Consider the following 115,343-nt stretch of genomic DNA (forward strand, 5'->3'; position numbering starts at 1 on the left):
ACGGAACACGAATGAGCTTGAACGACGCCGATGCCAATGATGCCCGCTTTGCCGCGCGCATCCGCAGTGCCGTGTTCTGGCGATCTGGGAGCCAGATCGTCGCGCAGATGGTCAGCTGGATGTCGACACTTGCCGTGATCCGGCTGCTCGATCCATCCGACTACGGCTTGTTCGCGATGACGCAGGTGATCCTGAACTTTATGGGATTCCTGAATGGCTATGGGCTTGTGAGCGCGCTCGTCCAATCGGAGACGCTTGAGATGCATAAGCTGCGTCAGGCATTCGGGATCATGCTGCTGCTGAATGGCGCACTGGCTATCATCCAGTTGGGGATCGCACCTGTCGCCGCCGATTACTACGACCAGCCGATGATCGCCGATCTGCTGCGGGTGCAGGCGCTGATCTATCTTGCGACGCCCTTCATCTCGATCCCGGAAGCAGTGATGGGTCGATCGCTGGACTTCAAGCGACCTGCCGTCGTCAACTTGATCGCTGCCGCCTCCGCCGCCGGAGTCGCCATTGGTGGTGCACTATCCGGATGGGGCGTATGGACGCTGGTGTTCGCGCCGCTCACGCTCTTTTGGGTCAAAGGCATTGGATACAGCGTTGCAACGCGCTTCCTGCCCGTGCCCAGCTTCAACTTTCGCGGCACGGGAGCAATGGTTGCATTCGGCGCATCCCTATTAGGGTCGCAGCTGTTCTGGATCGTCCAGAGCCAGGCGGACATCTTCATAGCAGGACGTGTGCTTTCACCGCATACGCTGGGACTCTACGCCGAAGCATTGTTCCTGACTCAGATCTTCGTCAGCAAGTTCATTCCGCCGTTGAACGACGTGGCCTTCCCCGCTTACGCGCGGATGCAGAAAGACCCGGTGCGAGTTGCGGCATCTTTTTGCAAGGCCGTACGACTCCTGCTGCTGGTCTCCTGCCCCATCTATTTCGGCATGGCGGTAGCGGCCAAGCCGCTCGTTGAGACGTTGTTTGGTGAGAAATGGCTGGAGATGGCGCCGTTCGTCCGCATCCTCGCCCTCGCCATGCCATTCATGACCTTACAGGTGATGTTTGCGCCGGTGTCCAATGCGCTGGGGCGGCCCGGTATCACCGCACGCGTTTCCATGGCCGGGGCCGTTATCATGCCCGTCGGCTTTCTGATCGGCATTAGATTCGGCGCAATCGGCCTAGCTTGGGCGTGGCTCCTTGCCTTTCCGATCCTCACCCTGGTCACCATTCGACTCGCTGGTCGTCCGATGGGCCTGCGATTCAGCGAGCTTGTTTCTGCTTCGCTTCCTGCTGTGCTGTGTAGTGCCGCCATGGCGATCTGTGTGCGTGCCGCGGACATGATCCTGCCGTCCCTGCCCGCAATGGTGCACCTTGGCGTATTGGTCAGCGTCGGGGCGGTCAGTTTTGCCGCCCTGCTTTTCCTGCTGGCACGCTCGACAATAGACGAACTGGTCGGGCTTCTGTTTCGCCGTAGCGTGCCTGCCTGATCGATCTAGACGCTCTGGATATAATCGCGCATTGCGGTGGCTTCGGCTTCGATATTGTCGATCCGGAACTTGACCAGATCACCGATCGACACGAAGCCGACCATCTCCCCGCCGTCGACGACGGGCAGATGCCGGATTCTCCGCCGCGTGATGAGCGACAGCGCCGAGACGATCGGCATGTCGGAGGTGATGGTGACGGGAGGTGTCGTCATGACATCGCGCACGATCGATTCGAGCATCGCATGTCCCGATTGCGCCAATTGATAAACGACATCACGCTCGGAAAATATTCCGATCACTTCACCATTCTCGACCACCGGCACGCACCCGATCCGCTTCTCCGCCAGCATTGCCACGACCGACAGAACCGTAGCGTCAGGCGAAACTTGCAGGACGTCATTGCCCTTGTTCTTGAGAATTTCTGCTATTCTCATGACACTCTCCTTTTAAGGCGACGTTGTGCCCCTTCGACCTTCAGGGCTTGATGATCCCATGTTCAGCCCCCAAAGGGAAGACATGAAGCGCGCGAAAGCACTGGACGATCCCGAAATCGCAGCAACCGCATGGGCACGTTATCGTCAGTTGATGAAATGGATGGCGCTACTGGCGGTCGTATGCGTAGGCGTGGCGATCGCGGTGCTGTGGTATTGGACCGGCCCGATGCCGATCCACATGATTATTGCCACTGCTGCCGGCGTTTTCTGCACGTTCATGCTGGGCACCGGGCTGATGGGCCTGCTGTTCCTGTCCAGCGGGACCGGGCACGACGAGCAGGTCGAAGATCGAATGAAAGGCATGATTGACATTGATGAATAGAAACGACCCCGTTTTGCGTACGGTCCCGCGCGCTGGCGATATCAATGCCAATGGCCACATCTTTGGCGGATGGGTTTTAAGCCAGATGGACATTGCCGGTGGCATTATGGCGCACCGCATCGCCGAAGGAGCCGTCGCGACGGTCGCGATCGAGCGGATGGAGTTTATCACGCCGATCCTTTTACAGGACGTGATCTCTGTTTATGCTGATGTTGAACGGCGGGGACGCACTTCCCTCGCGATCAGAATAGATGTCTTGGCAAGACGTGGGCGGGAGCAGCAGGAAATTCCCGTCACAAGCGGCCTTTTCACTTTTGTGGCACTGGACGAGAACCACCGCCCGCGACCGCTTCCTACGCTGGAATGAAAAAGGGCGGCCTCTTGCGACGCCGCCCCTGATCTTTTGCCTGAAGCCGTTTTATTCGGCCGCTTCCGTCGTAGCGGGCCGTGCACGGCGAGTCCGCTTGCGGGGCGTTTCCTCAGCGGCAGGCGCGGCATCACTATCATTATCGGCCCGCGCAATCGCAGGGGGAAGAACAGCAAGGTCGAGGCCCGTCGGCTCGTCGCGATCGACAGCTTCTTCGCGCACGCGGCGCGGACGGCCGACACGGCGCGGAGGCGCAGCTTGCTCCGTTTCAGCCGTTGAGACAGGAGTTTCGACCTCAACCGCCGGAGTCGCTTCAACAGGCGCGAGCGAGCGATCACGCGGTGGGCGGCCACGACCGCGGCGGGGCGGGGTTGCCTCTTCGCGAGGCGCGATCGCCGCGTCTTGAGGAGCAGCAGGTGCTTCTGCCTGAACCGCTTCCCGCTGAGGCAGGGGCGCCGGACGATCACGCTGTTCGTTGTCGCGGCCATAGCTGTGACGATTGCCGTCCCGTTGCATACGATCGCGTTGACCCTGCTCACGTTGGCCCTGGTCGCGCTGATGCTGTTCACGCTGGCCTTGCTCGCGCTGCCCGCTATCGCGACGGCCCTGCTCTCGCTGACCGTTATCCCGCTGGCCGTTATCCCGCTGACCATTGTCGCGGTTGTTGTCGCGCTGGCTGTAGTCGCGATTCCCGTTCTCACGGTTACCGTTGCCTTGCTGCGCATACGCATTGCGATCTTCGAATTCGTTACCGCTATCGGCGCTATCGAAATCGTCGCCGTCCGATTCCGGGTCCCAGGGGCGCTGCGGCTGTCGCTGCTGCTGAATGCCCTGCGCCTCTTCCTGGCGAGCACGATTGTCAGCCAGAACGCGGAAATAATGATCCGCGAACTGCAGATAATATTCCGCATTCACGCGATCGCCCGACAGTTGCGCATCGCGCGCCATGTTGCGGTATTTTTCCAGCAGCTGCGCAGCGTTGCCACGGGCGCGACTGTCGATCCGGTTGCCGTTGTCGCCGCCGCCCCGGTTTTGCCCGCCGGGACGACCATTATTATTGTTCCGGCCACGATTGCGGCGACCGGCCTGACGATTATTAATCAATGGTGGTTCCTAGTATCAAAGTAATCCCTAGAAGCGCCCGCGAACGGGTCCGCCCGATCCCCTGTTTCTTAGCGATTGCCGAGCGTTTCTGTTCTACGCGCCTGGAATCGTTCACTTCACCGCTCCGGCCCATGGGCATGGCTGCGCAGGGCCGGGTGCCTTCCCTAGAAGACCCGAACCCCCAGCCTGCCGACAGCGCGAACACCAATGCGCTGTCATGACTTTGGGAGCAGGTATTGCCGGTCCCACACGGACCTAGGCTTTCCCTGAGCCCACCTCCTAAACGTTCGCAGAGGGGAAACCAAGGGAAATCGCATCACAACATCGTAATTAGGGTTAGCCGTGCGTGATTTCCAGACAGCGATCCCGTCCAGCCAAATCTTTTCGTACTGAGACATGAAGGCCGGCGTCCCGGAAGAGATTCGCCGCGCTTTCACCCTGATCGAACCCGATTTCGATTGCTGCCAAGCCGTCAGGTGCAAGCAGCGCACCTATTTGCGGCGCGATGCGGCGATAATCGCTTAAGCCATCCTCGCCTGCAAATAGTGCAATATGCGGTTCGTGGTGCAGAACGTCGCGAGGAAGCATGGCCAAAGTGGAGATGTAGGGCGGATTGGCGAGGATGAGATCGAACCGTTCGATGATTCCCTCACCCCAATTGCCTATCTGGAAGTCTGCACGGCGGGACATGCCGTTGCGTTCCGCATTGTCCCACGCGACTTCGAGCGCTGCCTGCGATGCGTCGATGCCCAGCCCGCTTGCGGATCGCCATTCGTCCAGCGCCGCCAGCAGCAGCGCGCCGGAACCAGTCCCAAGATCGAGGACACGTGCAGGCGCTTCCTTGCCCTTGAAATGCGCGATCGCCGCCTCGATCAGCGTTTCGCTGTCGGGGCGAGGGATAAGGACATCGGGGCTGACTTTGAGCGTCAAGGTCCAGAAGTCGCGGGTGCCCGTGATGTGCGCGATCGGCTCGCCCTGTAGCCTGCGCTCAAGTAGGGGCATGAAACTGTCCGGCAGCGCCACATCGCGCAGCTTCAGCAGCAGTTCGCCTCGTTCGACGCCAAGCGCGTGGGCAAGGAGAAGTTCCGCATCAAGGCGCGGTGTTGCGCTTACCGGCTGGAGCTGAGCGGTGGCGTCCCGAAGGGCCGCACTCGCATCGTTGCCAACCGTCAAACCCGCACCATCAGCCAATGAGGTTCGCGAAGCGGCATGGCGCCAAACGTCAACCCACCGCATCCAGTTGTGCAAGACGAGCCGCTTCATCCTCGGCGATCAGCGCGCCGATTACTTCCTCAAGCCCCGTTCCTTCCAGGATTTCCGGCAGGCGATGCAGCGTCAGGTTGATGCGGTGATCGGTCACGCGGCCTTGCGGGAAATTATAGGTGCGGATGCGTTCGGAGCGGTCGCCCGATCCGACCATCGCTTTGCGCGCGCCCGCCTGCTCGCTCTGCGTGCGTTCGCGTTCGGCTTCGTACAGCCGTGTGCGAAGGATTTTCAGCGCCTTGGCCTTGTTCTTGTGTTGCGACTTCTCGTCCTGTTGCGTCACGACAAGGCCGGTGGGCAGATGGGTAATGCGCACCGCGCTGTCCGTCGTGTTGACGTGCTGCCCGCCCGATCCCGATGCACGGTATACGTCGATGCGCAGATCGGTGGCTTCGTTGATCTGGATATCGACGTCCTCCGGCTCCGGCAGCACCGCGACCGTCGCAGCGGAGGTGTGGATGCGCCCTCCGCTTTCGGTCGTAGGCACGCGCTGGACGCGATGCACGCCGCTCTCGAATTTCAGCTTGGCGAACACGCCGGTGCCCGTGACCGACGCCACCACTTCCTTGTAGCCGCCGACGTCGGGCGCGTTTGCGGAGATTAGTTCGACTTTCCAGCCCTGTTCCTCGGCATATTTGGTATACATGCGGAAAAGGTCGCCCGCGAACAGCGCCGCCTCGTCGCCCCCTGTGCCCGCGCGGATTTCTAGCATCGCCGGACGCGCATCGGCAGAATCGCGCGGCAGCAATTGCAGCGCGAGCGCCCGCTCCGCCTGCGGCAGTTGCTCCTTCAGCGCCTGCATTTCCTCCTGCGCCATTTCGCGCATCAGCGGATCGGTATCCGGATCGTCTCCGCCGACCATCGTCTCCAGCGCACCAAGCTCCTGCCGTAGACGCCGCACATCGTGCGCGGCACGGGCGACCGGCTCCAGTTCGGCATATTGCTTGGAAAGCCGGACGAATTCCTCGGGCGGCAGGTCGGGGCGCGCCATATTGGCCTGCACCTCGTCGCGCAGCCGTTCAATCTGGGCAATGCGTTCTGGGGAGACGGAAGTCATTGAGACGGCTTTGTCCCTGATACGCCACCGACGCCTGAGCCAACCGCCGCAAGGACGGATGAGAGAAACTCACTGTCCGGATCAGGTTTAAGTTGGGTCAGATGGTAACGCGTTTCAGTCTGTTCCGATGTTGCGCGAACATAGAGGGCCGCATCGGCCCCAACCTTACGAGCAATCTCGGCATGGCGCTTAGCGTTGCCTTTAAAAGCCATTACTGTGGCGAACCCCTGCACTCTTAGGCTTTGTGCGACCCGGAGGGCATCTTCGTAGAGTGCAGGATTATCCGGTATGATCGCAATCTTGGGTTCAGATTTCGGCGCATCAATCAACATTCCCAACCGCTCGATTCCAGCCGCCCAGCCGACGGCAGGCGTGACCGGACCGCCCATATTCTCGATCAGGCCATCATAACGCCCCCCGCCCAGCACGGTGCCCTGCGCGCCCAGCCGGTCGGTCACGAATTCGAATGCGGTGTGGCGATAGTAATCCAGTCCCCGAACCAGTCGCGCGTTACGCTGCCATGCAACACCAGCGGCATCCAGACCTGCGGTGACTTTCTCAAAGAACGCCTTCGCCTCATCCGTGAGATACGCGTCGATATCAGGCGCGCTGTCCGCCACCGGCAGGTCGCGGGGATCCTTGCTGTCGAGGATGCGCAGCGGGTTGCGGGAGAGGCGATCGACGCTGTCCTCCGACAATTGGTCCCGGTGCGCTTCGAAGTGCGCGACTAACGCCGCGCGCCATGCATCGCGGCTTGCCGCGTCGCCCAGTGTGTTGAGCGTCAATGTGACGCCCTCGCTGATGCCCAGCTCCTTAAGCAACTGGTCCGCGAACACCAGCAACTCGACATCCGCGCCGGGCTCCGCCGCGCCAATGATCTCCGCGTCGAGTTGATGGAACTGGCGAAAACGCCCCTTCTGCGGCCGTTCATAGCGGAACAGCGGACCGTGCGTGGCGACCTTCAGCGGCGCATATTGCTGCCAGCCCTCAGTGATGTAGGCACGGGCAATGCCAGCGGTAAATTCAGGCCGCAGGGTCAGGCTGTCGCCGCCGCGATCCTCGAACGTGTACATTTCCTTCGACACCACGTCGGTGCTCTCGCCCAGCGAGCGCGCAAAGACGGCGGTGCTTTCGAATACCGGAACCTCAATCCGCTGAAAGCCGTAGAGGCGGCGCACTCGGTCAAAGGTTGCGACCACATGCGCAAAGCGGTCGGCACTGTCGCCCAGCATGTCCTGCGTGCCACGGATCGGTCGGGGAGTTTCGATTTTCGCCATGGGAATGGGCCTGTAGCGGCATTTGACAAGGAAGGGAACAGGACTGGACGCGGGCAAAAAGGAGCGGCATGTATCATCATCACACTTCAGCGATTTCCCCTTCTCTTCCGGAGACTTGCTTCATGCGCAGCCGCTTCGCCGCCGTACTTCTATTCTCCACCTACCTGGGTTTTCCGGCTAACGCGCAGGAGGCGAACCGATCGAAGCCGGTAGCCGCGCCCCTGCCCGCCGCCGCCGCGCCGCAGGACGTGCCGTATCCCGGCGGCACGATCAGCCTGGACGTCGATGCCACTCACACCACTCAGCGCATTTTCCGCGTCAAGGAGACGATTCCCGTCGCGCAAGCCGGTGCACTGACGCTGGCGCTTCCAGAGTGGCTGCCAGGCAACCATGCGCCGCGCGGTCAGATCGAGAAGATAACTGGGCTGCGGTTCACGGCCAATGGCAAAGTCCTGCCATGGATACGCGATCCCCTTGACGTTTACTCCTTCAAGATCGACGTGCCCGAGGGCGCGCGTAACGTGGTTGCGGAGTTCCAGTTTCTTTCCGCCACCGCGCCCAATCAGGGCCGCGTCGTGGTCACGGAGAACATGCTGAACCTGCAATGGGAGGCGGTCTCTCTGTATCCGGTCGGCTACTACACGCGGCAAATCCCCATCAAGGCGACGGTGACTTATCCCGACGGCTGGCAGGCCGCGACGGCGCTGCGGGGTAAGAAGACCGGATCGACAGTGGCTTACGACACCATCGACTATGAAGCATTGGTCGATTCGCCGGTGTTCGCGGGGCGATACTTCAAGGCTATCGATCTTGGGCAGAATGTGACGCTGAACCTGGTGGCCGATAACGCATCGGAGTTGATCTACACGCCCGCGCAGATGGCGAAGCACAAGAAGCTGGTAGATGAAGCGACCTCGCTATTCGGTGCGCAGCATTTCGATCATTATGATTTCCTGCTGGCGATCACCGACGAGATGGGATCGATCGGGCTGGAACATCACCGCTCTTCGGAGAATGGCGTCGACACCGGCTATTTCCCGAAATGGGACGAGGGTCCGGGCGAACGCAACCTGCTGCCGCATGAGTTCACGCATAGCTGGGATGGCAAGTTCCGCCGCCCCGAGAAGCTGTGGACGCCCGATTTCAAGACGCCGATGCAGGACAATCTGCTGTGGGTTTACGAAGGACAGACGCAGTTCTGGGGCTATGTGTTAGGCGCGCGGTCTGGGCTCTATAGCAAGGAGCAGACGCTGGACGCCTATGCGCATATCGCTGCGAGGCTCGATACCACCCGGGGCCGTGAATGGCGGCCGATGGAGGACACGACGCACGATCCGATCATGTCCGCCCGCCGTCCCAAAGGTTGGGCGAACTGGCAACGGTCGGAAGATTATTATAACGAAGGCCTGATGATCTGGCTGGAGGCCGATGCGATCATCCGACAGCAGACACGCGGCGCGAAAGGGTTGGACGATTTCGCCGAAGCTTTCTTCGGCATCAAGCCGGGCGACTGGGGTCAGGTGACGTACAACCGTCAGGATGTCATCAACACGTTGAACGGCATTGCCCCTTACGACTGGGCGGGTTTCCTGTCGGCACGCGTCGATCAGCCGACGCGCGAAGTAACGAAGGGCGGTCTGACGATGGGTGGATACCGGCTCGTCTATGGCGACAAGCCGGGTACGACCACCAAGCAGGTCGAGAAGGACTTGAAGGGCGTCGACCAGAGCTTCGGCGTAGGCTTAGTCGTCAAGAACGATGGCGAAGTGATGAGCGTCATCTGGAACAGCCCGGCCTTCAAGGCGGGTCTGACGGTTGGCGCAAAGCTGTTGGCCGTGAATGGCCGCGAGTTTTCAGGCGACGGCTTCAAGGAAGCTTTGACGGCTGCCAAAGACGCCAAGCGTCCGGTGGAGTTGATCCTGCGGCAGGACAAGAACTTCCGCACTATTAAACTCGATTATTCTGGCGGCTTGCGCTATCCGCGCCTTGAAAAGACAGGAGAGGGTGACGGCAGCCTGGACAAGTTGCTGCAACCGAAAACATAAACGCCCCATATTCCATGTGTAGACAAGGTGAATAGATGAACATCGAACTGATCCCCGTCGGCGACGATCCGCCGCACAGCCTTAACGTCATCATCGAAGTGCCTGTGGGCGGCGAGCCGGTGAAGTATGAATTCGACAAGGCATCGGGCGCCCTGTTCGTTGATCGCATTCTGCATACGCCGATGCGCTATCCCGCCAATTATGGCTTCGTGCCGCACACGCTTTCACCTGATGGCGATCCGCTGGACGCGCTGGTGATCGCACGCTCGCCCTTCGTTCCGGGCTGCGTTGTGCGCGCCCGGCCGATCGCAGTGCTGAACCTGGAAGACGAAGCGGGCGGCGACGAAAAGCTGGTCTGCGTGCCGGTCGACGCGACGTTCCCTTATTATTCCGACGTCGGCGAGCGTGACGACTTGCCGGAAATCATCCTGCAGCAGATCGAGCATTTCTTCACGCACTATAAGGATCTCGAAAAGCAGAAGTGGGTGCGCGTCGGGACCTGGGGCGGCGCGGACGATGCGCGGCAGATCACGCTGGAAGCGATTGCGCGCTACAAGGCGGACAAGGCAGCGAAAGCCGCCTGATCTCCAGAAACGGTTGATGAAGAAGGGCGTCGCGGCATGGCTGTGGCGCCCTTTTGCGTGAGGCGGTCAGATGACGCGTTCAGCTTCTAATGCCCAATGGGGCGAAAACGCGGCCATCGGGCGGACGCGGGAGAGCAGGCGTTCCGCAGCGGTTGCCAGCCGGTCGACGGCGCGATCCATCTCAGCGGGCGGCAGTGTGAAGGGCAAGCGTACGAAACGCTCGAACGCGCCATCAATGCCGAAGCGCGGCCCCGGCGCGACGCGCAACCCGTGCGCCTGCGCCATGGCGGCGAGCGCTGATGCTTCCGGGCGCGGCATCTCCGCCCATACGCTCAGGCCGCCCTCCGGCAAGGGCACATGCCAGTCGGGAAGTCGGTCCGCCAGCAGCGTGACGAGGCGATCGCGCGCATCGCGGATTTCCGCGCGCCGCACGCTTTCGACCGGAACGCTGCCGTCCAATAGCGCCGTAGCCGCTAATTGCTCGACGACGGGTGTCGCCATGTCGATGGTCGATCGAATGCGGGCGAGCGACGCGATGGTCTGCTCGTCCGTACGAATCCAGCCTATACGCATCCCGCCCCAGTAACGCTTGCTGACGGAGCCAAGGCTGATGACCGCCCCACCCGGATCATAGGTAGCGACGGGCGGTGGGCCAATGTCGAACAGGTCCGCGTCAAGACCGGTGCCCGCCATCGTTTCGTCGATAAGCAATGGAGTACGAGTGCGAACCGCAGCATCGACCAACGCTCGGCGCGTCGCCGCATCCATGTGGCGGCCAGTGGGATTGTGATAGTCGGCGATGATGTAGGCAAATCGCGGAGACGTTTGCCGCAACGCCGCCTGCATCGCATCTATGTCCCACCCTTCTGCCGGCAGTCCGACGGGGACGGCGCGGCAATTGTTCCGCGCAATGGCAGACAGCGCATTGTGGAAGGTGGGATGATCCACAACGATCCGGTCCCCCGGCCCAGCCAGCAATTGCAGGACAAGCGTCAGTCCATGCTGTGCACCACTGGTGACGAGGATCTGCTCCGGCCGCGTCGGGCAACCACGACGCGTATAGTCTGCCGCAATGGCCTCACGCAGGCATGGAATGCCTGACCCCTCATAACCGATGCGCGAAAGCCAGGTCGGGAGTTGCGACAGCGCCACTTCATAGGCCTGCCACATGCCCGCAGGTGCAGGCAGTGCCGCCGCTGTCCAGTCGATTACGCCTTCTTCGTCACCTTCAGCTTCCGCTTCTATGCCGACGCGATTGCCGCCCGGCACGCGCGTGACAGTGCCCGAACCCTGACGGCTCGCCAGATAGTTTTCGTCCCGCAACTGATTGAAGGCAGCGGCGACAGTCGTGCGGCTGATGCCAAGCGCTTGCGCCAGTTCCCGCTCACCCGGAACTCTCACGCTTAGAGGCACACGACCGTCCATGATGAGCAGCTTCAGCGCACGCGCAAGCTGGCGATACGCGGGGTCGCTGCCATTGGCGCTGCGCCACTTGCCGAGGTGACGGACCAGCGACGCTGCACCTAAGGTGGATTGGTTCAATGATGACGTCATGGTCATGATGCCAAGAAATCACAAGTGGCTCTAACATTCAAGGCCACTATGCTCCAGTGGTTCTTTCATGATGATGCCACGCCGCCTGTTCCAACTCGCCTGGGGTCTTAGCCTCTACGGCTTTTCCATGGCGCTGATGCTGCGCGCAAACCTCGGTCTCGATCCATGGGACGTGCTGCATCAAGGCGTTGCGCCCATGCTCGGATTGAGCTTCGGCATGACAGTCAATCTGGTCGGACTGATCGTGCTGTTGCTTTGGATACCGCTACGACAGTGGCCCGGCGTGGGTACGATGTTGAACATCATCGTGATCGGAACCGTCGTCGATCTCTCGTTGCATATCCTCCCTGTCCCGGAAGGCTATCCAGTGCGGTTCCTGTTCCTTGGCCTTGGCATTGTCGGCAACGGCATTGCGGGCGGCGCATATATCGGCGCTGGCCTTGGCCCCGGTCCGCGCGACGGGCTGATGACGGGGCTGTGCCAACGCACCGGATGGCCGGTAAAGACTGTTCGCACATCCATCGAGATTGCCGTGCTGGCAGTCGGCTGGATGCTTGGCGGAACCGTAGGGGTCGGCACTGTGCTCTACGCGATGAGCATAGGGTGGGTGGTGCACCACGCCCTGCCCTGGTTCCAGATTGAGGAGAAATCGGCCGATCCGACTCCAATTGAGGCGACGCCCTGAATTAGGATCACCGAGGCCCCTGACCGTTGGCAAACCCCGCCAGCCGGTCCCTTTTTTGCAGATCAGGTGCCGTTCGGACCTGGACCCGATGCCCCGCCGGGCGCGCCGCCCGCACCCACCGCGCCGATGTTGCCGAAAATCTCATCAAACAGGCTACGATTGCGCCCTAAGGTCGGCGTCTTATCGCCGCTGGGCGAAATGCGGGCAACCTGATCGAGGCCGGTGCGGTCCACTGCGACGACGTTGCCCGCCGTATCGAAGCGCACGCGCAGCACTGTCTGATCGACAGGCTTGGGCGAAGCGAATGCCAGTTGCCGCATATCGCGCGATACATAGTACCAGTCGGCCTGACCGAATTGCGACATGAAGGTCGGACGGCCGAGCGTCGCCTCCACCGATGCGCGATTGTCGATGCCCGGCTGCACCGAGTCGACCAGCAGCTTGTCGACCTGATAGCCCTGATGCGTGCGGATGCGGGCGCAGCCTGACGCGCCGAGCGTCAGCGCCAGTGCGCCGATCACCAACGGAACGCGGCCCAGGAAACGTGCAGGGCCGGGTCGGGTATCACGCATGAAATTCTCCTGGCGGCAACGGGCCGCGAAACGACATATAGAGCAGCAATGCAATTGCCTGATGTTGGCCATTGCATTGCGCGAGTTGGCAATCAATATGGAAATGCGCGTCGGCAGACAAGGCCGCTGCGACAGGCGACCGCAAACCGGGCGCCGAAGCCATCCGGTTCGCCCCTTTTAGATGCTGGTCCATTTCATCCATGTCCGTCCTTGACCGCCTGTTCCCCTCCTTCTTCAACCGCACCGATCCCCGTGCGGAGATGACCCCGCTCTACGCCGCGATCGTCGCAAAGGGTCGGGAGCCGCATTGGTATGCGAAAGGGAATGTACCCGATACGCTGGACGGGCGTTTCGACATGATCGCCGCAGTTCTTTGCGCGGTGCTGCTGCGGCTGGAGGGCGACGATGCGGCGCGGCAACAAAGCGTTTGGCTGACCGAACTCTTCATCAACGACATGGATGGACAACTGCGGCAGATCGGCATCGGCGATATGATCGTGGGCAAGCATATCGGCAAGATGATGAGCGCCTTGGGCGGACGGTTGAGCGCGTATCGCGACGGGCTGAAGGCGAGCGGCGATTTAGACGGTGCGCTGGTGCGCAACCTCTATCGAGGCGCTTCACCCTCCCCCGCTGCACTGGCGCATGTGAAAGATGCGCTTCAGCGATTCTGGATATCGTTGGGTGACGCCTCCGCCATCGACATTCTTGCCGGCCGGATGCCGCGATGACGACGCCCGCTCCCGAATTTTCGCGAGTCCTTCGGCTGGATCAGGCCGTCAGCAACGCAGCGGGCGCGCATATCGCCGCCATTGCCGAAGAATGCGCAGCGCTCGCAAAGCGTTTCGGTTTCGCTTCGATCGATCGGCTGGACGCCGACTATACCTTGACCGAAGAGAATGGCAGCCCTGTGGCCCGGGGCCAGCTTCGCGCGGCATTGGCGCAACACTGCGTAGCGACGTTCGAACCGGTGGCAGAGACTGTCGACGTGCCCTTCGCGATTCGGTTCGAGCAGGAAGGCGATGTGTCGCAGGACGAGGAGTTCGAGCTTTCCGAAGAGGAATGCGACGTTCAATTCTACGAAGGCGGCGCGATCGACATTGGAGAGGCCGTGGCGCAAACGTTGGCCTTGTCGGTAGAACCCTACCCCCGTGCGCCGAACGCTGATAACTGGTTGCGCGAACGCGGCGTACTGACTGAGGATCAGGCCGGGCCGTTCGCAGCTTTGGCAGCATTGACCGCGAAGAAGGACAAGCAGAGTCGCTGAGCGAAGGCGCGCAAATGAGCGTCACGTCATGCCGCCATGTGGCCGCTTTATGGCCACCGCTTTTAAGCCTTTACGTAAACCTTATATATTCCACGAAGCGCTTGCCTCCATCCGGCAATTCGGAGTAGAGGCGCAAATAACAGGACGCTGGCAGCATCATGCCACCATGCGTCTGGCCTTGCACGGCTTCAGGCTCAGCATCGGCCCCTTCGTCTAGCGGTTAGGACGCGGCCCTCTCACGGCTGAAACACGGGTTCGATTCCCGTAGGGGTCACCAGCGTCAAGCAGAAAATTGCTAATTTCTACAGTTTCTGATCGCCTACAACGTGGGGCGACCACAATACGTCCCACACTTTACGTTGGCTTTCATGGGATGCGGTGCAGCGTCTTGAGCCGGAGCTTGGAAATCTTGAGAAGCCAGCGTTACTTTGCAGTCTCTAGCACAAGGAAGTTTTGGCACTTCCGGAATTTCTCTATTAGGACGTAGGTGCGAATAGCTGCCCCGTCCCTCATCAAGTTCTCACGCAGTGCGCCGGCACCATAGCTAACGGTCGCATGCGACCCTTCTTTGCCGCTCAGAGACCGATTTTCTATCCCCAAGTGCGGACGAGCCGCTTTGCCGACGTGTCGAAAAACTCAAAGCCTTTCAGAGCGCGATCCTGGTAACCGGCGCGGCTTGCATGCGCTCAATATCCTGGCGTGGCGGGGCACCGAATAGCCGACGATACTCACGGCTGAACTGCGAAGGGCTTTCATATCCCACTGCGAAGCCGGCCGATCCTGCACTGGCGCCGTCCGTCAGCATCAGCCGCCTCGCCTCCTGCAGACGAAGCTGCTTCTGATAGTCCAGAGGTGTCATCCGCGTCACGGCCTTGAAATGGGCGTGAAGCGACGATGCGCTCATGCCGGCCTCGGCGGCAACATCTTCGATGCGAAGCTGAGTGTCGTAGCGCTTGCGGATCGCGGCGATGGCGCGTGTTACCTGGTTCAGGTGGCTGCCTGCCGTCGCGATGTGCCGCAGCACCGCGCCATGTGGGCCGGTTAGCAGGCGGTACAGGATTTCCCGTTCGATAAGGGGCGCAAGCGTGGCGATGCTCTCCTGCCGATCCAGCAGCTTGACCAGACGGCACGCGGCGTCGATTAAATCGGGATCGCTGGGATAGACTGCAAGAACCGGACGGTCACCATGTGGCACGCCGCCGCCCTGTGCGGCGATCAGCTCGGCAAGCGCAGCTTGGTCGAGATCGATCTTGCAGCACAGGTACGGCGTTTGTGCGCTCGCTTCGAGGATATGGCCAACGAGCGGCAGGTCTACCGAGACGAGCAGATAGCGAGAGGCATCATAGACGACGCTGTGCTCTCCAAGCGAAACCCGCTTCGATCCCTGGGCGATCAGGCAAAGTGATGCCTCATAAACGGCAGGCGTCGGTATGCTGGGCTGGGCGGCGCGGATCAGTGACAAACGGGGCATCGCTGTAGGCGAAATGCCCGATTTTGCAATGTGACGGTCAATGACCTGCGCAAGTTCGGCGATCTTTTCCATGCTATGCTGATTGACGATTACGGCCGGACTTGCAAGCTCGCCAACCCAATTCTGGAGGATCATGCAAGGCCTTTGGATTATCGCTCTACCGGTTACTTATGCGAATGCGCCATTTGAGGCCCGTCATCCAATGGAAAGGAACGATCATGACGGGATTTGCAAATAAGGTTGTGCTCATCACCGGCGCCTCAAGCGGTATCGGCGAAGCCACGGTGCGCGAATTGGCAGCGGCGGGCATGCAACTGTTCATAGGCGCGCGCCGCGCCGACCGGTTGGAGGCGCTGGCGGACGAGCTGGGCGAGCACGTCGCAGGGCGCAAGCTGGACGTGACCGACCCGATTGACTTTGACGCCTTTGTCGATGCGGCGGAAGCACGGTTCGGGCGGGTCGACGTGCTGGTGAACAATGCGGGCCTGATGCCGCTATCGCCGCTGGCAGCACTCAAGCGCGATGAATGGAAACGGATGATCGACGTGAACATTCACGGCGTCCTCAACGGCATCGCTGCAGTGTTGCCGCGCTTCATCACCCAGAAGAACGGGCATATCGTCAACGTCGCCTCGGTGGCTGCGCACATCGTGCTGCCGACCGCAGCGGTCTATTGCGGCACCAAATATGCCGTCCGCGCGATCACAGAAGGGTTGCGGCAGGAGCATGACGACATCCGCTCCACACTCATTTCGCCTGGCGTGACGGCAACCGAACTGGGCAACGACATCACCGATACCGCGACGGCCGCAGCGCTGACGGAGTGGCGGCAGAAGTCTCTCACGCCGGACGCCATTGCCCGGGCGATCCGCTTTGCGCTTGAGCAGCCCGACGGCGTCGATATCAACGAAGTGATCGTGCGACCCACCGCAGCCAATATGTGACAATGTACCGCCCAACACCCACTCCCGGCATTGGCTTCCCGGGCCAACAATGCCGGGAGTGGGTGCAGGGCGGCACTGTCAATCTTGGCCGTCCATGAGGGAACTCCGACCCAAGCCAGACCCTTAGCACTCAACTTGCAATTTTCGGCAGCGGACTGTCTGCTTACCCGGGGACGTTGTCGAGGCTTTCCATGCTTGATGAACCTCCGTGTGATCAAGACCGCGGCAATATTGACCATTGCATTGCCCCTGTCATCGCAACGCAACAGAAACTTCGCGGAAATGGCATATTTCGTCCGCATAGCGACCGCGCTGCATCGCAGCAATGTTGCTACATGGGGGCTACCTTGATCCGTTTCACTTCAAGCTTTCTCGCGCTGTCCAGCGCGCTCCTGACCGCCGGTCCTGCTTTCGCACAATCTCCCGATGCTGACGCGAATAGCATCGCCGCCGATGGTGCCTCGTCGATCATTGTTACCGCAAAGACGACACGCTCTGCGACAGCGCTTCCCCAGAGCGAAATGCAGAAAATCCTGCCCGGTGTCTCGCCGCTGAAGGCGATCCAGACTCTTCCCGGCGTGCTGTATATCACCGCCGACCCATGGGGCTATAATGAGCAGAACGCCCAGATCTTCATCCATGGCTTTGCCGGTAACCAACTCGGCTACACAATGGACGGCATCCCGCTAGGCGACCAGAGCTATGGCAATTATAATGGCCTCTCCCCGCAGCGCGCAGTGATTTCGGAGAATGTCGGACGCGTAGTGGTTTCGACCGGCGCAGGTGATCTTGCGACTGCATCGAACAGCAATCTGGGCGGAACGGTCGAGACCTACTCGTCAGATCCGCTGGACACGCTAGGTATACAGGCGGCACAGACAGTCGGCAGCTACAGCACGTCGCGCACCTATGTCCGCATCGACAGCGGCAAATTCGGTCCCGGCGATGCAAATTCCGCCTATATCTCCGCCGCACGCCAGCGTGCCCGCGCCTGGGATTTCAACGGCAAACAGGGCGGTTGGCAGGCGAATGCCAAGTTCGTGCACGATAGTGACATTGGCAAGATCACGCTGTTCTTCGACTATAATGACATGACGCAGCCGAATGAGGACGCTACCGTCTTCTTCAAGCCGTCTGCGGGCGGCACCGCCACACCGGTGCAGCTTTACACGCCCTATACCAAGCCCTTCTTCTACCCGGATTTTGATGCCTACCGGACATCCTATCTGAGCGGGGCGGGCAATTCGCCCACAGCCGAAGGCAGCAATTACCGCAACTATTATTCAGACGCGCAGCGCACCGATTACCTCGGCTATCTCCGCTATGATGCGCGTATATCGGACAACATCAACTGGTCGACGACTGGCTATTATCATCATAATGACGGAGCGGGCGTCGTCGCCGGCCCGCTTGGCCAGTCGATCACTACCGCGCAGGCCTATCTCGATCCCGCTTATGCCACCCTGCCGGCCAATTGCCGCTTCACTGCCAACAATAATGGCATCAGGCCCGCAGCCTGCACCGCGCTGACTTCCGCGCAGGCGACTGCGGCCGGTGCAGCACTGGTGGCCGCGACCGGCGGATCGGGGCTGATCACCCGCACGACTGAATACCGCATCGATCGCGGTGGCGTAATCTCGGCACTGAGCATAGATATTGGAACGCACAAGATCGAGCTTGGCGGATGGTTCGAGCATAACAGCACGACGCAGTGGCGGCGCTGGTATGGCGTCGACGTCGCCAATCCGCAGTCGAGCACACCCTATATCCGGCCGCTCGACGTCGCCGACCCGCTGTTCACCCAATATCAGGGTGAAGCGAAGATCAACAATCTACAGCTTCACATTCAGGACACTTGGCAAGTGACGCAGAAGTTGCTTGTCCAGGCAGGTTTCAAGACGAGCGCCCAGTGGGCGGACGGTCGCTATCCTGTGCAGCCTCGCGTCGGATCGCTCGGCGGAACGACGGCGCTGCCGGAAGGGAAGATCAACACAAAGCGCTGGTTCCTGCCGGCGATCGGCGCGACTTACGACTTCAACGGCCATGAGCAGGTCTATTTCAACGTCCAGAAAAATCTGCGGCAGTATCAGGCTTATCTGGCGGGCGGCGGCGGCCCCTGGTTCACGGGGAGTCAGGCGGCGTTCGACGCGTTTGCCGACGAAGGCAAGCCGGAGAGCAGCTGGACCTATGAAGCCGGCCTGCGCACCCGCCGCACCTTCGGCGGCGGCATCGGCTTCGACGCGCAAGTCAACTATTATCATGTCGAGTTCAAGAACCGCCTGCTCGCCATCCCGACGAACCCGGGCGGCATCGCTGGCAGCGGCATCACCGGTGGCACCTCGACGCTGGTCAATGTCGGCGACGTCAAGACCGATGGCGTCGATGCGGCATTCACTCTTCGCGTGGGGCAGACCTTCTCGCTCTATAATGCGATCTCCTACAACCTTTCGAAATATCAGAACGACTACACGTCCACCGCTCTTGGTATCGGCGCGGCGAGCGACACCTGTATCGGCGGCTATCTCGTTGTCGGTGGTATCGTGCCCACTTGTGGCAAGCAGTTGCCAGGTACGCCCAAATGGATGAACAAGACGGTCGCCACCTTGTCGGTCGATCCGTTCGAGGTTCAGCTAATCGGTGACTATGTCGGTCGACGCTTCAGCACCTTCACCAACGATGCCAGCGTGAAGTCCTATTTCCTGACTTCGCTGCGGGTTGCTGGACGTGTGCCAGACGGCGTGCTGCCTTTGCGCAAGGTGGAACTGGCGCTCAACGTGACGAACCTGACGGACAAAAAGGGCATTTCCACCCTCTCGATCGGATCGGCGACCAACAGCTATTCGGCATATCCAATTGCACCGCGCCAATGGTTCCTGACGCTGTCAGCCGCATATTAATAACATCACGCGCGTCCTGGTGGCGTGCACGCCGCTCACCAAGACGCGCTGATTTCATTTCAAGACTTACAAAGTCACCAGCCGCGGCAAGAATCTGGCAGAAACGGCGCGCTCCGTCGAACATCAGTTGGCCAGAGCGGAGCTGCGATACGGGACGTGGCGACCAGGGCAGAACAGAGTGATGTTCAAACGCACTTGCTCAACAGCGCGGCCCCAGGATCGCCGACGTCGTCTCATTGATCGACAATGTTGCCCAGACCACTACGATGCTGGCTTTCAATGTCACGATGGAAGCCGCGCGAGTTGGAGAGCTAGGCAAAGGCTTGCCGTTGTAGCTTATGAAGTAAAAACCCTGGCTCAGCAGACGCGCGATGAAGCGAGCGGCATTTCGGTGCTGATGACATTCATCAGAATGCGGTCGTGGTCGCCTCCGACGCGGGTCGGATCCAGCAACATTCCAGGCGCTGTCGGCGCAAGCTCAATCGATGTAGGCGCGTTTTGGCCAGTTCCTAGATATCGTCAGAGGGTCATAAAAAACAAGGGCCTGGTCGGCACGGCATCCCTCCACGCGCCGTTTCAATCAAGCCGTGGGCACAGTATTGCAATATTTCCCGCTACCGAAATTAGCCGCCGCGGACTTATAGGTCCATCCTCGGAACCAATTTCCCGAGGCGTGCGCACGGCTCCTTTTTTGGCGTCGCTATCAGGAAGCCGCTCAGCTTCGACCCGTCGAAAGCGGGAACCGCATTCACTGGCGTCTTTGACAAAGAGGCTGCTACGGCTGGAGCTGAAGGTCGGGCACGGACAATCCGACTTGGCAGAATGCAAATGCGCAGATTGGCCATCACGCCGCCATAGGCGAAATCTAACGGACAGCCAAAAGGCGCGTCCGGTAGGTGTGGGAGTTGGACTCCGGCCAAGAGAAGGTGTCGGACTAGGCGCAGACCGCCGCGCCGCTTGTTGCAATGGACGCTGTCACCAGCAATAGCGCGGAAAGGGTTTTAGAAAAACGGTTCCTGCTGCCTCCCCTGGAGGGTTGAAGCGACGGACGCAACCTTCACATTTTTAACAACACGGCGCTCTTGCATATTTTTGACCATTGCCTGCGATCGCCCCGCGGCGGAAAGCGTCAACATAATGTCACGGCAGGCTGTCACTCTGCTTTTTCCGCCACCTGAGCAAGGTTCCGCCAGCATGGATGCGCCCGTCTTTCCTCAGCCCGCTTTCGACATGGACCGGATCAAGCAGGAGATCGCCGACAGCTTCGATGAAGAGTTGGAGATGGAGATCGACGAAAGCCGGTTGGAAGACGTGCTGGCCGACCTCAGCGATCATCCCGAGCGCGAGCAACTGGAGCGCCGCACCTACTTCCGTGAGCTGTTCCGCTTGCAGCATGAGCTGGTGCGATTGCAAGATTGGGTACAGCATAAGGGGCTGAAGGTCGTGGTGCTGTTCGAGGGCCGCGATTCCGCTGGCAAGGGCGGCGCCATCAAGCGCATCACGCAGCGGCTTAACCCCCGCGTTCGCCGCGTCGCGGCGCTACCCGCGCCTAACGAGCGCGAGCGGACGCAATGGTATTTCCAGCGTTACGCACAGCACTTGCCCGCCGCGGGTGAAATCGTGCTGTTCGACCGAAGCTGGTACAATCGCGCGGGCGTGGAACGTGTGATGGGCTTCTGTTCGGAGGATGATGTCGAGGAGTTCTTCCGGTCCGTGCCGGAATTCGAGCGTATGCTGGTCCGCTCGGGCATCATCCTCATCAAATACTGGTTCTCGATCACCGATGATGAGCAGCAATTCCGCTTCAACATGCGCATCCACGACCCGCTCAAGCAGTGGAAGCTGTCGCCGATGGACGTCGAATCGCGCCGCCGTTGGGAGGATTACACACGCGCCAAGGAAGCGATGCTGGACCGCACGCACATTCCCGAAGCGCCGTGATGGGTGGTCGAAGCCGTGGACAAGAAGCGCGCTCGCCTCAACTGCATCACCCATCTGCTGGCGCAGATACCCTATGAGGACGTGCCAAAGCCGCCGGTGACACTGCCCGATCGTGAACGCCATGCCGACTATTTTCGCAATCCGGTGCCGCAGGATATGTATGTGCCGGATCAGTTTTGATCGTTCGAAGCCGTCGGCAGGCCGGTCCTATCGCCGCATGAAGCCCATCCAGCGCAAAAGGAGGTAGGTCGCGCCAGCGGCGGCCACGGCCAGGATCGTGGCGTGCAAAGTCCCCCACGGCCCATCCGCGAAAGGCAGGCCGCCGGTATTCATCCCGAAGATGCCCGTGACCAGTGTTGCAGGTAGCATCAGCGCAGTGACGATCGACAGGATGTAGAGGTTCTGATTGGTGCGTTGCGCCTCCTGCGTATCGAGTTCGTCGCGCAGGAGGCGCAGCTCGCCCTGCACGCCCAATATGTCGGCATCGATTGATTGCAGCCGCTGCGCCAGTTTCTCCACCACCGGCAGCAATGGCTCGGGCAGGTCTTCGTCCTGTTCCAGTCGTTGCAGCACGCCGCGCATCCCCATGAGCAGTCTGTGAAGTTGCGCGGACCGCCGCCTGATCCCGATCAGATCGCGCGCTGCGGGTGGATGGTGTCCTTCCAAGAAGGCGTCTTCGGCACGCTGTACGTCGGCGCCCAGCGTGCGGCTGATATCCGCCACATTTTCGCTAATCGCGCCGACCAGCAGTTCGAGCGCCTGTGCTGGGCCGATACCCGCCGCCTCGCGCTCCAGCCGGTGCCGCGCGATATCTGCCGAGCGCAGGGGATGCAGACGCGTGGTGAGCATCAGCGTTGCCGTGAGCGCAATCCTCAGCGCACCGACGCGCGCGGTGTCCGCAACATCGAAATCACGCTCGAAGTCGTGCAGTACGCAGCCAACCGCACCGCCATCGACCAGCGCGCGCTGATGCGTATCGGTCGAAAGCAACAACTCACGCACCGCCACCGGCAGTATGTCGGCAGTCTCAATCCAGCGCCGCGTGCCATGATCGGCGAGATTAAGGTGCAGCCAGCGGAACTGCCCGGCGAGCGCGCTATCGCAATGCTGGACCGGCTGCGCACCTTCGGCAGTGAAGTCGAGGCCCCAGATGAGCCCCGGCCCCATGCCTGTAAGGGGCATGGGGGTTTGAAAGACGGGTTCTTCGGAGGCGGCCGTAATCCGATCCTTAGATCAGAAGATCTTGGAGAAGAGCATGTAGAGCAGGCCCGCCAGCAGGATCGACACGGGCAAGGTCAGCACCCATGCCATCAGCATGTTGCGGATCGTGCTCATCTGCAATCCCGAGCCGTTAGCCGCCATCGTGCCCGCGACACCGGACGAGAGGACATGCGTTGTCGAGACCGGCAGGCCCAGATGGTCCGCACCGAAGATCGTGCCCATCGCCACCAGCTCTGCGGCCGCGCCCTGCGCGTAGGTCAGGTGCGTTTTCCCGATCTTTTCGCCGACAGTGACGACGATGCGCTTCCACCCGACCATTGTGCCAAGCCCCAGCGCAAAGGCTACTGCGACCTTCACCCAGGTCGGGATGAAGCGCGTACCTGCGTCGAGCGAACCCTTGTACGTGTCGAGCGCCTTGGTCTGGGCTTCCGACAGGCCAGCCGCCTTCTCCTTGCCCAACCGCTTGATTGCCTCGGAGGCGAGATACATATCGTTACGGATATTACCCACTGCGGCTGCCGGCACCTGCGCCAGGGAGCCATATTCGCTAACCTGACGATCCACGTCAGTGACCAGAACCGACAGAGCGGGCAGAGTCGGGCGCGAAACGCTTTTCGGCGATGTAGGTCGTGACTTTCGCGCGGGCTTGAACCGGAGTCTCCCCAGCAGGACCATTCTGGCCCAGCGCGCCTGCCGCTGCGATGGAATTGGCGTGGAATTCGGCCGTATATTGCGCAGGCACGGCGCGGTTCAGCGCATAGGCTGTGGGCACCGTGCCGATCAGGATCAGCATGATGAGACCCATGCCCTTCTGCCCATCATTCGATCCATGGGCAAAGCTGACGCCCGTGCAGGTGAAGATCAGCAGCGCACGAATCCAGGTCGGCGGCGGCACGCCATTCTTGGGTTCTTCATACAGCGCCTTGTTGCGGATCAGCAGCTTCATCGCGAGGAACAGCAGCGCAGCGACGCCGAAGCCAATCGCGGGCGATATCAGCAATGCCTGGCCGATCTCGGTGGCCTTCCCCCAGTCAACGCCCGCCGTCCCACTCTTGCCATGCATCATCGCATTGGCGACGCCCACGCCAATGATCGATCCGATCAGCGTGTGCGAACTGGAGGACGGGATGCCCAGCCACCAGGTCACCAGGTTCCATAATATTGCCGCGATCAGCAGCGCAAACACCATGGCAAAGCCGGCATTAGAGCCAACCTGCAATATCAGTTCGACGGGGAGCAGCGAGACGATGCCGAATGCGACCGCTCCGGTGGAAAGCAACACGCCGAGGAAGTTGAAGAAGCCCGACCAGACCACCGCGATGTTGGCGGGCATGGCGTTGGTGTAGATGACGGTCGCGACTGCGTTGGCCGTATCGTGGAAACCGTTCACGAATTCGAAGCCGAGTGCGATCAACAACGCAATGAACAACAGGATGAAGGGGAGGTAGGTCGTGGCGTGCACACCGACTGCCGTCGCGTCGGCGTAGATGCTGTAGGCGACGTATCCCACTGCGGCGATGATCGCCGCTGCAAAGCCGATCATGCCCGCAGCGCCGAGCCCCTTGTCCAGATCAGGACGGGCGCCCGATCCGTTCATTGCGATCGTTGCATTCATCGACTCGGCCCCCAGGATGTGTTTCGACGCTTGCTAAAGGCGATCCGTGACAAACATGTGGCGGCCAGTTGCGGCAGTAAGCGCAATCCACGTCTCAAGCGAAGTTTTCAGCATTGGCTTATGTCCAACCTGCCGTCGAACGATGCAAGCGAGATGAGTGAAATATTACCTGCCTGTTATCCTCCGCCCAAGCCCGACCGCGCTGACACCGGCGCGAAAACGATCCGTTAAGTCGGAACCGGACGTAACGAATTTCACATGTGTCGAGACCGGTGTGCGCTGAGCGACAATCTCAGGACGGCTCGCGCCAAAACATAAGGCTGATCATACATCACTAAATGGAAAGTGGACGGTGTCGTGGTACGAAGTTCGTCATCAGTAAGACGAGGGAAGAAATGTCTCCGTCACGACCTTTTGCATTTACCGGCTTCCCGGCAGACGCATTTCAATCATCTCGCCACCTCTACGGGCAATACCCCAGAAAATGCCGAGATTACTCTCATCCCAGTCGATCGCCTGCCCCTCCGCGGCCATCGTGTAAGTGCCAGCATAATCCAGTGTAGCGCCACCCTTGGGCAGGGTCACAGCGTAAAGTTCCGGTAGGTCATGTCCGCTCAAATAAAGCCGACCGTCTGGACCCCATCCCCCGCCAGAGATGCTCATCGGGGCGATGCGGTCGAGGATAGCGCGCGGCAGGGCCCAGCCTTCGGTACGCCGCCAGCAGTCATCGAAGCGGACAAGCTGCGTGTACCGATGGTCGCGCATTGGCTCGCCGCCCTTCGCGTCGTAATTGGCGAACATCGCCCACCACGCGCCACCGCGCCGGTCTACCCACGTTAGCGAGCCAATGCCCATGCCTAGCGAGATCGAGCGCTTGTGCGTCAGCGTCTTTGGATCGAAAAATTCTACCGAACTCGCCTGAGGCACTTGCGGGAAATTGGATGCAGCGCAGACCAATTCGCGGGCGATCAGTGCGCAGCTGTTGATGTGGGGAAAACGCTGCGGATCGCCCTCCCAACTGGCGCGCTTCTCGCCGGTGCGCTTGTCATAACGCGCGATCCGGTAATTGGCGACCGCGTAGACGTCGTGCTGACCCACCGCGACGCCTTGACGGGCCTCGACGGCCGGGATGCGGCGCAGAGTCTCGGTGGCGCCGTCATTGGCGGGAACCGCTGCTGTCGCCGCCAGGGCGAGGAGGAAGGCAAGCATCGTCAGAAGCTTACTGTGGCGCCGAAAAAGAAGGTTCGGCCATATTCCGCCGATTCCTGCAGGTAGTCCTGGTTAGGGCCGACCACCTCACGCCGCCCAGCGTCCGACAGGTTCTGCCCTTCGGCGTAGAGCATCAATTCCGGCGTGATGCGATAGCTAATGTTGGCATCGAAAGTGGTTCGGCCTTTCCAATATTGGTCAGCGTCGGGAATGGTGTCGTTGATCGTCTCGAGGAAGCCACCGATATAGTTGTACGAAACACGACCTTCGAACTTGCCGCGCTGGTAGTAGATCGAGGCGTTGGCGGTCACGTCCGGCTGGAGGAAGAGGCCAGTCCTGCGCGGTCCGATCGAAGTCAGGAAGGTGAACTTGGAGTCGATGAGCGTCACGTTACCGCTTACGCCGAAGCCGCTGAGCGCGCCGGGCAGGAAGGTGAGCGCCTGCTGCGCAGAGAGTTCAATGCCGCGGATACGCGCTGTTTCGGCATTCTGCGGGGTGGTAACGATTACTTGCTCGGCACCCCGGCCGATGTCCAGTGTCTCGACACCGGTGAGCGAGAAGATCTCGTCCTTGATCGACTTCGAGAACGCTGCGATGGAGACCAGGCCGTCAGTCGGATAGGCTTCGAAGCTCAAGTCGAAACCCTCGCTCTTGCGTGGCTTGAGGCCGGGATTGCCGCGCGCCAGGCGCGCTTGGCTGCCATCGAAGGTGAGGTTCTGCGAGGCCGCGATCGAGCCATAATCGGGGCGGCCGATCGTGTTGGTCCAGGCGGCCCGGACTACGAAGTCGGGGTTCACGTCCCAGCGCAGGTGAACGCCCGGAAGCCAGTTGCTGTAACTTCCGCCCGTCTCGACCGGGTGCAGCGTGCTGCCCTGCGTGCGGATGCCCGTCGAACCGATCTTAGTATGTTCGTAGCGAAGGCCGCCGAGTAACGTCAGGTCGCCGAACTTGACGCTGCCCTGCAGATAGCCTGCATAGACATCCTCCTCAACCTGGTACGCACCGCTATCGGGGCGGACGGTGGTGACGAAGCGGCCCTGGTTGGTGTCGAAGAAGTTCTGGTACTCGTGCACGCCGATGCGCGGGGTCAGCGCGTACTGATCGCGAATGAGCTTGTCCGGACCGGGCACATCGATCGCGTCGAGCGCGTAGGTAAAGCCAGTGCCGGCAGTGTAATCGGTCTGCCGGTTGCTGAAGGTGCGCTGGGTGGTGCGGTAGACGCCGCCGGCCTTCAGCTTCAGGGCGTCGCCATTGCTCCAAGCGGCGTTCAGGCGGAATTGACCGCTTTTTTCCAGCGTGCGCAACTCCTGACTGCGCTGTTGCTGAAGGAAGAAGTTGGCCGGATCGCGGTTCGCCAGCGGATTAAGCGGAGTGAACACGGGATAGAATTTCGAAGTATCGTAACCGAAGGCATAGTTGCCGGCCTGCGCATCGCGGGTGCGGAACTCGATCGAGTCATTGGGCACGCGCAGCCGCCCCTGCGAGTAGATCGCGTCACCATCAATCGTCAACTGCTCGGTAGGCTTCCATTCGACCTCCGTACGGCCGATGATGATGCGGCGCTTGGTGATCGGCTGGTTGAGCTGGATGATGTTGCGCCCGCCTGTGAAGCTGCCACTGGTCGCCGTCTGGTTCCGAACGGTTCCAAAAGCGCCCGACGTGAGCGGCTCGGTGCGAAACTCGATACGCTCCTCGTCATCCTCGGTCCGGGCGAAGATGCCGCTCGCTCCAAAGCTAAAGGTGTCGCCTCGATACTCGATTTTGGCGTTGGCGCCAGCACGCTGTTTAGTGTTGTTGTACCAGAACAGGCGCAATTGCGTCGGGACCTGGATCCCGTTTCCGCGCGGATCGCCCGAGTTTACCGGTGCCCCCGCAGCGGTGTATTCACGCACCGATGGGGTGGCGACCTCGATCTGCGGAATGTCGTAGTCGAGTTGCTCGAAGCTCCCGCCGATCACCACGCCCCATTCGTCATCCCCGCCAAAGCGGCGGCCGCTCGCGAAGGCGAAGCGCATCGAAGGCTTCTTGTTGCGCACGTCGCCGTGCTGCTCATAGATGCCGTAGGAAGCGATACCGTTGAAGAAGAAGTCCCGTTTTGCATCGAAGGCGGAGCGGGTCTCGATGTTGATGATCCCGCCGATTGCGTTGGCATCGTTCTCGGGCGTCACCGTCTTGATCACTTCGATGCGGCCCGCCATAACTGATGGGACGATGTCGAGCGGCACCGTGCGTCCGCTCTCGTCCACACCCGAGACGATGGCACCGTCGACCGTCGTACGATTGTAGGTGGAAGACAGGCCGCGGAGCACGGGGAAGCGCGGCTCGCCTTGGTCTTCCTGCACCGAGACACCTGGAATGCGCCGCAGCGCTGCGGCAGTGTTGTGATCGGGCAACTTGCCAATATCATCAGACGAGATCACGTCGGAGACCACGAACGCCTCGCGCTTTACCGCGCGGGCGGCGCGCTGCGCCTCACGCTGGCCGGTGACGACGATGCTCTCGCCAGACATCTCCTCGCTTTCACTCGGCGCGGCATCCTGGGGATGTGCTTCCTGCGCTATCGCTTTCGGCGCAAGCAATGACGTATACCATATGCCGCACGCCATAAGAGCGATTGTGCCGCGAGTTGCTGACTTCATTGGTGCCCCCATCATGAACAGCGCCCCTCTACTGAGGGTCGATGACGACGCGGTGTCAGCTTCGCTGCAGTATCGTGACCACCCGAACGTTCTTAAACAGCGCCCGCTACGGCCCAAGTCGAGCGCAATCCTATGGGCGATTTAAGTTTCGCCTGATCAAAAACCTCAAACCGCTGGCCCGGCAACGGTCTCATTTTGTTACCTTGGATAGACGGTAGGCAGCACAACCATATCGGCCATCTCCCTCTGAATGGCGCATTTGTGGGCTTGCAGGTCCAGCAGCATGCGCATTGAGTAAGCAACGCACGCAGGGAGGAATATGGCGTGTTCGCTGCTCGGTCGGGCCGCCCCTCTGGAAGAATCTGGATACTAGCGAGCTTAACTGAGTTCAAAACGTCGGCTCACGCCTTTGAAGCATATCTCGAATGTCGTGATTTCTTGCGCTTCCCTGCCTCGTTCAATTATTTGAACAACGTTCACCGCCTGCACCGGCCTTATGTTCATGCAGGGCTGAACGGCACAACATTAGATGCGCCGCGTTGATTGCCTTCCATTGCTGGCATATTAGGTGCTAGGTCGCTCCCGCCCCGAAAACGAAAAGGTGCTGTCTTGGTTGAGGAAGTTGAACTCAAGCTTGAGCTGACGCCCGAGGCTGCGGCCTTTCTGGAGGCATCTACGCTGCTGGAGGGAGATGCGGCAAAGGCAACTCAACGTTCGATTTATTTCGACACAGCTGACACCATGCTGTTTCGTAATGGCTTGTCGCTCCGCATCCGGCGCTCCGGCCGCAAGCGGGTCCAGACAGTTAAAGCGGACAATGCCAAAGGCGGAGGATTGTTCGCGCGGCCCGAGTGGGAAATGCCAGTTTCCAACGATGCTCCGGTTCTGGACGCCAGAACACCCATTCAGTCGATCCTTGGCGAACATGCAAACAGCATTGCGCCAGTGTTCGAAGTGAACGTGGTACGCCGTATTTGGATGATTGCCGACGCGAACGCAAGCATCGAACTCGTGCTGGATCGCGGGGTCGTGGCGGTAGGTGATCGGCAAACGCCGATATGCGAAGTCGAGCTTGAAATGAAAAGCGGTCAGCCAAGTGCACTATTTGCTCTTGCGCGTAAGATCGATGCCATCGCGCCCGCGCGCATTGGCGTGTTCAGCAAGTCCGAGCGCGGTTACCGCTTGCTCGCGCCGCCGCTATCCGTGTTCAAGGCGGAGCCCGTGGAACTCGCCCTTGGCATGTCAACTCAAGACGCATTTTACCACATCGCACACAGTTGTCTGCGGCATTATCGACTGAATGAGGCGCTGCTGCTGGAACGTCGCGTGCCAGACGCATTGCATCAGGCCAGAGTCGCGATCCGGCGTCTCAGGTCCGCGTTCACAATTTTCCGCGTTCTGCTGGATGCCACTAGCGCTAATCATTTTCGCAACGAACTGCGATGGTTGGCGAAGACATTGGGCGAAGCGCGTGACTTGGACGTGCTGGTCGAGAAAGCAAGGCCCGGTGCTCTACACGACCGTCTTGAGACAGCACGGAGTCTTGCCTACGGCAATGTAGAAGCGGCTCTAAACTCGCAGCGGGTGCGCGACCTGATGCTGAACCTGGTAGAGTGGCTCGCACTGGGCGATTGGCTCGTAAGCATCGATACTAAAGAGTTGCGGGCCGTGCCTGCTGAGCGGTTCGCCGCCGATTCATTGGACCGCTTACGCAGGCGGCTGAAGAAACGCGGCGCGAACCTTGAAAAGCTGGAGGCCGAGCCGCGTCATGAGGTGCGCAAGGCTGCCAAGAAGCTGCGTTATTCTGCGGAGTTCTTCGTTTCACTGTTTCCCGAAAAACGACAGCGTCGCCGCTATGCGAAATTCCTCTCGGATCTGCAGAGACTGCAGCGTGATCTTGGCGCCTCGAACGATCTTGTGACCGGGCCGGAGGTCATCCGCGGACTCGGCCTGGAAGACAATGTAGAAGCTGGTGCTTTGACTGCCTCGGGCAAAATGCCAAAGCTGTTGCGAGCAGCAGCCGAGGCGCATGCAGATTTGATCGATGTTAAAAAATTCTGGCGGTAGTTCCAAGATCGAATTTATTATCAGGTCACCATGATCTCTAACTGCTACAGACATATGGCGTCTGTTACAGCTCAGTGTAAATTAGACGTCCCGCTCTTTTGGAAGGTCGCAAGTAGAGTTGCGCGTTCGTAGCTGGCAACGTGACGTCCGGATAGCCATGCCGCTTCGCCCACAGGATCAGGCTGGAATCAAGGCCGTCGGGAGCAGCAGGCGTACTCTTGCTTTCCGGTCCTACCAAAATAGCCGAAGGTGGCGCGGCGTCCAGCCCTACCGAAGCGCCGCTTGTGGTCAGCGCATGGAACTTGTTCGCTTCATCCTGCGTCATGACGGATTGTGTCCGAAACAGAAGAACGCCTGTAGCGAAACGCGGATCGAGCCGGATCCCGCTGTCCACGACATGCTCCGGTGACAGTGTTGCGATAAACCCCCGAACGCCGCTCTCACGCACCAGCTGTCCAACCCGACGCGCATCATCTCTTGCTGCAAGTACCGGACTTTGCCTCGACTTGATATTGCGCACGATGTCCGACGCGGTCTGTGATAGACCGGCTATCATGAACAGGAGGAGGAGACCGGCAGGTGGCATCCGCCTCCAGTGGCGCCGATCCGCCAAAACAGCGAACCTCAGAAAAAGCGCGGGAAGCATAGGTCCGACATATTGGACGTAGATCGGCCTTGGGAGCCACGCCGCCAGCAGTCCAGCTACAATTACCACATCCAGCAACTGCATCTGCCTGCGTAGAGGCCCTTCGGGAAGCACTGGGCGGCGCCTCACCCATGAGAGCGACAGCTAGCAGAGCGATCAGTCCGCCCCCCTGCCCGAGGAATCTCAGCAGCCGCAGGAGGCTGAGTTGCGTCCCGAACATGAAGCTCTGACCATTTAGCATCCGCCATTCGAACGGTGCCTTCAGGCTGTAGTCAAAGATGCCGAAGCGGGCAGCCTCCGGTGCCAGCGCCCAGAGCCAAAAGGTGGGCGTGCCGCCAAGCACGCCTCCCAAGGCGAGCATCGCCACGTTCGATGGGCGCAATGTACGCCAGTGTGTTAGCGCAAAAATTCCGATCGCGACGGCAGGCAAGCCATAGCTTATCTTAGCCGACGCCGCTGCGCCCAGCGCCAGTCCCGCCATCACCGCTTTGATGCCACTCTCGCCAGCGCCTTCGCGCAATGATGAAAGGAACAGCCATAAGCCGGCGACATGCAGGAAAAGCGGCAATGCGTCGTTGCGCGCGGCAGTGGCTGCGAACAGCAGCATGTGGCTGGAGGCGAGGCAGAACGCAGCAAATGTAGCGGCTCGCCGCGACGCATTTATTTGCGAAGCGCCTGCGCTCAGCAGGGCGTTCAAGGCTCGAAGGGCCGGAAACAGCCAGCCTTCGCATATCCACGCCAGTGGCGCGAAGAGCAGGGGCTGGAGTGGCGTCTGCAAATAGGCGAAGTTGCGGTAAGGCAGTCCATCGCGCATCAGCGCGACGGCAGCGACATACTGTCCTTCGTCGTGATCGATGTTCGTGAAAAGGCTCGCCATGACCAGAAGAACCGCAAGGCATAGCCATGCCGAGGCGTAACCCATAGGGGGCCAGGGCGCCTGGATCGGCAATCGCGTCAAGCGCGGTGCAAAAAGCGAAATCATGACCTGGCGTTCACCAATTGACCGCAGCACTCATCATCACAGCCGGCGTCTGATCCAACGCCCCGAAAGCACGCGGCGTCTGATCTTGAACGAAGGAAGTGCTCATGAGGCGGTCAGGATCAGTGAGACGCAGGGAAAAGTGCAACGGACGGCCGCGTAGAATGGCGGCTGAGTAATCAAGTCCTGCCTCGATTCTAAGGGGTGGGGACCGTGCAGCGGCCAGCGCCGGGGCACTGCTGTCCACCGCACGCAATGTTGCGCGTAGTGGACCTTTTGCCCAGCTAGCCTCGAACGAGATCGAGTTTTCCCGTAAGGTCGTGCCATCATCGGTACGCGCGGCAAAAGCGCTGTAACGAAGGCTATAAGACAGGTTAGGGGAGAGCCGGTGTGTTCCAGACACGACACCCCCGCTTAAGGCCGCAGAGCCGACGTTAAGAGGCAAGTAGCCGCCCCGCACGAAGGAGAGTTGGTCATCCAGCTTCCCGGTATAGGCCGTCAGTACCAGCTTCAGGCCCGGATCGGGAACCCAGTCCGCACTCATGCTGAGGCGGCGACGCGTCTCGGGTCGAAGGGCGCGCCGCAAAGCCAGAAAATTGTCCCGTGACAATCCAAGCGGCCCAACCAGGCCTGTGTCGCCATAGGCGCGCAGCGTCTCGTCGTAGCTGACCGACAACCCAAGCGTTAGACTCGACCTTAGTCGGACACCGGCATGAGGCAGGAACCAGTCACGTGCGCGCAACGGTTCCTTGCTGGCACCGACCGTGACATTGGCATTGCGGTTGCTGACCTTGATGCCCTGCCAGCCCAGCGTGGCCGTGACATTGTCGTTCAAAGACAGGGTGTCCTGGACAAGGAACCGAGTCATACGACTGCGCGGCGAGGTGGATAGCAGGGTAGTTCCGAATGCGGCATCTTGATCCACGCGTTGAAGGCCGTCTGGCGCAAACGGTCTTGTCTGACGCTGCACGAGAAGCTGCACATCCGAAGGCCGATCGTAGGCGGGACCATTGCCGAGCGAGACCATCCGTAGCGACGCTCTTGATTGCCCCTCGATCAATGTCAGCCGCATGCGTGATGGTTTCAGCGAAAAGCGAATCCCCTGCTCCAGCTCGACAGTCTGCGCATAGCCCCGTCCGGCGGTCGCGCTTAGAATGGCGGCAGCAAATAAGAGCGTCCGCACGATCATCCTCCCCCCTCCCGCTGAGTCCTTCCAAGGCGAACCTGCGTGACCTGCCTTCGCGATATGGACGATGGCGCGTAGTTGATCACATAGCCGAAATGATCGGAAAGCGATCCGCCGTCCGCCTCCGCGCCGAAAGGTACGTGTGCCCGCGCAACCTCCATAGGCACCTCGAGTACGTCTCGGGCAAACAGCCAATCCTTGCGGCGCTGCATCGCCATTGCAAGATCGCTCCGCGTCGCGCGTACCTTGGTCGCGACATTCGCAACCTTCGCTAAAGCGACATGGCCGCCGCTGTTTGCAGGCGTAACAAAGGCTAGCCGCACTCTGGAGAACGCGCTGAAGAAACTCGCGTTGCGACGAGTATCGCTGCCGATGTTCATGTCCCCGCCGAAAATCACCGGCGCGCTGGCGGGGACTTTACGGGGATGAGACGAGCAAGGATGTCCATTTGCCGGGCGAACGCCCGCTGCGATCGCTTGATGGATACGCCAGCCGCCTTTCGCGCATTGAGGTGCGTGTTGATGATGCTGACCGGCGTGGTCATGCCGGGCACTTTCACTCTTGCGATCAGCGCACCCTTGTTGGCCAGGCAGTCGAACCCTGCACAGGCGAAATCGGGAACGCGATCCGGTCTACACCTTCGATCGGATAATCGGACAGGATCAGAACGCCGCTGCCCGCCATCTTGTCGATGCCCTCACCCCTCTCCCAGCGGCGTTGATGGAGGAAGGCGATATCCCCGGAACCAGGTGCGACTCGATTGACAAACGCAGTGTCGGGTCCTGATGCAACGTAAGCATAACCGGCGTTGACTGCGATCCGTTGCGCCACCGCTGTGAAGGCTTCCTGCAACAGGATGATATGAGGCTGCCTCCCTTCCTGGCGCATTGCACGCAGGCGATCCGCGATGCGGTTGAGCGCTTCTGTGCGCCCTGTCGCGACCGGCCATGGCAATCCGGCAATATTATATGTCATTACCGAGAGGAGCGAGTTGTCTTCGGGCGCTTCGTGGGCTTTCGGAACAGGTGCCGCTGGGTGCCCCGGGATGCCGGCCCCCGAGGCACCAGAAGCCAGCAGGCTTAACAACGCCAGCGCGCGAAAAAGTTTGTACATGTCAGCGGCCCCCCGTTTGACGGGCCTATAGCAATCCAATGGGTCGCGACGGTGTCGGTTAGGATGCTTCCGCGTTAAAGTTCGAAGTCGCAGTAGTCATGGAAGTGACGCCCGGCTGTCACGCAGCAAAGGCGGCCTGTACGTCATGCTGCTCATAAAGCGCGAAGAGGTCGGCAAAATGTGCGTCCATCGTACGCGTGTTCGAAGCGGCCGCACGGGCGACATTCAGATGCTCTTTCGTTCCATCTTCTAGAAATTGGCCGATCGCGCGTGCAAGGGAACCGCTGTCGGCAGCGCCATAGTGATAGCCTGCGTCGGACACGAGGTGATCGGCTGCCGCACCACCGTCGGGCAGCAACATCGGGACACCGCTGGCGCGCGCTTCGGCCGCAATCATGCAGAAGGTTTCTGACTCGCTGCCGTGGACCAACGCGTCGGCGCTTGCCAGCAATGCTGCGAACGCGGGGCGATCGGTTACCGGCGCCATCAACCGCACATGGGGATTGCCCGCCGCAGCGCGCTGAACGCTGGCGCGTGCACGCCCGTCTCCAGCTATGACGAGGCCGACGGGTCGGTCGAAGCCGGATGCCGTTACAGCCTCGATGATCATGGGCCACCGCTTTTCCGGTGCATGGCGACCAGCGCCCAGCAGCAGCAAGGCGTCCGTCGGCAGGTCGCACCAATTCAGCAGACGCCGGCGCAGATCGTCATCCCGATGCGCGGGCGAGAAGATGCCGGGCTGAACGCCCATGCGATTGGTCACGACCTGGCGAAGGCCGCCCGCCTTCAGTCGCGCTGCCAGTTCATCGCTCGCGCAGACTATATGGTCGAAGCGAGCGTCCATCCGGCGCAGATGCCGCCAGAACCAGTCGAAGCTGCGGTCGATGACATCACGCGGAGCGACCCCCCGAAACCAGCGGTATGCGTAATTGCCGAGTGGATCGGCATGCATGATAAGGCTACGCGGCGCCCCGCCTCGCCAATTGGCGACCATCGATGCGCAAGCCCATGGCGTCGATGCCTCGACAAGATCAGGACGCAGCGCATCCAGACGCTTGTGCAACGCGCGCTCGTCATGGAAATAGTGATACCGTCCGTCGAGCGGGAAGCGGCGACCTGGCACATATTCAATCCGGGCATGCTCGTTGATCCGCTCATGTCCCGCCTCCCGCGCCGGCACGACTATGACGATCTCATGTCCTCGTTTCGGCCCGGCAAGCATCTTGTGCCGGACATAGGTTTTAACTCCGCCACCCCGGTCCGAGTAGAATGCGCACACGTCTACGATCAGCATGGCTCAGCGCTGCGCCACGGGGCCGAAGGAAAGGAGACTTCGACGATAGTTCATCACGATACGTTCTCGCGTAATGCTTGCGCCTGCGACAAGCGAAGCGGCTATTGCTTTGGGCTTGCCCAATCCAAGCCTCGGATTACTTCCGAAGCCGACGCCATCCACCGAGAGGCCAAACTTGTGATTGGCGTCGCGATCATGCAGCACCATCACCGAATAGCGGCCCGGCCGCGGCACCCGGACGCAAATCTGCGCCGGGGTGGTTTTGGGCACCACAATCTCGATCCGGCGAAAGATCTTTCCCTGAGACAGCAGGATGTTGTCATCCTGAAGGAAGTCTCCGTCGGTGGAAGGGTATACTTCCAGTTTCAGATTACCCTGACGATCTTTCAAGCCGACGATATCGACAATAAAGGCAGGGCCGCTTTCCGAAGCGCGGCATTGCGCTTCTGCCTTGCCCAGATTGGGCGTGGAGGACATGGCGGCGGCGGCAAGCAGGGCGCCGATCGCTATAACAGCAATAGATGCGGTCACTGGCTTCTCCTTTTCCTGATGATTCCGCTGGCCCCAAGCAACAGTCCAACGGCCAAGTGCGTAGCTAGCAACAGGCTGGCCAGCACGGCCATGACCTCGCCGATCTGCCCTTCGCGTCCCACGAGGAATGTGGCGGCCCCAGCGAAGAGCACGTCCTTGTTAGGCACAAGCGGCAAGCGAGAGAGCACTAAACGGACGGTCGAGAGCATCACCCACCAGCTGAGCGCCACATCGGGCAACATCAGATGCCAAAGCCAGGCGTAAAGTAACACGTTGATCAGGATTCGCGCGAAGTGAACGGCGGCGACCATCCGGCGCTGTGCAGGCGGAATACTGAACAGGCGGCGGGCCAGCATCATGGGCAGGATCGACAGTGCCAGCAGGATGGCGAGCGACGCGCCTAGTGTCCGGCTATCTATGGTGAGGCGGAGCGAGGAAAGCAGGGGAAACGTCAGGCCCAGCATTGCCAACGTGACGACGTTGCCCATGATGCCCGACAATAGGGCCGAATCCTTCACTGCGCCGAAGGGCGATCCCGCCATGCGGACGTTGCTGCGCGCCCAGGCGTAGAAATAGACGTCACCCAGATAGCCTAGCAGAAGTTCGTTGCTGAGCCTTTTGCGGAACAAGGGGCCGAGGCCACTTGCAGGAATCGACCACAATCGATGGAATATCATCCAATCAAAGACGGGCGTCAGGCTGTATGTGATGCCGAACAACATCCAGAATAAGGGCGTCCTTGGCACCAGCCCGAGCAACGTAGCGAAATCAAACGCACCGATCTGAAGGAAAATAGCGGCGAGGAGCGCCAAGGAGATGACCGGTCCGAACCAGGCTGTCCAGTTCCTCTCCGACCGCACCAGCGGGGCAGGATCGAGCAACTTGCGTATGGAAGGCGTGTCGATCAGGCCCCGCGCGCCCTGCGGGGAACGCACAGCCGCCATGTCCGCAGCGATCATATCTGCTTAACCCTTTTCCAGCTTCGCGGGAATGACGAGTGTGCGGTTGCCCTCGACGCATATGGGTTTGCCGCAAGCACCTTTGCAAAGAGATGGGCGTAGGCCGGCACCGCCGCTTCTATCGTGAAGTTGCGCGCTTTCGACCGGGCGCGGCCTATGTCCTGCTTACCAGGTTTTGCTGACGCTATTGCATCTGCCAGTCCGTCCAAATCGTCTCGGTCGATCAGCGTTCCTAGCGCCCCGTCGTCCAAGAGTTCAGGCATGCCGCTACAGCACCGCGTCGCGATGATCCCTAACCCCATGCAAAGGGCCTCGACCACCGCGCCAGGTTGCCCCTCAAAGCGAGACGTCAGCAAAAGGATATTATAGCGGCGCAGTTCTGCGCGCATGTCGCTGGAAAACCCGGCGAGATTGACCTTTTGCGCCAGATCCAACGCGCCGACGATCCGTTCGAGGGCAAGGCGCTCCCGCCCGTCGCCATAGATGGTCAGCCGGTCTGCATCTTCGCTCCCGCGTGCGAATGCCTCCAGCATCAGGCGATAATTCTTCTGTGGCTCAAGCCGCCCTACCGCTACGAACTTACGCCCCGCACGCAAAACCCGAGGGGCTTCGTAGGTGTCGAGATCCGCGTCCGACAACACGGGATTGGGTACCACATGTATGCGCTCTCGTGGCACTCCCATGAGTTCGGCGACTTCATCGGCCATCGGAGTGGAGAGGACGGCGAAGTGGTTTATAGCGCGTCCCTGAATCCGCAGCCATTGACGGTAAAGTCGACGCCAGAAACGCGGCATATCGTCGCGGCGAAGGTCGTTGCTGATCTTGGCCACGATGGGCGGACAGCGACGACCAAGGGCGATCTTCACCATGACCGCTACGACGGTGTAGCTATTGCCCGGACAGAACAGGATCGTCCCCCGCCGCTCGTTCCGGCATTCAGCAAGCACGCTGGCCGTCAGACGAAGTAGAGGCCAGCGACGGCCGATCATGAAACAGGGCGGCAGAATGCGATGGCACGCCGAACCCGGTTGAGGCGCGACGGGACCATCGGGCGACGCCACAAGCAGTTGGACGGGGACATCAGCGCGCTCCCACCCTGCCGTCAGTCGGAGTGCGACCCGCTCCACGCCACCGGGACCGAAGCTTTTGATACAAGATACTATGTTGGGCCGGAAAGCATCCGGCGCGTCGCTACATGCCGTATCTTGGGGGCGGGTATTATCCTGCAGCATGAGCGCAGCCAATGGCGAAGGGATATAACAGGATCATGCCAAATCCATTACGATCGCATGACTTGTGCTGAATCGTCATTTTGTTCGGAATGACAGCTTAGACTTTGCGAAAATGATTATGCGTATCACTGGCGGGCGTTAAACAAAGTGCAGGGCAACGCACCTAATCCCAGCACCCGATGTCGCTTCGTTCGAGATCATCGACTTCGGCTTGGCGGCACCAGCAAGAGAAGGCGATGGGGCATGAATCATGCTGGGTTCTTGCCGAACTTCGTCCGCGGGCGATGGCATAATCGAAGCGGTAACCTGCGACGATGGCATCGGCATGGTCAATGCGCGAGACGGCTCCCTCTGCGACGGCATCATCCGCTCCCCCGTCCGGCAGATCAGGGGACGATCGACATCCGCAGTAAGACGGCCTGACGGTGACCATCCTGTTCCCATTCTAGGTTACACGCAGACGGCGGGCTTTAGCAGGTTCCTGTCGGGCCATCGGCCCGAAGCCTCAACGTCGCTGTCGTCGGGGGCGCACATGACGATGGAGCGGAACACGGATCTTTGCCTGGTTCCCATATTCTCGCTGCGGAGATCGAGATGGCTACAAAGCTTTATTCAACCTCTGGGAAAGCTGTTGCGAAGCGGGGAAGGTTCTCCTTGATGGCCCTAACGGAGTAGCCGTTACGCTGACACCGGACGCAGCGGATAGGACGGGCCAGGAACTCATCCGCGCTTCGGCAAAAGCAAGAGAACATGAAGACGAACACGCTCTACAGGTGAAGAGCCACGGCATCTTTGTTCATGATCCCTTCCAGTTTGTGAGAGACCATTTCTGCCTTCAGAGATCGGCGCGCCCTCATCCGCCCATAAAGGCAATGAGGCGACCGCACAGCAGCGCCCGACCAACACATAAGTGACGTGACAGCCGCAAGGCGCAAGATGCGAGGGGACGCGTCAGCCAGAGTCCGGCCAAAGCACAGATGGTGCGCAACGGCGGAAGCCGTGCCGATCGTGACGAGCACAAGCTTTACTTTGAAAACGCCGAGTGCAGCATATTCATCAGCGCGTCACGAACAAAAGCAGCCCGCTCGCTACCGCAATGATGAGCCCTACGGCGGCGATCGGGACGAGAGGCCGCGCTAGGTCAGCGAGGACAGTAGAGCGCCAAAGTCCGAGCAGGCGGAGGTCGAGCGTGACCACCGAACCAAATAGCAATCCGAGTGCTGCGATATGCGTAGCGTTAACGGCGGCATAACCCCATCGTGACAGGCGCAATGCGCTGGCGACCTCGGACGTCGCTAGAGCAACCCAGACGTCCTGCATCGGAATCAATCCCGTTCGGGGTAGAGCACGAAGCTGCGATTTCCGATCAGGATCTTCTCAGCCTTCATCCGCTTGACGGCGGCATTCGCGGACGGTTCGCCTACGAAGCGCATCGTCGCGCCTTTGGTGAAGTCGGCATCTTTCAAGCCCGCCTGTTCGTTGCGCCAAGGCTGCCCTACCTCGATAGTCCAGCGGGCACCCCTTACGTCGACAGTGACGAGACCATGAGGGTTGCCGAGCTTCGCCTCGACGATCTTCCCCGGAATTTCAATATTCTTGCCCGTTGTCCATGCCCATCCGTGATGGGCTTGGGCTGTGAACGGTGCGACGAGCGCGGCAAAGGCGAGGATAGCGGTGACGGGTCTCTGCATGATCTACTCTTATCGATAGGATGCCTTCTACCATAGCAACATATCCGCTGCAGGCCCATTCCTTGCTTGGCGCAAGAGTACGCCACGTTCAATAGTAACGCAGTGTCGCTGGCCATGCATCGGCGTCCGCCATGCCCTCTTGATGTCCCATTCCATAGCGATCATTGTCACTCCAGTTTGCGGGGACGAACCTTTAAGTCATTTCTGTTGTCGCTAGACTGTCTGTCGCTCGAGACATTGGTGCTTTATATGAAGTCATTTTCCCGAATTGTATTATTAATCACGGCGGTATCGTCTGCGACCTGTATGAGTTCATCCGTTGCGGCCGAGCAGCGAGAGCACGCACGATCCCTGGCAGATCTGGATGGACGTCAGAAACTGATGGTGGCGAAAGCTGATGTCTCCAACCTCGAGGCTCTGTCTCACCATGATCTGACCATAAATGCGCCCACTAACCGGATTCTCACGCGCGACCAATTTCTTACGATGATGCGCAATGGCAAGATCGGGGCCGAAGCCTTCGAGCGCACCGTGGAAAGCGTCACTGTTTCCGGCGAGGTTGGGGTCATCATGGGCAGCGAAATCTTCACGCCGACCGCGGACAGCGAACTTGGCAAGAACTATGGCGTCCGCCCTCTTAAAAGGCGTTATACGAATATTTATAAGCTCCACGCCGGCAAATGGCTGTGGCTTGCAAGACACGCCCACGTGGTTCCAGACAAATAGGTTTGTGGCGCTTGCTGACGTGAAGTGCTGTCGCCGGAAGATCAGTTGCCGCTAGTTTGAAGGCAAGAGCCGCTCATGGACCGTCAATGGCCTGCAAACATTCGAAACATGATCCCTAGGCAGATTTGCATGGCGAGAGGAAGAGGCTGCAGCGACGGTGCCAGGGATATCAACGACACAAGGTCTTAAGGTCTCGCTGCGCATGGGCTGGAAATCAGATGGAATTCCTTGCGGCGCACCGCGGGATACAGATCATCCAGCATTGCTCTCGGCGTGCCGGCTTGGGTGGCGAGCGGCCCGCGAGCCGCGGGCAATGTCACAAAATGGTCCCTCGTAGCTTCTATCCTCTATCCTCTATCCTCTATCCTCTATCCTCTATCCTCTATCCTCTATCCTCTATCCTCTATCCTCTATCCTCTATCCTCTATCCTCTATCCTCTATCCTCTATCCTCTGTGCTCGGGATAGTGCGACGGCTTAGCTTCAGCACAAATCAGACGGAGAGGGGAGAAAGTACATGCGGATCGCATCTTTCAACGTCGAGAATCTGTTCGAACGTGCGCGGGCACTCAATCAGGATCAGTGGGTGGATGAACCGGGCAGCAATCCGTCGCGTTGGGCGGCAGGTCGGCCTCTGCTCGACGCTTATGCCGGGCTGAACGCGCTGCTACGCAAATCGGCTTATGGCACAGCGGACAAGGCGAAGGTCGTCGATTATCTCATTGATCTCGGCCTTGGGCGGAGCGACGAAAGCCGCTTCGTTCGCCTGCGCCAAAATCGTGGCAAGCTATTGAAACGCCCGCGCGGCGGCGGCATTGAGATCGTCGCCGAGGGCCGCGACGATTGGATCGGCTGGCTCGAATTAAGAAACGAAGCCGTCGATGAGGTTGCAACCCAGAACACCGCACGCGTGATCCGCGATGTGGATGCTGACATCGTGGCAGTGATTGAAGCTGACCATCGCATCTCGTTATGCCGCTTCAACGAGCAGGTGCTGCCCGGCGTGGGCGGAACGCCATACGCGCATATCATGCTGATCGACGGCAATGACGACCGCGGTATCGATGTGGGCCTGCTTACGCGCGCCGGCCATCCGATCACGACGGTGCGCAGCCATGTCGATGATCGTAACCAAGACGGATTGATCTTCAGCCGCGATTGCCCCGAGTATAGGGTCGAATTAGCGTCCGGCGAAACGCTGATCATCCTCGTCAATCATCTCAAGAGCAAGGGCTATGGAGTCGCTTCAGACTCGAACGCCAGGCGACGCGCCCAAGCGGTGCGGATCCGCGAGATCTATGACGGTCTGCGCGTATCTGGGGAAAAGCACATCGCCGTCGTCGGCGATTTTAACGACACGCCTAGATCTGCTCCTTTGGCACCACTGCTTGATGACGGCTCGGAGCTTTTAGATATCAGTGTCCATCCCAAATTCGAGAACGATGGGCGTCCGGGCACTTACGCCAGTGGTACGAAGAGCAACAAGATCGATTATATTCTTCTCTCGCCAGCCTTGTTCGACCGCGTCGAACATGCCGGCACTTTCCGCAAGGGTGTTTGGGGCGGCAAGAACGGGGCTCTGTGGCCGATTTTCCCCGAACTAGAGAAGGCAACTCAGGCGGCGTTCGACCACGCAGCATTGTTCGTCGATCTCAATCTTTAAGGAGTACCCTAGCTTTATTGGCGATCATACAAAACGACCCAAATTGGCCGTTCAAGAGGCAATTTTTGATCCCCAGGAGCGGACAGTCACGTTTTCCGTTCTGACCGCCCGCGCCGAGCCATTTCGGAGAAGCAGCTTCCATTTAGCAGTTGGTCCCAAGCTGCCTTTAAGCCTGACGATTAAACATCGGAAATTATCGATGCCTTGTCGACGAGTTAAATCGCATCGGGTAATCACGATGCATGGACACCGAAGGAGCACTCTCGATTCTCTCCGCCCTCGGCCATCCGACAAGGCTCCATGCTTTTCGGCTACTGATCCGGCATGAGCCTGACGGCCTATCGACCGGGGCGCTGGTCGAGGCATCGGGGCTGACCCAGAGCACGTTCTCTACGCATCTGGCCGTGATGGTGAAGGCCGGGCTGGTGCTTCCTGAGAAGCGTGGACGCCAGCAGATCCAGCGCGCCAACTTCGACGCGCTGCGCGGACTGATGATCTATCTGGCCAAGGATTGCTGCCAGGGGCGCGCTGAACTGTGCGAGCCGCTCTTGGCCGAACTGACCTGCTGCTGAAGAGGCAACAATGACAGATATCGTGATCTACCATAACCCGCTTTGTGGGACCTCTCGCAATGCCCTGGCCATGATCCGCAATGCGGGCATCGAGCCGCATGTTGTCGAGTATCTGAAGACGCCGCCGAGCCGCGCTCTGCTGGTGCAACTCATCGGGCGCGCCCGTATCACGCCACGCGCTTTGCTGCGAGAGAAGGGTACGCCTTATGCCGAACTCGGCCTCAGTGACGAGAGTTTGACGGACGAGGCCCTGATCGACGCGATGATGGAGCATCCGATCCTCATTAACCGTCCGCTAGTGGTATCGCCACTGGGTGTGAAGCTCTGTCGCCCTTCCGAAGAAGTCCTGGATCTCCTCCCAACCGAGCAGCGCAGCACCTTCGTCAAGGAAGACGGCGAAGTCGTGGAAGCGACCCGGCGATGACCCTTTCGGTTCGCAGCGCAGCGATCGACGATGCCGAGGCGATTGCCGCGATATACGCGCATCATGTCTCACATGGCACGGCCTCGTACGAGGTCGTGCCCCCAACTGCGGCTGAGACCGTAGAGAAGATACAGATGGTAACCGGCCAGAAATGGCCGTTCCTCGTTGCCTGCGATGGATCGGAGGTGGTGGGCTATGGCTACGCCATGCAGTTTCGCGATCGGCCAGCCTATGCTTATGCCTGCGAGAACAGCATCTACGTGGCGCACGACCGGCGCGGCGACGGCATCGGCAAGCTACTGCTGAAAGCCTTGCTGGAAGCCGCTGAAGCTTATGGCTTTCGGCAGATGGTGGCCGTTATCGGCGGCGCTGAGCCAGCTTCCGTCGCGCTGCATGGCGCCTGTGGTTTTGCGCAGGTCGGCCGCCTGACCGGCATGGGCTGGAAAGCCGGCCGGTGGCTCGATACGGTTTACATGCAGATCGCCCTGGGCGGGGGCACTGCGACCGCGCCTGCTGCTACCGGGAGGGACTGACCGCCATGTCGCTGTTCGAACGCTATCTTTCGTTGTGGGTGGCCCTGTGCATCGTCATCGGGATCGGTCTCGGCCATTTGCTCCCCAGTGCCTTCGAGGCGATCGCAGCGCTGGAGATCGCCAACGTCAACCTTGTGGTTGCGGTGCTGATCTGGCTGATGATCATCCCGATGCTGTTGCGCGTCGATTTCGGCGCGCTCCATAGCCTGCGGCAGCACTGGCGCGGCATCGGCGTTACCCTCGTGGTGAACTGGGCGATCAAGCCGTTTTCGATGGCGCTGCTCGGCACGTTCTTCCTTGGCTATCTGTTCACGCCGCTGCTGCCGGCAGGCGCATCGAACTCGTACATCGCAGGCCTGATCTTGCTTGCCGCCGCGCCATGCACGGCGATGGTCTTCGTCTGGTCCAACCTTGTCGATGGTGAGCCGAATTACACCTTGAGCCAGGTGGCATTGAACAACCTGATTATGGTCTTTGCCTTCGCGCCGCTCGTGGGGCTCCTACTGGGCGTGGCATCGGTCACCGTGCCGTGGAGCACGCTGGCGCTGTCGGTGGGGCTCTACATCGTCGTTCCGGTCGTGGTTTCCCAGTTGCTCCGCCGCGCGCTCCTTCGCGGCGGTGAGAACCGCCTCCACCACTTTCTGTCCACCAGAGGCCTGATCAGCCTTGCCAGCCTGCTACTGACGCTGGTGCTGCTGTTCGGCTTTCAGGGCGAACAGATCATTCGGCAGCCGCTGGTGATCGCCCTAATTGCCGTTCCAATTCTGTTGCAGGTCTATCTTAATGCCGGCATCGCCTACTGGCTCAGCCGCCGCTTCGGCGTGGCATGGTGCATTGCCGGCCCTTCGGCTTTGATTGCGCTTCCAACTTCTTTGAACTGGCTGTGGCCGCGGCCATCAGCCTCTTTGGCCTTACTTCCGGCGCCACGCTGGCAACGGTCGTCGGCGTTCTGGTCGAAGTGCCGGTGATGCTCTCGATCGTCGCCTTGGTGAAGCGGACCCGTCCCTGGTATGAGAAAGGTATCTCCGCATGAGACTGCGCGAGTTCGCTGCCCCCGATCATCTTCCTGCCTTGGACAAGACCTTCGCGCTGGCTCATCCCGCAAGCGGCCTGGGCCCGGACCAACCGCCTCCGCGCATTCTGCTGCTCTACGGCTCGCTGCGGGAGCGCTCGTTTTCGCGCCTCGCCATAGAGGAGGCCGCTCGCCTTCTGCAATATTCGGCGCCGAGACACGGATATTTGATCCGAGCGACCTGCCGCTGCCCGATCGGGTAGCGGGGGATGATCATCCGGCTGTACATGAACTGCGCGAGCATGCTCTCTGGTCGGAAGGCATGGTCTGGTGCAGCCCGGAACGACACGGCCAAATCAGCGGCATCATGAAGATGCAGATTGACCATCTTCCGCTTGAGATGGGCGGGATGCGGCCGACGCAGGGACGCACACTTGCGGTTATGCAGGTGTCGGGCGGCTCTCAATCTTTCAACGCCGTCAATTCGCTACGGCTGCTGGGCCGCTGGACGCGGATGTTCACGATCCCCAACCAGTCGTCAGTGGCGATGGCCTACAAAGAGTTCGACGAGGACGGCCGGATGCGGGCATCGAGCTATTACGACCGTATCGTCGATGTGATGGAGGAACTGGTCCGCTTCACTGTCCTTATGCGGCCGCACGCGGCGCAGCTTGTGAATCGGTATTCCGAGCGGAAAGAGGCCGGGATTCCGTCGGACGCGACTGCGGACTATTCCCCGATCGCGCTAGCGCCCCAATCCTGATCGGCGGCCAGCAGCAACGCACGGCAAAAATTAGGGTCAGCCACAATCCGACTGTAAGACTTAAATTGGCCAGTCCTGGCTCCTTGCGCCGGCAAGAAGCCAGGCAATCTCAGATTTCGGTGCCCTCCGCCAGCGTCAAAGCATCCTCCACATCTACCCCAAGGTATCTGATCGTACTTTCGATCTTTGTATGTCCAAGCAAGATCTGGACGGCACGGAGATTCCCGGTAGCTTTGTAGATGATTGATGCCTTGGTGCGTCGAAGAGAGTGAGTGCCATAATCCTCACTGGGTAGGCCGATTCCCTTGACCCACTCATCGACGAGGCGAGCATATTGCCTTGTACTTATGTGAGCCGCGTGATCAGTACGGCTGGGGAACACAAAATCTTCGAGGGATCCGCTCCTCAACTCCAGCCATTTGAGCAGGCTGGCGCGAGCATCATCCATCAGTTCAAACTGAACTGGCCGACCGGTCTTTTGCTGAACAACAGTCCCCCTGGTTCGAATTTTCCGATCGCAAACGATGTCGCTGATCCTGACTTTGACCAAATCGCATCCGTGCAGCTTGCTGTCGATGGCGAGGTCAAAGAGGGCCCGGTCCCGGACCCGCCCATGTTGGTCGAGAAAGAAGCGGATCGCCCAGATCTGACGGGTTTGAGCGCTCGCTTCGCACCAACCTTGCGCCCGGCGTTCCACGATACCCGCTCGCGAGCGGCGGGATCAAACTCTGATAATCCCATAACAGAACTCCTGTGGCCATGATGGCCGCTGGAAGAACGCTTTAAAGGAGAGCCGACCCTTATGAGACGTCCAGCAGTCATTTTTCTGTTCTCAGAATCGGATTGTCAGCTTTGTGTGTCGGAGTTTATCAGAGCAAATCTTCAATACGAATCGGCAGCTTGCGGATGCGGCACCCAGTGGCGTGCCAAACAGCGTTGGCGATCGCCGCGTTCATACCCACGATGCCGATCTCGCCAACACCCTTGATGCCAAGCGGATTTACCTGCCGGTCGGTTTCCGGCACCATGATTACGTCACGCGAGACACGTCCGCGTTCACCGGCACATGATATTCGGCGATATTGTCATTGACGTATCGCGCGTGGGCCAAATCGATCTCGGTCTTCTCCTCCAGTGCCGCGCCCAAGCCCCAAATCATCCCGCCAATATACTGGCTGTGCGCCGTCAGTGAATTGACGATGGTGCCGCTGGCGAAGGCACCCACCATACGCGGGACGCGTATTTCACAGGTAAGGCGGTGGATGCGAACTTCGACGAACTGCGCGCCGAAGGTATAGGCGCGCACGCCTTCCCGCGACTGGCCGCGCAGCATCGGCGGTTAGCCCTGATAGACCTTTTCCATCGATGCCGGTGGTAGGCCCTGTGGGATATGCTCGGCATAAACTTCCAGCGGCCCCTTGGTAACGCGGCTGACAGCTTGCTCCAGCGGCTCAGCCGTCCCGTCTGGCGCGATCAGCTTGCCTTCACTCAGCTGCAAGCTTGCGGCCTCCTTGCCGGCGAAGGGTCCTTCGCTCGAAACCACGGCCGCCTGAGCAACTTTAGCCAGGATGCCGTCGCATGGTTCTATCCCTCCTGGTAGAGCTTAGGCTTCAGATGGAGATACTTCAGCGATCCTTTGGAGCCATCAAAGAACGTTCTGACACCATTAGAGCGTAACGATTGTCTCGCGTCGTCGACATCAGCTAAGTCTAAGTACTTCCAAGTTTCCGCCAGGGCTGCTGAGTAAGTGCTCCTGAGCAGAGGAAGGCAGCCAAGCGAGGTTTGAGTGCCAGTCCACGGAAATGGCGGAGTTCAAGATTGCATGTGTGCTGCCCGCACGCGTTGGATTGGGAAAGCTGCATCAAGGATCAAGCGGCGAAGGCCGACATGTGCCTGGAGAGATCGTCCTCCGGACGGTCATCTAGCAGCGCTGACATACGCTCAGCATAGGGTTGCCAAGCTATGCCGCGCGCGGCTAGCCAATCGTCGTCGAAATACGTGTCGGCATAACGCTGCCCACTGTCACACAAGATCGTAACGAGGGAGCCGCTTTCGCCTCGGGCAGCCATTTGTGCGATAATTTGCAAGCAGGCGGCGATGTTCGTCCCAGTCGAACCACCTACAGGCCGCGCCAGGCGTTCGCTGATCGCGCGCATGGCACCGATACTGACGGCGTCGGGAACAGGGATCATATGGTCGATCAGTTGCGGCAGGAAGGACGGCTCGACCCGCGGTCGGCCGATGCCTTCGATGCAGGAGGTGCAGCCGTCGGGCAGCGATCGTATCCTGCGATCGCCATAATGGCGGTGGAAGATCGAGCCTTCCGGGTCCGCCACGCATAGCCGTGTGTCGTGGCGTGCGTAGCGAATGTAGCGCCCGATCGTTGCTGCTGTGCCGCCTGTGCCTGCGCCGCAGACGATCCATGCTGGCACAGGATTCTGCTCCCGCGCCATCTGCGAGAAGATGCTCTCGGCGATGTTGTTGTTGCCGCGCCAGTCAGTCGCGCGCTCCGCATAGGTGAACTGGTCGAGATAATGGCCCTCGGTCTCTCGCGCGAGCCGTTCGGCCTCGGCGTAGATGGCGGTCGGGCTGTCGACGAAATAGACTTCGCCCCCATGGCTGCGAATAGCGCCGATCTTTGCGCAAGAAACGGAGCGCGGCATCACCGCAATGAAGCGCAGGCCAATCATGCGCGCAAAATATGCCTCTGAGACGGCGGTCGAACCGCTGCTCGCCTCGACAAGCACGGTGTCGCGGCCGATCCAGCCATTGCATAACGCATACAGGATCAACGAACGCGCGAGACGGTGCTTCAGGCTCCCCGTTGGATGCACTGACTCATCCTTCAGGTAAAGGGTGATGCCTTCGAACCGCAGCAGCGGCAGACGGATGAGATGAGTGTCGGCCGTCCGCCGGTTATCGGCCTCGAGCTGACCCACGGCATGCCGCACCCACGCCGCATCATCACTGGACGAAACTGCGTATTCTGTGACATTCATAAAATGCGTTCTCTTGATTGTTCCGGAATTTGGGATAACGGTGGCAATGACTGGGAGAAATCGAAATGAAATTTGATGAAGCAGACATCAAGCTGCTGCGGATCCTGCAGGAAGATGCGACACGCACCGCCCAGGATCTTGGCGTGGAGGTCGGTCTTTCCACCAACGCCTGCTGGCGTCGGATCAAGCAGTTCGAAGATCGTGGTCTCATCACACGGCGGGTAGCGTTGCTCGATCCAAGGATGCTCGACGTTGGCACGAACGTGTTCGTCACCGTCCGCACTGCCGAACATTCGGCCGAATGGCTCGCCGAATTTGCCGAAGCCGTCAGCAGCCTTCCCGAAGTTGTTGAATTCTACCGGATGGCGGGAGAGATCGACTACCTCATCAAGTTGCGCGTGGCCGACATCCAGCATTATGACCGGGTCTACAAGAAGCTCATCGCCAAGGTCCGGCTGATCGATGTATCGGCGGCTTTCGCGATGGAAGAGATCAAACATACCACGGCCATGCCGTTGCCGGGCGACGAGATATGAGAGCGGCGGCCGGCACGTGCCTATGTCGCGCGCCGGCCGGCATGGGGTCAGTACACCCCGCGCAGCGAAAACAGCACTTTGCGCGGCTCTCCATAGAAATTATTGTTTTGAATGGAGCCTGCCGTCGCGAAATAGCGTTTATCGGTGATGTTGGTGACATTCACGCCGAGCGTCCAGCGCTCGTCCGGGCGAAACTGCAGGCCGATATCTGCGATGGCGTAGAGTGACTGCGTGAACTGAAACGGCGTGAGCGGGACAGGACAGGTTATCGCCACGGTGTTGGCGAGGCAGGCTGATCCCGCAGTGTATCGATCGCTATCCATCCGCAGGCCGGCCAGCAGTGTAAAGCGCTGCTCCCAGACTGGCGTGTAGGCGCTCCAAAGCTTGATCTGGTGCTCAGGCTGTTGTGAGTTCGAAAAAGGCAGCCCGCTGGTAAAGAGTTCGCGATACTCGGCATTGTAGTCTTGATGAATATAGGTGTAGCCGGCATTGACCTGCCATCCCTTCGCCACTTCGCCCGACACTTGCAGTTCGATACCAGTGTTTGTTTGACCAGCGTTCGATGCATAACAACAGAAGCCTTGCGTCGTCGTGGTACCCGATCCGACGAAAACAGCGATGTTATCCTCCTTGACGGAAAAGCCGGTGAGTGAAGCGTTGAGCTTGCCGTCGGCGAAAGCTGCCTTGATGCCGCCTTCCATGGTCACGCCGCTCAGTGGCGGCAGAAGCGTGCCGTCGTTTGTTAGGAGCGCGCCGTTCTGTTTGTAGATTTCAGAATAGCTGAAATAGACCGAGAAGGTCTTCGAAATTTCATAGACGATGCTGGCGGTCGGCGTAAGAACATTGGTGAACTTGTTTTCGGTATCAACCGGAGGAGCGCTTAAAGGAATGCCCGGTAAGAATGTGAAATAGATCGGCGAATATGAATAGTTTGAATTATAATAATTACTATAGCGCAAACCACCGTTGATATGCAGACCCTTGATCGGCTCAAGCATCAGATTGGCGTAGAGGCCCCATTGGTGATTGAAGGCGTTCTGAGTGAGAATTTGCCCGTCATACGTACCGGCGGCGGGATTGGGGATGCCAGGATTTGCGCCGTAACGCGCGAAATCGGGATTAAGGGCGCTAAACGGGAGAGATGACAGTCGGCCGGGACCGTAGTAAAAGAATTTCGAGTCCTGATAATCCGCGCCGATCAAGAACTTCTGGGTTTGGCCCAGCAACTGGAACGCGCCGTTCAGGTGCCCATCGGCAGTTACCTGTTTCATATGCATATCGCTATAGCGCGGGCCGCCATAGCTGAAGCCTGTACCATTTAGCCTTACCGGACCTTGGAAATAGGCCTGTAGCGCCTTCGTGTTCTGCGCAGTGCGGGTGACGTTGCCGCTGAAATTCCAGCCTTCACTGAACTTATGCTCGATTTGGACAAATTCCTCGTCGTTTCGATTGTGCGTGTAGGTCCATCCGAACGAGTAATTCCGTGATATTGGTGCACCGATATCGTCGCCGTTATAATAGCGCGGCAGACCGAAGGCGTTGTCGCCATTGCTGTCCTCCTTATGAAAGCTACCGCCCATCCTGATGATCGTGCTGTCGCCAAGATCGCGCTCCAGCACACCATAGAGGTGAAACAGGTTCTGCTTTGCGAAATCGTAGAAGAATTCCTTGCGCTGATACGCGGCTACGAAGCGGGCACGAAGATCTTCGACGATCGGTCCGGTTACATCGATTTCCGCCCGCCCGTCGGCCCACGAGCCGAGCCGCCCATCTAGCGTGAGCTGCCGGTGATCGAGCGGACGCTTGCGCACCAGGTTGACGACTCCACCAGGGTTGCTTGCGCCGCCGAATAGTCCGTCCGAGCCTTTGAGCACCTCGATACGGTCGTATTCGGACAAGTCTGGCACCGTCTGGCCGCCGCGGATTTGGTAGTTGAATGGCGCGCCACCATCGACGACAAACGTGTCGACGGTGAAGCCGCGTGACAGGATCACGTTGTTCTGTAAACCGCCATTGCCATTGATATTGGTGAGCGTGATGCCAGGCGTCGACTGCAGCGCCGAATATACGTCGGTCAGGTTCTGCTGTTTGATCTGCTCGCTGGTGATGACGGCGATGGTCTGCGGTGTGTTCTTGATCGCCGTCGGCGTCTTGGTGGCGACGCTGGTGCCGTTGGTAGTCAGGCTCCGCGTCCCCTCGGTGGCGGCGACGTCGCTGCTGCCATTCGCGCCGGCGCCTGCGCCGAAGCCATCCAGCGATGCCATGCCACTTTCGGCACCCTCGACCTGCACTGCACTTAGCACATGCTCACCTGCGGGCGCCTGCGCCACCATTCCGTCGACCACGATGGTAGCGCCCGAATAATGCCAGCTTAGCCCGGTCCCGGCCAACATGCGTGAGAACGCCTCCTGATCGGCATAACTGCCGGTGATGCCGTTGACTCGTGCCGTCGCGGCATCCGGCGCGGCGACCTCGACGTTGATCCCCGATTGCGCACTGAATGCCGCCACCGCATTGGCGAGCGTGCCAGCCGGAACGTTGAAGGTATGCCGACCGCCCTGCGCGAGGGCAGGCGTCGCGTAAAGCAAAGCAAGACCGGCGACGCCGGTGAGCGCGAAGGCGCGGAAGCTGTTCTGTATCATCATTGGTTCCCCCCAAGGAAAAGTCTCCTGGTTGAAACGGCTGGGACTTGGGGGTTCCGCATCGGAAACTGGGCCGCTCAGCCGATATGCGGACCGTACCAGCGTCACTCGTTCTCAATGGACCCGAAACAACGTACTGGAAAGAGGATGGTGGTTTCTGAAGCCGCGGCGGCTGCGCGCCCGCCGCGTGAGACCGGCGCACCCACGCGGTATCTGCTGCATGATGAAGCTACGCTAGCCCAGGTCGCTCAGGATGCGATCACGTTTGCTGCACGGATCTGCGCAGGGCGGGCTAGCGCCTTTGCGCAGGAGAATGGCGGCATCGCGATGAAGGCCTCCGCCGGAGAGATTACATCTGCGGAACGCAACGGATCGCACTCGCTGACCGTCACGATCGTAGACAATGGCCGGGTCGGCCGAGCTAACACGGGCGTGTTTTCATCCGAGGCCATTAAAACGACGGTCGAGCGCGCCGTTTTCATCGCCTCGCAGGTAGAGCCGGATCCCGACAGCGAGTTCGCCGATCCGTCGCTGCTCGCATATGACGTGGCGGACGTACCGCTTTATGCGCCGAGCGGTATGGATGCCGCAGCGCTCGCCGACGCCGCATGCGGCATCGAGGCGGCGACGCGGGACGCGATCGCCAGCCAAAAAGACTCTGTCCGTATACTCGAAGCCAACGTTTCCAGTAGCGACCGACGCTGGGCGTTGGCGATCGGCTCGGATTTCTGCCGGACTAGCAGTGCCTCTATGCAAAGCCGCGGGACGCAGGTGATCGCCGAACGTGCCGGGCGCATGGCGTCGGGGTCGTGGAGTTCGAGCGATCGGCGTGTCGAAGACTTGCTGCCGCCCTGTACGATTGGTGCAACCGCGGTTGATCGCGCGATACGCAAGCTCGGCGGGCGCAGCATTGAAACACGCGACTGCCCCTTACTGCTCGACGCAACGGTGGCGTCGTCGCTGGTCGCTGAACTCGTGCAAGCGCTGTTCGGCATGGCGCAATATCAGAAATCGACCTTTTTAACCGACACACTCGGCCAGCAGAAGCTCGCGGCGCACCTCGATCTCATGGAGGATCCGACCGAAGCCTATGGAATGGCAAGCGGCGTTTGCGATGGAGAGGGTATTGCCGCGTCGCGCCGCGCCATCGTACGCGGCGGTGTAATCGAGGGGTACTTCCTGTCAACGCGCTCGGCGCGCAAGCTCGAAATGCCGCTCACCGGGAACGCGGATGGTCCTTGGAACCTCGTGCTCAAGAGCAGCGGAACCGAAGCTGGCGACGATCTGCGCGCGATGCTGCGTCGGCTCGATCGCGGTTTGTGGGTCACCGAGACGCTGGGCGGAACCGTCAATCCCGTAACTGGCGCCTATTCGAAGGCGGTTGCCGGCTTTTGGGTGGAGAACGGCGCCGTGGTGTATCCCGTGGACGATATCACCGTCGCCGGTATGCTGCCCGCGATGCTGGCCGGCATTGTGCATGTCGGCGCGGATGTGCATCGCAGCGGCGGCACGCGCACCGGTTCCATCCTTATCGACACAATGCGGATTGCCGGTCGCTGACCGGGAATCCGCCCAAATGGAAACAGATCGTATGGCGACAAGCATCATGACCACGGCCGACACCAGGCTTGCACTCGCAGAACACGCCTTGCTGCATGCCAATGATGTCGATCTGCGACGAGTCGGCCGCACTGTCGAGGCACTGGTCGGCTCAGGCGACTTTGCTGATCTGTATTTTGAAGCGACGCAAAGCGAGAGCTGGCAATTGCAGGAGGGAAAGGTCGCCAAGGGCGCCTTCTCACAGATGCAGGGAGTTGGCGCGCGCAGTATTGAGGGTGACCGCACCGCTTTCGCATACTCAGGTGCCATATCAGCCGAAGCGCTCGATCTCGCGCTCGATGCAGTGCGCGGCATGCGTCGGCAGGGTCAGGACGCTACCATGTACGGCGGTATTGATCTCGTCGGCCGCGCGGCCGGGCCTTTCCTGTTTCCAGCAACTGATCCAATTACCGCATTGCCCGCCGCCGCCAAGATTGCATTGCTGCGCGACATCGATATCCGCGCGCGCCACGCCGACCCGCTGGTCATGCGCGTTTCGGCGAACCTGTCGGTCAGCCACCGCACGGTCCTCATCGCCGACAGCGACGGCGCGCTCAGTGCCGACGTGCGTCCGCAAACGCAACTCTCGCTGTCCGTCCAGGTTGAGCGCGAAGGAAAACGTTCCACCGGCAACGATTCGATTGGCGGCCGCTTCGGCGTGGCCGATATCGGCAATGACCGGATTGACGCAATGATATCCCGCGCCGTTCACCGCGCAATCGTCAACCTCGATGCGCGACCTGCGCCGGCTGGCGTGATGTCGGTCGTGCTTGGCCCCGGTTTCCCCGGCGTGCTGCTGCATGAGGCAGTGGGACATGGCCTGGAAGGCGACGCACACCGCAAACGCTCATCCGTATTCGCCGGACGCATGGGCGACCGGATCGCTGCGCCGGGCGTCACGGTCGTGGACGACGGCACCATGCCTGGCCGCGTCGGCTCTTTGCATGTCGATGACGAGGGCACGCCGACCGCTTGCAATGTTCTGATTGAGGATGGACGACTGGTCGGGCTGATGCAGGATCGCATGAACGCCGGCCTGATGAACGCGCGGCGGACCGGCAATGCGCGCCGCGAATCCTACCGCCACTTGCCGATGCCACGCATGACCAATACGTTCCTGGAGGGCGGCGTCCACGACCGGGCCGAGATCCTTCAATCGGTGCAGAAGGGCATCTACGCTGTCGCTTTTGAAGGCGGGCAGGTTGACATCACCAGTGGTCAGTTCAACTTCTCGACAACCGAGGCTTATCTGATCGAGGATGGCCGTGTCACCGCCCCCGTTCAAGGCGCAACGCTGATCGGTATGGGTCATGAGGCGCTGGCGCATATCAGCATGGTCGGCAGCGATCTCGCGATCGAGAACGGCGTGTGTGGCAAAGCTGGCCAGTCGGTACAGGTTGGCGTCGGTCAGCCCACGGTGCGCATCGACGAGATGATAGTAGGCGGCACGGCCTAACAACACAAATCCGATTGTCGCTCGACTTAAGTCCTCATTAGCGTCCTTCGTTACCCCGGCTCCCATCGCTGTAGGTGCTCAACGGGCAAACCGAAATCGAACGAAACCGGCAACCGCCATTCTCTAGCAGGCGAGCGCCAAGCCGATGCCGGTGATGCAGACCGTCGCAATCTAGACGCTGGCCATCTGCACAGGTAGCCGATCTGATTCTTCATTTCGCCTTCACCTATAGCGGCGGCGAACCTTGCGCATGAAATCTAGGCGCTTGCCATCAAGGTAAGAACCGGATGTGATTTTCTTTGATCCTTATCGCGCGCGGTTGATGAAGAAGTCGATCGGCACCGTCACCGTGTAGGTGTCACCCGGCAGGCCTTTCGGCATTTTGGGCAGTGGATCGACTCGTTTGACGAGTTCGCGCACGGCGTCATCGAGCACCGGGAAGCGTCGACTCCGAACGATATCAGAACTGACGATGTGTCCATCTCGGCCGATCACCATATGGAGATAGACAATGTCTTCCATACGCTGCTGCATCGCGGCGCTCGGATAACGCTTGCGACGCTCCAGCCGGGCGACGATCTGCGCGTCATAGGTCTGCTCGATTGATGCGATGCCCTGTATCGGCGTGCCCTGCACTGGCGCTGCGGCTGCTTTAGCGGGCGCTGCCGGGGCTGCAGCGGGCGCCGCGGCCCGTTGTTTGGGTGGCGTGGGCGGCGTCTCCTTGGGTGGAATGGTCACGTCGGCCTTCACGTTCGGAACTTTGGGCATAGGTGGCAGATCAAGCTTTTCGGTCTTGGTCTGCTCGACTGGTTTGGGTTTTTCCGGCTCAGGAGGGGTCTGGTGCGGCGGCGCGGCGGGCGCCGAAGGCATTGGCAGAATCTGCACGGCCATCGCAGTGCTGAGCGAAGTCGGCTCGGGCGGCCGGATCTGCTGCAGCCCGAAGACCAGCGCCGCACCGACTGCCAGGTGTGCAGCCACTGAAGTGCCGAGCGCCGCCTTCCAGAGTTGCGGCTCGGGCAGCCGGGGCGTCTGCCGTTGCTCGACCGGTACGAACAGCACCGGCTTAGCCGGCGGCGCCGGAGCCAAGTCCGACAAGGGCAACCTTGAGATATCCGGCATCGCGTAAACCATTGAGCAGATCCATAAGATGATCGTATTCGACACTTTTGTCGGCGCGCAGAAATATCTGCACATTCCGGTTGCCTGCGGTTGCCCTGTCGAGCACTGAAGCAAGTTGTTCTCGGCCAATCCGATCATTACCGATCGCGATGCGCAGATCGGCTTGCAGCGTAAGGAAAACGGGCTTGTCTTCCGGCGGTTTCTGGGCAGCATTGGAGGCCGGTAGGTTGACGGGCACGTCGACCGTTGCGAGCGGCGCCGTCACCATGAATATAACGAGTAGCACCAGCATCACGTCAATGAACGGCGTGACGTTGATTTCGTGCGTTTCGGCAAGGCCTTCCTCGGCATGTTGCAAGCGCATGCCCATCGTTCAGCGCCCTTCGGTGGAGAGGGCGATCGCGACTACCGCCTCGGGCCGCCCCGACGGACGCGCCCGGGCACCGGATGCATCCTGCTGCACCTCGATCCGTTCGCTTTCCCGACTCAGGAGGCAAGCCGCTAGGACTGCGACCTCGTTGAGCAGCCGCTTATAGCTCGCGATTGAGCGGGAGAGACTGTTGTAGATCAGAACCGCAGGAATTGCTGCGGCGAGGCCGATCGCGGTCGCCAACAGCGCCTCGGCGATGCCTGGCGCCACCACGGCGAGGCTCGTCGAATGCGACCGCGAAATACCCATAAAGCTGTTCATGATGCCCCATACCGTTCCCGCCAGCCCAACGAATGGTGAGATCGCGCCGATCGAAGCCAGCACGCTCGTCCCCCACAGGACCCGGTGGATCGCACGCGCCTCAACCATGGGCAGTTGCACTGCAACCCGTTCCTCGACGCCCTCGATTTGACGGTGTGTCGGTGCCGGGCCGACACGCTGGAGCTCCGTCGCCGCGACTTCTACCATTTCCAGAGTCGCGCGATAGCTGGCGCTACGTGCCTCCTTCAGCGTGCCGACGGCGGACATCATGCAAATATCTTTCTTCAGGCAGGTCTTGGCATCACGTAATTCGCGCCCCTTCATGATCCACAGTGTCCATGTAGCGATCGAGGCGATCACGAGCAGCGCCATCACGCCTTTAACGATCGGGTCGGCATGCGCAACGATCTGTAGGATGCCATCATTCTGCGTCACCACGATGGTCGGAGCCTGCGGCCCGGCTGCGCCCGCGGAGACCGCGGATGTCACTAGCAGCACGGCAAGCCCGCACCCCGCAATCTTTAATCCGTTGCTCCACCTTGCCCGCATGAAAACTCGCTCCTTTGGCGCTCGAAAGGCCGCTTCCCAATTCCTTGTATTTTTCCAACGAGCGGGCCTGCCCGAATCCGTACGGCGCACGCGCAGGTGCGGATTGCCTTGTGACGGATCGTTTGCGTACCGATCAGGCCCGTATTCTCGGGCTGGCACGCGATGCAAAAGAAAGGGACGACAATGGGCAATCTTGCCAATGTGACCGCCGATACATTCGAGGCGAAAGTAATGGCGTCGCCACGTCCAGTGCTAGTCGATTTCTGGGCGGAATGGTGCGGGCCGTGTAAGGCAATGATGCCGGTGCTCGAGACGCTTGCGTCGAGCTTTGCGGGGAAGGTCGATATCGTTAAGGTCAACATTGAGCAGCCAGCAGAGGATGCTTTGAAGAATCGCTTCGGCATCCAGGGCATTCCAACGCTGATCCTGTTTAAGGATGGTGAGGAGATGGGCCGCTATGTCGGGTTCGGCGGGACACAGACGTCAGCCAAGCTTGCGGAGTTCATCTCCGAACACGCCTGAATGCTGACCGAAAGAGAGGGCCGGTCACATTGGCGACCCCTCTCTTTTTCAGGCGTAAAGAAGGCGCAGGACACTGCCGCACAGCATCCATATTGGGATCGCCTTTGCGAAAATTTCGCCTTGCAAGCAACAGGATTGCTCAATGACTGCCAAGCTTGAGAATTTATTCTTGTAAATGCCGCCGAATCGTAACAGGATTGTCATCAGATAAGGGACGTGACGCGCGGCTTCGCAAGAAGGGCCGCGCTGGAGTAGCGACTCACGAGGGATTCTCCATAAACGGATGGCGCGACATGCGGGGCAAGAGTACGATTAGTGCTGACGGGATCAAACCTGTTCTCGAAAGGGGCCGGGCATCGCTCAACCTATCGGAGTTGCAGCATGTTTTTACCTCCGTGCGTACCGAGCTGGTCCGCCACCTGACTCGTCGCACCGGCAACCCCGAAACGGCCGCTGACCTCAGCCACGACGTTTTCGAGAAGCTTTCCGCCGTGCGCGCGGACATCCCGACACCGCAGATGGCGCGCTCGTACCTTTTCCGCATGGCCGGCAACCTTGCCATCGACCATCGCCGTGTAGAGGCGCGCCGCACCGAGATCCTGACCGGTTCGCAAGTCCTGTTCGAGGATGTCGAGTTATGTCCCGAGACCGTGGCGGTCTCCCGCGATGAACTTCGTCAGGTCGAGGCCGCGCTGGAAGAACTGCCGCCCAAATGCAAACAGGTACTATTGCTCTCCCGTATGCACGGTTTTTCGCATAAGGAGATCGCCCGGAAGCTCGAAATCTCCGTCAGCCTGGTGGAGAAATATCAATTGAGGGCATTGCGCCATTGCCGCGAACGAATGGGCACGAACGGCTAGATTGCTACCCTCACCGATGCGGATTGTTCGCGTGTGGATCGTTTCCCCGGCATGATTAGGCTTGTGTATTCCGCGTCCCGAGCGAAGGCCCGTTCTTTGGATGACGAGGCGATGGGTTGGGTCGTCCGGCTGACTTCGGGAGATGCCTCTGCCGAGGAATATGACGATTTCCGGCGCTGGCGCGATCAAGGGCCGGATCATCTCGCCGCCCTGAACCGTGCCCGCCAATTGTGGCAGCAATTGGAAACGGCGCTTCCAATGGTTCAACAGCGGCAGAGTCGGTCCCGCCGGCGAATGATCGCGTTCACGCGCAACATTCCAGTCGCGGCTTCGCTTCTGATCGGTGCGTTGTTCGGATATCACTATTGGACCGTTGGGCGCTTCGATCAGGTAACTGCCGTGGGTGAGCGCCGCATCGTTGCACTGTCCGATGGCAGTCGGCTGGTAATGAGCGGTGACACCGCCTTGAATGTGAGAATAGGCGGAGGGATGCGGCGCATCGATCTTGCGCGTGGTGAAATCCTGGTCCGCGCGAGACACGACATGGAATCGCCCTTCGTCGTGCATGCCGGCGAGGCGCATTTCCGTGACGTCGGGACAGTGTTCGACGTGTCCAAAAAGGGCGACGGTGGAAGGCTGGTCGTCGTGGAAGGACTTGTGGAGGCTTCTCGAGACGATCGCCGACTGCTAGTAGCGCCAGGCCAGTCAGTCGCCGTGAACGGCGCCCTCGGCGCGCTCACTGCCGTCGACGCTCAGGCCGAAACCGCCTGGGCGAACGGTCGCCTGATCCTTCGCAACAAGACGCTGCCGCAGATGTTGGCAGCGCTCACGCCTTACTATCGTCGTCACATCGTGCTGCTGAAAGACACCACCGGCACACCGTTGCTGAACGCGTCTATCGATCTCGACCATATCGCTGAGTGGCTCACTGCACTCGAGCAGATGCAGGGCATTCGCGTCACTCACATTGCAGGCTACACCTTCCTGACTTGATTGCCGCACTGCAGGGAATTTGGGGATTTGCCTCCCGCCGCTCGTTCTTCCGGCAACCCCAGCGATCATCGGACAGACCCAGCATGGCCATCATCCAGCCACTAACCGCCAATTCCAGAGACTATCGTTTGAACGGTCTTCTCCTCAGCCGAATCTGGCGGCTGATTCGGCCATATTGGGGCCGGCTTGAAGCCTGGCGTTCCTGGTTACTACTTGTCCTGCTGCTGAGTTCAGTCATGATCGGCGCGGCGATCAGCGCGCTTCAGACCTATCAACTCAAAACATTGACTGACCAGTTGATTGCGCGCAGCGAGCACGGGTTCGCGATCGCATTGTTCGCGTACATTGCGTTCTTGCTGTTCAATAACCTGATGCCAGTGGTGATGAGCGTGGCCGACAATTGGCTTTTGGTGGATTGGCGGCGCTGGATGACCACGCACTTGGTCGACCGTTACCTGGAACACCGGACATATTACGATATCGCTCTCAAGGACGATCTGGATAATCCTGACCAGCGGCTGCAGGAAAGCATCACACCGTTCGTCACGACCGTCGCGCAGTTTCCGCGCACCTTTCTCTTCCAGTCAGGAACGGTGATCAGCGCAGTCGGGATCCTGATGTCAATCGACAGCACCTTGCTGTGGTGGGCGTTCACGGCCGGCGTGCTGCAAGTGTTGCTCAACGCCCTGATTACCATTCCCACGATCAAGCTCGCCTTTCAATGGACCGTGGCCGAAGCCGATCTCCGCTACGGCCTGACTCACGTCCGCGAAAATGCCGAAGCGATCGCCTTCTATCACGGCGAGCCGGCGGAGCGCGTACATATTCTGAAACGCTTGATGACCGCATCGCGTACCCAGTTGTGGCTGAACTTCTACAAAGATGTTGCCATTCCCGGCGTGCTAGCGCTGCTCAGCGCAGCCTGGATATATCTTCCCTACTGGTTTCTCGCGCCGCATGTGGTTGCGGGCACTATGACCTATGGCACCATCGCGCAAGCGGCGGGAGCAGTGAGTTTGCTTCAGTCGTCCTTGCTTATACTGAGCAGGTTCCTGCCGCTATTGGCGGAAGCGGCGCCACCCGCAGTCAGGCTCGCCCAAATACAAGAGCGTTTGGAGACGCTTCGGGCCGTTCGTTCGACACCCACAAGCCGTCGGCTGACGATCGACCGGACGTCCGAAACGGTCCGCCTAGACAACGTCTCACTGGAGACGCCAGGTGGTGAACAGCAACTTGTCAAGGCGCTCAGCCTTTGCGTCGATGGCGACACAAATCTGGCGATCGTGGGCCAGACAGGTGTTGGCAAGAGTTCGCTATTAAGGGCGATGGCGGGACTATGGACACGTGGGCATGGCCAGCTTGAGATGCCGCCGCCAGAGCACTGCCTGTTCCTGCCGCAGCGACCTTATATGATCCTGGCCGATCTGCGCTCCCAACTCCTTTACCCGCACGATCCGGAAGTAACGGACGAGCGCCTCTACGAAGTGTTAGAGGCCGTGAATTTGCGCCATGTCATTGATAAGCATGGCGGCCTATCAGCGGTGCGGGATTGGGGGCGCGTACTGTCGTTAGGCGAGCAACAGCGGATTGCTTTCGCCCGCGTTCTCGTCTCAAAACCGTACTTTGTCTTTCTGGACGAGGCCACGAGCGCGGTCGACTTCGCCACCGAAACGCGCCTTTACCGTCTTCTCGCCGGCACGGGTGCGAGCTACATAAGCATCGGCCACAGGCTCAGTATCCTCGATCACCACACCCACGTCCTGACGCTGAAGGTCGGCGGTGAATGGTCGATCGAACGTCACGATCCGATCGACGGCCTCACTGCGCCCCAAGCTGATCATCCTACTCCGCTCGTCGGTAGCGAACGCGCAACCTGAACCGCTATGCTCGTCGATAGCTGAGCGGCGGAAGTGTTCAGTGCTGGCCGAACGACGCTCATTGACATATGACCTGTGAACAGACGGCGGCTTACAACGTTGTTGCGGATTTATGAGCACGTGGAGACTGAGCTTACCGCCGCTAAGGCGAGCTTTGCCGCCACTATCTCGGATTTCTCCTCGCAGCAGAAATAGCCTTTGGAGGCGCTTTCAAACAGGTCGGAATCCGGATTGAACGAAAGGCAATGACACTGATTCGCAATGGATTGGCTCTAGACATCCAGCGGTCTGCACAGCTTCTGCACAGAAAACGCGCCGCAAGCGCAAACGCGCGCCACTGAGCCCTGCACTGGCATCTGCCATGGATGCCACTCCATCAGGGAGGTCATCATGCACCGCTCGCCGTTTCTTGCCACATACGGGTGGAAGCTCTTTCTCGGCTTGGCCATCATTTGTCTTGGCGATTATGTTTTCTATTACAGCGAGCTTTTTATAACGATGCCGCCAACGCCGAAGCGATCTGGGAAGCGGGCACACGTCAGGCGATGCGGTTCGTGCCCATCAAGTCACGCGAGCAGCAAGCGGCGCTGTTGCCGCACAGCATGCGCAGCCTTTGGTCAAGCAGCACATGCAATTGGTCCACATGATGCGCAGCGCGCTCGCCGAGCTGGGCATCGCCATCCCGACCGGGATCGCGAAGGCTGCAGATGGCCCGGGCGATCGTCGAAGACTAATCCAGGCTCGATCTGCCGACCGAGGCGACCAACGTCGTCGCCATGCTGGCAGGGCAGCTGCTCCAGCTTCACCCATAGTTGCGCAAGCTCGACCTGCGTCTGGCCGCTCAGCGGAGCGGGGACAGGGTCCGGCGCTTGGCCACGATCCCTGGTATCGGGCCGACCGAAGCGACCGCGTTCGCCGCGTCGGTGACCGTGTGGAGAAGACGAACAGCATTGGCGAAGTCCTAGCTGCTCTGCAATCCGTGTTACGGTTCAAATAGCAGAAAAGCCCACGAGCGCGCCAAAGGAAGGACGCACTCGCGGCAATCTAGTCGGTCCGGAAGAAGGGAATGCGACAACCCAATTCAACTCATGCGGCGCGAAGCGGGCTCCGGATGGCTCAAGATGACATGTTCCAAGTCTTCGCCTCGTCCTGAGGTACGGTGTGCCTTGAATGTCAGCCGCATATTGCTCTGCTAACCATGGCGCAAATCTAGCGGGCTCCGTAGGAGGAGCGAGCAAATATCCTTGCACCTCGTCACAATTTATATCTTTCAAGGCATTCAGCACATTGGTTGTTACGGCACCTTCGGCCACGACACGAAGGTCAAGTCCATGTGAAAGATTATCATCGAACAAACGCGACGCATTTCTCGCTCACTTGCCGTAATCTCGCGCACAGAGCTCTGGTCAAACCTCACGACATGCGCTGGCTGCCGCTGTGGATAGGCAAGGCTGCTATGACCTGCCCCAGAATCATCTATTGCAATTTTCCAAGTCCGCTGCCTTAAGTGCGTTCATCTGCTGCAGAGCAGCTCGGGATGCTCCATTACTGCGCTTCGGGTGACTGCAATATCTTCAAAGTGCGTCCTTGCAGGTCGGAACCGTGCATCGCAGACTAGTATCTATGCGAACATTCCCGCAAGGTGCCCGTCCATGACCGTCAACGTCGCACTCGTCACAGGCGCACGCAGCGGCATAGGCCTCGAACTCACTCGAAAATTACTACGCGGCGGCTGGGAAGTTATTGCCTTACTGCGGTCGCCTCTACCGCAGTATGAAGACATCAAATCGGCCGGAATGGCGGGTCAGCTTCGCTGCTATTTTGCCGACCTCGCGAACTTCGCAGACCTAGGCCGCTTCCATGCGGACATAAAACGCCATGAATCTTCCATCGACGTTCTATTCAACAATGCTGGCGTTAACACGGAAAAGCGCGAAAACTCGCCTCAAGGCCGTGAACTGCACTTCGAGATGAACGTGCTGGTGCCATACATCCTCTCGCGCGAACTGCTGCCGCTTCTTAAAAAGGGCAGGATGAGCAGGATCATAAACACCTCCTCCAACGCACTACTAAGCGTCAAGCATTTCGAACCCCACTCGCTTGGTGATCCGTCGCGATTTCAAAAGCTGTTCGGTCCTTATGCAAACTCGAAACTGGCGCTGTCGCTATGGACGAAGGCGGCGGCACCGGAATTTGCCAAGCAAGGCGTTTCCCTGGTGTCTACTTGTCCGGGGCCAAATCGCACTCCGATGACCGGGGGTTCCGGAATGCCACTGCTGTTACGCCCGTTTGTGCCGCTGTTCTTCAAGCATCCAGGCGTCGGAGCACAAAAGTTGCTGAAAGCGGCAGTTGATGCCGATCTGCCCAGTGGCAGCTTCATCATGAATGGAAGCATTAGGCCGCTGCCTTTTGCTGAGCGTGCGCCGGAGGTGCTCACCATTGTCGATAATCTACATCGCAGCATTGGGATCTAAGAACGACCATAATCGCCGTTCCCTAAATTGCGCCGCCCCTGCAGCGCAGTCTCTTAGGCCGCCATTGCTCGCGACCAGAATCCGCAGAATTTGCGATGACAAGCTATTCAGATGGACATATCATCATTGGGCGCATCGATTCCAACAATCCGCACAGCAGGCCTTCGAACGCCTACGGCATCACCTCTATGACTTGCGGCTGTTCTTCCTTCGCCTTGGAATCGTGACCAGCGGCAATGCTGACACGCCAGCGGATTACCACCCGATGAAACTCCCCATTGGGCGCTGCGCTGCTTCAAGAGTTGGCCAAAGAAATCCTTACTTGAACATTCTTTTTTATAAAGAATAGCTCCTGCAACGCCGGAGCTTGCTTACGTTGTAGACTCATAAACGCGGAGCCAAAGACGCATTGATGCGGATGGACCATAATGAGGAAACTGCCAACTTATCATAGGGGCCGACAGGCGGCGGAAGTGCTTGCGCTTGGAGAACAAGCGCTCGATCAGGTACGCTCGCGATAGAGCCGTTAGCTAAAGCAGGGTTTTCCATTTTCTGGTGGGTTGGCTAGGATACTCGGAGTAGCGCCCTGTCTTCTTGCTCAGCGCGCGGACGCTCTCAGCATCACATGCCTCATCTGCAGGGACATCGATGGTTGAGCCATTCGGCGCACAGAAGCACCCGCCTTTGCACTGCGGGTTCCTCTATCTATCCGCTAAATACGAAAACAAAGATAGTCGCCGAACCGAATTGGTGAGCTGTAGCTAGTCCGAGGGTTCGTTGTAGGACGCACCGATGTTCCTGCCGTCCTTAGAACTTTACATCCCGTGATAATACAAATATGATAGATCATGACCGCATAAGACGGTCAGCAGAGCGGGGGAGAGTATGATGAAGAAGCAGTTCAAGCTATTGCTAGGCATGTCAGCGCTCACATACTCCGGTTCGGCAGTGGCGCAGAGGAGCGCATCGCCTGAATCCGCCTCCGAGGTTACTTCTACCGGACAACAGGACGACGCTAACGCAAGTCAAGAGGGCGTCGGCGCGAACGTTCAAGACGAAATCGTCGTCACAGGAATTCGCCAGAGCCTGGAACGTGCTGCTGAGATCAAACAGAATGCGACCCAGATTGTTGATTCAATCGTTTCGGAAGACATTGGCAAGTTCCCCGATCCTACTACCGCCGCCGCGCTCCAGCGTGTGCCCGGCGTGCAGGTGTCCGTCACTGCAAGCAACGAAATCGGCAATGTCAGGGTCCGAGGCCTTGGAGACATTCTGACGACGGTAAATGGACGTGAGATCATCACGACTACCGGCCGCACGTTCGCAATGCAGGACTTGCCCGCGAACGCACTGGCGCGGGTTGACGTAATCAAATCGAATACCGCCGATGTGATCGAGGGTGGCATCGCTGGCATTATCGATCTGCAACTCAATAAGCCGTTTAACTTCAAACGCTCGACCATCGTTCTAAACGCGCGCGGCAATTACGGACTGAAGTCTGGCCGGTTCGATCCGCAGTTCAGTCTATTAGCGACGGATACGTGGCAGACTGGAATCGGTGAGATAGGGGCGCTGGTGAACGTCAACTGGTCCAAGACGCACTACAATCACCCGCGCACTCGCGATGGGGTACGTCGCGCCGCGCAGGGGACCGGCATCCCCTACAACCTGCCGGGCGTTTTGCTGCCTAACGTCGTGGAGAGCCACTCCGATTACGGCTGGTACGAACGGCCTCAAGCGAACGCATCGCTGCAATGGCAAGCGGCGGAAAGCGTTGAGGTGTATCTTGAGGGGCTGTACACGGGCTATCGGTCTCAGAGCCAATGGTCGTTGGCGAACAGTCAATTGTTCGTGCCGGGCACGAGCATCTCCAACATCAACCTGTCCGACGACTGCATAACAGCCAGATCTCGTCTCGACAGCGGCCAGACGCCCCTGCCCGGCGGCACTCCTCCAACTCTCCCGGGATTCAGGGTTCAGGAACTCTGTCAGGTAGAGTCCGCAACAATTTCCAATTCAATCAGCGAGCAGAAGACTTACAGCTACGACAATCGAACGGACGCGTGGCTGGGGGCGTTCGGCCTTAAGTTCGAGCGCAATGGTGTCCATGCAACGGCTGATATCTCGTACCAGCGCTCAAAGTACAAAGCTGAAACGGTCCTAGCTGTCGTCAGCCAGCGAATACCCACCTTCAACTATATCGCAAACACAGGCGATGGCGCGATCGTGGAGACGCCGGGCAATCCTTACCTTTCGGCGGCCAACCTTGTGGTAGCGCAGGGTCTCGATCAGAACTTCAACAAGTCAATCGGCGATCTCTTCCAGGCGCGCCTTGACAGCAGTTTCGATATTGAAAGCAATCTGCTCAGCAAGTTTCAAGTGGGATATCGCTACGCGGACCGCGAGGCCGAGTTCGACCAGGCGGTTGTTAATAGAGCCGCGCCAGGAGGTGTAATTGGCTTGGGCACTGAGGCAAGCGCAATCCGGGTAACTGCTTCAGGTCTTCCCGCTAACTATCTGTATCGCATGCCTGGTGTGCCAACCTTCAACAATGGAGCGGGGGCGCTCGTTCCGAATCCTGATTTTCTACGATCCGACGAAGGACGGGACATTCTCAGATCCTTTTACGGTCTGGCAACCGGCGATCCTGCCTACCAGCCGCAGCGTCGCTTCTATGCCCGCGAGAAGACCATCGCGGGATATGCGCAGTTGAGCTATGAGGTACCAATCGCTGGCGCAATATCGCTGGACGGCGTACTGGGCGTGCGTCCATCACGGACCGAGCGGACGATCAGTGGATCGAGCGTGGTGACGATACCTGCTTCAGGCGGACAACCGGCGCGCACCGACATCCGACCTCTCTCTGCGACCACCGCAAATGTCGACATCCTGCCTAATGCCAGCGCACGGCTTCAGTTCGGCGGCGGCCTTCAACTTCGGGCGAGCTATTCGAAAACGATCCGTCGGCCCGATTTCGCTTCGCTAAACCCTGGACTCAGCTATTCACTGTCCACAAACCCCAACCTCCTGAACACCGGCTCTGCCGGAAATCCGGACTTGCGCCCGCAAAAGTCCGACAGTTATGACGCCAGCCTCGAATATTATTTTCATAGCGGGTTCTTGGCGATCGCGGCGTACAAGCGCGAGATCGTAGATAGGGTGGTGAACGCGTCCGCCAACGAGGTCATTGACGGAATCAACTATTCAATTAGCCGCCCACGGAATATCGGCTCGGCCGAGCTTCAGGGGGTCGAAGTCAGCGGACAGGCATTCTTCGACTTTCTCCCGGGCGCGATGTCAGGTCTGGGTTTGATGGGCAACTTCACTTACGCCGATACTGAGGTGAAGGGTACTGATCGCCTTGCAGGCATGCCGCTGCAGGGCGTTTCCAAGTATAACTTCAATGTAGGATTGCTGTACGAAAAATTCGGCATATCCGGTCGCCTCGTCTACACCTACCGTTCGACGTACTACGACGCTGACGAAACTGGAGGCTTGGGAATTCGCCCGCTTGAGGACACCGCCAGGGCCGCCGATCCAACCTACAATCCATTGTTGCTGAACTACGTGAAACCCGGCGGTAGGCTCGATTTCGGCCTTAGTTGGGATGTGAACGACAGCCTGCGGTTCGATCTCGGGGGTACGAACATCCTAGGCGGCAAGTATCAAGGGTACTTTGCCGTGCCAGCCTTTTATAACGAATATCGTTACGACGACACGACATATACTGCCGGAGTTCGCGTTCGCCTTTAAGATGAACGGAGGCACGGTTCTCCGCGCCGCGCCGCGCCGTGCCGGGCTGAGTCACGCCTGGAAGCAAGAATGAGCTAGCCAGTACAAGGAGGATCGGATGCGAAGAGGATATAGTCGAGCGCTGGCGGGCCTAATTGGCGCAACGCTAGCAGTGGCCCTGTTCGCCGCACGCCCGTTGGGCGCGCTTCCACAATATTCCTCAACGTTTGCTTCGCCGGCTAAAGAAGCCAAGCTTATCACAAAATATACGGACACCACCCGGCTTGGTACGCCATGGGCCAAAGATCCGTCCGTCATTCATTTTGGTGGGCGCTTCCTCATGTATTACACCATCCCCGCTGTGAAGAAGAATCCACAGGGCGTGCAGGGCTTCCCCAAAGGCTTGGCGATCGGGGTTGCCGAGAGCGCCGACCTTAAGACATGGACCAAGATGGGCGAGATAATCCCGAGGCAGCAGATCGAGTGGAACGGCATCGCCGCGCCCGGCGCGATCGTCATCCGGGGCAAAGTGCATTTGTTCTACCAGACCTATGGCAACGGTCCGCGCGATGCGATCAATCATGCATGGTCTTCCGACGGCCTGAACTTCGAGCGAGACCCGGGCAATCCGGTGTTCCATCCAGACCCGGCTCTGGCCAAATGGAGCATCGGCCGCGCGATCGATGCGGAAGCATTTGTGCACGGCGACAAGTTGATGCTTTACTACGCCACGCGCGATCCCGCGTTCAAGGTCCAGAAGATCGGCGTGGCCCAAGCGCCAGTTAACTCCGCCTTCGGCAAGGGAGATTTCAAGAATGTCAGCAACGATGCCCCCATCCTAGCGCCGGAGTTGCCCTGGGAGCGCGACTGCATCGAGGCCGCTAGCATCGTTCGCCGTAATGGCAAACTCTATATGTTCTATGCCGGAGGCTATAACAATGAACCGCAGCAGATCGGCGTTGCAGTGAGCACCGACGGTCTCAAGTGGAAACGCCTGTCAGACAAGCCGCTGCTAGCCAACGGCCCACCGGGGAGCTGGAATTCGTCGGAATCTGGGCATCCCGGCGTCTTCCAATACGGTAATCGCACCTTCCTGTTTTTCCAAGGCAACAACGATCGCGGCAAGACCTGGACGCTGGCCGCAACGGAAATCGGCTGGAACAGGAACGGTCCGTACCTGAAATAAATCCGCCACTCCGCAAACAACTTAATAAAATCAGGAAAGCAGAATGGCCCTGCCCCGTATTCTGGTCGCTTTAAGCCTTGCCGCGGCTGTTCCCGGCATTATCCCGGCCCAAGCGATCGCGCAGCAGGCGTCGGCCATAGCGCACGGCTTCGACCTGGTCGCCGACGGCGTCGCACCGACGATCTTTGTGAGCGTAGGCGATGCGCCTGTTGTAGGGATCGCCGCGCGCGCCTTCGCCCACGATGTCGAGCGAGTTTCAGGTGTGCGCCCGCAGGTGTCGGAGGCTGTACCTAGCGGAAAGCTGGCGATCCTCGCCGGCACCATCGGCAGCTCGCTGCTGATTGATCGGCTTATCGCCAGTAAGCGCATTTCGGTGGACAAGCTCGGCAATCAGGCTGAGGCTTATTTGATCACTCTGGTCAAGGACCCGTTCCCGGGCGTCTCACGCGCGCTTGTAGTCGCCGGCACCGACCGGCGCGGCACGGCCTATGGCATCTTCAAACTATCTGAACGGATCGGCGTATCGCCTTGGGTGTGGTGGGCCAATGTCAATCCCACGCACCGCGAGACATTGAGTCTCGGCACCGAGACGATCGTACAAGGCTCGCCATCGGTGAAGTATCGAGGCATTTTCATAAACGACGAAGACTGGTCAATTCGTCCCTGGGCGGCTCGATCGATCGATCCGACTACTGACATGGGGCCAACTACATACGCGCAGATCTTTGAGTTGCTGTTGCGGCTGCGCGCCAACTATCTCTGGCCCGCGATGCACAAGGTCGCATCGGCATTCAATCAGGTGGCAGGCAATGCCGAGATGGCGGACCGATACGCCATTGTCATGGGTTCCAGCCACGCCGAGCCGATGCTGCGCAACAATGTCGCGGAATGGAATTTCGAGCAGCGTGGCGAATATAATTACTACAATAATGGTGCGCAGGTGCTGGATTACTGGCGCGAGCGAGTGAAGGCTAATCACCAGTATGAGAACGTCTATACTGTCGGCATGCGCGGCATTCACGACAGCGCAGCCGTGGCTGGCGAGGACGTGGACGGCGTCAAGCTGCTCGAAAAGGTCGTCAGAAACCAGCGTGAGCTGTTGCGCGAGGTCGGCAGGGATCCTGTCAGCGTCCCGCAGGTATTTGTCCCCTACAAGGAAGTGCTCGACGTATATCGAAGGGGCATGAAGGTGCCCGACGACGTGACACTGGGATGGGTCGACGACAATTACGGATATATCCGCCAACTCTCGACCAAGGCGGAACAGAAGCGCCCCGGCGGCGGGGGAGTTTATTACCACATCTCTTATTGGGGCGTGCCGAACGACTATCTCTGGCTCGACTCTACTCCGCCAGCGCTGATTGGCGAGCAAATGGGCAAAGCCTATGTCACCAATTCGCGACGAATATGGGTGGTCAATGTCGGCGACATCAAGCCGGGCGAGAAGGGCCTCACCTACTTCATGGACTTGGCCTATGATTACGAAGGCACGTATAAACTGGGACAGCATGGCTGGCTGAAGCGCTGGGCTACCGATACATTCGGGGCCGAACACGCCGATGAAATCGCGACACTGCTTGACGACTATTACCGACTCAATTTCGCTCGCAAACCCGAACATATGGGCTGGAACGACGCGGAGACCGCGCCGCGGCCGACCGAATTCTCGCCGGTCGCTTATGGCGACGAGGCGGGACGCCGGACGACCGAATTTAGCGAGTTAGACTCACGTGCCGAAGCCATTTCGACAAAGCTGCCGGCCGAGAAGCGGGATGGCTTCTATCATCTGGTACTTTATCCGGTTCGAGGCAGCGCCATGATGAACATCAAGATGCTCGACGCCGATCGCAGCTTCTTATATGCCTATCAGGGCCGGGCCAGCGCTAACCTTTATGCTCAGAATTCGGTCGATGCTTACCGGCGGGGCAAGGCGGCGACCGAAGTCTATAACAAGATTGGCAACGGGCGCTGGGCGCACTTTATGCATGACGAGCCCCGCTATCAATCGGTGTTCAACTCGCCGCCTACGGGCGCTGTGATACCTGCGGCGACGCCAGGCATGGGCGTGGCAGTAGAGGGCGCCATCGACGCATGGTCGGAGCGGCCGGCCAAGACGGTAGAGGCTGCGGAAACTGCGCTGCGGGTCAAGCGCTGGCTGACCAAGAACGCGGCCAATGATTGCCTTGCGGTGTTTGAGCGCGCGACTGACGGCCGACGCTTCATCGATGCCTTCAACACCGGAACCGGTCCGATCGATATCCAGGCCCGGGGTTCGGCCCCATGGATCAAGATCGAGCCGGAAATCATGCCTGGCGGTGACCGCCGTCTCTGGGTGTCGATCGATTGGCGGAAATTGAGAAAGGGTGAAACCGTGACCGGCACCGTGACCGTTTCGGGCGCTGGTTCCAGCCGCAGCATTGCAATCGAGGCGCGCAACATTCCTGTGCCCGCCGGCACGCTGGTCGAGGATAACAGGATCGTTGTGTTCAGGGCCGATCGCTATGTCTTGCTTCAATCGAGCCGCGGACTGGGGTGGAAGGTGGTACCGAATCTCGGTCGCTCAGGCAGAGCCATCCAGAGCAGCATCGAGCTGCCCAGCGCCGTTGATGCCGCACAAGCGCCCTATGCCCAATACCGCTTCCGGACAACCAGCACGGGGGGAGCCAAGCTTCGCGTGACCCTACTACCCGGCTTCGCATTGACGGCCGAGAACAAGCTGCGTTACGGTGCCTCGATCGATGGCGGCCCGATCCAGATCGTAGACGCGGAAGCCAAGCGCGATTGGAGCGATGGTGTGGAGCGGAATGCGATCACGTCGGTCACTGAATGGCCTATGGCACGGCCCGGCCAGCACGTGCTGAGGATTTATGCGCTCGATCCCGGGGTGGTGCTCGATTCCATGGTGATAGATTTTGGCGGCCTTGCCACCGCCTACATGGCACCGCCCGAGACGATTTCGAAATAGCGGAGGTTTCGCCGGCGAGCTGCGTGTCACACAGCGCAGCCGCAGAACTAGGCCATTGGGACCATAAGCCAATGCGGCCAACTGTATCCGCCAACATTGACGGCAAGATCCTGGTTCTCTTTGTCGCCGAGTCACGCATTTCTGGAATAGCGCGCAAGCTGCTGGCGACTGGGCGGGGGCTCTTCTCGACTAACGCCATGCAAATAGGGCTTGCCGAACGCAAAATGGGAAAACGCGGACGCGTTGGGACAGCCCCCGTACATCCGAGCGCGCGCATATCCGAACGTACGCCCCTAAAATCTCGCGCGGAGGCCAATCGTGTACACGGAATCGTCGTCTCTATAGTCAAGATTCACATAATCGAGATTGTAGTAACTCTTGTATTTGCTGCGCAGAATATTGCTGCCGCCGACATCAACACGAAGGTTTTCGGTCATTTCATAGCCAATGCTGAAGTCCAGACGTCCGGCTGGACGCACATAGGCCAGTGTTGTCGGGTTGTAGGATCTATCAGCCACCCGGCTCGGTTCAATTGCCCGGATTGTGGCGAGGGCGGTCGCGTCCGAATCATAATAGGTTGAGCGATAGGTGTACACTAACCTGCCCGACAACCCCTTGCGGTCGTAAAGGAGACCCGCGTTGAAGTTGTACTTCGATACTTGAAGGAGCGGATATCCCGCGAGCACATCGTTTCCGCCTACTTCGGAATCTATGTACGTGAAATTGCCGAAGGCGCCGAAGCCCGCCAGCGCGCCTGGAAGAAAGTCGAAGAACGTTTGGCCGCTGATCTCAACGCCCTTTAGCTTCGCCGCACCAACGTTGCGTGGACGGCTGATGTTGTAGGTCTGACCACTGATCACCTCTGGCCCGGCCTGCGAAATGACTCGATCCTTGATGTCACGATAGAAAGCAGCAACCGACAAGAAGCTGGGACCGAAATAATATTCCAATGTGGCATCGTAGCTATCGGATATTTGTGGGCGCAGGTCGGGATTGCCTGCGGATCCACCATTGATGACGTTTGGATTAGTCGACAGGGTATAGGTCAGGCCCGGGTTGAGCAGATTGAATTCCGGCCGGCGGATAGCCTTGGCGTAAGTAAGACGTGCCTGAAGCCCACTTCCAAACTGGAGCCTCGCACTGGCGTTTGGAAGTATATCCGTGTCTTCGGTCGTAGCCGAAACAGGTACGGCGACACCGCTCACCAACCCAGCGCCGGCAATGCTGCGTTCCGTCCGCGTCGGGCGAACGCCGACGAGGCCGTCGAGTTTGACCGGCCCTCCGAACTCTATTTCATAACCGAGTTGCACATAAGACGCATAGGTTCGTTCGCTTGCTTGGAAGCGTCGGTCAGGCGTGTACCCTGGCTGGCCGAGCGGCAGGCCGAAGAGCGCACGTAGGGCGTTGCGTCCTGCTTCCGAGCGAAGGTAGTCGGGATCGGGCGTATATCCTGGTGCACCGTTATTGGCGCGCGCAACGCCGGGCTTGAGCGTCATGAAGCCAGATGGCAGATTGCCAGCGACAGGCGTTGCAAAATCTCCGCCCGGCGCAGCCCTGGTGACCAGAACTGATTCGAACAGCGCTGAGCGGTCAGCAAAACGAAGGCCAACCTGCAGCTTATTGAGGAAGCCTAAAGCGCCGTCAAACTCATAGGTGCCGTCCAGGCGCGCCTGCCACAGTTCACCAGTGGATTTGTCGAACTGCTGGTTCAGGCCGTTGCGAAAAGAGAAGCCGGCTGGTTCGCCAGCGGGATTGTTCGGAGAAACCACCACACCTCCGCCGTTTACATTGCCGATAAAATTAACCGTAATTGGCTTGCCCACATCAATGATGAAAGCCTCAAGGTTGCTCGTGGACTTCTGATACGCCGCGTCGAAAACGACGGTAGCCGGTCCGCTTTGATATTTAAATCCGAGCGCGCCTAAGTAATTGTCGACGCTCTGCCTGCGGGATTGGGTGCTGGCATTTAGGCGAACATTGCCGAACGTGGCGGAGGTGAGGTTGCATAGCTGCTGGACGGTGAACTGGCCCGTGGGATTGATGACCGGATCATAAAGCCCGGCAGCAATCTGCGCATTGTTTGGGCTGGCATTACCGTTGCGGACTACGCGTGCAGTCAGGCACTGGCCGGGGTCTGTCACGACGTTTGTGATGGTGGGGGCGGGAAAGGGCCCACTGGCGGCGAAGAACGGCGCCGCCTGGAACGTCGTCTGGAAGTCCGAGCGATACCCTGCGAACAGGCCGCTCGCGTTGATCTCGAGCTCCGGCGTTGCCTGCCACTGAATCGCGGCGTTGGCTTGGGGCCTGGAATAGTTGCCGTAATCATTAACCGCGCCGAAGTTCAGCGGTCCCATCACGCCTGGTTGGTTGAAAGGCGCGATAGCATAGCTGCGCCGTTCGCCCACGAAGCTGATCGGGCGATTATAGTCGAAATAGGCATAGCTGACATTGAGTAGTGCGCCGATTTCACCGATGCCGGTTTCCCAGCGATCGGTCACAAGCACCGTGATCTGCGGATTGAACTTCTCGACATTGGACGAATAATTGCCTCGCACGTTGGCAACAATCGTGGGCTTCTTGAAATTAAACGGCTTGTTCAACTGTAAATCGGTGATCCCGGCGATCCCGCCCTCGATTAGATCTGCAGTGCTGGTTTTCACGACGTCGACGCGGGCCAGAGCCGTGGCGGGTAAATCCTGGAGAGCAAAGCCCCGGCCAGTGGTAGAGAATATTTCGCGGCCATCAAGGGTGCTAAGGATATCGTTCAGCCCTCGAATCCTAATGCCGATTATCTCATTGTTCGAGCCCACTTGAGCTTGGACGCCAGGAACGCGCTGCAATGCTGCAGCAGTAGTGGCGTCAGGAAACTTTCCGATATCTTCAGCCACAATGCTGTCGACGACCTGGGACGCAGTGCGCTTAATCTCGGCCGCACGCGCAAGGGTTTGGCGCATGCCCGTAACAACGATGTCAGATTCTGCAGTTTGCTGCCCATCCTTGTCCGGGCCACCAGGGGGGGTGGCAGGCTGCGCGCCGACGTTAAGCGGGGTTGTTTGAGCATGAGCTGTCGTTACTGCCATCACGGCGAGCACTGATACAGAAATGGCCGCAAGGTCTCTGAAGTGCATTTGACTCTCCCCTTTTCCAAAATTTGGATTTCTCATATTTTTCGAGATACTGGAGGCCGATCATTCATCATGTCAAACTGTTTGATATGATAATTAACCAACGTTGCTTTGAAGTCACAGTTTGCGGTGGGTGGCGTTGTGCAGAGCGGGCAATGCAATTTTGAGATGCGGACGCCTCTATTCAAAAGACATGAGCGCGGCCTAGGCGGTACCCGACATGTGACATCACGCAAATAGGTCAGTACTCATGAGTGTGGGGCCAGAGGCGCATTGATGCGAGTTGGGCCATAACAAGGAAATTGTTTCCCCACTTGTCGTAGCGGGTCGCCACGCAGCGGAAGTGCTTACGCCTGGAGAACAAGCGCTCACAGGTCCGCGCGCGATGGAGCCGTTAGCTGAAGCACGGCTTTTCATTTTAATGTTGGATATGGCTCGGATGTTGGAAGTAGCGCCCTGTCTTCGACCAGAGTGCGACGCGGCCAGCATCATATGCCTTGGTGCGTAAGCACATCATGCACGGACAAAGATGATTGAGCAGTTCGTCGGCAACCTGACCATCATGCGCCTAGAGTCAAGCTGAGCCGGATCGGGAGTCCTCGCGCGTCGACGACAGCATGGATGTTGGTCGAGCCGCCGCGTGATCAACCGGAAATTCTTCAGCGGGCGTCAACGGAACACCCGAACTGTTGTGTTTCTGATCCTGCTCCTTCCAATGGTCACATGACAATCGGCAAAATGAAGACTCAAACACTCTCACCTTAATTGACTCACGACCTAATCAGCAATTTTCGCAGACAAACGTAGGTGTCGATCTCGACGACATGGATAAAAGACGACGATGTAACAAGCTCGCATTCGCCCTTGATATTACGCGACTTGTTGGAGCCTTCTCAACTTCTGCCTCGGTTCTACTCAGAAGCGCATCTGGAATCCCACGTTAGCCCCCTCCCCACTACTGTCAGCGCCAAACTCGCTGTTTAGCCCAAAAAACAGCTTCATGCCCGGCGATACTATGGCCGTCGCGCCCGCACTGACGGTAGCTAATGTTCTGTCGCGTTCAGCGCCGGGGACATTCAGACGCGTCGTAGCCCCAGCCAACGCTGCACTGGCATAGCCTGCTTCGCCCGCCAATTGGTGACGTAACCCTGCGGACAGCCGAGGACGAATGACGGCATCATTTTTGCCCTGCAAGGTGAAGGCACCGCTGATGAAGCTTGCCTTGGTGCGGCGTGCATCAACCACAAGCGATAGCGGACCGCCTCCGGTTTCCCTTGCAGCGCCCCGCCGCGAAGAGATGTGGGTAAAGCCGACCTCGGGCCGCAGGTTCCAGCCACTGCCCAACGCAAAGGCATGGCCGACCGATACGTCAGCGGTCCAACTGCGAAGACGATAATGCGCGTTCGTCTTCGCGCTATTCAGCAACATGCGCTTCGTATCGGCCGAGCTTGTATCATGAGTGAGCGAAGCTGCAACCTCCAAACCTTGGACAGATGCGTGGCTGCTTGTTCCTCAGAGCTGCGTTCAGGGTCGATACGGTCTCAGCAAGTCGGCGACCGGAACGGTGCTGAGATAGTGCGGCGGTTCGCGCATGGGCCCAGTCGCCTCGAAGGCGAAGCCATAGCGCAGCAGGTCCCCGTCGGAGAACAAAGGACCAATGAAGGACAGGCCGACCGGGAGGCCGCGGGCAAGTCCCATAGGCACGCTCAAATGCGGATAGCCGGCAATGGCAGGCATGTTGGAGGTGCCATAACTGCCGAAGCCATTGGCCCCGCCTACCGGATCGATGATGCCAGGAGGCGGGAAACTGGGAGCGACCAAGGCAGCAACGCGATAGCCCCTTAACATGGCGTCCAAACCTGCATCCCGGGCGAGCGCAAGTATCTTCGCGCGCAAGGCGAAATAGGCAGGGCTCTCCAGGCTATCGAGCTTCTCGGCGGACTCGAAAACACCTTGGCCGAATAATCCCAGTTCACGCTCTGCATGGGCCTTGTTGAAGGCGATGAGATCGGAAAGCGTGCGGGTGCGCACCGGTGCTGGAGTAGTGGCAAGATAGGCGTTTATACCCGTCTTGAACTCATATTCGAACAGCTTGAGTTCAGCCTCGCGCATGCCCTCGGCCTTAGGCATCTCGACCTCAACGAGATCGGCGCCCGCGGCTTGCAGCCGTTTGAGTGCGACATCGAAGCGCTCTGCCACCATTCTCGTCATATTCCCTGGGCGTATCACGCCGATCCGGACGCCCCGCAGCGCGTCGACGGACAAGGCGGCGGCATAATCGCGGCGGTATTGGTCGGCGTCTTTGGTGACGGGATCCTCGGGGTCGCTGCCGATGATCGCCGAAAAGAGCAGCGCCACGTCACGAACGCTACGACCCATCGGGCCGAGCGTGTCCTGCGTTCGCGTGATCGGGATGACATGGGTCCGGCTGACAAGACCGATCGTAGGCTTGAGGCCGACGATTCCGTTCATCGAGGCTGGGCAGGTGACCGAACCGTCCGTCTCTGTACCGATGCCGACTGCAGCAAGGCTTGCGGCCAGCGATGCGCCTGCACCGCCTGATGAACCGCAGGCACTGCGATTGAGCACATATGGGTTCTTGGTAAGGCCCCCAAGACCGCTCCAACTGGATATGAAATTATAGTCCCGCTCGTTTGCCCACTCGCTAAGGTTAGTCTTGCCCAGGATCACGGCGCCTGCGGCACGTAGTCGGGCAATGGCTGGCGCGTCGCGACCAGTGATATTGTCCCTTAGCGCTAAGCTGCCCGCTGTCGTTGGCAGTTTATCCTTCGTTTCGATATTGTCCTTCACAAGGATCGGAAGCCCGTGCAGCGGCCCTCGTATCTTGCCAGCCCTACGTTCCGCATCAAGTGTTCTTGCTTGCGTCAGTGCATCCGGATTGATTGACAGCACCGAATGCAATTCGGGACCCGCACGATCAATGCGCGCTATCCGATCGAGGTAAGCACGAACGATCGCTTCACTCGTCACCTCCCCGGCACCGAGGCGGTCGAGCAGACGGGCAGCGGAAACCTCCTCTACAAGGGCATCTGCGTCTTCTTTCGCCATGGCGGGCGACGAAGCCGCAAACCCCAGGGCAACCAGCAAGGGAACGACGCGACAAAACCTCATGAATTCCTTCGCATTCAGTATTGCCATCGTGCCGATCTCCCTCATGGTCGTCCGGTCAAATTTTTCATCCGGATGAGCGTCAAGCGAACACGTCGCGATAAATGCGGTGCAGATTCCCGCCTAGGATCTTCTCGACTCGTGAAAGCTTGTGACCGCGCTTGATTAGATCGTCCCCAAACAGTCGCAGTCGATCCGGTACGTTATATTCGGGGACATAGTTAAAGATGTCGGGACCCTCGTTGGGCGCCGCGATGCCGGCGCGCACCCGCGGTTCGCAGACCTCGACACGCCAGTATTCGCGGAAGGCCTTATCCAGAACCAGCGAGTCGATATCGCCATCGGTGCCGATGGTGACATGGTCTTCTCCGGCAATGTCGATCGCGTGCTCGATATGCGCGATTACGTCGTCCCGAACTGACTGCCCTGAAGCGCGAAGGTAGGTCATGAAATAAATCCCGAAGATGCCTCCCTTTTCAGCGAGCGCCCTTATCTCGGCATCGTCAACATTGCGGGGATGAGGGGTCACTGCATTGCAGCCCGCATGGGTGATCGCACACGGGCGCTTGGACGCGGCAATTGCCTCGGTCGTGGTACGACGGCCGGCGTGACTGAGATCCAGAAGGCAATGTTGCGCCTCGATCGCTTCAATGACCTCCCGACCAAAATCGGAAATTCCGGCGTTCCTACCCTCCACACAACCATCGCCCGCAAGTGCGGCCCTGTTGTACGTCAGTTGAAACACACGCACGCCAAGCCTCGCCAGTTCTGCGACTCGCTCCACTTTACCGTCGAGTTCGTGCGTTCCTTGAGTGTCGTAGATGACACCCAACCGACGGCTCTGTTTCGCCTCATCGATATCGGCGCCCGTCTCGATCTTCATCAGGGCGTCGGGACGGGAGGCAATCGCTTCGTCTATTCGGGACATGAACGCAGCGGTGACTTCGAACGCGCTGGACCCGCCCACGGTCGTGCTGATCGCAGTCAGTCCAGACGCACGCACATCCTCCAGATATGTGTCGGTCAAAACGCCGCCTTTGCCGACATATCTGCCACGCTGGCGTAGGAAACCCTTACCATCAATGACGATCATCTTCCGATAGGCGTCTTTGCTCAGACCTTCGATGTGCCGTTCCATCCTCATGGTCGACTGCAAAACCATATCTCTTTCTCCACCCTGAAATGCGGTGCGGCGAGCGACCCCGTCCTTGATCGACGTATCAGAACACGACGTCGGACCCTCCTCCTACTTCCTGGACGCGGTCATAGACATACCGGGCCGAGGCGACGTCCTGAACGATATGTCCTAGCGACTTGTAAGCCGTGATCTCGCGGCTCGACCAACGGCCCTTCATCGAACCGTTCAGAACGTCACCGATCTCGCCAAGGATATGGTTCTCGTCGACCAGACCTTCGGCATGCGCGCGCAGATATTCGCCACCCTGTTGCAGAACGCCCTCGCGATGATCGGCGAAGATACGGGCGCGGACGACCAGTGTGCTGTCTACCTCTGCTGAGCCGCCGTCGCTGGATCCTACGAGATTGATATGCGTGCCCTCGTTGAGCCACTCACCCATCAACAATGGATCAACGGCGGCGGTGGTCGTGCAAACGATGTGGGCGTCGCGGACCGCTTCCTGAACGCTCTTCGCCGCTTCGACCGGAAGGTTCAGGCTCCCCGAGAGTTCGCTCGCCGCGCGGCGCGCCGCATCGTGCGACCGGGCCCAGACCCTGACCGATCGCAGCGTACGAACATGCGAGATGGCCTCCACATGCGCCAACCCTTGTTCCCCGCAACCCAATACGGCTAGGGATGAAGCGTCGACGTTCGCTAATGCGTCAGTCGCCACCGCCGATGCGGCCGCCGTGCGGATACGGGTAATCTCTCCGGCGTGCAGCGTGCAGACTGGCTCGCCCGTCGCTGCATCGAACAGGATCACCACTCCCTGATGCGATTGACGGCCCAGCTTTGCATTTTCGGGGAAAACACTGATAACCTTTGCACCAAACCCGATCTCCGGCGCCATGACCCCCGCCATTACGCTCAAGACGTTACGACCCCGGATAGGCGTGATACGGCGCAGCATCTGGTTGGTCTTGCCGGCAGACAGATCGCTCATCGCGCTTCGTACAACCCTGATGCAGTCCTTGTACCTTAACAGACGGCGTACTTCGTCCCGGCCGACTACCTTCAGCATGACTTCCGTTGTTCCTCCATTTGCAAGGGCTCTTCGGGAGCGACATGCATCAAAACAGCTAAATTACCCAACCATTATTGAAGGGCTTACTTTGCACCGTCTACTCTAAATGTCTATACATAAATGCACGAGAGGAAATCTGCCGATACGAAGAAGGTATCCCTACCGGTTCTCCTTAGGTCCGATCCGAGACCGCCTTGACCACGGCATTAATGTATATACAATATCGGCAGGGGCTTCATGGGGACCTCGGAATCGTCGATACACAGGGAGCAACGATGGCTGAGGCAGAAGTGGCGCAAAGGGCGATGCGGAAAACGTCTTGGAGGATACTGCCGCTTCTCGGACTCGGATACCTCATCGCCTATATGGACCGGGTGAACATCAGTTTCGCCGCGTTGCAGATGAACGCCGATCTTGGCTTCAGTGCTACGGTTTATGGGCTGGGCGGCGGTTTGTTCTTCCTGAGCTATGCCCTTTTCGAAATTCCATCAAACATATTCCTGACTCGGTTCGGCGCGCGCCGATGGATCGCACGCATCATGATCACTTGGGGGTTAGTGGCCACGGGCATGATGTTCGTGCAAACCCCACTTCAATTCTACATCATGCGCTTTCTGCTGGGCATGGCGGAGGCGGGGTTCCTTCCCGGTGTGTTGTTCTATTTGTCGAGCTGGTTTCCGAACCGATATCGCGGACGTGCGATCAGTCGTTTCTATGTCGCAGCCCCCGTGGCGGGTATGCTGATGGGCGTGTTCTCGGGCGGCTTGCTTTCGCTTGATGGCGCGCAAGGACTGCACGGTTGGCAGTGGCTGTTTCTGGTGCAAGGCCTGCCAGCGGTGTTGATCGCGTTTTTAGTCCTGCGTCTTCTGCCCGACTCGCCTGGTGTGGCCACTTGGCTCAGTGACGAAGAGCGATCCTGGATCGAGCGGGAGCTGGCACGCGAAGCGGAGGAAATCGGAGAACCGGCGCGGCACAACATCTTCGCCGCACTGGCCAACCCGACGGTATTGAGGCTCGGCTTCTTCGGGATGCTCACCGTCGGCGCCAGTATCGCCCTCACATTGTCCGCGCCGCAGCTTCTGCACGATGAGACCCAATTTGATCCTGTTTTGATCGGCTGGATCGTCAGTGCCGCCAATACTCTTGGCGCTATCGCTATGCTCGTGTGCGGTGCCTGGTCGGATCGGCGTGGCGAGCGCTGGTCCATCATGCTCGGAAGCACGGCGATCCTCGTGTTGGCGTTCCTCGCTCTGTCCTTATCGATCGGTCAGATGCCCTTGCTAGTTGTTGCGACTTATATGGCATGCAAGGTCTTTCTTTCTTTCGTGTCCAGTTCTTCCGTGATGCTCTGGTCGGATATCCTCCACCCGCGGGTACGCGCGGTCAGTGTCGCAGCGATGAACACAATGTCGCAGGTCGGCGGCTTCGCTATGCCATTCGCATGGGGCGTCGCCAAAGACGCGACCGGCGATTTCCGCGTCGGCTTGATCGGGTTGGCTGTCGTGACGCTTGTTGCTTGGCTGATCGCCTATCAGGCCAGATCCCGAAGTCGCGCACTTGAAGCATCACGTTAGTGATGCTCAGCGCACCGTCCGCGTGCGGAAATCATCATGACCGAACCTGGCAAAAAGATCGTATCGCGATCCATCGAAGATTTGCTGCACGCGTGTGACCGGGTCCGTGCCGCGCCACGTGCGCCGCTCGATCATGAGACAAGCCATTCCGGCCGGACTTTGCAGGCGTTCAGCGGTTTCCATATCCGCCTCCAGAGCCGCTATGCGTGTCTCGGCCTCTGTCCAGGGCACGTTTAGCAGGAGCCAACTGCCCGGCGGGTTCTGATCGAAGGTCGCGTTTGCACTTTCAGGTACCGTCGCGAGACTGATTATCCGTCGCTCAAGGGCCAGCGGCTTGCCATTTGAGAAATGGACGCCATGCACTTCCAGCAGCCTGCCTGCGTTTGCCAGTTCCTGCTCTCCCGGGTCTGATTTTTGAGGTTGGCGGACGCGCCTAGACACGAGCTCCCAGCGATAAGCATGGCCGCGCGCCACAACCTCCTGGGCAAGGTCGGGAACATCGAGAACCATCGAATGGACGCGCGGCTTGGCGACGACCGTTCCATGTCGCTTGCGGCGTTCCACCAAGCCAGCCGTTGCAAGTGCCGAGACCGCCTTGTTCACGGTCATACGGGCGCATCCATAGATGCGCGTCAGTTCGTGCTCGATAGGAATATGATCGCCCGGGACTAACTCGCCGGAAAGAATCTTGGCTTCGATATCAGCGCGGATCTGCTCATGAAGAGGGACGGGCAATCACCAAACCTTTCAAACGCACAACGGAGATTTGATGGATCGCGTCTGCCTTGGCTGGCGTGTCCGTCCCGATGGGCGATCGATGATCGCTCATCTGTCTGCGGCAATCAACTGTCCGGCATGAATGAAAAGGCTAAAGATTGTGCAACCCGGTGATTATTCCTCCCACAAGTCCACTCGCAGGAGTGAGAGATCGACGCTAAAGTTGTTACCTTGTCGCAGATGGGCGACATCATGAGGCGCAAGATCGACGCTTCGGGCCCCGATGGTCAACTGCGTCGGTTCACGCGCCACAAGCAGAACGTCCGCCGCCAAGTTATGAGCAACGCCTGAATGCCACCGGACGTCCGCCCTCCACCTGCGGTGCAGCATCAAATTGAACACGTAGACAGGTTGTAGTAGCGGCCAGCCCCACGCGGGATCATCACCGGCAAAGACGATCGGCGGTTCACCACTTCCCACAAGCCGCTCAGGCAAAGGTGGTGTGGCGAGAAGCAATTGCCCATCAAGAACACTCAACATGCGCACGATGCCGAGAAAGGCAGAGAAAGAGCCGGGCTTCGAGATTTCGGCGATGCTCGCCCGCCATTTGAAGTCCTCGAGAGATGCGCCCGGCGGGAACACGGCCACTTGCCTGGTTAGGCCTCGCCCGTTCCTCCAAGGCGCGACGGGCTGATCGACAGCCCGCAGGATTCGCAGGTCCATGACTATAGGATGGCAGGAAGATCGAGCCCTTTGTTGCGCGCGCAGTCGAGCGCGACCTCGTACCCTGCATCGGCATGGCGCATAACGCCGGTGGCGGGATCGTTCCAAAGCACGCGTTCGAGGCGCTTTGCGGCTTCCGGCGTGCCGTCGGCGACGATCACCATGCCCGAATGCTGCGAGTAGCCCATGCCGACACCGCCGCCATGATGCATTGAGACCCATGTCGCGCCAGATGCAGTGTTGAGAAGCGCATTCAGCAGGGGCCAGTCGGACACCGCGTCGGATCCGTCTCGCATCGCTTCGGTCTCTCGGTTGGGGCTGGCAACCGAACCGCTGTCGAGGTGATCGCGGCCGATAACGACCGGCGCCTTGAGTTCGCCGCTCGCCACCATATCGTTGAAGGCGACGCCGAGACGATGGCGATCGCCCAGGCCAACCCAGCAGATGCGCGCAGGCAATCCCTGAAACCTGATCTTTTCCCGCGCCATATCGAGCCAGCGATGGAGATGGGCATCGTCAGGCAACAGCTCCTTCACCTTCGCGTCGGTTTTATAGATGTCCTCGGGATCGCCGGAGAGAGCCGCCCAGCGGAACGGGCCGATGCCGCGGCAAAAGAGCGGGCGGATATAGGCGGGTACGAAACCAGGGAAGTCGAAGGCGTTTGTCACTCCCTCGTCCTTGGCGACCTGACGAATGTTGTTGCCGTAATCGACGGTAGTCACGCCGGCTGCCTGGAAATCCAGCATTGCGCGGACATGGGCGGCCATCGAAGTTTTCGCGGCCGCAGCCACCTCAGCGGGATTGTGCTCACGCCGCTCGAGCCATTCGGCAACCGTCCAACCCGCCGGCAAATAGCCGTTGACGGGATCATGTGCAGATGTCTGGTCCGTCAGAAGATCGGGGCGGACGCCACGTGCGTAAAGCTCCGGCAGGACTTCGGCCGCGTTGCCGAGCAGCCCGACGGAAACGGCCTTTTTTACCGCACAACTTTCCTTGATGATCGCTATGGCTTCGTCGATCGTCTCTGCGAAGCGATCGAGATAACCAGTGCGCAGACGCATCTCTATCCGGCTCGGTTGGCATTCGATCGCCAGGCAGGAAGCTCCCGCCATGACCGCAGCAAGCGGTTGGGCACCGCCCATACCGCCGAGGCCCGCAGTCAACAGCCAGCGGCCCGAAAGATCGCCACCGTAATGTTGCCGACCCATTTCGACAAAGGTTTCATAGGTGCCCTGTACGATGCCCTGGCTGCCGATGTAGATCCAGGAGCCGGCGGTCATCTGACCGTACATCGCAAGCCCCTTGCGATCGAGCTCGTTGAAATGTTCCCAGTCGGCCCATTTAGGCACGAGGTTAGAGTTGGCAATAAGCACGCGGGGGGCGTCGCTGTGCGTTCGAAACACTCCGACCGGCTTTCCTGATTGAACGAGCAAGGTCTGATCGTCTTCCAGTCGACGCAGCGTCTCTACAATCAGATCGTAGCTCTTCCAATCGCGCGCCGCCCGGCCGATGCCGCCATAGACGACCAACTCTTCCGGGCGCTCGGCCACATCAGGGTGGAGATTGTTCATCAGCATGCGCAATGGGGCTTCGGTGAGCCAGCTTCGCGCCGTGCGTTCGGCACCCGTCGCAGGCCTGATCACACGGCTATTGTCAATGCGCGTCATGGAAAGCTCGTCCTTGTTGAAGTTAGTGTATGGCGAAGGCAAGACATGCCTTCAGTATGTCGGAAAGAATGAGTTGGAGCGGGGATGCCCGATCCGGGTCGAAGCGAGGTGGCCAGTTGGTCTCATCGATCGAGCTTGCCTCATCGAGATAGCCGCGGATCGCCAGTTCCATCTGTACGGCATGAATTCCCGCAGCGGGCCGGCCATAATTGCGCGTAGTCCAGCCTCCCTTGAAACGGCCGTTCAGCACAAAGCTTTGTCCGCGTGCGTGGCAGATATCAACGATTGCGGTGGACAGCGCCTGGTCGCAGGTCACTCCGTTGTTGGTGCCAATGTTGAATTGCGGCAGCTCGCTTGCGAACAGGCGGGGAATACGGCTGCGGATTGAGTGGGCGTCGTATAGGACCACGCGAGAATGGATGCCGCGTAGGCGCGTGATTTCCGCTTCCAGGCGCGCGTGATAAGGATCGAACCAAGCTGCGCGCCGTCGGGCGATCTCCCCCTCGCTGGGTTCAGCCAAGCGATAAAGCGGTTTGCCGTCGAAGGTGGTGACCGGACACAAACCGGTGGTCGCCTGGCCGGGGTAAAGCGAAGCGCCCGAAGGATCGCGATTGACGTCGATGACGCTACGCGAAACATTAGTTCGCAAGATCGTGGCACCTAATTCCGCAGCAAACGCATAGAGTTCGTCTATCCACCAATCAGTGTCGTGACGCGCCAGCCAAGACGAGACGAACTGGCCGGCAACGTCCTGCAGGTTAGTTCCTGCATGCGGGATGGCGATGATGAGCGGCGCCTGCCCCTGCGCTACCTGCAGCCAGTTCATTCGATCGCGCTCGGCAAGATCAACCCAGCCGCACGAACGATATTCCCTGATCGGACTAATGCGTTGGCGACTTCCATATCAGGATGGAAGTATCGGTCGTCCTCCAGCGCCGGGACGGCAGTCCGTAGCTTGGTGCGGGTGTTTTCCAAGGCTTCGGAGGATTTAAGCGGGCGGTGAAACTCGCAGCCTTGTCCAGCGGCGAGCAACTCGATGCCGACGACCGCCTCGGCATTGGCCGCCATTTCAAGCAGGCGGCGCGCGCCATGAGCCGCCATCGAGACATGATCCTCCTGGTTGGCGGAGGTTGGAATGGAGTCGACGCTGGCCGGATAGGCGCGTTGCTTGTTCTCACTAACCAGTGCGGCGGCGGTGACCTGAGGGATCATGAAGCCTGAATTGAGACCTGGCAGGGGAGTCAGGAAAGCTGGCAATCCTGACAGTGCGGGATCGACCAGCATGGCGACGCGCCGCTCGGAGATCGACCCGATTTCACAGATCGCCATTGCGATCATGTCGGCAGCGAACGCCACCGGCTCGGCGTGGAAGTTGCCGCCCGACAGAGCCTCGTCGGTATCGGGGAAGATCAGTGGATTATCGGATACTCCGTTGGCCTCCGTTTCGAGCATCCGGGCTGCGGCTCGAAGCACGTCCAGCGCGGCTCCCATCACCTGAGGTTGGCAGCGTAGGCAATAAGGGTCCTGCACGCGCGGATCGTCGGCCGTCTCGCGATGCGAGGCACGGATTTCCGATCCGGACATGAGCTGCCGTAACGCTTCACCCACCGCGATCTGTCCAGGATGACGGCGAAGCTGATGGATTCGCGGATCAAACGGCGCGTCGGTGCCCTTCGCGGCCTCGGTGGAGAGCGCGCCTGTGACCAGGGCGGTGCGGAAGACGTTATCGGCAGCGAAGAGGCCCGCGAGGGCATTCGCCGTTGAGAACTGCGTGCCATTCAGCAGCGCGAGTCCTTCCTTGGGACCAAGCTCGATCGGCATAAGACCCGCTTCCGCTAGCGCGGCTTCCGCGGGGTGAGCTTGGCCGCCGACGAGAATGTGACCCACCCCCATCATGGTTGCTGCCATGTGGGCAAGAGGAGCCAAATCGCCACTGGCGCCCACCGAGCCCTGCGCGGGCACCAGCGGCGTGAGACCCTGCGAGAGCATCGCTTCCAACATAGTAACGGTGGCGAGTCGCACGCCGGACGCGCCTTGGCCGAGGCTGGCGAGCTTCAGCGCCATCATCAGACGCACGATTGGCACGGGAGAAGGTGTGCCGGTTCCTGCCGCATGGCTTAACACGATGTTGCGCTGTAGTTGCGCTAGATCGCTGTCGCCGATCCGGACATTGGCGAGTTTTCCGAAGCCGGTATTGATCCCATATACCGGATCGCCCTTGGCAAGGATGCGGCTAACGGCCTCGGCGCTGGCGGCGATGCGGGGCGTGCATTCCGCATCAAGCTGCACGGATGCGCCTTCATATACAGCCTTCCACTGCGCCAAAGTAACGGCGGCCGGGGTGAGAACGATTTCGGTCATTGGTCACTCCACACACGCACATGGAGAGGGTTGATCCCCATGCGGTAAACTAGCTCGGCAGGGCTTTCGATGTTCCAGATCGCCAGATCGCAGCGCTTGCCCGTTTCCAGCGTGCCAATCTCATCGAGGCGGCCTAGTGCGCGCGCTGCGTTGCGGGTGACGCCGGCCAGGCATTCCTCGACGGTGAGCCGGAACAGGGTTGCTCCCATATTCATTGCCAGAAGCAAGGAGGTGAGAGGCGACGTGCCGGGATTGCAGTCCGTAGCGATCGCGATCGGCACGCCAGCTGCACGCAGTGCTGCGACTGGCGGTTTACGAGTCTCACGTGTGAAATAGAAGGCGCCCGGCAGGAGCGTCGCGACGGTTCCCGATCGTTTCATTGCCGCCACCCCGGCGTCGTCGAGGAACTCCAAGTGATCTGCCGAAAGTGCCCCGAAATCGGCCGCCAACTCCGCCCCGCCTAGATTGGAAAGCTGTTCGGCATGAAGTTTGACTGCCAAGCCGTGCCGCTTAGCTGCCTCCAGCACGTTCCGGGTCTGCTCGCGGGAAAAACCGATTCCTTCGCAAAAGGCGTCGACGGAATCGGCAAGCCTGAGATCCGCGATCTGGGGTAGCCAATGGTCGCAAATCTGCGCGATATAGGCGTCCGCGTTGCCGGCAAATTCAGGAGGCAACGCATGAGCGCCGAGGAACGTCGTCGCCACCTTCACGCGCCGCTCGTTTGAAAGGCGAGCCGCAGCGCGTAGCATTCGGATTTCCGTATCGAATGTCAGTCCGTAGCCCGACTTGATCTCGACGGTGGTCACGCCTTCGGCTATCAAGGCGTCTAGCCGCGGCAGCGCCTGAGAAACCAACTCGTCCTCGCTCGCTATGCGGGTAGCCTGCATGGTGGACAGGATTCCGCCGCCCGCCCGCGCGATATCTTCATAGGAAGCGCCTTCTAGACGCAGTTCGAATTCACGCGCGCGATTGCCTGCATGTACCAGATGAGTGTGACAATCGATGAGCCCTGGCGTGATCCAGCGCCCGTCACAATCGACAATCTCCTGCGCGTCTAGGAGAGGCGCATCCTGCGCAGCGCCAGCATACAGGATGCGCCCGCCCCGCTCTGCGATCAGCCCGTGCTCGACAATGGCATGACCGGCTTGAGCAAATGTGGCGAGCCTTGCTCCCTTCCAGATCCTGTTGCAATCCAAGCGAACCGATCCCCAACTCCCGCGGCAACCGCGATTGCATATGAACTACATTATGTATAGACATATTGCAATCAGGAGTTGTCGATGAAACGCGATTTGTCTGGACAGGGGCCGTCCATTTTTTTTCGAAGAGCGCTTTTGCCAGACGGGTGGGCGAACAAAGTCCGCATATTGGTGCGTTCAGGTCAGATTGAGGATGTTCAAATCGGTGTTGAAGCCGAGAGAACGGATGAGCGCCACGATTGTGGACTGCCCGGCGTACCCAATCTGCATAGCCATGCCTTCCAGCGTGCCATGGCCGGACTTGCGGAGCGAAGCGGCGCGACAACCGACGATTTTTGGACCTGGCGCGATCTCATGTACCGGTCACTCGATCGGCTTACGCCGGACATGCTGCGGGCCATCGCTGCACTTGCCTATGTCGAGATGCTGGAGAGCGGCTTCACACGTGTCGGCGAATTCCATTATGTGCATCACGACCCACATGGCCGCGCCTATGATGATCTAGGTGAAATGAGCGGTGCCATCGCTGCGGCTGCCGCGCAGAGCGGTATCGGACTCACTCTTCTGCCCGTGCTCTATTCCCACGGCGGTTTCGGAGCGCAGGCGCCGAATCGCGGGCAACGCCGCTTCATTACTGATCTTGACGGATATGAGCGGCTGCTCGTTGCTGCGGAACGGGTTGTTCGAGACCTCCCCGACGCGCTTGTGAGCATCGCGCCGCACAGCCTGCGGGCGGTATCGCCCGAACAGCTTTCTGCCCTTCCGCAGATTGCACGGGACCGTCAGATCCACATCCATATCGCGGAGCAGGTCAAGGAAGTCGATGCGTGCCTCGCCTGGTCAGGCCAGCGGCCGGTCGAATGGCTGCTTGGACACGTCCCAGTCGATCACCGCTGGTGCCTGGTCCACGCCACCCATCTGACCGCTAACGAGATGCACGCGTTGGTGCAAAGCGGCGCGACAGTTGGCCTTTGTCCAATTACCGAAGCCAACCTTGGCGATGGCTTGTTCCCTGTGGAGGCTTATCAGGCAGCTGGTGGATCCTTTGGCATCGGGTCGGATTCCAACGTTCTGATCGACGCGTCCGAGGAATTGCGATTGCTCGAATATGGCCAACGCCTGTCGAGACATGGCCGGAACATTCTCGCCGGGGGATCAGCGCGATCCACCGGCAGATCGATCTTCGACGCGGCCGTGGCTGGCGGAGGAAATGCGCTCGGCGTCGCTTCAGGGCTGAGGATCGGCGCCGCAGCCGACATCATCAGCCTGAATGAAAAGCACGTCTCTCTTGCAGGAAAGACCAACGAATCATTAATTGACGCCTTCATCTTCGCGGGCGGCAAGGCCGCTATCGACTGTGTGTGGCGATATGGCGACAAGCTTGTCGAGAATGGCCGCCATCGGCTGCGGCACCAAATTGCCTGCTTTTATATAAAAACACTGGAGAAGCTGTTTAACTAACAGCCATTTCCGACCCATCGGATCTGCAACATTGTTAATATGTCTATACAAGTGATCTTGCTTCGCTTAAGGGGAGGGCTTTCCATAAAAGGTGGCGCTACAGGTGGCGCGAGGAGGGTCAGATGAGTGCGCTATCCGAGCAGTTCGCTTGTGACGGAGCCGTTGTAATCCGGAACCTGCTCACGCTATCGCAGGTTGCGACCTTGCGGGAAGGTGTCGATGCAAACCTTGAGCGCCCCAGCAAGAGAGCGAAGACGGCGAGCGGATCTAACGATCCCGGCCGATTTATTGAGGATTTTTGCAACTGGCAGGAAAATCCTCAATACGGCGACCTGATCTTCAACTCTCGCCTGTCGCGAGTAGCGGCCGAGTTGATGGGCAGCCGTACTGCCCGACTCCATCATGATCACATGCTGACCAAAGAAGCAGGAACGCGGCAAAGGACCCCTTGGCATCAGGATCAGCCCTACTACAACATCGAGGGTCGTCAGAACGTCAGCTTCTGGATCCCGGTCGATCCAGTGCCGCGGGAGTCTACCTTGGAATTCGTGGCCGGATCGCACCTCGGGCCTTGGCTAATGCCGCGGTCGTTCATGGCCAACGAAGCGAAGTGGTTCCCAGAGGGAAGCCTCGCCGAACTGCCCGATGTCGATTCAGACCTTGACGCGCACCGCATTCTCGGATGGGCACTCGAGCCTGGCGACGCCGTCGCCTTCCACATGCTGACACTGCATGGCTCGGCCGGATCTGCAACCAGGAGGCGCGTCTTTTCTGTACGGTTTGTCGGTGATGACGCCCGGCACGCGCCGCGCGCTTGGCCCACGTCGCCGGAGTTTCCCGGCCTTGCCGAGCGTCTGCCCGAGGGCGCGCCCTTCGAAGATCCATTATTCCCGTTAGTCTATCATAATTGAAGCCCGTGTCTGGCCGGTCTGACGCAAATTGATAACCGACATCATAGTTCGTCACGCTGTCGAGCAAGACTCTGTCCGTGAATTGCCGCTGTTGCCCCGGCTCCGTTTCTTCGCTGAAAGCGAGCGGGGAACGGCCGACAGCTACTTGGCGGAAAAGCCGTAACTCCCTTCTGCACGACGTCCATCGGCTGACACGGCCCGCCAGGTCACTTTGTACGTCCCGGCCGGCAAAGCGCGGGGCAGCGCCATCGTAAGTGTCTTGCGATCGGCCCCAAGTGCAGTCTTGAATCCCGAAATTTTCATCGGCTTGTGATGCGACATGCCGGGCATCGCCGTCATTACGATGTCGACACCTGAAAGCTGCTCGTTGATTGCCTCCGCAAAGGTAAGCGTCAATGCGCGAACGCCTGACGCGGTCGCATTGGCGCTCGGCGTCGCTGCGGAAAGTCGAGCTTGTGCGGCTGCCGTCCCGCCGATCGAGAGGGCGAGAGCGGTGATGATGACGGATGCGGCACAGGCATGGATGCGCATTAAACTTTCCTTACGACTTTAATTTCGGATACGGGGGATTACGCAGGCAATCGGGCAATCCCTGAAGTTATGAGTGTTTTTTTCGCAGGCTGCGTATGAGCAGTATGGAGATCGTCATGACAGGCATCGACAGCGTGCTGAACGAGATGGGCGAAATTTCGCTCGATCCGCGCCTCGATGCGATCGAAGATGCAGTGATCGCGAAAGTCGGGGCGCGGCAGGCGCGGATGCAGGCGCGCCGCAACCTGGCTATGACAAGCATCCTCGCGCTGAGTGCAGGCGTGTTCGTGAGTACGATGGCGCCAAAGGGCGTGCGAGCGGAACGCATGCCGTCCTTAACTTCGGCACCGGCGATCGCCCCTTCGAACCTTCTTGCCGGTACGCGCTGAAGGATGAAGCGTTACCCTCTGCTCTTGATCCTGGCGGCCTTCATCGCCGCGCTTGGCGGAATCCTGATCGGGCGTGTTCTTATCACACCCGATCCGCCGATCGAAAACCGCTTTCACGGTCTCATGCACGATGAGCTTAATCTGGACGCTCGCCAGCGGGCACGCCTTGCCGTACTGGAGAAGAGCTTCGCCGCAAAACAAGCGATGTACGAGCAGGAGATGCGGACAGAAAATCGCGTGCTCGCCGAGGCTATTGCGTCGGAAAAGGGCTATGGTCCGAAGGTAGCGCACGCCATCGACAGGTCTCATGAAGCGATGGGTATGTTGCAGAAGCAGACCCTGCAGCATCTGTTCGCGATGCGTGCGATCCTGCGCCCTGATCAGGCCGCCCGGTTCGACCGTGCCATGGTGGAAACGTTGACCGCACCTGAGCGGTGAGCGACGGGCGCGAGCAGAACGACGGTGCCTTGGCGATGCGGGCGCTTGCTGGCAGCGAAGATGCTTATCGCGCACTCATGGAACGGCACCGTGCTGCGGTGTACAGGCTGATCCGTGCCCAGATCGATGATGCCGATGCCGCACTCGACGTGACCCAGGACAGCTTCATTGCAGCCTTCGCCAATCTGCACCGGTACGATCAGGCTCGACCTTTTCGTTTCTGGATCATGCGGATAGCCCTGAACAAATGTCGCGATTGGCGCCGCCGCCGCGCCGTGCGCAGCTTTTTCTCCCGCGCGAAGCCCATTGATCAGGGTCTGGAGGTCGAGGACAGCGCTCCTGGCCCGGATATAAAAACGGCCGGACGGCAGGAACTTGCGCGCGTGCGGCGTGCGATCGATGCCCTCCCGGACCATCTGCGTTCAGTACTCCTTTTGCGCACCGTCGAGGGGATGAGCCAGTCGGACGTCGCGGCCTTCCTTGGGATCAGCAGCAAGGCGGTGGAGACGCGGCTGTACCGCGCACGCGCTAAATTGAACGAGATGTTGAGGGAAACGCCAGCGCCTCACGTATGATGGATAACGGCGTGTCGGGGGACAGCCGACAACGCGGAGGCCAAGTCATATGTTTTCGGCCAGAGTTGACCGGCGGTCTATCCTGCGCGGCGCATCGGGATTGGGCCTGCTGTCCTCGGCAGAGGCCTTGTTCCCCGCCTGGGCTAGGGGCGGGACGGCGGGCGTCGGACAGGGGGGCGACGTCCTCTCCGGCGACAGCATCCATATCGATATCGGCCATAGCCGCATCGTGATCGGCGAGCGCGAGGCGCACGCGGTGACCGCCAACGGCACCATGCCAGGCCCGATGATCCGCTTGAAGGAGGGGCAGCAGGTTCGCCTGTCGGTCGCCAATGGATTGGATGAAGATACGTCGATCCACTGGCACGGGCTGATCGTGCCGTTCCAGTATGACGGCGTGCCGGGGATCAGCTTCCCGGGGATTAAGCCGGGCCGCGTTTTCGACTACGTGTTCCCGATCCGGCAGTCCGGTACCTATTGGTATCACAGCCACAGCAACATGCAGGAGGCAATGGGCCTGTTCGGCCCCCTCATCATCGATCCGGCAGGCGAGGAGCCTGCGCCTTATGATCGCGAGCACGTCATCTTGCTTTCGGACTGGAGCAATGTGCATCCGCACTCGCTACTGCGCCGGCTCAAGCAGATGGGCGGCTATTATAATCGGCAGAAGCAAACGCTGGCGGGGCTGATCGCTGGTAGGGACCAGAAACTGTCCGAGCGCATCGAATGGGGCAAGATGCGCATGGATCCCACCGACATCTCCGACGTGACTGGTTCGACCTACAGCTATCTGATCAACGGTCACGACAGCGCGGGTAATTGGACAGGCCTGTTCACGCCGGGCGAACGGGTCCGGCTGCGCTTCATCAATGCATCGGCCATGACCAACTTCAACGTCCGCCTTGCCGGGACCCCGATGACCGTTGTGCAAGCTGACGGTCAGGACGTGGACCCTGTCGAGACGGACGAATTCCAGATTGGCATTGCTGAGACCTATGACGTGATCGTCCGCCCCGAAAAGGCGGAAGCGATCGCGATCATTGCCGAGGCCATTGACCGTTCGGGACTGGCGCGCGCGACGCTGGCACCCAGGATCGGTATGGTCGCGCCCATGGTGCCACTGCGCCAGCGCCCGTTGCTCGGCATGAAAGACATGGGCATGGACATGTCGGGCATGGACATGTCGAACGGCACGCTGGATCTCAGCGCTCCGATCGATGCGCCAGCTACGGCGGACAGCCATTCCGGGATGAAGATGCGTGACAAGTCCCTTGCGCCGCCGAGCGTCCGAATGGGTCCAGGAGTCGCGACCATTTCCGCAGCTCCGGCAGACCGCTTGGGTGACAGGCCAACAGGGCTGGAGAATGTCGATCATCGTGTGTTGACCTATGCCGACCTCAAGGCGCTGGTCTCCGGCTCCGATCGGCGCGTGCCAAGCCGTGAGCTCGAAGTACACCTTACTGCAAACATGGAACGCTACATGTGGTCGTTCGATGGCGTGAAGCTCAGCGAAAACCCTGAACCCCTCGCATTTCGGCACAATGAGCGAGTAAGGGTGACGCTGATAAACGACACGATGATGCCGCATCCGATCCACTTGCACGGTCATTTTTTTGAACTGGTGAATGGCGCTGGAGACAAGCAACCCCGCAAACACACGGTGAACGTGCTGCCGGGCGGCAAGGCGAGCTTTGACCTGACGGCCGATGCTCTCGGTGATTGGGCATTTCATTGTCACATGCTGCTGCACATGCACGCCGGCATGTTTCGCGTTGTCACCGTGCGCGCCGAGGAGACCGCCGAATGAAGCCCCTCGCCCTCATCGCGACCGCATTGCTCGCATGTGTCGCCACCCGTGCACTCGCGCAGGACCAATCCCAACACGCAGACCATTCCATGCCGATGTCCCAGAATTCGGCCTTGGACGATGCGCCTTCGCCTGTACCGGCACCCAGTGCACCGCAGGACCACGCCGCCGACGCTTATTATGATCACGCCGCCATGGCGAAGGCGCGCTCGATGCTGCTTTATGAAACGGGCGGCATGCCTCACTCGATGCTGATGGCCGAGCGGCTGGAATGGCGTCCGGGGGGCGGCGGGGACGGTTATGCTTGGGAGATGGAGGGTTGGACCGGTGGCGACGTCGACCGCCTGGCCTTCAAAACCAAGGGCGAAGGCGCCGTTGGCGGCGCTGCCGAGAAGATCGAGTTGCAGGCAGGATGGCTTCACGCGCTGAATCCCTGGTTCAACCTGCGTGCCGGTGCGCGGCAGGATCTGCAGCCTCGGCCACGTCGCACCCATGCTGTACTCGCGATCGAAGGACTTGCCCCCTATTGGTTCGAAGTAGAGGGAGAGTTGTTTCTCTCCCAGAAGGGCGAAGTGACCGCCCGCGCGGAGGCCTCATATGACCAGCGCATCACGCAACGAATGATCCTGCAACCGGCCGCCGAACTGAACCTGTCGGCGCAGGATACTCCCGAATTGAGGGCTGGGGCGGGCTTCACCTCAATCGAGCTGGGTGTTCGGTTGCGCTACGAGGTCGTGCGCGAATTCGCGCCCTATATCGGTATTCATTGGGAACGGAAGCTGGGTCGCACAGCCCGATATGCGCGCGGGCTCGGCGAGGAGGCGGGTGGCCTAAGCGTAGCTCTCGGCCTTCGCTTCTGGCTGTGAGCGATTGCCCGCCATGGAGGCGATCTGCAAAAGCCGGTGATGCGGGCTGCACACCCATACGGCCGAGACATCGCGCCTGCACATACTGCAACAACGGGGGTTAAGACAATCAATGGGTCAGGAAACTAAAGCTGGAATGAAACCGAAGTGGCCGGACTATTCGGCCATCTGGCGCTGGCATTTCTACGCAGGCCTCTTCTGTATTCCCTTCATCTGCTGGCTTGCCGTCACCGGATCTATCTATCTCTTCCGGCCGGACATTGAAGCGTGGATGGATCGACCCTATGAAAACCTGAAGATCGAGAGCGCAAGAGCCGCTCCCTCGCTGGAAGTGGAAGCCGCCCTCGCCGCGGTGAAGGACTCGCGATTTAGTCGCTATGAGCCACCTGCCTCTCCAACCGGTGCGGCACAGATCGTCGTGTCAAAAGACGAGAGCCTTGTCCGCATCTATGTTCACCCGACAATGTTGAAACCGATGAAGATCATCCAAGATGACCATCGGCCTATGGAACTACTCTCAAAACTCCACCGCGGATTTCTAATGGGCACATTCGGGTCTGTACTGATGGAGATCGCGGCCTCTTGGGCGATCGTCATGATTATCACCGGCCTCTTTCTGTGGTTCCCCCGCGACAGAAAGGGCGCTGCAGGCGTGCTGTACCCTCGCTTGAACAAGAAAGGCCGTATATATTGGCGTGACCTGCACGCAGTGACCGGCATGTGGGTGTCGCTGGCCGCCTTGTTCATGCTGTTCAGTGGTTTGCCTTGGTCGGTCGCATGGGGGAATTATCTCACCTGGGGACGAAATCTGTCATCAATCACCTCCGGTGTACCCGATTGGCCCGTCGGCGGCGTTGTGGCCAAGGCAAACGGGGCGGAATCCGATCCTATTGGTCCAAGCTCGATGCCAGGCATGACTGCGGCGGAAATGGCCGCAATGGCTCCCTCGACTCCGCATCATGGCGGCGGCAACAACCATCACATGGGAATGAGCGACAAGGATCATCAGATCATGTTGATGTATGCGTTGGACTTGATCGTGCCGGCTGTATCGACGCTTCACATTCCCCGGCCGATCTGGGTCTTGCCCCCTTCGAGCCATGACGGAGCCTGGATCGCCTCGTCGCAAATTCAGAACCGATTGGAGCGCGTAACGTACACGATTTCGGGGACGGACGGTGAGGTGCTGAGCAAATCCGGTTTCGCCGATCAGAACATCGTGGACAAGACTGTCAACATCGGAGTGGCGGCGCATGAAGGGCATTTGTTCGGCCGCCTCAATCAGTTGTTGCTGTTGCTCACCGCTTCGGCCTTGATCGGCATGAGTGTCAGCGCTGCGGTCATGTGGTGGAGGCGCAAGCCAGAGGACGCGCTGGGCGCTCCCCGGCCTGTCGGGCGACCGCGTTTCACCGGCTGGCTGCTGGCCGTGACCCTCGTTCTGACAACGATCATCCCGCTTTTCGGTTTGACGCTGGTTGCCGTTCTTGTTGCAGAACGCACTGTGTTGCGTCGCATACGCGTAACACGCGAATGGCTTGGTCTTCGCGCGGCAGACGCTATGCGATGAAGGTTATGCTTATGGGCTGAGGCCTGCGCCCATCGGCTTGTCCAGACCTGCCGATGGGCGCTGCTTTATGACGTCTGCATCGGCGATGCTCCTTCCGCCGCTTCATCACGCCATACTTGCAGGCGCAATGGCCGCACATCGAACGACACATAACGTCAAATTATAAAATGCAGAGAAATTGGCATTTGACCAAAAACCCGCCGGGCAACATGCTTTGTGCACATAGAATGCGATCCAGATTTCGTGGAAAATCTTGGTTGTATTGATAACTAAGTGAAACGGGCGGTATATCGGTGCTTCATCATTTAATAATGGCGGTGCTGATCTTGTTCCGGGTCAGCCCTCCATGTTGAAGCGCCTCGACCCTGGTTTCTCCGATCCCGTCGGCTTTACCTTTGCTGGCCGACCTATGGAAGCGCGTACCGGGGAAAGCGTCGCAGCCGCCTTGCTAGCGGCTGGTGTCACCCGGTTCCGTACGTCCGCCGTGACTGGCGAGCCCCGTGCGCCCTATTGCATGATGGGTGTGTGTTTCGAGTGCATAGTCGAGGTCGATGGCCGTCCCAATCGACAGGCATGCCTCGTCCCGGTGGCGGAGGGCATGCAGGTGGAGCCGGGTCACAGCGAATGATTGAACATGTCGAAGTTGCGGTCATCGGCGCTGGCCCTGCGGGCATGTCGGCCGCCACATGGCTCGCCGAGCGGGGTGTTTCGACGCTGGTACTCGACGAACAGCAGGAGCCGGGCGGCCAGATCTATCGTTCGGTGGAACGAGTTGCGGAAAGCGCACCCTCCCGCCTCGCCGCCCTCGGCAGCGACTATGCGCACGGGCGCGATGTCGTGCGCGCATTTCGCGCCAGCGGCTGCACCTTCTGGCCGGGTTCGACTGTATGGCAGATTTCGTCTCGATCCGAGCTCTGGGTCAGCCGCAATGGAGTCTCGCGAAAGATCGTGGCTGATCGGATAATCCTTGCCACCGGGGCGATGGAACGTCCGGTTCCCGTTCCGGGCTGGACCCTTCCCGGAGTCTTGACCGTCGGGGCATTGCAGATCCTCCTCAAGGGAAGCGGGATGGCGGTGGATGGCGATCTGATCTTGATCGGCAGCGGGCCGCTTCTTTACCTGTTCGTGTCCCAGTGCCTTGCGCTTGGCCTGCGGCCTGCGGCTTTCCTCGATACCTCGAAACGTTCGGCCCCTTGGCGCGCTGCGCACCTGATGCCGGCAGCACTCAGAGGGCATGGATTATCCTACATTCAAAAGGGGCTTCGCCTGAAAGCGGAATTGCGCCGCAGCGGCATACCGGTCTTCACCGAATGTGACGCACTGCGGATCGAAGGGGAGGATTCAGTGCGTTCAGTCTCTTTCCGCAGCGGCGGGAAGGAGCGAACGATCCAGGCTACCGCAGTCGCGCTGCATGAGGGCGTCATCCCGCTGCAGCAACTCGCTCGGCAGGCCGGATGCAGGCACGTGTGGGATGCAAGGCAACAATGCTTTCGCCCATGGCTGGACGAATGGGGCAACAGTTCGACGCCCGGCATCATGATTGTCGGTGACGGTGCCGGCATCGGCGGCGCGCGGGCCGCGGAGCATGCCGGCCGGATTGCCGCTCTGGCGGCAGCGCGCACGCTCTGTCGCATTGATGATGAGGAGCGAGACCGCATCGCCGCAGGCGAACGCAGGGAACTCGCGCGCCATCTTTCCGTCCGGCCATTGCTAGACGCGCTTTATGCACCAGCGGTCACCACTCGATCACCGGACGATAAGGTCATAGCTTGTCGATGCGAGGAGGTGACCGCCCAAGCCGTGCGCGCTACGGCTGCACTTGGAAATGAAGGACCCGATCAGATGAAGCGGGTGATACGTTGCGGGATGGGTCCTTGCCAAGGCCGGATGTGCGGGCCTGTCGTCTCGCAGCTCATTGCGGATGTCCGAGGATGCTCACCCGGCGAGGTGGGATACTACAATGTTCGACCGCCGCTGAAACCCCTGCCGCTTGCAGAGATCGCCTTGATCGATCGGGAAGGCTACACCGGGTGACCACGATCAAGGCGGATGTGGCGCTGATCGGCGGCGGCATACACGGATGCTCTGCGGCTCTGCATCTCGCCCGGCGCGGGTACCGGGTCGTGCAGATCGAAAAGGACGGCATCGGTCAGCACGCTTCCGGCGTGAACGCCGGAGGCGTTCGGCAGTTGCTACGCCATCCCGCAGAGATCCCCCTTTCCCGCGCCTCAATGGAGCTTTGGCGGCACGCGCGCGAACTCGTGGGTGACGATTGCGGCTTTCAGGAAAAAGGGCAGGTGGCGGTCGCCGAGACTGACGAGGATCTCGCTCGCCTGCAGGCACGGATTGAGCTGCTGTATGCACTGGGGCACCAGCATGAGGAACTGCTTGGACCCAATGAGTTGTTCGACGTGCTGCCAGCGCTGGCCCGCTGGTGTGCCGGTGGCCTGATCTGCCGCAGCGACGGCTTCGTAAGCCCGTATCAGGCGACGCTCGCCTTCTCGCGTGCCGCTATCGAGAGCGGTGCGGAGCTACTCACGCAGACCCGCGCTGTCGGCTTTTCGCGCAAGGGCGGAATCTGGCGCGTGGATACGACAGCTGGAACGGTCGAGGCCACTTTTCTGGTCAACTGCGGTGGAGCGTGGGGCGGCGCTGTAGCGGCTGCATTGGGCGAGCCGGTGCCCGTGGAGGCGATCGCGCCCATGCTGATGGTTTGCGCGCGGGTCCCTCACTTTCTCGACCCGGTCGTAATCGGAACCAGCAGGAAGCTGACCTTCAAGCAGACCATGAGCGGCACCGTCGTTATCGGCGGAGGGCATCTGGGAACGGCCGATGCCCAGCGCCAAGAGACAGAACTCGACTTCATGCGCCTGTCAGCCAGCGCGCAGACCGTCCTTGATCTTTTTCCCGTCATGCGGCGTGCTACGGTCGTTCGCGCTTGGTCCGGCATCGAAGCGCGCATGCCGGACAATCTTCCGGTGATTAGCCCTAGCAGCACCGAGGACAATGCCTTTCACGCCTTCGGCTTCTCCGCTCATGGTTTTCAGCTCGGCCCAATCGTGGGAACGCTCATCGCCGACTTGGTGGATACAGGGCGATCGAGCCTTCCCATCGACGCGTTCTCCATTACTCGGTTTAATGGCGAACATGCCCACCCTTCCGAAGAAGCGGCCGGCCGTGAGCGCCTGGATCTCATAACACATTAGCATCGCGGCTTGTGGCGACGCACGTCGCGCGGCCTGGAGAAGGATCGAGAATGACGACACGGATGGCGCATGGTGGAAAGACCATCTACGGAGCGCGGGTCGGCATACTCGTCCTTGACACGCACTTCCCGCGCGTCCCCGGCGACGTTGCCAACGCCATGACATGGCCGTTTCCTGTGCTCTTTCGCGTAGTGCGCGGTGCCACCACGCAGAAGCTGGTGCATGAGCAAGGGGACGGCCTCTCCTCCATCATCCTCGACGCCGCGAAGGAGCTCGTTCAGGACGGCGCGGATGGGATCGCCACGACCGGCGGATTTATGGGACTTTTCCAGAAGGAGCTTGCTGCGCACTGTCAGGTGCCGGTCGCCACATCATCGGTCATGCAGGTGCCGTGGGTGCAAAGCATCTTGCCTCCCGGTAAACGCGTGGGGGTGGTGACCGCGCATAGCGGGCGTTTCAATGAGCGCCATCTCACCGCGTGCGGTGCACCTGCCGATACCCCCATCTTTGGAACTGAAGATGGCCGTGCCCTCACTCGCGCATTCGTCGAAGGTGAACTCAATACCGACATCGGGCAGGTGGAAGCGGACGTTCTCAATGCTGCCGACCGCATGATGAAGTCGCACAACAACATCGGCGCGCTCGTCCTTGAGTGTCACAATATGGCACCGTACTCCCGGTTGCTCCAAAGCATCTACGGCATCCCCGTTTTTGACGTCTATTCGTTCATCTCGTGGTTTCATGCCGGCTTGGGGCCTCGCGATTTCGGCTACCCAGGATCACGCATCCCGCCACACGGCTGGCGCGAGCGTCTGTAGCGCTTCGTCAGAGATCCCCCGGCCTGACAAGAGTTGATCGCAAGTAGATTTCGAGCCGTTCGTGAACCAGGTTGATGAAGCTATCGACTAGGGCAGACGGCGCACTAGAAATTGGCCGTACGATTTCAACGGCAAACTCTACTGTCGGATAAAGCGGCCGTACCACTACATGATCCTTGACGGACAAGGCACTGATGAGATCCACGACGGAGACGCCCAAGCCACTTCCGACAAGCGCACAGGCGCTTTCAAAAAGGTTCGTCTCAACCGTCGTATCACGCGTTACCTCATGCGCTTCGAACAGCCCGTCGACTAGATCCCGTAGCCGATTTTCCCGCCCCAGCGAAATGAAGGACTCACCTTCAAAATCTCCGGGTGACACCGTAGGCAGCGCAGCAAGACGATGGCCATGCGGTAAGATCGCAACCCCAGGAATGAACGCCATGGGCTGGCGCACGAGGTGCTCTTCACCGCTGGAAAGATGTGCAAAGCCGATGTCTGCTTGGCCTGACAAAACTTGCGCCCGCACTTGCCGCGATACGTCTACCTCCAGCGAGACCCGGAGCGCCGTCTGCTGTTCGCAGAACTGCGAAATCGCTTCGGGAAGGAAGCGCGCCCCCAGCATGGGCAGAGCCGAAATCCGGAACTCTCCTCCGCTAGCTCCTTGGATCTGGCTTGCAATTCGGTCGACGCGATTCGCACTCAGAAGAAGTTGCTCGACTTCGCGATGGAGCCGCGCTGCTTCGGCTGTCGGAACGAGTCGCCGGCGCGATCGGTCGAATAATCGAATTCTCAGATCGTCCTCCAGCGACTGCAGCAGCTTACTGACCGCAGGCTGGGAAATGTGCATCGCTTCCGCCGCGCGGGTAACCGACCCCGTCTGCATGATAACGTCGAACGCGCGATATTGGCGGAACCGGTGCGGCGACATGTGTCGTTGATAACCTTTCGGAATGAACCAAAAAGAAATTGGTATTTGACGGGTACGGCACTTTATAAAATGATCCGAGGGTGCAAATTAAAGCACTATCAGGAATTGTACAATAAAAATTCATCTCGTTGATAGATACTGACAACCTAAATATAATAAAATTGAATTTCGCAGGCGGCAGGAGGAATTTCTATTCTGTATAGGGGGTAATAATGATTATTAATGCGCGTATTTCTCAAGATGCTGGGCAGGTTAAAAAGTTTAAGCTCGGTTTGTTTGCTGCCGCTAGCGTATTCGCAGCGCAGGTGGCTCTATCTTCTTCGGCTGCGCATGCTCAAGGCGGCGATGCATCGGTAATGGAGGCAAGCCAGAAAGCAGGTGGAGACGAGAGCATCGTCGTCACAGGATATCGCTTCCTTTCCGAAGATACGAGCGGCACGACCAATCTTCCCCTGCCAATCGAGGAAGTGCCTCAATCGATCAGTCTGGTGAACAACGATTTCGTGAAAGCGGCCGATCTGAAAACGACGGGTGAAATCGCGCAATATACACCAGGTGCGATTTTCGCTGGAGATCAGAACAGCTACGGCAGCCTTGTCAAATTGCGCGGCTTCAATTCGGGCTATGCAATCGATGGCTTACCCGTAGGCGATTCGCTCATGGAACCGGATGTAGCCACCCTCAGCCGCTTCGAGTTGGTGAAGGGGCCTTCATCGGTTGTCTATGGGGCATCCCGCCCGGGCGGCCTTGTCAACCTGGTGTCGAAAAAGGCTTCCGCGAACACGCCGAGCTATGTCTCCGCGCTGGGAGGGTCTTGGGATCGGTGGCGGGTAGAGGGCCAACTTGCGGGTTCGCTAAACGCATCCGACACGGTCCGCGCGATCGCAGTCGGTGCCCATGAAGAGTCGGACAGCTTCATCCACTTCATAAAGCAAAAGAAATCCGTCGTTTACGGAGGGCTGGATTTCGACGTCGCAAGCAACATTTCCGCCTTCGTTCGGGCGAGCTATCAAAAGCTCAATCGTACGCCGTTCGAAGGCGTGCTCACCTTTGCGGACGGGACCTTGCCCGCCGGAGTGGGCCGCTCCTTCTTTCTTGGTAACGGCGACGGCAGCGTCACAATCAAGACGGCTCGGGTTAACGCCGGATTGTCCTGGCAAGCGTCGTCGGCGTTGTCGGTAGACCTCATGGCGAATTATCAGCGCGTGAATCGTGAAGGCGGGAATTCCTATGTGTACGGCCTTCAGGCTAATGGCGACATGCAGGCGAGGACCGAGCGCTTCCTCGGCTGGCCGACGGAAGACGTCAATATCGGCGCCTCGTCGGTGTTGAAGCTTGATGACGTGGGACTGTCAGACAGCTTCATTTCGGCCTCCGTCCGCTATCAATCCTACCGCGAGACCTATCGAGGGCGTTACACGGACGGACAGGTAAATCTGTTCGACGGCGAAGACGCAATCAGCCGATACTTCGGATCACTGGATGGATCTGCCCCGGGAGCGCTTACATACCGCGACCAGAAGCTGCGTTATCTGACTGCCTCGACACAGGCGAATGTGAAGATCGCTGGCACCCTTACGGTTCTCGGCGGCTTGTCCTATTCGAAGCCCACCGTCGAGACCCGTTTTGTAGAGGGCGGCGCGTGGCGGGCGTTCAATCCCGGAGGCCAGGTGAGCCTTCGCGGCGGCCTGACGGTCGAGCCGGTCAAGGGCTTGAATATCTATGGGTCCTACAGCGAATCATTTCAGCCGCAGGATCGTACCGACATCAATGACAGCGTGCTGCCGCCGCTCACAGGCAAGCAATACGAACTCGGCGCGAAATACGTGTCGCCCGACCGACGGCTTCTTCTCACCGCGGCGGTTTTCGATCTGCGGCAGTCGAACCAGCAGGTTTTCGACCAGCGCGGCGCCGATGGTTTCGATCGGTTTAGAGCCCTGGGTGAGGTGCGTCACCGCGGGCTGGAACTCGAAGCGACGGGTCAGATCATCGATCAATGGCAGATCAAGGCCGGACTCGCACTGCTCGACCCCAAGATCAAGAAGGACGCCGATCCCACGTTGATCGGTCAAACCAGGCTGTACCTGCCTAAGAAGACTGCCAGCCTGTATACGAGCTATGACTTGACGGACGGGATCACCTTAGGCGGCGGCTTCCGCCACGTCGGGTCCGAACGGACGTCGTACAATGGCGCCACTCGCCCACTCGCATCCTATACACTCGCGGACGGATCGGTGAGCTACAAGTTCGACGACTGGTTGTTGCAGCTCAACGTGAAGAACATCTTCGACGAGACGTATTATACGGTCGGTTACGAGACGTTGTTCTACGGGATCCGTCCTGGCGAGCCTCGTAGCTTCTCAATATCACTTCGGAAAGACTTCTGACGGCGACCTGCGGATCCGGAACATGTCACAACATGCTTCGGATCCGCAGCGTAGACCGAAACGTCGGCGGTCCGCGTCTTTGCAAGCTAAGCCGAGGCCGCTATCGGAGGAATCCTGCCATGGAACGGGTCGCTGCTTTCATACGCGTGCCCAATTTGCAGAACCAGATGTTCTTCATTCGGCCGACATATGATTTGGAGAGACATTGGTAGGCCGCTCGCGGAAAAGCCGTTCGGCACCGCAAGCGCACAAAAACCAATCTGATTAACGAAGCGCGCCAACGTGGACGGTGTCGTGGTTTCGTCGACAAGCGCAAGCGGCATCGGAAGTGTTCGGGTCATGGGCGATAACAGCGCGTCGCACTCTTCTAACGCGGCGAGCATCCCACGCCCGTCCCGCTGCGCCCGGCTACGCGCCATAATATATTCGCGCGCAGGGATATTACCCGTTAAAATGCGTGCACGCACATGGGGGTCCATCTGCGTTGCGAGATCCTCCGCGACCTTGCCATAAAGTGAATATGCTTCAGCCATCAGGATTTCGGAGTCACGCTGATAATCGTGCAGCGCGCGAGGGAGCTTTACGGTGATGATCCGTGCGCCCATTTTTTCAAATAGGCGCAACGAGCGTTCATAGCCGCGCGAGATCTCGCCATCCACTTGATCGAGTTCCTCCTGGTCCACTCGCGCGAGGGTCATTCCGGAGACACCGCCCTTCAACCCGGTAAGCGTGCCCTCATGAGAAAACCGCTGGCAGACCATGGCGTCGTACAAAAGAGCCGCGTCGGATACCGTGCGCGCGATGGGGCCGACCGTGTCGAGCGACGGGCTTAGGGGAATCACACCTTCGACGCTTATTTGCCCGGGCGTCGTCTTCAACCCGACCAGTCCATTGAAGGCGGCGGGCACTCTGACCGATCCGCCGGTGTCAGTACCGATCGCCAATGTGGCCAATCGTGCCGCGACTGCAACTGCGGAGCCGCTCGATGAACCGCCAGCCGTATAAGGTGACTCCGGCATCCAAGGGTTGCGAGGACTGCCAAGATGTGTGTTGGTGCCCCAACCGCCGAGTGCAAATTCGACAGTGTGGGTTTTTCCAATCAGGATCGCACCGCCTTCGATCAGTCGTGTTATCAGTGGCGCGGTTCGCTTGGCGATATGATCGCGACGTGTTGCTGAGCCCGCTGCGCATGGCAACCCTTGAATTTCAATCAAATCCTTTACTGCGACGGGTACGCCATCCAAGGGGCCTCTTGCTTGCGCTGCAACATGACGCTGTGCTGAGGCGATAGCGGCGCTTCGGGCTTCGTTGTGAAAAACCTGAGTATAGGCATGCAGATCAGCATCCAGCGCGCCGATCCGCGACAGATGCGCTTCAACCACTTCGACCGGAGAGAACCGTCCCGCACGATACCCTTGGCCCAATCTGACGGCGGACAAAAAACATACGTCTTCCGGACATTCTGAACCGCTGCTCATTGTCATATTCCCTTAATCGCATGCTATCCGACGCCGTTTGCGCTAATCGGCTTTCACCTCATCATATGTCCTGTTCTTATGTATAGACATTTGAAATGGCATCAGTAGCATCAAGAATGCCGGCGGACAACTCGTGCAGAATGGTTTCAGCTAAGGAAGTGAAGCTTGGCCGATGGCGCGAATCTCAAAAGATATGCTGCCGTAGAGATAAATCTTTCCTCTCAACTATGCCCGTTGCCACCAACCGCTTGCATCAGAACGGAAGCAGCCTGCGAGATGCAGTTGCAGCGAATGCTACTGCCATTTGCCGCATCAAGGTACCAGGACGGACTTACTAAGGCCGGTTGATATGGCAAAATCCCGCGGAACTTTAGAGACAAACCGATGATCAACGTGGCTCAGACTCCGACTGTAAAGCAGCCGAACTAATCTATTGATTATTGCAAAAAATGGTGCAGGAACCAGTTTTGAGGGAGCCCGTTTCAGCGTTGTCATTGGGAAACTGGGCATTCGCTAACTATTGCATCTGCTCCGACATCGGACTTCCTTCGTAGGACGCGCAAACTATTGTTAGTAAGAGAAGGGCGTTTGCATTAGCAGCCAGTTCAGCAAACCTGCCAAAGCTACGCTCGCAATGCTTGAGCGCATTCATTAGAGCGCGCCATTATGAGGGACGGCGCAGGCGATTTTTTCGTAATTCACCAAAACGCAGGCGATTTTTCACTTGAATGGTGGAGCCGAGCGGGATCGAACCGCTGACCTCGTCATTGCGAACGACGCGCTCTCCCAACTGAGCTACGGCCCCAAGGCGCTCGCCTATAAGCGAGGGCATCGGGGGTTGCAACGGTCTTTTGGAATCGCGAGTAGCGTCGAGCCTCTAAGCAGGTTCGGTGTTGAAGCCATAGGACAGGAAGTCGGGCATGGGGCCGTTCCAACCGTCGTCCGGACCATCTTCCTGCGAATTGTCGCGTCGGCTGCGTTGTGGTGCATCACTGCGCGGCGTGGCGTCACGAGGCGGCGCTGTATCGCGAGGCGCATCGCGGCGTGAGGTATCCCGACGCGGCGCATTTCGGCGTGGCTCTTCGCCTGCATCCTCGCGTGGCGCAGCATCGACCTCGGCACTTTGAGGCGCAGCTTCCGGCTCCGCCTTCCGGGCAGCGGGCTTACGGCCCCGACGCTTGGGAGCGGCAGGCGCATCGCCCGCCTCCTCCGGCGCAACATCCGCAACCACATCGGTGCCGGCGATTTTCGGAATCTTGGTGCCAATGAGCTTCTGAATATTGTCCAGCGCCTCGGCATCTTCCGGCGTTACGAAGGTATAAGCCACACCGGTGGCCCCTGCCCGGCCAGTGCGGCCGATGCGGTGGACGTAATCGTCCGGATGCCACGGCGCATCATAGTTGAACACATGGCTGACGCCCTTGATATCCAACCCGCGCGCTGCGACGTCCGACGCGACGAGGACATTCACGTCGCCCCGCTTGAACCGGTCGAGTTCCGCGATGCGCGATCCTTGATCCATGTCGCCGTGGATTTCGCCCGAACGCACGCCGCTTTTCTGCAGCGTCTTGTTGAGGTCGCGAACTGTCGTCTTGCGATTGCAGAAGATGATCGCGTTGGTCACGTCCTCTGCCTTCAGCATCCGGCTGATGACGTCGCGCTTCTTGCGCGATTCGACCGGGACCAGCCATTGCGTGATGTTGATGCTGGCGGACGCAGGACGCGCGACTTCGATCGACTTGGGGTTCGAAAGAAACTTGTCGGCCAGCTTCTTGATGACCGGCGGCATCGTTGCCGAGAACAACAGCGTCTGGCGTTGCGCGGGCAACTTGGTGCAGATTTCCTCGATGTCGGGAATGAAGCCCATGTCGAGCATGCGGTCCGCCTCATCGATCACCAGCAGCGAGCAGCCATTCAGCATGATCTTGCCGCGCCCGAACAGGTCCATCAGGCGGCCAGGCGTCGCGATCAACACGTCCACACCCTTTTCAAGCGCGGCCAGTTGATCGCCCATTGACACGCCACCGATCAGCAACGCCATGGAGAGTTTGTGATACTTGCCGTATTTCTCAAAGTTCTCAGCGACCTGCGCTGCGAGTTCGCGCGTCGGCTCCAGGATCAGCGAGCGCGGCATCCGCGCGCGGCTGCGGCCATGCGCCAAGATGTCGATCATCGGCAGCACGAAACTTGCCGTCTTGCCGGTGCCCGTCTGGGCGATGCCGACGATGTCCTTCATCATCAGCACGGACGGAATAGCCTGCGCCTGGATGGGCGTCGGGGTGTCGTAGCCGGCCTCTGTGACCGCCCTCAACAATTCATCGGAAAGGCCGAGATCGGCAAAATTCATTCATATGTCCGGAATAATGGGCCGTGCGGTTGCGCATTGCCTCAGTCAAAGCTGGCTGGCCCATGCGGAAATCAGGGCCGATTGTCAAGGAAATCCGGCCGCCCAGCCCTATCGTTCGGGCACGAGCCGCTTGAAGCTGTCCACTTCGCAGGAGATGCCGCCCCGCGACTTGACATCGTCGCGTCCGGCGCAGAGCGAGCCGTCATCGGTAGGCTCGATATAGAAGCCGGAATAGAAGGCTGCCGATTGGCAACCACGACCGAACCGCGCTCTGTAGCGCTGACTGTTCGACAATATCAGATCGACGCTGTTGCGCTCTGACAGATCAGCGGAACGAATGGAACGGATAGCAAGGCAACGCGGGCCTTTCTTCTCGTCCCAGTCCTGTGCTTCCGGTGCGGCCGCTGGGCGTCCACGGCGCGGCGGCGCAACCAATGGCACGCGAATGATGACCCGCTGCTCAATCGTAAGTTGTGCAAATTCCGTGGGCGGCCCCGCAAACGCAGAGCCTCCTACTGAAACGAGCAGCATGGCAATCGCGGACTGAAACAAAAAAGCAAACCCCTGAACGACTTGACGCTTTAGCGACTGGCGGTTGAACAGTCGATGAATTCCGGGGCATAAGCGCAACATGATATCTTCCGACATTCTTACCCGGTTCGCCGCCCTGCTCGGTCCTAAAGGCTTTACCGACGATCCAGCGGACATAGCGCCTTGGCTAACCGACTGGCGCGGACGCTATCATGGCGCTGCCGCTGCGGTGCTGTCGCCCGCAAATACGGCGGAGGTGGCGGGCTGCGTCTCCCTTGCGGCGGAGCATGGTGTCGCGTTGGTGCCGCAGGGCGGGAATACATCGATGGTTGGCGGCGCGACGCCGCCCATCGACGGTCGCGCGCTTATTCTCTCGCTGCGGCGTATGAACAGGATCGTGAGCCTCTCTGCGGAGGACAATGTGGCGGTGTGCGAAGCAGGCGTGATTCTGTCGGTCCTGCATGATGCCGCCGCAGCCATCGGCAAGCGATTTCCCTTGAGCCTTGCTGCGAAGGGGTCGGCCACTGTCGGCGGGCTGATCTCCACCAACGCGGGCGGCACCCAAGTGTTGCGTCACGGGACGATGCGCGCCCTGGTCGAAGGGGTCGAAGCAGTGTTGCCGGACGGCAGCATCTATGATGGCCTTGCCGCGCTGAAGAAGGATAACCGGGGCTACGATCTCAAGCAGTTGCTGGTTGGTGCGGAGGGGACGATCGGTATCGTCACGGCCGCATCGCTGCGCCTCGTGGCTGCCATTGCGGATCGTGCGGTGGGTTGGGTGGGTGTCGAAAGTCCGCAGAAGGCGCTGGCGCTGCTCAGGCTACTGGAGGCAAGGCTGGGGATGATCGTCGAGGGGTTTGAGGTGATCGCCGACGATGGGCTTGGCCACGTCCTCTCGCATATTCCCGGCGCTCGTTCCCCGATCGAGACGCGGACACCGTGGCACGTGCTGATCGAAGTGGATTTGCCTGACGCACGAAGCCCAGGCGCTGCGGAGCAACTGGAGCGCGCACTGGCGGAGGGCTTTGAGACCGGCCTGGCCGTGGATGCCGCTATCGCCACGAATGAAGCTCAGGCGGAGGCGTTCTGGCGCATCCGCGAATCGCTTTCCGAAGCCGAACGGGCACAGGGACCAGCACTGCAATATGATGTCAGTGTGCCCGTGGCGCAGATGCCTGCGTTCATGATCGAAGCCGCTGCCGCCGCCGAAGCGAGATTTCCAGGCACCACTGCGTCGTCCTTTGGTCATTTGGGTGATGGCAATGTCCATTTTCATGTCCGCGCGCCGAAGGGCACGGCCAACGGTCCAGCCTGGATCGCAACAGACGGCGCGGCGATTAACGCTTTCGTGCATGACGCGGTGGTGGCTTCCAGCGGATCAATCTCCGCTGAACATGGGATCGGCCAGATGAAAAGGACGGAGTTGGCGCGGCTTGCCAGCCCTGCGCGCCTAGCTTCTCTTCGAGCTATCAAGGCGGCGTTCGACCCCAAGGGGATCATGAACCCCGGCAAGCTGGTGCCTGACTGAAGTCAGGGGAAAGCCGATCCGTCCTTTCGCCTGAAGCCGGCCCCATCCCCGAAGATGTGCATGTCCACGTCAGGATAGTGGCAGGCACCGGCTGCCGGTCGGCCGACCACGACGAACATGCAGTCTGTGTCGCTTTCATTCACCAGATGATGTCCGTTCCCGTCGTTTTTCGGGAATGCCGCCATATCGCCCGCTGCCATCGGAGTGCGGCCGTCCTCATCGATCAATATGGCCTCACCGGACAATATCACGACGAATTCATCTTCATCTTCGTGCCAATGGCGTTGGGACGACCACGCTCCAGGCATGAGCGTGACATGACTTACACCGAAATCGGTCAGGCCGGTTTCTGGCGCTATGCGGCGGTAGAACCGCCCTGCTACTTCCTGTGCATATTCGGTGGGATAGCCCGTGTGGTTGGTCTGCGGAATGGCGTCGAGGTCTAGCTTTGGCATGATGGCGCTCCGGCTGGTCAATCGATGCGTCCTTCGCTAACGCACGGGCATGACCCTGACCAGTGCCGCTTTCGATCCCTTGGACCTTGCGCAGCGGCTTATCGCCTGCCCCTCCGTTACCCCTGCAACCGGCAGCGTGTTCGCGTGCCTGGAATCCATGCTGGCGCCGCTCGGATTTGCCGTCGACCGCTTTGTGTCGGGGGAAGCGCCCGATGGTCCTGTCGAGAACCTGCTGGCAGTACGGCAGAACGGGCCGGGACCGCATTTCGCCTTCGCCGGGCATCTCGACGTGGTGCCTCCGGGCGACGGCTGGGGGAGCGATCCCTTCGAGCCCGAGGTGCGCGGAGACTTGCTCTATGGTCGCGGCGCTGTGGACATGAAAGGTTCGATCGCCTGCTTCGTGGCAGCCGTCGCGCGGGAGAAAGATCTTCCGGGCACAATCAGTCTTATCATCACGGGCGACGAGGAAGGCCCCGCCGTTCATGGCACGCTCGCCCTGATGGACCGCATGGCCGAGCGCGGCGTCAAACCCGACCTGTGCCTTGTCGGTGAACCGACTTCGGTCAACCGGCTGGGCGACATGGTGAAGATCGGGCGGCGCGGATCTGTGAATATGTGGATTATGGTGGAGGGCGCGCAGGGGCATGTCGCCTACCCGCATCTTGCCGACAACCCGATACCCCGCCTCATCCGTATCCTGTCAGCGATCGAAGCCGTCGAACTGGATCAGGGAACCGACTGGTTCCAGCCGAGCAACATCGAAATCACCGACATCACCGTAGGCAATCCGGCAACCAACGTGATCCCCGCCAGAGCCAGTGCGCGCCTGTCGATTCGGTTCAACGATCAGCATAGTGGCGCGAGCCTTGTTGAACGGATTTCAGCGATTGTTGAGGCGGAAGGCGGCACGCTGGAGGCGAAAATCAGCGGCGAGCCGTTCCTGACGGCACCAGGGGATTTTTCCACGCTTATCAGCGCCGCTATTCACGATGCCACCGGCATCGTTACGGAGCTTTCTACAACCGGCGGCACGTCCGACGCGCGCTTCCTCTCACGCCTGTGTCCGGTGGTCGAGTTCGGCCTGTGCAATGCAACGATGCACAAGCTGGATGAGGCTGTAGCAATTGCCGATCTGGAGACGCTGACGACGATCTACGCCAGCATCCTTGCACGCGTGGCTCAGGCTTCCAGTGCAACGGCCTGAGTACCGCCGAAGCGCGTGAGATATGTCCGCTCATCCGCGGGGCGGGCGAGGTGGAAGCCCTGAAATATTGTGCAGCCGATCACCTTCAAGATGTCGAGCTGCCCCTGGCTCTCGACACCTTCGACGATCACGTCGAGGCCAAGCCCCTGGATCAGCGCAATGATGGCGCTGCATATAGTCCGCGCTTCAGCGGAGGTCACCACGTCACGCACCACACTGCGATCGATCTTTACACGGTCGATGGGCAAATCGCGCAAGCGGGCAAGATTGGAATAGCCGGTGCCGAAATCGTCGATAGCGACACGAATCCCCAATCTGCGCAGATCGGCGATCTCATCAACCAGACGCGGAGCCATATTCATGGCCAGCGACTCGCTTATCTCCAGTTCCAGAGCTGAAGGAGGCGTTTCGTGGCGCGCAATGGCGCTACGCAATCGTGCGAAGAAGTCCGCTTGTGCAAGTTCACGCGTAGAGATGTTGATCGCCAGACGCTGGTCCATGCCCATTCGCGCCCAGCGCGCCGCCGTCTCGCAAACCTGATCCATGATCCAGTCGCCCAGGTCGACGATGACGCCACTTTCTTCAGCAGCGGGAACGAAGATTCCCGGCAGCACCAGATCGCGATCCGGATGTGCCCAACGCACCAGGGCTTCGGCGACCAGAACGCGTCCGCTGCCTACATCCACTTGCGGCTGGAACTGCAGGATAAATTCGCCGCGCTCCAGCGCGATACGCAAATCGCGCTCCAGCTCTGCCTTGCCCTCCGCCTCTTCGGCCAGTGCGTTGCTGAACAATTCGAAGCGGCCACGGCCATTGCTCTTGGCCCGGTACATCGCGATGTCCGCCGCACGTATCAGCGCCGGCAGGCTGTTCCCATGCTCGGGATAGTAAGCGATGCCGATCGACGCGCCAAGATCGACGAACTGCCCGTCGATATCGAATCGCTCACCCAATGCGAAGTGAATTGCACGGGCGATTCTTTCAGCAGCAGCGCTATTGGGGACTTCGGGAAGGAATATGGTAAATTCGTCACCCGCAAAGCGGCCCAGCACCGCGCTGGCCGCACCGGTCTGCGCCTGGCTCATCAGCACTTCGCGTAATCGCCCTGCCACTCGCGCCAGCAGCTTGTCGCCCGCGGCGTGACCCAGCGTGTCATTTACGGACTTGAAGCCGTCGAGATCGAGGAAGAACAAGGCGGCGGGATCGTCCGACACACTTTCAACCAGGAGTTGCTCAACCTGCCGACAGAAGCTGGTGCGATTAGGCAGGCCGGTCACAGGATCGAACATGGCAAGCGAATGGATATCGTCGAGATCAGATCTGACCTGACTGAAAAGCGTATCCATCGCTCCTGCCAGATCCGGAAGATCGCGGCGCAAATGGGATACCACCGGGGTATGGAGATCGCCATGCGCTGCTGCGCGCAGCCTTGCGGTCGCGCCATCCAGCGCGCCCTTCAATGTGGAAATGCTTCGATGCGCCGAGCACCAGCTGAACAGCCCGCAGAGAAGCGTGCCGGCAAGCGCCAGAGCGGCGTTTCGTGAAGGTCCACTCGTGTTGAACGCCGCCGAAAGGGCGAGGATGAAGGCCAACGCCCCTGCGCCTAGCCTTATCAGGGTCGCGCGGCTGTTGAACCTCACACTCTTCACAGATCCCTGACGCTGAATTTGGAACGGTCCGTCGCGGCGGGCGGAATACATGCGGTTATGAATCGTGCTGGTTAAGAAAGCCTCACCAAACGGGCCACAGAGTGATTATTTTTTGCGGCGCAATATAATATAGAGGGCGCCGCTCCCGCCATGCCGAGGGTGGGCGGGGCGAACGCTGGCAATGGCATCGGCGTGGGGGCTGGAATCCAGCCAGTGGCCGATCTCCGCTCGGATCGCGCCACGCTGCGCGACTGCACCGTTATCCCTTGCTGGCCGGGGCTTTCCAGTGACGACAAGCAGTATGCGGACATCGTGCGCACGCGCCGCAGCCAAAGCTTGGTCGAGCCGGACATGCGCCGCAGAAAGGCTGTGGCCGTGCAAGTCGATCGTCATTTCTGGAACGAGTGCCCCGCGCTTGATCTGCTTCTCCCATCGATCGTCAAGGACCGGCACAGGCTTCCGCGCGGGTTGAGGCAAAGGGGGAAGCGCAGGCATTCGCGTTAACGATTTTGCGGGCGATGCGGGCGAAGAGACAATCGGCGCATCCACCTTCGATGCCGTCATCGCCGGGCGGTAGGAACGCACCGTCTGTGCAAGGCGCGCCCAGAGCGCCCGCTCTTCAGGGGAGAGGCGGCGTCCGGCCATTGCCGTTCGCGTTGATCAGTGCGGAAACCCGCGCAACTGTGCCGATCGGCAACAGCAGTAGCGCGCTGCCCCGTGCCGCCATGCCGCCTGCGATCGCCCGCGCGCGTTCGCCCGCACCCCAGAAGGTATCGACTCGATTTGCGCCCTTGATCGCGCCGCCCGTGTCTTGGGCGATCCATATGCCATTAGGTTCCGCACGGTCCATCGAGAGGAGTATCGGCGCGCCGAGCGGAATATATTTGGGATCAGCCGCCACAGTAGCTTCTGGCGTAACGGGCAAGCCAAGCGCGCCCAGCGGACCAGCGCCGGTCAGCTCGCGAAAGAACACGAAGCTCTTGTTCTCGTTCATGATCGCTGTGCCTTCGACGGGATGCGCTCGCAGATAGGCCATGATGTCCTGCATCGACCCGGCCTGGATCAATCCACGATCCTTCATCAGCTTACCAATGCCGGTATAGTCACGGCCATTCTGCCCGTCATAGCCGATGCGCATCACGCCGCCATCGGGCAGGCGCAAGCGTCCGCTCCCCTGAACCTGAAGGAAGAAGAACTCGACCGCATCGGCGGCCCAGGCGATTTCCGGTGCACGCCCGGTAAGTGAGCCAGCAACGATCTGGCTTCGATCATCGAATGGTACGAATTTCGCACCGTTCACCTTGCCGCGAATAGTCTTCCCCTTCAGCGCATCGCTGAAGAGGCCGAGATCGACATCGATCAAATCGGCAGGGCGTGTGTAAATGGGCACTTCATATCCAGCGCGACGGGTCCGTGATCCCGCAATCTCCGGTTCGAAGTAGCCGGTCGCGAAAGCTTTCCCGTCACCGACCTGCGCCGTCTCGAAATAGCGCGAGAAGAACTCTGTGGCTGTCGTGTCGGGCCAGCTTGAGGCGGCGCTACATGCCTGTTGCCAGTCCGCGCCGCGTGTCAGACCGCTCTGGTCGCTCCGCCGTAGCAAAGAAGGGCAGGAAATACGAAATGCTTGCAATGCGAGACGCGAACGCTCGCCTGATGGCATGAGGTCGCCGACCGGCGGCCCCGCCACCAGACCCGCGCCTAACGCATTATCCCCAGCAACAACTGGTGTCACGGGAGAGGGAAGCGTTGGCCTTGGCGTGGCAGGCTTTGGGCGCGCGGCCGTTTCGGAAGGCTTGGAAACCCGGCCAGGTATCGGGCGAGCGGTGCCGCCGAAACCTGGAGGTACGATGCTGCCCGCGCATCCCGAAAGCGCCGCGGCGATAAGCAGCGCGACGCCCGATCTGAGGAGGCTCATGCCTCCTCGTCGGTTTCGGTCAGCTTCCAGTTGGGATCAGTGGCCCGC

The 115,343-nt window shown here is 59.7% G+C and carries 99 protein-coding genes, 2 tRNA genes and 5 pseudogenes (1 of these 106 only partly in view); 50 read left to right on the forward strand and 56 right to left on the reverse strand.

The window, feature by feature from the left end:
- The first annotated feature begins 11 nt into the window (after window positions 1-11).
- The gene (locus C1T17_RS18170) at window positions 12-1,487 is read left to right on the forward strand and encodes a lipopolysaccharide biosynthesis protein (RefSeq protein WP_104954645.1); all 1,476 of its coding nucleotides are present in this window, start codon (window positions 12-14) and stop codon (window positions 1,485-1,487) included.
- Between the two features lie 5 nt (window positions 1,488-1,492).
- Here the strand turns inward: C1T17_RS18170 and C1T17_RS18175 are convergent, their stop codons facing one another.
- The gene (locus C1T17_RS18175; protein ID WP_104954646.1) at window positions 1,493-1,921 is read right to left on the reverse strand and encodes a CBS domain-containing protein; all 429 of its coding nucleotides are present in this window, start codon (window positions 1,919-1,921) and stop codon (window positions 1,493-1,495) included.
- An 82-nt stretch (window positions 1,922-2,003) separates the two neighbouring features.
- On the opposite strand from C1T17_RS18175, the gene C1T17_RS18180 reads away from it, so the two are divergent.
- Both C1T17_RS18180 and C1T17_RS18185 read left to right on the forward strand, forming a co-directional pair.
- The gene (locus C1T17_RS18180; RefSeq protein ID WP_104954647.1) at window positions 2,004-2,303 is read left to right on the forward strand and encodes a hypothetical protein; all 300 of its coding nucleotides are present in this window, start codon (window positions 2,004-2,006) and stop codon (window positions 2,301-2,303) included.
- Entirely contained in the window at window positions 2,296-2,670 is a 375-nt protein-coding gene (locus C1T17_RS18185) for an acyl-CoA thioesterase (protein ID WP_104954648.1), read from the forward strand. Before C1T17_RS18180 ends, C1T17_RS18185 begins: the two co-directional genes overlap by 8 nt.
- A 51-nt stretch (window positions 2,671-2,721) precedes the next feature.
- On the opposite strand, the gene C1T17_RS21805 is transcribed toward C1T17_RS18185, so the two are convergent.
- The 5 genes and pseudogenes from C1T17_RS21805 to hisS form a co-directional block, all read right to left on the reverse strand.
- A complete protein-coding gene (locus tag C1T17_RS21805) occupies window positions 2,722-3,186 on the reverse strand; it encodes a hypothetical protein (protein WP_223262963.1) in 465 nt (154 codons plus the stop codon).
- A gap of 393 nt (window positions 3,187-3,579) precedes the next feature.
- Window positions 3,580-3,774, reverse strand: a pseudogene (locus C1T17_RS21810) (DUF4167 domain-containing protein); the annotation flags it as partial.
- Between the two features lie 336 nt (window positions 3,775-4,110).
- The gene (gene prmC, locus C1T17_RS18195; protein ID WP_223262683.1) at window positions 4,111-4,965 is read right to left on the reverse strand and encodes a peptide chain release factor N(5)-glutamine methyltransferase; all 855 of its coding nucleotides are present in this window, start codon (window positions 4,963-4,965) and stop codon (window positions 4,111-4,113) included.
- A gap of 31 nt (window positions 4,966-4,996) precedes the next feature.
- Window positions 4,997-6,094 carry a peptide chain release factor 1 gene (gene prfA, locus C1T17_RS18200; RefSeq protein WP_104954651.1) on the reverse strand — a complete coding sequence of 366 codons (1,098 nt, stop codon included), beginning with the start codon at window positions 6,092-6,094 and terminating at the stop codon, window positions 4,997-4,999.
- Window positions 6,091-7,371 carry a histidine--tRNA ligase gene (gene hisS / locus C1T17_RS18205; RefSeq protein ID WP_104954652.1) on the reverse strand — a complete coding sequence of 427 codons (1,281 nt, stop codon included), beginning with the start codon at window positions 7,369-7,371 and terminating at the stop codon, window positions 6,091-6,093. The genes prfA and hisS overlap by 4 nt, the downstream gene beginning before the upstream one ends.
- Window positions 7,372-7,493: 122 nt before the next feature.
- Between hisS and C1T17_RS18210 the strand changes: the two genes are divergently transcribed.
- Complete coding sequence (locus C1T17_RS18210) at window positions 7,494-9,416, forward strand: M61 family metallopeptidase (protein WP_104954653.1); 1,923 nt, start codon at window positions 7,494-7,496, stop codon at window positions 9,414-9,416.
- Window positions 9,417-9,451: 35 nt separating this feature from the next.
- Window positions 9,452-10,000 (forward strand): inorganic diphosphatase, encoded by a 549-nt coding sequence (ppa, locus tag C1T17_RS18215; RefSeq protein ID WP_104954654.1) that lies wholly within the window; start codon window positions 9,452-9,454, stop codon window positions 9,998-10,000.
- Between the two features lie 66 nt (window positions 10,001-10,066).
- On the opposite strand, the gene C1T17_RS18220 is transcribed toward ppa, so the two are convergent.
- Complete coding sequence (locus C1T17_RS18220; protein WP_104954655.1) at window positions 10,067-11,560, reverse strand: PLP-dependent aminotransferase family protein; 1,494 nt, start codon at window positions 11,558-11,560, stop codon at window positions 10,067-10,069.
- Between the two features lie 61 nt (window positions 11,561-11,621).
- Between C1T17_RS18220 and C1T17_RS18225 the strand changes: the two genes are divergently transcribed.
- Complete coding sequence (locus C1T17_RS18225; protein ID WP_104954656.1) at window positions 11,622-12,239, forward strand: YczE/YyaS/YitT family protein; 618 nt, start codon at window positions 11,622-11,624, stop codon at window positions 12,237-12,239.
- Between the two features lie 62 nt (window positions 12,240-12,301).
- Here C1T17_RS18225 and C1T17_RS18230 read toward each other — a convergent pair whose 3' ends face one another.
- Complete coding sequence (locus C1T17_RS18230) at window positions 12,302-12,811, reverse strand: outer membrane protein assembly factor BamE (protein ID WP_104954657.1); 510 nt, start codon at window positions 12,809-12,811, stop codon at window positions 12,302-12,304.
- Between the two features lie 200 nt (window positions 12,812-13,011).
- Here C1T17_RS18230 and C1T17_RS18240 point away from each other — a divergent pair, with 200 nt between their 5' ends.
- The 4 genes from C1T17_RS18240 to C1T17_RS18250 all read left to right on the forward strand — a co-directional run bounded on the left by C1T17_RS18240 (window position 13,012) and on the right by C1T17_RS18250 (window position 14,355).
- On the forward strand, window positions 13,012-13,542 hold the full coding sequence (locus tag C1T17_RS18240) for a ubiquinol-cytochrome C chaperone family protein (RefSeq protein WP_104954659.1): 531 nt from the start codon (window positions 13,012-13,014) through the stop codon (window positions 13,540-13,542).
- Window positions 13,539-14,078 carry a YceD family protein gene (locus tag C1T17_RS18245; RefSeq protein ID WP_104954660.1) on the forward strand — a complete coding sequence of 180 codons (540 nt, stop codon included), beginning with the start codon at window positions 13,539-13,541 and terminating at the stop codon, window positions 14,076-14,078. Before C1T17_RS18240 ends, C1T17_RS18245 begins: the two co-directional genes overlap by 4 nt.
- A 49-nt stretch (window positions 14,079-14,127) precedes the next feature.
- Window positions 14,128-14,295, forward strand: a complete 168-nt coding sequence (locus C1T17_RS21415) for a hypothetical protein (protein WP_189338411.1) — start codon at window positions 14,128-14,130, stop codon at window positions 14,293-14,295.
- Window positions 14,281-14,355 (forward strand) — tRNA-Glu (locus C1T17_RS18250). Before C1T17_RS21415 ends, C1T17_RS18250 begins: the two co-directional genes overlap by 15 nt.
- 369 nt (window positions 14,356-14,724) lie before the next feature.
- On the opposite strand, the gene C1T17_RS18255 is transcribed toward C1T17_RS18250, so the two are convergent.
- Window positions 14,725-15,621 carry an AraC family transcriptional regulator gene (locus C1T17_RS18255; protein ID WP_104955286.1) on the reverse strand — a complete coding sequence of 299 codons (897 nt, stop codon included), beginning with the start codon at window positions 15,619-15,621 and terminating at the stop codon, window positions 14,725-14,727.
- A gap of 146 nt (window positions 15,622-15,767) precedes the next feature.
- Here C1T17_RS18255 and C1T17_RS18260 point away from each other — a divergent pair, with 146 nt between their 5' ends.
- From C1T17_RS18260 to C1T17_RS21820, 5 genes are all read left to right on the forward strand, one after another.
- On the forward strand, window positions 15,768-16,493 hold the full coding sequence (locus C1T17_RS18260; protein ID WP_104954259.1) for an SDR family oxidoreductase: 726 nt from the start codon (window positions 15,768-15,770) through the stop codon (window positions 16,491-16,493).
- A 347-nt stretch (window positions 16,494-16,840) separates the two neighbouring features.
- The gene (locus C1T17_RS18265) at window positions 16,841-19,390 is read left to right on the forward strand and encodes a TonB-dependent receptor (RefSeq protein ID WP_104955348.1); all 2,550 of its coding nucleotides are present in this window, start codon (window positions 16,841-16,843) and stop codon (window positions 19,388-19,390) included.
- A 236-nt stretch (window positions 19,391-19,626) separates the two neighbouring features.
- Window positions 19,627-19,725 (forward strand): hypothetical protein, encoded by a 99-nt coding sequence (locus C1T17_RS21815; protein WP_262982711.1) that lies wholly within the window; start codon window positions 19,627-19,629, stop codon window positions 19,723-19,725.
- An 859-nt stretch (window positions 19,726-20,584) separates the two neighbouring features.
- Entirely contained in the window at window positions 20,585-21,331 is a 747-nt protein-coding gene (ppk2, locus tag C1T17_RS18275) for a polyphosphate kinase 2 (protein WP_223262684.1), read from the forward strand.
- Between the two features lie 15 nt (window positions 21,332-21,346).
- Complete coding sequence (locus tag C1T17_RS21820; protein ID WP_223262685.1) at window positions 21,347-21,511, forward strand: hypothetical protein; 165 nt, start codon at window positions 21,347-21,349, stop codon at window positions 21,509-21,511.
- A gap of 27 nt (window positions 21,512-21,538) precedes the next feature.
- On the opposite strand, the gene C1T17_RS18280 is transcribed toward C1T17_RS21820, so the two are convergent.
- From C1T17_RS18280 to C1T17_RS18295, 4 genes and pseudogenes are all read right to left on the reverse strand, one after another.
- A complete protein-coding gene (locus C1T17_RS18280; protein ID WP_223262686.1) occupies window positions 21,539-22,513 on the reverse strand; it encodes a transporter in 975 nt (324 codons plus the stop codon).
- A 51-nt stretch (window positions 22,514-22,564) separates the two neighbouring features.
- Window positions 22,565-24,167 (reverse strand): annotated as a pseudogene (locus C1T17_RS18285) (inorganic phosphate transporter).
- A 420-nt stretch (window positions 24,168-24,587) separates the two neighbouring features.
- Window positions 24,588-25,376 carry a hypothetical protein gene (locus tag C1T17_RS18290; protein WP_104954662.1) on the reverse strand — a complete coding sequence of 263 codons (789 nt, stop codon included), beginning with the start codon at window positions 25,374-25,376 and terminating at the stop codon, window positions 24,588-24,590.
- A 2-nt stretch (window positions 25,377-25,378) separates the two neighbouring features.
- The gene (locus tag C1T17_RS18295) at window positions 25,379-28,015 is read right to left on the reverse strand and encodes a TonB-dependent receptor (protein ID WP_223262687.1); all 2,637 of its coding nucleotides are present in this window, start codon (window positions 28,013-28,015) and stop codon (window positions 25,379-25,381) included.
- 609 nt (window positions 28,016-28,624) lie between these two features.
- On the opposite strand from C1T17_RS18295, the gene C1T17_RS18300 reads away from it, so the two are divergent.
- Window positions 28,625-30,082: a CHAD domain-containing protein gene (locus C1T17_RS18300; RefSeq protein ID WP_104954664.1), complete on the forward strand. Its 1,458-nt coding sequence runs from the start codon at window positions 28,625-28,627 to the stop codon at window positions 30,080-30,082.
- A 64-nt stretch (window positions 30,083-30,146) separates the two neighbouring features.
- Here C1T17_RS18300 and C1T17_RS18305 read toward each other — a convergent pair whose 3' ends face one another.
- The 12 genes from C1T17_RS18305 to C1T17_RS18350 form a co-directional block, all read right to left on the reverse strand.
- Entirely contained in the window at window positions 30,147-30,476 is a 330-nt protein-coding gene (locus C1T17_RS18305) for a hypothetical protein (protein ID WP_104954665.1), read from the reverse strand.
- A gap of 76 nt (window positions 30,477-30,552) precedes the next feature.
- On the reverse strand, window positions 30,553-31,605 hold the full coding sequence (locus C1T17_RS18310; RefSeq protein ID WP_189338413.1) for a hypothetical protein: 1,053 nt from the start codon (window positions 31,603-31,605) through the stop codon (window positions 30,553-30,555).
- 115 nt (window positions 31,606-31,720) lie between these two features.
- On the reverse strand, window positions 31,721-32,890 hold the full coding sequence (locus C1T17_RS18315) for a TonB-dependent receptor domain-containing protein (RefSeq protein ID WP_189338414.1): 1,170 nt from the start codon (window positions 32,888-32,890) through the stop codon (window positions 31,721-31,723).
- Window positions 32,891-32,892: 2 nt separating this feature from the next.
- Complete coding sequence (locus C1T17_RS21420) at window positions 32,893-33,273, reverse strand: hypothetical protein (RefSeq protein ID WP_189338415.1); 381 nt, start codon at window positions 33,271-33,273, stop codon at window positions 32,893-32,895.
- Window positions 33,274-33,287: 14 nt separating this feature from the next.
- Complete coding sequence (locus C1T17_RS21425; protein ID WP_189338416.1) at window positions 33,288-33,446, reverse strand: hypothetical protein; 159 nt, start codon at window positions 33,444-33,446, stop codon at window positions 33,288-33,290.
- A 14-nt stretch (window positions 33,447-33,460) separates the two neighbouring features.
- The gene (locus C1T17_RS21430; protein WP_189338417.1) at window positions 33,461-34,006 is read right to left on the reverse strand and encodes an endonuclease/exonuclease/phosphatase family protein; all 546 of its coding nucleotides are present in this window, start codon (window positions 34,004-34,006) and stop codon (window positions 33,461-33,463) included.
- A 118-nt stretch (window positions 34,007-34,124) separates the two neighbouring features.
- Window positions 34,125-35,300, reverse strand: coding sequence for a glycosyltransferase (locus C1T17_RS18325; protein ID WP_104954668.1), 1,176 nt, complete (start codon window positions 35,298-35,300; stop codon window positions 34,125-34,127).
- Between the two features lie 3 nt (window positions 35,301-35,303).
- Window positions 35,304-35,777, reverse strand: coding sequence for a DUF2141 domain-containing protein (locus C1T17_RS18330; protein WP_104955349.1), 474 nt, complete (start codon window positions 35,775-35,777; stop codon window positions 35,304-35,306).
- Window positions 35,778-35,827: 50 nt separating this feature from the next.
- Entirely contained in the window at window positions 35,828-36,790 is a 963-nt protein-coding gene (locus C1T17_RS18335; RefSeq protein WP_104954669.1) for a hypothetical protein, read from the reverse strand.
- On the reverse strand, window positions 36,787-38,022 hold the full coding sequence (locus C1T17_RS18340) for a glycosyltransferase (protein WP_104954670.1): 1,236 nt from the start codon (window positions 38,020-38,022) through the stop codon (window positions 36,787-36,789). Before C1T17_RS18340 ends, C1T17_RS18335 begins: the two co-directional genes overlap by 4 nt.
- Window positions 38,023-39,078: 1,056 nt before the next feature.
- On the reverse strand, window positions 39,079-39,342 hold the full coding sequence (locus tag C1T17_RS18345; RefSeq protein WP_145959033.1) for a hypothetical protein: 264 nt from the start codon (window positions 39,340-39,342) through the stop codon (window positions 39,079-39,081).
- Between the two features lie 5 nt (window positions 39,343-39,347).
- Window positions 39,348-39,713, reverse strand: coding sequence for a DUF6152 family protein (locus tag C1T17_RS18350; protein ID WP_104954672.1), 366 nt, complete (start codon window positions 39,711-39,713; stop codon window positions 39,348-39,350).
- A 249-nt stretch (window positions 39,714-39,962) separates the two neighbouring features.
- On the opposite strand from C1T17_RS18350, the gene C1T17_RS18355 reads away from it, so the two are divergent.
- From C1T17_RS18355 to arsH, 7 genes and pseudogenes are all read left to right on the forward strand, one after another.
- Entirely contained in the window at window positions 39,963-40,439 is a 477-nt protein-coding gene (locus C1T17_RS18355; protein WP_189338418.1) for a nuclear transport factor 2 family protein, read from the forward strand.
- Window positions 40,440-40,955: 516 nt separating this feature from the next.
- Complete coding sequence (locus tag C1T17_RS18360; protein ID WP_104954674.1) at window positions 40,956-42,101, forward strand: endonuclease/exonuclease/phosphatase family protein; 1,146 nt, start codon at window positions 40,956-40,958, stop codon at window positions 42,099-42,101.
- A 242-nt stretch (window positions 42,102-42,343) separates the two neighbouring features.
- On the forward strand, window positions 42,344-42,673 hold the full coding sequence (locus C1T17_RS18365; RefSeq protein WP_104954675.1) for an ArsR/SmtB family transcription factor: 330 nt from the start codon (window positions 42,344-42,346) through the stop codon (window positions 42,671-42,673).
- Between the two features lie 10 nt (window positions 42,674-42,683).
- On the forward strand, window positions 42,684-43,097 hold the full coding sequence (arsC, locus tag C1T17_RS18370) for an arsenate reductase (glutaredoxin) (protein ID WP_104954676.1): 414 nt from the start codon (window positions 42,684-42,686) through the stop codon (window positions 43,095-43,097).
- Window positions 43,094-43,630, forward strand: coding sequence for a GNAT family N-acetyltransferase (locus C1T17_RS18375; RefSeq protein ID WP_104954677.1), 537 nt, complete (start codon window positions 43,094-43,096; stop codon window positions 43,628-43,630). The genes arsC and C1T17_RS18375 overlap by 4 nt, the downstream gene beginning before the upstream one ends.
- Before the next feature lie 5 nt (window positions 43,631-43,635).
- A pseudogene (gene arsB, locus C1T17_RS18380) lies at window positions 43,636-44,663 on the forward strand (ACR3 family arsenite efflux transporter).
- A pseudogene (gene arsH / locus C1T17_RS18385) lies at window positions 44,660-45,405 on the forward strand (arsenical resistance protein ArsH). The pseudogenes arsB and arsH overlap by 4 nt, the downstream one beginning before the upstream one ends.
- 109 nt (window positions 45,406-45,514) lie before the next feature.
- Here arsH and C1T17_RS18390 read toward each other — a convergent pair.
- From C1T17_RS18390 to C1T17_RS18405, 5 genes and pseudogenes are all read right to left on the reverse strand, one after another.
- A pseudogene (locus tag C1T17_RS18390) lies at window positions 45,515-46,146 on the reverse strand (tyrosine-type recombinase/integrase).
- Window positions 46,147-46,274: 128 nt separating this feature from the next.
- The gene (locus tag C1T17_RS21825; protein ID WP_223262688.1) at window positions 46,275-46,433 is read right to left on the reverse strand and encodes a hypothetical protein; all 159 of its coding nucleotides are present in this window, start codon (window positions 46,431-46,433) and stop codon (window positions 46,275-46,277) included.
- 2 nt (window positions 46,434-46,435) lie between these two features.
- On the reverse strand, window positions 46,436-46,738 hold the full coding sequence (locus C1T17_RS18395; RefSeq protein ID WP_223262689.1) for a molybdopterin cofactor-binding domain-containing protein: 303 nt from the start codon (window positions 46,736-46,738) through the stop codon (window positions 46,436-46,438).
- A 6-nt stretch (window positions 46,739-46,744) separates the two neighbouring features.
- Window positions 46,745-46,903: a hypothetical protein gene (locus C1T17_RS21435; protein ID WP_189338419.1), complete on the reverse strand. Its 159-nt coding sequence runs from the start codon at window positions 46,901-46,903 to the stop codon at window positions 46,745-46,747.
- Window positions 46,904-47,273: 370 nt separating this feature from the next.
- Complete coding sequence (locus tag C1T17_RS18405) at window positions 47,274-48,404, reverse strand: PLP-dependent cysteine synthase family protein (protein WP_104954679.1); 1,131 nt, start codon at window positions 48,402-48,404, stop codon at window positions 47,274-47,276.
- A gap of 59 nt (window positions 48,405-48,463) precedes the next feature.
- Here C1T17_RS18405 and C1T17_RS18410 point away from each other — a divergent pair, with 59 nt between their 5' ends.
- A complete protein-coding gene (locus tag C1T17_RS18410) occupies window positions 48,464-48,940 on the forward strand; it encodes an Lrp/AsnC family transcriptional regulator (protein ID WP_104954680.1) in 477 nt (158 codons plus the stop codon).
- A gap of 47 nt (window positions 48,941-48,987) precedes the next feature.
- Here the strand turns inward: C1T17_RS18410 and C1T17_RS18415 are convergent, their stop codons facing one another.
- Window positions 48,988-51,585, reverse strand: a complete 2,598-nt coding sequence (locus C1T17_RS18415; RefSeq protein ID WP_104954681.1) for a TonB-dependent siderophore receptor — start codon at window positions 51,583-51,585, stop codon at window positions 48,988-48,990.
- Window positions 51,586-51,729: 144 nt separating this feature from the next.
- Here C1T17_RS18415 and C1T17_RS18420 point away from each other — a divergent pair, with 144 nt between their 5' ends.
- Together C1T17_RS18420 and tldD are read left to right on the forward strand one after the other, a co-directional pair.
- Window positions 51,730-53,142 (forward strand): TldD/PmbA family protein, encoded by a 1,413-nt coding sequence (locus tag C1T17_RS18420; protein WP_189338420.1) that lies wholly within the window; start codon window positions 51,730-51,732, stop codon window positions 53,140-53,142.
- Window positions 53,143-53,158: 16 nt separating this feature from the next.
- The gene (gene tldD / locus C1T17_RS18425; protein WP_223262690.1) at window positions 53,159-54,637 is read left to right on the forward strand and encodes a metalloprotease TldD; all 1,479 of its coding nucleotides are present in this window, start codon (window positions 53,159-53,161) and stop codon (window positions 54,635-54,637) included.
- Window positions 54,638-54,943: 306 nt separating this feature from the next.
- On the opposite strand, the gene C1T17_RS18430 is transcribed toward tldD, so the two are convergent.
- Genes C1T17_RS18430 through exbB form a run of 3 tightly spaced genes read right to left on the reverse strand, consistent with a single transcriptional unit; the run spans window position 54,944 to window position 56,996 of the window.
- Window positions 54,944-55,696: an energy transducer TonB gene (locus C1T17_RS18430; RefSeq protein ID WP_189338421.1), complete on the reverse strand. Its 753-nt coding sequence runs from the start codon at window positions 55,694-55,696 to the stop codon at window positions 54,944-54,946.
- 4 nt (window positions 55,697-55,700) lie between these two features.
- The gene (exbD, locus tag C1T17_RS18435; RefSeq protein WP_104954684.1) at window positions 55,701-56,126 is read right to left on the reverse strand and encodes a TonB system transport protein ExbD; all 426 of its coding nucleotides are present in this window, start codon (window positions 56,124-56,126) and stop codon (window positions 55,701-55,703) included.
- A 3-nt stretch (window positions 56,127-56,129) separates the two neighbouring features.
- The gene (exbB, locus tag C1T17_RS18440; protein WP_104954685.1) at window positions 56,130-56,996 is read right to left on the reverse strand and encodes a tonB-system energizer ExbB; all 867 of its coding nucleotides are present in this window, start codon (window positions 56,994-56,996) and stop codon (window positions 56,130-56,132) included.
- Window positions 56,997-57,158: 162 nt separating this feature from the next.
- Between exbB and trxA the strand changes: the two genes are divergently transcribed.
- From trxA to C1T17_RS18485, 8 genes are all read left to right on the forward strand, one after another.
- Window positions 57,159-57,518, forward strand: coding sequence for a thioredoxin (trxA, locus tag C1T17_RS18445; protein WP_223262691.1), 360 nt, complete (start codon window positions 57,159-57,161; stop codon window positions 57,516-57,518).
- A 293-nt stretch (window positions 57,519-57,811) separates the two neighbouring features.
- Entirely contained in the window at window positions 57,812-58,378 is a 567-nt protein-coding gene (locus tag C1T17_RS18450) for an RNA polymerase sigma factor (RefSeq protein WP_104954687.1), read from the forward strand.
- A gap of 51 nt (window positions 58,379-58,429) precedes the next feature.
- Window positions 58,430-59,371: a FecR family protein gene (locus C1T17_RS18455; protein WP_104954688.1), complete on the forward strand. Its 942-nt coding sequence runs from the start codon at window positions 58,430-58,432 to the stop codon at window positions 59,369-59,371.
- 83 nt (window positions 59,372-59,454) lie between these two features.
- Window positions 59,455-61,248: an ABC transporter ATP-binding protein/permease gene (locus tag C1T17_RS18460; RefSeq protein WP_104954689.1), complete on the forward strand. Its 1,794-nt coding sequence runs from the start codon at window positions 59,455-59,457 to the stop codon at window positions 61,246-61,248.
- Window positions 61,249-62,900: 1,652 nt separating this feature from the next.
- Complete coding sequence (locus tag C1T17_RS18470) at window positions 62,901-63,722, forward strand: SDR family NAD(P)-dependent oxidoreductase (RefSeq protein ID WP_104954690.1); 822 nt, start codon at window positions 62,901-62,903, stop codon at window positions 63,720-63,722.
- An 885-nt stretch (window positions 63,723-64,607) separates the two neighbouring features.
- On the forward strand, window positions 64,608-67,475 hold the full coding sequence (locus tag C1T17_RS18475; protein WP_223262692.1) for a TonB-dependent receptor: 2,868 nt from the start codon (window positions 64,608-64,610) through the stop codon (window positions 67,473-67,475).
- A gap of 151 nt (window positions 67,476-67,626) precedes the next feature.
- Window positions 67,627-68,640 carry a family 43 glycosylhydrolase gene (locus C1T17_RS18480; RefSeq protein WP_223262693.1) on the forward strand — a complete coding sequence of 338 codons (1,014 nt, stop codon included), beginning with the start codon at window positions 67,627-67,629 and terminating at the stop codon, window positions 68,638-68,640.
- A gap of 43 nt (window positions 68,641-68,683) precedes the next feature.
- Window positions 68,684-71,605 (forward strand): glycosyl hydrolase 115 family protein, encoded by a 2,922-nt coding sequence (locus tag C1T17_RS18485; RefSeq protein ID WP_104954693.1) that lies wholly within the window; start codon window positions 68,684-68,686, stop codon window positions 71,603-71,605.
- Window positions 71,606-71,898: 293 nt separating this feature from the next.
- On the opposite strand, the gene C1T17_RS18490 is transcribed toward C1T17_RS18485, so the two are convergent.
- The 5 genes from C1T17_RS18490 to C1T17_RS18510 form a co-directional block, all read right to left on the reverse strand.
- On the reverse strand, window positions 71,899-74,769 hold the full coding sequence (locus tag C1T17_RS18490; protein WP_223262694.1) for a TonB-dependent receptor: 2,871 nt from the start codon (window positions 74,767-74,769) through the stop codon (window positions 71,899-71,901).
- Between the two features lie 876 nt (window positions 74,770-75,645).
- The gene (locus C1T17_RS18495) at window positions 75,646-76,212 is read right to left on the reverse strand and encodes an autotransporter outer membrane beta-barrel domain-containing protein (RefSeq protein ID WP_104954695.1); all 567 of its coding nucleotides are present in this window, start codon (window positions 76,210-76,212) and stop codon (window positions 75,646-75,648) included.
- Between the two features lie 42 nt (window positions 76,213-76,254).
- Window positions 76,255-77,862: an amidase gene (locus C1T17_RS18500; RefSeq protein WP_104955351.1), complete on the reverse strand. Its 1,608-nt coding sequence runs from the start codon at window positions 77,860-77,862 to the stop codon at window positions 76,255-76,257.
- Window positions 77,863-77,941: 79 nt separating this feature from the next.
- Complete coding sequence (locus C1T17_RS18505; protein ID WP_189338423.1) at window positions 77,942-78,997, reverse strand: dipeptidase; 1,056 nt, start codon at window positions 78,995-78,997, stop codon at window positions 77,942-77,944.
- 82 nt (window positions 78,998-79,079) lie between these two features.
- Window positions 79,080-80,057, reverse strand: coding sequence for an ornithine cyclodeaminase family protein (locus C1T17_RS18510; protein ID WP_223262695.1), 978 nt, complete (start codon window positions 80,055-80,057; stop codon window positions 79,080-79,082).
- Window positions 80,058-80,335: 278 nt separating this feature from the next.
- Between C1T17_RS18510 and C1T17_RS18515 the strand changes: the two genes are divergently transcribed.
- Entirely contained in the window at window positions 80,336-81,634 is a 1,299-nt protein-coding gene (locus C1T17_RS18515) for an MFS transporter (RefSeq protein WP_104954697.1), read from the forward strand.
- A 6-nt stretch (window positions 81,635-81,640) separates the two neighbouring features.
- Here the strand turns inward: C1T17_RS18515 and hutC are convergent, their stop codons facing one another.
- From hutC to hutI, 6 genes are all read right to left on the reverse strand, one after another.
- Window positions 81,641-82,369 carry a histidine utilization repressor gene (hutC, locus tag C1T17_RS18520; RefSeq protein WP_104954698.1) on the reverse strand — a complete coding sequence of 243 codons (729 nt, stop codon included), beginning with the start codon at window positions 82,367-82,369 and terminating at the stop codon, window positions 81,641-81,643.
- 156 nt (window positions 82,370-82,525) lie between these two features.
- Window positions 82,526-83,074, reverse strand: coding sequence for a HutD family protein (locus tag C1T17_RS18525; protein ID WP_104954699.1), 549 nt, complete (start codon window positions 83,072-83,074; stop codon window positions 82,526-82,528).
- 2 nt (window positions 83,075-83,076) lie between these two features.
- Window positions 83,077-84,741: a urocanate hydratase gene (gene hutU, locus C1T17_RS18530; protein ID WP_104954700.1), complete on the reverse strand. Its 1,665-nt coding sequence runs from the start codon at window positions 84,739-84,741 to the stop codon at window positions 83,077-83,079.
- A gap of 22 nt (window positions 84,742-84,763) precedes the next feature.
- Window positions 84,764-85,567 carry an N-formylglutamate deformylase gene (gene hutG / locus C1T17_RS18535; RefSeq protein WP_104954701.1) on the reverse strand — a complete coding sequence of 268 codons (804 nt, stop codon included), beginning with the start codon at window positions 85,565-85,567 and terminating at the stop codon, window positions 84,764-84,766.
- Window positions 85,564-87,102: a histidine ammonia-lyase gene (gene hutH, locus C1T17_RS18540; RefSeq protein ID WP_104954702.1), complete on the reverse strand. Its 1,539-nt coding sequence runs from the start codon at window positions 87,100-87,102 to the stop codon at window positions 85,564-85,566. The genes hutG and hutH overlap by 4 nt, the downstream gene beginning before the upstream one ends.
- Window positions 87,099-88,298, reverse strand: a complete 1,200-nt coding sequence (hutI, locus tag C1T17_RS18545; protein WP_104954703.1) for an imidazolonepropionase — start codon at window positions 88,296-88,298, stop codon at window positions 87,099-87,101. Before hutI ends, hutH begins: the two co-directional genes overlap by 4 nt.
- Window positions 88,299-88,382: 84 nt before the next feature.
- Here hutI and C1T17_RS18550 point away from each other — a divergent pair, with 84 nt between their 5' ends.
- Window positions 88,383-89,762 carry a formimidoylglutamate deiminase gene (locus C1T17_RS18550; protein ID WP_104954704.1) on the forward strand — a complete coding sequence of 460 codons (1,380 nt, stop codon included), beginning with the start codon at window positions 88,383-88,385 and terminating at the stop codon, window positions 89,760-89,762.
- Between the two features lie 122 nt (window positions 89,763-89,884).
- Complete coding sequence (locus tag C1T17_RS18555; protein WP_104954705.1) at window positions 89,885-90,673, forward strand: phytanoyl-CoA dioxygenase family protein; 789 nt, start codon at window positions 89,885-89,887, stop codon at window positions 90,671-90,673.
- A gap of 141 nt (window positions 90,674-90,814) precedes the next feature.
- On the opposite strand, the gene copC is transcribed toward C1T17_RS18555, so the two are convergent.
- Window positions 90,815-91,204 (reverse strand): copper homeostasis periplasmic binding protein CopC, encoded by a 390-nt coding sequence (copC, locus tag C1T17_RS18560; RefSeq protein WP_104954706.1) that lies wholly within the window; start codon window positions 91,202-91,204, stop codon window positions 90,815-90,817.
- A 116-nt stretch (window positions 91,205-91,320) separates the two neighbouring features.
- Here copC and C1T17_RS18565 point away from each other — a divergent pair, with 116 nt between their 5' ends.
- The 10 genes from C1T17_RS18565 to C1T17_RS18610 all read left to right on the forward strand — a co-directional run bounded on the left by C1T17_RS18565 (window position 91,321) and on the right by C1T17_RS18610 (window position 100,870).
- Window positions 91,321-91,593 (forward strand): hypothetical protein, encoded by a 273-nt coding sequence (locus C1T17_RS18565; protein ID WP_145959035.1) that lies wholly within the window; start codon window positions 91,321-91,323, stop codon window positions 91,591-91,593.
- Window positions 91,594-91,596: 3 nt separating this feature from the next.
- On the forward strand, window positions 91,597-92,031 hold the full coding sequence (locus C1T17_RS18570) for a periplasmic heavy metal sensor (protein ID WP_104954708.1): 435 nt from the start codon (window positions 91,597-91,599) through the stop codon (window positions 92,029-92,031).
- Window positions 92,032-92,066: 35 nt separating this feature from the next.
- Window positions 92,067-92,606, forward strand: coding sequence for an RNA polymerase sigma factor (locus tag C1T17_RS18575; protein WP_104955353.1), 540 nt, complete (start codon window positions 92,067-92,069; stop codon window positions 92,604-92,606).
- A 49-nt stretch (window positions 92,607-92,655) separates the two neighbouring features.
- Window positions 92,656-94,413 (forward strand): copper resistance system multicopper oxidase, encoded by a 1,758-nt coding sequence (locus C1T17_RS18580; RefSeq protein WP_104954709.1) that lies wholly within the window; start codon window positions 92,656-92,658, stop codon window positions 94,411-94,413.
- Entirely contained in the window at window positions 94,410-95,279 is an 870-nt protein-coding gene (locus tag C1T17_RS18585) for a copper resistance protein B (RefSeq protein WP_104954710.1), read from the forward strand. Before C1T17_RS18580 ends, C1T17_RS18585 begins: the two co-directional genes overlap by 4 nt.
- A 136-nt stretch (window positions 95,280-95,415) precedes the next feature.
- Window positions 95,416-96,846: a PepSY-associated TM helix domain-containing protein gene (locus C1T17_RS18590; protein ID WP_189338424.1), complete on the forward strand. Its 1,431-nt coding sequence runs from the start codon at window positions 95,416-95,418 to the stop codon at window positions 96,844-96,846.
- 346 nt (window positions 96,847-97,192) lie between these two features.
- Entirely contained in the window at window positions 97,193-97,474 is a 282-nt protein-coding gene (locus C1T17_RS18595) for a (2Fe-2S)-binding protein (RefSeq protein WP_104954712.1), read from the forward strand.
- Window positions 97,471-98,880 (forward strand): NAD(P)/FAD-dependent oxidoreductase, encoded by a 1,410-nt coding sequence (locus C1T17_RS18600; protein WP_104954713.1) that lies wholly within the window; start codon window positions 97,471-97,473, stop codon window positions 98,878-98,880. Before C1T17_RS18595 ends, C1T17_RS18600 begins: the two co-directional genes overlap by 4 nt.
- Window positions 98,877-100,052, forward strand: a complete 1,176-nt coding sequence (locus C1T17_RS18605) for an NAD(P)/FAD-dependent oxidoreductase (protein WP_223262697.1) — start codon at window positions 98,877-98,879, stop codon at window positions 100,050-100,052. Before C1T17_RS18600 ends, C1T17_RS18605 begins: the two co-directional genes overlap by 4 nt.
- 50 nt (window positions 100,053-100,102) lie before the next feature.
- Window positions 100,103-100,870, forward strand: a complete 768-nt coding sequence (locus C1T17_RS18610) for an aspartate/glutamate racemase family protein (protein ID WP_104954715.1) — start codon at window positions 100,103-100,105, stop codon at window positions 100,868-100,870.
- A gap of 7 nt (window positions 100,871-100,877) precedes the next feature.
- Here the strand turns inward: C1T17_RS18610 and C1T17_RS18615 are convergent, their stop codons facing one another.
- Window positions 100,878-101,801, reverse strand: coding sequence for a LysR substrate-binding domain-containing protein (locus C1T17_RS18615; protein WP_104954716.1), 924 nt, complete (start codon window positions 101,799-101,801; stop codon window positions 100,878-100,880).
- A gap of 356 nt (window positions 101,802-102,157) precedes the next feature.
- Between C1T17_RS18615 and C1T17_RS18620 the strand changes: the two genes are divergently transcribed.
- Window positions 102,158-104,188: a TonB-dependent siderophore receptor gene (locus C1T17_RS18620; RefSeq protein ID WP_189338425.1), complete on the forward strand. Its 2,031-nt coding sequence runs from the start codon at window positions 102,158-102,160 to the stop codon at window positions 104,186-104,188.
- Window positions 104,189-104,274: 86 nt separating this feature from the next.
- On the opposite strand, the gene C1T17_RS18625 is transcribed toward C1T17_RS18620, so the two are convergent.
- The 4 genes from C1T17_RS18625 to C1T17_RS18640 form a co-directional block, all read right to left on the reverse strand.
- Entirely contained in the window at window positions 104,275-105,666 is a 1,392-nt protein-coding gene (locus tag C1T17_RS18625) for an amidase (RefSeq protein ID WP_189338426.1), read from the reverse strand.
- Window positions 105,667-106,395: 729 nt separating this feature from the next.
- A tRNA-Ala gene (locus tag C1T17_RS18630) sits at window positions 106,396-106,471 on the reverse strand.
- Window positions 106,472-106,543: 72 nt separating this feature from the next.
- A complete protein-coding gene (locus C1T17_RS18635) occupies window positions 106,544-108,013 on the reverse strand; it encodes a DEAD/DEAH box helicase (protein WP_104954719.1) in 1,470 nt (489 codons plus the stop codon).
- Between the two features lie 108 nt (window positions 108,014-108,121).
- Entirely contained in the window at window positions 108,122-108,544 is a 423-nt protein-coding gene (locus C1T17_RS18640; RefSeq protein WP_104955354.1) for a hypothetical protein, read from the reverse strand.
- Window positions 108,545-108,644: 100 nt separating this feature from the next.
- Between C1T17_RS18640 and C1T17_RS18645 the strand changes: the two genes are divergently transcribed.
- A complete protein-coding gene (locus C1T17_RS18645) occupies window positions 108,645-110,072 on the forward strand; it encodes an FAD-binding oxidoreductase (protein WP_104954720.1) in 1,428 nt (475 codons plus the stop codon).
- 2 nt (window positions 110,073-110,074) lie between these two features.
- On the opposite strand, the gene C1T17_RS18650 is transcribed toward C1T17_RS18645, so the two are convergent.
- Window positions 110,075-110,527, reverse strand: a complete 453-nt coding sequence (locus tag C1T17_RS18650; RefSeq protein ID WP_104954721.1) for a cupin domain-containing protein — start codon at window positions 110,525-110,527, stop codon at window positions 110,075-110,077.
- A gap of 49 nt (window positions 110,528-110,576) precedes the next feature.
- Between C1T17_RS18650 and dapE the strand changes: the two genes are divergently transcribed.
- Window positions 110,577-111,731 (forward strand): succinyl-diaminopimelate desuccinylase, encoded by a 1,155-nt coding sequence (gene dapE / locus C1T17_RS18655; RefSeq protein ID WP_104954722.1) that lies wholly within the window; start codon window positions 110,577-110,579, stop codon window positions 111,729-111,731.
- On the opposite strand, the gene C1T17_RS18660 is transcribed toward dapE, so the two are convergent.
- From C1T17_RS18660 to C1T17_RS18675, 4 genes are all read right to left on the reverse strand, one after another.
- Entirely contained in the window at window positions 111,707-113,380 is a 1,674-nt protein-coding gene (locus tag C1T17_RS18660) for a putative bifunctional diguanylate cyclase/phosphodiesterase (protein WP_411269198.1), read from the reverse strand. The genes dapE and C1T17_RS18660 overlap by 25 nt on opposite strands.
- A gap of 105 nt (window positions 113,381-113,485) precedes the next feature.
- A complete protein-coding gene (locus tag C1T17_RS18665; protein WP_104954724.1) occupies window positions 113,486-114,025 on the reverse strand; it encodes a Smr/MutS family protein in 540 nt (179 codons plus the stop codon).
- A complete protein-coding gene (locus C1T17_RS18670) occupies window positions 114,000-115,295 on the reverse strand; it encodes a murein transglycosylase A (protein ID WP_104954725.1) in 1,296 nt (431 codons plus the stop codon). The genes C1T17_RS18665 and C1T17_RS18670 overlap by 26 nt, the downstream gene beginning before the upstream one ends.
- Window positions 115,292-115,343, reverse strand: partial view of a Tim44/TimA family putative adaptor protein gene (locus tag C1T17_RS18675; protein WP_104954726.1) — the final stretch only. 605 nt of this gene lie beyond the right edge of the window; only the last 52 of its 657 coding nucleotides appear in the window; the start codon falls outside the window, past its right edge; it ends in the stop codon at window positions 115,292-115,294. The genes C1T17_RS18670 and C1T17_RS18675 overlap by 4 nt, the downstream gene beginning before the upstream one ends.

This window comes from Sphingobium sp. SCG-1 (genome assembly GCF_002953135.1).
In the GTDB taxonomy this organism is placed as follows: Bacteria; Pseudomonadota; Alphaproteobacteria; order Sphingomonadales; family Sphingomonadaceae; genus Sphingobium.

Bases quoted from the DNA above. Each gene is read 5' to 3' on its own strand.
- hutG (WP_104954701.1), bottom strand. From the start codon at position 85,567: ATGAACTGGCTGCAGGTAGCGCAGGGGCAGGCGCCGCTCATCATCGCC.
- C1T17_RS21430 (WP_189338417.1), bottom strand. From the start codon at position 34,006: ATGTACAAACTTTTTCGCGCGCTGGCGTTGTTAAGCCTGCTGGCTTCT.
- C1T17_RS21420 (WP_189338415.1), bottom strand. From the start codon at position 33,273: ATGAACATCGGCAGCGATACTCGTCGCAACGCGAGTTTCTTCAGCGCG.
- C1T17_RS18260 (WP_104954259.1), top strand. From the start codon at position 15,768: ATGACGGGATTTGCAAATAAGGTTGTGCTCATCACCGGCGCCTCAAGC.
- trxA (WP_223262691.1), top strand. From the start codon at position 57,159: ATGCAAAAGAAAGGGACGACAATGGGCAATCTTGCCAATGTGACCGCC.
- C1T17_RS18175 (WP_104954646.1), bottom strand. From the start codon at position 1,921: ATGAGAATAGCAGAAATTCTCAAGAACAAGGGCAATGACGTCCTGCAA.
- C1T17_RS18420 (WP_189338420.1), top strand. From the start codon at position 51,730: ATGGTGGTTTCTGAAGCCGCGGCGGCTGCGCGCCCGCCGCGTGAGACC.
- C1T17_RS18590 (WP_189338424.1), top strand. From the start codon at position 95,416: ATGAAACCGAAGTGGCCGGACTATTCGGCCATCTGGCGCTGGCATTTC.
- C1T17_RS18170 (WP_104954645.1), top strand. From the start codon at position 12: ATGAGCTTGAACGACGCCGATGCCAATGATGCCCGCTTTGCCGCGCGC.
- C1T17_RS18405 (WP_104954679.1), bottom strand. From the start codon at position 48,404: ATGAATGTCACAGAATACGCAGTTTCGTCCAGTGATGATGCGGCGTGG.
- C1T17_RS18470 (WP_104954690.1), top strand. From the start codon at position 62,901: ATGACCGTCAACGTCGCACTCGTCACAGGCGCACGCAGCGGCATAGGC.
- prfA (WP_104954651.1), bottom strand. From the start codon at position 6,094: ATGACTTCCGTCTCCCCAGAACGCATTGCCCAGATTGAACGGCTGCGC.
- dapE (WP_104954722.1), top strand. From the start codon at position 110,577: ATGACCCTGACCAGTGCCGCTTTCGATCCCTTGGACCTTGCGCAGCGG.
- C1T17_RS18570 (WP_104954708.1), top strand. From the start codon at position 91,597: ATGAAGCGTTACCCTCTGCTCTTGATCCTGGCGGCCTTCATCGCCGCG.
- C1T17_RS18340 (WP_104954670.1), bottom strand. From the start codon at position 38,022: ATGCTGCAGGATAATACCCGCCCCCAAGATACGGCATGTAGCGACGCG.
- ppa (WP_104954654.1), top strand. From the start codon at position 9,452: ATGAACATCGAACTGATCCCCGTCGGCGACGATCCGCCGCACAGCCTT.
- C1T17_RS18355 (WP_189338418.1), top strand. From the start codon at position 39,963: ATGAAGTCATTTTCCCGAATTGTATTATTAATCACGGCGGTATCGTCT.
- C1T17_RS18460 (WP_104954689.1), top strand. From the start codon at position 59,455: ATGGCCATCATCCAGCCACTAACCGCCAATTCCAGAGACTATCGTTTG.
- C1T17_RS18610 (WP_104954715.1), top strand. From the start codon at position 100,103: ATGACGACACGGATGGCGCATGGTGGAAAGACCATCTACGGAGCGCGG.
- ppk2 (WP_223262684.1), top strand. From the start codon at position 20,585: ATGGATGCGCCCGTCTTTCCTCAGCCCGCTTTCGACATGGACCGGATC.
- C1T17_RS18510 (WP_223262695.1), bottom strand. From the start codon at position 80,057: ATGCTGAAGGTAGTCGGCCGGGACGAAGTACGCCGTCTGTTAAGGTAC.
- C1T17_RS18580 (WP_104954709.1), top strand. From the start codon at position 92,656: ATGTTTTCGGCCAGAGTTGACCGGCGGTCTATCCTGCGCGGCGCATCG.
- C1T17_RS18325 (WP_104954668.1), bottom strand. From the start codon at position 35,300: ATGCTGATCGTAGACGTGTGCGCATTCTACTCGGACCGGGGTGGCGGA.
- C1T17_RS18415 (WP_104954681.1), bottom strand. From the start codon at position 51,585: ATGATGATACAGAACAGCTTCCGCGCCTTCGCGCTCACCGGCGTCGCC.
- C1T17_RS18615 (WP_104954716.1), bottom strand. From the start codon at position 101,801: ATGTCGCCGCACCGGTTCCGCCAATATCGCGCGTTCGACGTTATCATG.
- C1T17_RS18455 (WP_104954688.1), top strand. From the start codon at position 58,430: ATGATTAGGCTTGTGTATTCCGCGTCCCGAGCGAAGGCCCGTTCTTTG.
- C1T17_RS18185 (WP_104954648.1), top strand. From the start codon at position 2,296: ATGAATAGAAACGACCCCGTTTTGCGTACGGTCCCGCGCGCTGGCGAT.
- hutU (WP_104954700.1), bottom strand. From the start codon at position 84,741: ATGACGCGCATTGACAATAGCCGTGTGATCAGGCCTGCGACGGGTGCC.
- C1T17_RS18335 (WP_104954669.1), bottom strand. From the start codon at position 36,790: ATGATCGCTGCGGACATGGCGGCTGTGCGTTCCCCGCAGGGCGCGCGG.
- C1T17_RS18375 (WP_104954677.1), top strand. From the start codon at position 43,094: ATGACCCTTTCGGTTCGCAGCGCAGCGATCGACGATGCCGAGGCGATT.
- C1T17_RS18345 (WP_145959033.1), bottom strand. From the start codon at position 39,342: ATGCAGGACGTCTGGGTTGCTCTAGCGACGTCCGAGGTCGCCAGCGCA.
- C1T17_RS18645 (WP_104954720.1), top strand. From the start codon at position 108,645: ATGATATCTTCCGACATTCTTACCCGGTTCGCCGCCCTGCTCGGTCCT.
- C1T17_RS18620 (WP_189338425.1), top strand. From the start codon at position 102,158: ATGGAGGCAAGCCAGAAAGCAGGTGGAGACGAGAGCATCGTCGTCACA.
- C1T17_RS18585 (WP_104954710.1), top strand. From the start codon at position 94,410: ATGAAGCCCCTCGCCCTCATCGCGACCGCATTGCTCGCATGTGTCGCC.
- exbB (WP_104954685.1), bottom strand. From the start codon at position 56,996: ATGCGGGCAAGGTGGAGCAACGGATTAAAGATTGCGGGGTGCGGGCTT.
- C1T17_RS18475 (WP_223262692.1), top strand. From the start codon at position 64,608: ATGATGAAGAAGCAGTTCAAGCTATTGCTAGGCATGTCAGCGCTCACA.
- C1T17_RS21825 (WP_223262688.1), bottom strand. From the start codon at position 46,433: ATGGTGCCGGAAACCGACCGGCAGGTAAATCCGCTTGGCATCAAGGGT.
- C1T17_RS18210 (WP_104954653.1), top strand. From the start codon at position 7,494: ATGCGCAGCCGCTTCGCCGCCGTACTTCTATTCTCCACCTACCTGGGT.
- C1T17_RS18635 (WP_104954719.1), bottom strand. From the start codon at position 108,013: ATGAATTTTGCCGATCTCGGCCTTTCCGATGAATTGTTGAGGGCGGTC.
- C1T17_RS18365 (WP_104954675.1), top strand. From the start codon at position 42,344: ATGGACACCGAAGGAGCACTCTCGATTCTCTCCGCCCTCGGCCATCCG.
- exbD (WP_104954684.1), bottom strand. From the start codon at position 56,126: ATGGGCATGCGCTTGCAACATGCCGAGGAAGGCCTTGCCGAAACGCAC.
- C1T17_RS18360 (WP_104954674.1), top strand. From the start codon at position 40,956: ATGCGGATCGCATCTTTCAACGTCGAGAATCTGTTCGAACGTGCGCGG.
- C1T17_RS18670 (WP_104954725.1), bottom strand. From the start codon at position 115,295: ATGAGCCTCCTCAGATCGGGCGTCGCGCTGCTTATCGCCGCGGCGCTT.
- C1T17_RS18225 (WP_104954656.1), top strand. From the start codon at position 11,622: ATGATGATGCCACGCCGCCTGTTCCAACTCGCCTGGGGTCTTAGCCTC.
- hisS (WP_104954652.1), bottom strand. From the start codon at position 7,371: ATGGCGAAAATCGAAACTCCCCGACCGATCCGTGGCACGCAGGACATG.
- C1T17_RS18650 (WP_104954721.1), bottom strand. From the start codon at position 110,527: ATGCCAAAGCTAGACCTCGACGCCATTCCGCAGACCAACCACACGGGC.
- C1T17_RS18395 (WP_223262689.1), bottom strand. From the start codon at position 46,738: ATGCTGCGCGGCCAGTCGCGGGAAGGCGTGCGCGCCTATACCTTCGGC.
- C1T17_RS18310 (WP_189338413.1), bottom strand. From the start codon at position 31,605: ATGGCGAGCCTTTTCACGAACATCGATCACGACGAAGGACAGTATGTC.
- C1T17_RS18625 (WP_189338426.1), bottom strand. From the start codon at position 105,666: ATGAGCAGCGGTTCAGAATGTCCGGAAGACGTATGTTTTTTGTCCGCC.
- C1T17_RS18575 (WP_104955353.1), top strand. From the start codon at position 92,067: ATGCGGGCGCTTGCTGGCAGCGAAGATGCTTATCGCGCACTCATGGAA.
- C1T17_RS18450 (WP_104954687.1), top strand. From the start codon at position 57,812: ATGCGGGGCAAGAGTACGATTAGTGCTGACGGGATCAAACCTGTTCTC.
- C1T17_RS18505 (WP_189338423.1), bottom strand. From the start codon at position 78,997: ATGGAACGGCACATCGAAGGTCTGAGCAAAGACGCCTATCGGAAGATG.
- C1T17_RS18515 (WP_104954697.1), top strand. From the start codon at position 80,336: ATGGCTGAGGCAGAAGTGGCGCAAAGGGCGATGCGGAAAACGTCTTGG.
- C1T17_RS18595 (WP_104954712.1), top strand. From the start codon at position 97,193: ATGTTGAAGCGCCTCGACCCTGGTTTCTCCGATCCCGTCGGCTTTACC.
- C1T17_RS18525 (WP_104954699.1), bottom strand. From the start codon at position 83,074: ATGGACCTGCGAATCCTGCGGGCTGTCGATCAGCCCGTCGCGCCTTGG.
- C1T17_RS18640 (WP_104955354.1), bottom strand. From the start codon at position 108,544: ATGCTGCTCGTTTCAGTAGGAGGCTCTGCGTTTGCGGGGCCGCCCACG.
- C1T17_RS18220 (WP_104954655.1), bottom strand. From the start codon at position 11,560: ATGACCATGACGTCATCATTGAACCAATCCACCTTAGGTGCAGCGTCG.
- C1T17_RS21805 (WP_223262963.1), bottom strand. From the start codon at position 3,186: ATGCAACGGGACGGCAATCGTCACAGCTATGGCCGCGACAACGAACAG.
- C1T17_RS18490 (WP_223262694.1), bottom strand. From the start codon at position 74,769: ATGAGAAATCCAAATTTTGGAAAAGGGGAGAGTCAAATGCACTTCAGA.
- C1T17_RS18330 (WP_104955349.1), bottom strand. From the start codon at position 35,777: ATGTCCTCCACGCCCAATCTGGGCAAGGCAGAAGCGCAATGCCGCGCT.
- C1T17_RS18550 (WP_104954704.1), top strand. From the start codon at position 88,383: ATGAAACGCGATTTGTCTGGACAGGGGCCGTCCATTTTTTTTCGAAGA.
- C1T17_RS18280 (WP_223262686.1), bottom strand. From the start codon at position 22,513: ATGCCCCTTACAGGCATGGGGCCGGGGCTCATCTGGGGCCTCGACTTC.
- C1T17_RS18230 (WP_104954657.1), bottom strand. From the start codon at position 12,811: ATGCGTGATACCCGACCCGGCCCTGCACGTTTCCTGGGCCGCGTTCCG.
- tldD (WP_223262690.1), top strand. From the start codon at position 53,159: ATGGAAACAGATCGTATGGCGACAAGCATCATGACCACGGCCGACACC.
- C1T17_RS18240 (WP_104954659.1), top strand. From the start codon at position 13,012: ATGTCCGTCCTTGACCGCCTGTTCCCCTCCTTCTTCAACCGCACCGAT.
- copC (WP_104954706.1), bottom strand. From the start codon at position 91,204: ATGCGCATCCATGCCTGTGCCGCATCCGTCATCATCACCGCTCTCGCC.
- C1T17_RS21415 (WP_189338411.1), top strand. From the start codon at position 14,128: ATGGCCACCGCTTTTAAGCCTTTACGTAAACCTTATATATTCCACGAA.
- C1T17_RS18500 (WP_104955351.1), bottom strand. From the start codon at position 77,862: ATGAGGTTTTGTCGCGTCGTTCCCTTGCTGGTTGCCCTGGGGTTTGCG.
- C1T17_RS18180 (WP_104954647.1), top strand. From the start codon at position 2,004: ATGAAGCGCGCGAAAGCACTGGACGATCCCGAAATCGCAGCAACCGCA.
- C1T17_RS18485 (WP_104954693.1), top strand. From the start codon at position 68,684: ATGGCCCTGCCCCGTATTCTGGTCGCTTTAAGCCTTGCCGCGGCTGTT.
- C1T17_RS18600 (WP_104954713.1), top strand. From the start codon at position 97,471: ATGATTGAACATGTCGAAGTTGCGGTCATCGGCGCTGGCCCTGCGGGC.
- C1T17_RS18555 (WP_104954705.1), top strand. From the start codon at position 89,885: ATGAGTGCGCTATCCGAGCAGTTCGCTTGTGACGGAGCCGTTGTAATC.
- C1T17_RS18295 (WP_223262687.1), bottom strand. From the start codon at position 28,015: ATGAAGTCAGCAACTCGCGGCACAATCGCTCTTATGGCGTGCGGCATA.
- C1T17_RS18665 (WP_104954724.1), bottom strand. From the start codon at position 114,025: ATGGCCGGACGCCGCCTCTCCCCTGAAGAGCGGGCGCTCTGGGCGCGC.
- C1T17_RS18350 (WP_104954672.1), bottom strand. From the start codon at position 39,713: ATGCAGAGACCCGTCACCGCTATCCTCGCCTTTGCCGCGCTCGTCGCA.
- C1T17_RS18565 (WP_145959035.1), top strand. From the start codon at position 91,321: ATGACAGGCATCGACAGCGTGCTGAACGAGATGGGCGAAATTTCGCTC.
- arsC (WP_104954676.1), top strand. From the start codon at position 42,684: ATGACAGATATCGTGATCTACCATAACCCGCTTTGTGGGACCTCTCGC.
- C1T17_RS18245 (WP_104954660.1), top strand. From the start codon at position 13,539: ATGACGACGCCCGCTCCCGAATTTTCGCGAGTCCTTCGGCTGGATCAG.
- hutH (WP_104954702.1), bottom strand. From the start codon at position 87,102: ATGACCGAAATCGTTCTCACCCCGGCCGCCGTTACTTTGGCGCAGTGG.
- C1T17_RS18290 (WP_104954662.1), bottom strand. From the start codon at position 25,376: ATGCTTGCCTTCCTCCTCGCCCTGGCGGCGACAGCAGCGGTTCCCGCC.
- C1T17_RS18255 (WP_104955286.1), bottom strand. From the start codon at position 15,621: ATGGAAAAGATCGCCGAACTTGCGCAGGTCATTGACCGTCACATTGCA.